Source organism: Bacillus sp. 11C (genome assembly GCF_055486375.1).
In genome coordinates, this window is the sequence record NZ_JBUPVZ010000002.1 from 284,453 (window position 1) to 399,795 (window position 115,343).

The 115,343-nt window shown below is 44.5% G+C and carries 111 protein-coding genes and 6 pseudogenes (2 of these 117 running past the window's edge); 32 read left to right on the plus strand and 85 right to left on the minus strand.

Annotated elements, in window-relative coordinates; translation table 11 throughout:
* A pseudogene (locus tag ACY3LV_RS04060) lies at nucleotides 1–207 on the minus strand (DUF6773 family protein); it reaches 367 nt to the left of the window's first position.
* A gap of 496 nt (nucleotides 208–703) precedes the next feature.
* Between ACY3LV_RS04060 and ACY3LV_RS04065 the strand changes: the two are divergent.
* Together ACY3LV_RS04065 and ACY3LV_RS04070 are read left to right on the plus strand one after the other, a co-directional pair.
* Complete coding sequence (locus ACY3LV_RS04065) at nucleotides 704–2,011, plus strand: chloride channel protein (RefSeq protein WP_333561267.1); 1,308 nt, start codon at nucleotides 704–706, stop codon at nucleotides 2,009–2,011.
* Nucleotides 2,012–2,150: 139 nt separating this feature from the next.
* Nucleotides 2,151–2,750 carry a DUF421 domain-containing protein gene (locus ACY3LV_RS04070; protein WP_187441515.1) on the plus strand — a complete coding sequence of 200 codons (600 nt, stop codon included), beginning with the start codon at nucleotides 2,151–2,153 and terminating at the stop codon, nucleotides 2,748–2,750.
* Nucleotides 2,751–2,889: 139 nt separating this feature from the next.
* Here the strand turns inward: ACY3LV_RS04070 and ACY3LV_RS04075 are convergent, their stop codons facing one another.
* Genes ACY3LV_RS04075 through opuAA form a run of 3 tightly spaced genes read right to left on the minus strand, consistent with a single transcriptional unit; the run spans nucleotide 2,890 to nucleotide 5,877 of the window.
* Entirely contained in the window at nucleotides 2,890–3,771 is an 882-nt protein-coding gene (locus ACY3LV_RS04075; RefSeq protein WP_464863423.1) for a glycine betaine ABC transporter substrate-binding protein, read from the minus strand.
* On the minus strand, nucleotides 3,771–4,619 hold the full coding sequence (gene opuAB / locus ACY3LV_RS04080; protein WP_333519147.1) for a glycine/proline betaine ABC transporter permease subunit OpuAB: 849 nt from the start codon (nucleotides 4,617–4,619) through the stop codon (nucleotides 3,771–3,773). Before opuAB ends, ACY3LV_RS04075 begins: the two co-directional genes overlap by 1 nt.
* A gap of 1 nt (nucleotide 4,620) precedes the next feature.
* Nucleotides 4,621–5,877 (minus strand): glycine/proline betaine ABC transporter ATP-binding protein OpuAA, encoded by a 1,257-nt coding sequence (gene opuAA / locus ACY3LV_RS04085; protein ID WP_333561268.1) that lies wholly within the window; start codon nucleotides 5,875–5,877, stop codon nucleotides 4,621–4,623.
* 332 nt (nucleotides 5,878–6,209) lie between these two features.
* Between opuAA and ACY3LV_RS04090 the strand changes: the two are divergent.
* A pseudogene (locus tag ACY3LV_RS04090) lies at nucleotides 6,210–6,377 on the plus strand (hypothetical protein).
* 275 nt (nucleotides 6,378–6,652) lie between these two features.
* On the opposite strand, the gene niaP reads toward ACY3LV_RS04090, so the two are convergent.
* The 11 genes from niaP to ACY3LV_RS04145 form a co-directional block, all read right to left on the minus strand.
* Complete coding sequence (niaP, locus tag ACY3LV_RS04095; RefSeq protein ID WP_333561269.1) at nucleotides 6,653–7,855, minus strand: niacin permease NiaP; 1,203 nt, start codon at nucleotides 7,853–7,855, stop codon at nucleotides 6,653–6,655.
* A 123-nt stretch (nucleotides 7,856–7,978) separates the two neighbouring features.
* On the minus strand, nucleotides 7,979–9,070 hold the full coding sequence (locus ACY3LV_RS04100; RefSeq protein ID WP_333519145.1) for a toxic anion resistance protein: 1,092 nt from the start codon (nucleotides 9,068–9,070) through the stop codon (nucleotides 7,979–7,981).
* Between the two features lie 15 nt (nucleotides 9,071–9,085).
* The gene (locus tag ACY3LV_RS04105) at nucleotides 9,086–10,699 is read right to left on the minus strand and encodes a YceG family protein (protein ID WP_148962910.1); all 1,614 of its coding nucleotides are present in this window, start codon (nucleotides 10,697–10,699) and stop codon (nucleotides 9,086–9,088) included.
* A gap of 31 nt (nucleotides 10,700–10,730) precedes the next feature.
* Nucleotides 10,731–11,531 carry an HAD hydrolase family protein gene (locus ACY3LV_RS04110; RefSeq protein WP_333561270.1) on the minus strand — a complete coding sequence of 267 codons (801 nt, stop codon included), beginning with the start codon at nucleotides 11,529–11,531 and terminating at the stop codon, nucleotides 10,731–10,733.
* Nucleotides 11,528–12,637 carry a cysteine protease StiP family protein gene (locus ACY3LV_RS04115; RefSeq protein ID WP_464863424.1) on the minus strand — a complete coding sequence of 370 codons (1,110 nt, stop codon included), beginning with the start codon at nucleotides 12,635–12,637 and terminating at the stop codon, nucleotides 11,528–11,530. The genes ACY3LV_RS04110 and ACY3LV_RS04115 overlap by 4 nt, the downstream gene beginning before the upstream one ends.
* A 6-nt stretch (nucleotides 12,638–12,643) precedes the next feature.
* A complete protein-coding gene (locus tag ACY3LV_RS04120; RefSeq protein ID WP_087993181.1) occupies nucleotides 12,644–13,954 on the minus strand; it encodes a phosphoribosyltransferase family protein in 1,311 nt (436 codons plus the stop codon).
* The gene (locus ACY3LV_RS04125) at nucleotides 13,944–15,104 is read right to left on the minus strand and encodes an HpcH/HpaI aldolase/citrate lyase family protein (RefSeq protein ID WP_464863470.1); all 1,161 of its coding nucleotides are present in this window, start codon (nucleotides 15,102–15,104) and stop codon (nucleotides 13,944–13,946) included. The genes ACY3LV_RS04120 and ACY3LV_RS04125 overlap by 11 nt, the downstream gene beginning before the upstream one ends.
* A 61-nt stretch (nucleotides 15,105–15,165) precedes the next feature.
* Complete coding sequence (locus tag ACY3LV_RS04130; protein WP_087993119.1) at nucleotides 15,166–15,939, minus strand: TerC family protein; 774 nt, start codon at nucleotides 15,937–15,939, stop codon at nucleotides 15,166–15,168.
* Between the two features lie 51 nt (nucleotides 15,940–15,990).
* A complete protein-coding gene (locus ACY3LV_RS04135; RefSeq protein ID WP_087993118.1) occupies nucleotides 15,991–16,569 on the minus strand; it encodes a TerD family protein in 579 nt (192 codons plus the stop codon).
* 35 nt (nucleotides 16,570–16,604) lie between these two features.
* Nucleotides 16,605–17,186, minus strand: a complete 582-nt coding sequence (locus tag ACY3LV_RS04140; protein ID WP_087993117.1) for a TerD family protein — start codon at nucleotides 17,184–17,186, stop codon at nucleotides 16,605–16,607.
* Between the two features lie 23 nt (nucleotides 17,187–17,209).
* Nucleotides 17,210–17,812 carry a TerD family protein gene (locus tag ACY3LV_RS04145; protein WP_253268799.1) on the minus strand — a complete coding sequence of 201 codons (603 nt, stop codon included), beginning with the start codon at nucleotides 17,810–17,812 and terminating at the stop codon, nucleotides 17,210–17,212.
* A 286-nt stretch (nucleotides 17,813–18,098) separates the two neighbouring features.
* Between ACY3LV_RS04145 and ACY3LV_RS04150 the strand changes: the two genes are divergently transcribed.
* Complete coding sequence (locus ACY3LV_RS04150; RefSeq protein WP_087993115.1) at nucleotides 18,099–19,094, plus strand: LLM class flavin-dependent oxidoreductase; 996 nt, start codon at nucleotides 18,099–18,101, stop codon at nucleotides 19,092–19,094.
* A gap of 38 nt (nucleotides 19,095–19,132) precedes the next feature.
* Here ACY3LV_RS04150 and znuB read toward each other — a convergent pair whose 3' ends face one another.
* The 6 genes from znuB to ACY3LV_RS04180 form a co-directional block, all read right to left on the minus strand.
* The gene (znuB, locus tag ACY3LV_RS04155; RefSeq protein WP_087993114.1) at nucleotides 19,133–19,975 is read right to left on the minus strand and encodes a zinc ABC transporter permease ZnuB; all 843 of its coding nucleotides are present in this window, start codon (nucleotides 19,973–19,975) and stop codon (nucleotides 19,133–19,135) included.
* Nucleotides 19,933–20,628: a zinc ABC transporter ATP-binding protein ZnuC gene (znuC, locus tag ACY3LV_RS04160; protein WP_148962904.1), complete on the minus strand. Its 696-nt coding sequence runs from the start codon at nucleotides 20,626–20,628 to the stop codon at nucleotides 19,933–19,935. The genes znuB and znuC overlap by 43 nt, the downstream gene beginning before the upstream one ends.
* Nucleotides 20,629–20,682: 54 nt before the next feature.
* The gene (locus ACY3LV_RS04165; protein ID WP_333561272.1) at nucleotides 20,683–21,669 is read right to left on the minus strand and encodes a metal ABC transporter substrate-binding protein; all 987 of its coding nucleotides are present in this window, start codon (nucleotides 21,667–21,669) and stop codon (nucleotides 20,683–20,685) included.
* 186 nt (nucleotides 21,670–21,855) lie between these two features.
* Nucleotides 21,856–23,547 (minus strand): glycoside hydrolase family 13 protein, encoded by a 1,692-nt coding sequence (locus ACY3LV_RS04170; protein WP_464863425.1) that lies wholly within the window; start codon nucleotides 23,545–23,547, stop codon nucleotides 21,856–21,858.
* A 24-nt stretch (nucleotides 23,548–23,571) separates the two neighbouring features.
* Nucleotides 23,572–24,348 (minus strand): SDR family oxidoreductase, encoded by a 777-nt coding sequence (locus ACY3LV_RS04175; protein WP_464863426.1) that lies wholly within the window; start codon nucleotides 24,346–24,348, stop codon nucleotides 23,572–23,574.
* 107 nt (nucleotides 24,349–24,455) lie between these two features.
* The gene (locus ACY3LV_RS04180) at nucleotides 24,456–25,577 is read right to left on the minus strand and encodes a response regulator aspartate phosphatase (RefSeq protein ID WP_464863427.1); all 1,122 of its coding nucleotides are present in this window, start codon (nucleotides 25,575–25,577) and stop codon (nucleotides 24,456–24,458) included.
* 122 nt (nucleotides 25,578–25,699) lie between these two features.
* Between ACY3LV_RS04180 and ACY3LV_RS04185 the strand changes: the two genes are divergently transcribed.
* Nucleotides 25,700–26,203, plus strand: a complete 504-nt coding sequence (locus ACY3LV_RS04185; RefSeq protein WP_148962899.1) for a M15 family metallopeptidase — start codon at nucleotides 25,700–25,702, stop codon at nucleotides 26,201–26,203.
* Nucleotides 26,204–26,209: 6 nt separating this feature from the next.
* Here the strand turns inward: ACY3LV_RS04185 and ACY3LV_RS04190 are convergent, their stop codons facing one another.
* Together ACY3LV_RS04190 and ACY3LV_RS04195 are read right to left on the minus strand one after the other, a co-directional pair.
* The gene (locus ACY3LV_RS04190; protein WP_464863428.1) at nucleotides 26,210–27,571 is read right to left on the minus strand and encodes a YcdB/YcdC domain-containing protein; all 1,362 of its coding nucleotides are present in this window, start codon (nucleotides 27,569–27,571) and stop codon (nucleotides 26,210–26,212) included.
* Between the two features lie 186 nt (nucleotides 27,572–27,757).
* Nucleotides 27,758–29,137, minus strand: a complete 1,380-nt coding sequence (locus tag ACY3LV_RS04195; protein WP_464863471.1) for a YcdB/YcdC domain-containing protein — start codon at nucleotides 29,135–29,137, stop codon at nucleotides 27,758–27,760.
* Nucleotides 29,138–29,321: 184 nt separating this feature from the next.
* Here ACY3LV_RS04195 and ACY3LV_RS04200 point away from each other — a divergent pair, with 184 nt between their 5' ends.
* Together ACY3LV_RS04200 and ACY3LV_RS04205 are read left to right on the plus strand one after the other, a co-directional pair.
* Nucleotides 29,322–29,462 (plus strand): hypothetical protein, encoded by a 141-nt coding sequence (locus ACY3LV_RS04200; protein WP_148963115.1) that lies wholly within the window; start codon nucleotides 29,322–29,324, stop codon nucleotides 29,460–29,462.
* Between the two features lie 12 nt (nucleotides 29,463–29,474).
* Complete coding sequence (locus tag ACY3LV_RS04205; RefSeq protein WP_087993107.1) at nucleotides 29,475–30,539, plus strand: DUF4352 domain-containing protein; 1,065 nt, start codon at nucleotides 29,475–29,477, stop codon at nucleotides 30,537–30,539.
* Between the two features lie 37 nt (nucleotides 30,540–30,576).
* Here the strand turns inward: ACY3LV_RS04205 and ACY3LV_RS04210 are convergent, their stop codons facing one another.
* From ACY3LV_RS04210 to natA, 3 genes are all read right to left on the minus strand, one after another.
* Nucleotides 30,577–31,509, minus strand: a complete 933-nt coding sequence (locus ACY3LV_RS04210; protein ID WP_464863429.1) for an aldo/keto reductase — start codon at nucleotides 31,507–31,509, stop codon at nucleotides 30,577–30,579.
* Between the two features lie 135 nt (nucleotides 31,510–31,644).
* Nucleotides 31,645–32,805 (minus strand): ABC transporter permease, encoded by a 1,161-nt coding sequence (locus tag ACY3LV_RS04215; RefSeq protein ID WP_148962896.1) that lies wholly within the window; start codon nucleotides 32,803–32,805, stop codon nucleotides 31,645–31,647.
* Nucleotides 32,806–33,546, minus strand: coding sequence for a sodium ABC transporter ATP-binding protein NatA (natA, locus tag ACY3LV_RS04220; RefSeq protein WP_148962895.1), 741 nt, complete (start codon nucleotides 33,544–33,546; stop codon nucleotides 32,806–32,808). It abuts the gene before it with no gap.
* Nucleotides 33,547–33,688: 142 nt separating this feature from the next.
* Between natA and natR the strand changes: the two genes are divergently transcribed.
* Nucleotides 33,689–34,390, plus strand: coding sequence for a two-component system response regulator NatR (natR, locus tag ACY3LV_RS04225; protein ID WP_333519131.1), 702 nt, complete (start codon nucleotides 33,689–33,691; stop codon nucleotides 34,388–34,390).
* A 12-nt stretch (nucleotides 34,391–34,402) separates the two neighbouring features.
* Nucleotides 34,403–35,362, plus strand: a complete 960-nt coding sequence (locus ACY3LV_RS04230) for a sensor histidine kinase (protein WP_464863430.1) — start codon at nucleotides 34,403–34,405, stop codon at nucleotides 35,360–35,362.
* A 39-nt stretch (nucleotides 35,363–35,401) separates the two neighbouring features.
* On the opposite strand, the gene ACY3LV_RS04235 is transcribed toward ACY3LV_RS04230, so the two are convergent.
* The gene (locus tag ACY3LV_RS04235) at nucleotides 35,402–36,478 is read right to left on the minus strand and encodes a helix-turn-helix domain-containing protein (protein WP_464863431.1); all 1,077 of its coding nucleotides are present in this window, start codon (nucleotides 36,476–36,478) and stop codon (nucleotides 35,402–35,404) included.
* Between the two features lie 233 nt (nucleotides 36,479–36,711).
* On the opposite strand from ACY3LV_RS04235, the gene ACY3LV_RS04240 reads away from it, so the two are divergent.
* The gene (locus ACY3LV_RS04240) at nucleotides 36,712–37,095 is read left to right on the plus strand and encodes an RDD family protein (RefSeq protein ID WP_458867438.1); all 384 of its coding nucleotides are present in this window, start codon (nucleotides 36,712–36,714) and stop codon (nucleotides 37,093–37,095) included.
* A gap of 38 nt (nucleotides 37,096–37,133) precedes the next feature.
* Here the strand turns inward: ACY3LV_RS04240 and ACY3LV_RS04245 are convergent, their stop codons facing one another.
* Together ACY3LV_RS04245 and ACY3LV_RS04250 are read right to left on the minus strand one after the other, a co-directional pair.
* On the minus strand, nucleotides 37,134–37,772 hold the full coding sequence (locus ACY3LV_RS04245; RefSeq protein WP_148962890.1) for an esterase/lipase family protein: 639 nt from the start codon (nucleotides 37,770–37,772) through the stop codon (nucleotides 37,134–37,136).
* Nucleotides 37,773–38,309: 537 nt separating this feature from the next.
* The gene (locus ACY3LV_RS04250) at nucleotides 38,310–38,486 is read right to left on the minus strand and encodes a hypothetical protein (protein ID WP_464863432.1); all 177 of its coding nucleotides are present in this window, start codon (nucleotides 38,484–38,486) and stop codon (nucleotides 38,310–38,312) included.
* Between the two features lie 197 nt (nucleotides 38,487–38,683).
* On the opposite strand from ACY3LV_RS04250, the gene lmrA reads away from it, so the two are divergent.
* Together lmrA and lmr(B) are read left to right on the plus strand one after the other, a co-directional pair.
* Nucleotides 38,684–39,250: a transcriptional regulator LmrA gene (gene lmrA / locus ACY3LV_RS04255; RefSeq protein ID WP_148962889.1), complete on the plus strand. Its 567-nt coding sequence runs from the start codon at nucleotides 38,684–38,686 to the stop codon at nucleotides 39,248–39,250.
* Between the two features lie 54 nt (nucleotides 39,251–39,304).
* Nucleotides 39,305–40,744, plus strand: a complete 1,440-nt coding sequence (gene lmr(B), locus ACY3LV_RS04260; protein ID WP_148962888.1) for a lincomycin efflux MFS transporter Lmr(B) — start codon at nucleotides 39,305–39,307, stop codon at nucleotides 40,742–40,744.
* Between the two features lie 57 nt (nucleotides 40,745–40,801).
* Here lmr(B) and ACY3LV_RS04265 read toward each other — a convergent pair whose 3' ends face one another.
* Nucleotides 40,802–41,905 carry an aminotransferase class V-fold PLP-dependent enzyme gene (locus tag ACY3LV_RS04265; protein ID WP_464863433.1) on the minus strand — a complete coding sequence of 368 codons (1,104 nt, stop codon included), beginning with the start codon at nucleotides 41,903–41,905 and terminating at the stop codon, nucleotides 40,802–40,804.
* 80 nt (nucleotides 41,906–41,985) lie between these two features.
* Between ACY3LV_RS04265 and pcp the strand changes: the two genes are divergently transcribed.
* Nucleotides 41,986–42,633 (plus strand): pyroglutamyl-peptidase I, encoded by a 648-nt coding sequence (gene pcp / locus ACY3LV_RS04270; RefSeq protein WP_464863434.1) that lies wholly within the window; start codon nucleotides 41,986–41,988, stop codon nucleotides 42,631–42,633.
* Here the strand turns inward: pcp and tatC are convergent.
* The 7 genes and pseudogenes from tatC to ACY3LV_RS04305 form a co-directional block, all read right to left on the minus strand.
* A complete protein-coding gene (tatC, locus tag ACY3LV_RS04275; RefSeq protein ID WP_087993094.1) occupies nucleotides 42,630–43,355 on the minus strand; it encodes a twin-arginine translocase subunit TatC in 726 nt (241 codons plus the stop codon). The two genes, pcp and tatC, sit on opposite strands and share 4 nt — an antisense overlap.
* A gap of 60 nt (nucleotides 43,356–43,415) precedes the next feature.
* A complete protein-coding gene (gene tatAD, locus ACY3LV_RS04280) occupies nucleotides 43,416–43,628 on the minus strand; it encodes a sec-independent protein translocase protein TatAD (RefSeq protein WP_003223835.1) in 213 nt (70 codons plus the stop codon).
* Between the two features lie 12 nt (nucleotides 43,629–43,640).
* The gene (phoD, locus tag ACY3LV_RS04285) at nucleotides 43,641–45,392 is read right to left on the minus strand and encodes an alkaline phosphatase PhoD (protein WP_464863435.1); all 1,752 of its coding nucleotides are present in this window, start codon (nucleotides 45,390–45,392) and stop codon (nucleotides 43,641–43,643) included.
* 18 nt (nucleotides 45,393–45,410) lie between these two features.
* Nucleotides 45,411–45,587 (minus strand): annotated as a pseudogene (locus ACY3LV_RS04290) (hypothetical protein).
* 79 nt (nucleotides 45,588–45,666) lie between these two features.
* Complete coding sequence (locus tag ACY3LV_RS04295) at nucleotides 45,667–46,398, minus strand: vWA domain-containing protein (protein WP_148962883.1); 732 nt, start codon at nucleotides 46,396–46,398, stop codon at nucleotides 45,667–45,669.
* Between the two features lie 101 nt (nucleotides 46,399–46,499).
* A complete protein-coding gene (locus ACY3LV_RS04300) occupies nucleotides 46,500–46,928 on the minus strand; it encodes a cell wall hydrolase (RefSeq protein WP_148962882.1) in 429 nt (142 codons plus the stop codon).
* Nucleotides 46,929–47,008: 80 nt separating this feature from the next.
* Nucleotides 47,009–48,244 (minus strand): serpin family protein, encoded by a 1,236-nt coding sequence (locus tag ACY3LV_RS04305; RefSeq protein ID WP_464863436.1) that lies wholly within the window; start codon nucleotides 48,242–48,244, stop codon nucleotides 47,009–47,011.
* A 110-nt stretch (nucleotides 48,245–48,354) separates the two neighbouring features.
* Between ACY3LV_RS04305 and ACY3LV_RS04310 the strand changes: the two genes are divergently transcribed.
* Nucleotides 48,355–48,741: a YndM family protein gene (locus tag ACY3LV_RS04310; RefSeq protein ID WP_003223823.1), complete on the plus strand. Its 387-nt coding sequence runs from the start codon at nucleotides 48,355–48,357 to the stop codon at nucleotides 48,739–48,741.
* Nucleotides 48,701–48,831, plus strand: a pseudogene (locus ACY3LV_RS04315) (hypothetical protein). The gene ACY3LV_RS04310 and the pseudogene ACY3LV_RS04315 overlap by 41 nt, the downstream one beginning before the upstream one ends.
* Here the strand turns inward: ACY3LV_RS04315 and ACY3LV_RS04320 are convergent.
* From ACY3LV_RS04320 to ACY3LV_RS04375, 12 genes are all read right to left on the minus strand, one after another.
* The gene (locus tag ACY3LV_RS04320; protein WP_148962881.1) at nucleotides 48,792–49,478 is read right to left on the minus strand and encodes an ABC transporter permease; all 687 of its coding nucleotides are present in this window, start codon (nucleotides 49,476–49,478) and stop codon (nucleotides 48,792–48,794) included. The pseudogene ACY3LV_RS04315 and the gene ACY3LV_RS04320 sit on opposite strands and share 40 nt — an antisense overlap.
* Before the next feature lie 18 nt (nucleotides 49,479–49,496).
* Nucleotides 49,497–50,420 carry an ABC transporter ATP-binding protein gene (locus ACY3LV_RS04325; RefSeq protein WP_464863437.1) on the minus strand — a complete coding sequence of 308 codons (924 nt, stop codon included), beginning with the start codon at nucleotides 50,418–50,420 and terminating at the stop codon, nucleotides 49,497–49,499.
* 94 nt (nucleotides 50,421–50,514) lie between these two features.
* On the minus strand, nucleotides 50,515–51,450 hold the full coding sequence (locus ACY3LV_RS04330) for an ATP-binding protein (RefSeq protein ID WP_464863438.1): 936 nt from the start codon (nucleotides 51,448–51,450) through the stop codon (nucleotides 50,515–50,517).
* Nucleotide 51,451: 1 nt separating this feature from the next.
* Entirely contained in the window at nucleotides 51,452–52,132 is a 681-nt protein-coding gene (locus tag ACY3LV_RS04335; protein WP_333519241.1) for a response regulator transcription factor, read from the minus strand.
* A 343-nt stretch (nucleotides 52,133–52,475) separates the two neighbouring features.
* A complete protein-coding gene (gene garD, locus ACY3LV_RS04340; protein ID WP_464863439.1) occupies nucleotides 52,476–54,008 on the minus strand; it encodes a galactarate dehydratase in 1,533 nt (510 codons plus the stop codon).
* A gap of 92 nt (nucleotides 54,009–54,100) precedes the next feature.
* Complete coding sequence (locus ACY3LV_RS04345; RefSeq protein ID WP_148962877.1) at nucleotides 54,101–54,802, minus strand: FadR/GntR family transcriptional regulator; 702 nt, start codon at nucleotides 54,800–54,802, stop codon at nucleotides 54,101–54,103.
* 69 nt (nucleotides 54,803–54,871) lie between these two features.
* Nucleotides 54,872–56,239, minus strand: coding sequence for a glucarate dehydratase (gudD, locus tag ACY3LV_RS04350; protein ID WP_464863440.1), 1,368 nt, complete (start codon nucleotides 56,237–56,239; stop codon nucleotides 54,872–54,874).
* Between the two features lie 36 nt (nucleotides 56,240–56,275).
* A complete protein-coding gene (gene gudP / locus ACY3LV_RS04355; RefSeq protein ID WP_333561291.1) occupies nucleotides 56,276–57,643 on the minus strand; it encodes a glucarate transporter GudP in 1,368 nt (455 codons plus the stop codon).
* A gap of 85 nt (nucleotides 57,644–57,728) precedes the next feature.
* The gene (gene gucD / locus ACY3LV_RS04360; RefSeq protein ID WP_464863441.1) at nucleotides 57,729–59,195 is read right to left on the minus strand and encodes an alpha-ketoglutaric semialdehyde dehydrogenase GucD; all 1,467 of its coding nucleotides are present in this window, start codon (nucleotides 59,193–59,195) and stop codon (nucleotides 57,729–57,731) included.
* A gap of 33 nt (nucleotides 59,196–59,228) precedes the next feature.
* Nucleotides 59,229–60,155, minus strand: coding sequence for a 5-dehydro-4-deoxyglucarate dehydratase (gene kdgD / locus ACY3LV_RS04365; protein ID WP_148962873.1), 927 nt, complete (start codon nucleotides 60,153–60,155; stop codon nucleotides 59,229–59,231).
* A 225-nt stretch (nucleotides 60,156–60,380) separates the two neighbouring features.
* Entirely contained in the window at nucleotides 60,381–61,316 is a 936-nt protein-coding gene (locus tag ACY3LV_RS04370) for a DNA-binding domain-containing protein (protein ID WP_464863442.1), read from the minus strand.
* Nucleotides 61,317–61,325: 9 nt separating this feature from the next.
* Entirely contained in the window at nucleotides 61,326–62,558 is a 1,233-nt protein-coding gene (locus ACY3LV_RS04375; protein WP_464863472.1) for an ATP-binding protein, read from the minus strand.
* Nucleotides 62,559–62,853: 295 nt separating this feature from the next.
* Here ACY3LV_RS04375 and ACY3LV_RS04380 point away from each other — a divergent pair, with 295 nt between their 5' ends.
* The 4 genes from ACY3LV_RS04380 to mmuP all read left to right on the plus strand — a co-directional run bounded on the left by ACY3LV_RS04380 (nucleotide 62,854) and on the right by mmuP (nucleotide 67,900).
* Complete coding sequence (locus ACY3LV_RS04380; RefSeq protein ID WP_148962871.1) at nucleotides 62,854–63,837, plus strand: glutaminase; 984 nt, start codon at nucleotides 62,854–62,856, stop codon at nucleotides 63,835–63,837.
* Between the two features lie 22 nt (nucleotides 63,838–63,859).
* A complete protein-coding gene (locus ACY3LV_RS04385) occupies nucleotides 63,860–65,296 on the plus strand; it encodes an alanine/glycine:cation symporter family protein (protein ID WP_333561295.1) in 1,437 nt (478 codons plus the stop codon).
* 125 nt (nucleotides 65,297–65,421) lie between these two features.
* Nucleotides 65,422–66,369 carry a homocysteine S-methyltransferase gene (gene mmuM, locus ACY3LV_RS04390; RefSeq protein WP_464863443.1) on the plus strand — a complete coding sequence of 316 codons (948 nt, stop codon included), beginning with the start codon at nucleotides 65,422–65,424 and terminating at the stop codon, nucleotides 66,367–66,369.
* 118 nt (nucleotides 66,370–66,487) lie between these two features.
* The gene (mmuP, locus tag ACY3LV_RS04395) at nucleotides 66,488–67,900 is read left to right on the plus strand and encodes an S-methylmethionine permease (RefSeq protein ID WP_148962868.1); all 1,413 of its coding nucleotides are present in this window, start codon (nucleotides 66,488–66,490) and stop codon (nucleotides 67,898–67,900) included.
* A 36-nt stretch (nucleotides 67,901–67,936) separates the two neighbouring features.
* On the opposite strand, the gene ACY3LV_RS04400 is transcribed toward mmuP, so the two are convergent.
* The 3 genes from ACY3LV_RS04400 to gamR all read right to left on the minus strand — a co-directional run bounded on the left by ACY3LV_RS04400 (nucleotide 67,937) and on the right by gamR (nucleotide 70,253).
* Nucleotides 67,937–69,004 (minus strand): branched-chain amino acid aminotransferase, encoded by a 1,068-nt coding sequence (locus ACY3LV_RS04400; RefSeq protein WP_333561296.1) that lies wholly within the window; start codon nucleotides 69,002–69,004, stop codon nucleotides 67,937–67,939.
* 209 nt (nucleotides 69,005–69,213) lie between these two features.
* Entirely contained in the window at nucleotides 69,214–69,489 is a 276-nt protein-coding gene (locus tag ACY3LV_RS04405) for a DUF1648 domain-containing protein (RefSeq protein WP_148962865.1), read from the minus strand.
* A gap of 56 nt (nucleotides 69,490–69,545) precedes the next feature.
* Entirely contained in the window at nucleotides 69,546–70,253 is a 708-nt protein-coding gene (gene gamR, locus ACY3LV_RS04410; protein ID WP_087991803.1) for a transcriptional regulator GamR, read from the minus strand.
* Nucleotides 70,254–70,470: 217 nt separating this feature from the next.
* Between gamR and nagB the strand changes: the two genes are divergently transcribed.
* Both nagB and ptsG read left to right on the plus strand, forming a co-directional pair.
* Nucleotides 70,471–71,220, plus strand: a complete 750-nt coding sequence (nagB, locus tag ACY3LV_RS04415; RefSeq protein WP_464863444.1) for a glucosamine-6-phosphate deaminase — start codon at nucleotides 70,471–70,473, stop codon at nucleotides 71,218–71,220.
* A gap of 20 nt (nucleotides 71,221–71,240) precedes the next feature.
* Nucleotides 71,241–73,136, plus strand: coding sequence for a glucose-specific PTS transporter subunit IIBC (ptsG, locus tag ACY3LV_RS04420; protein ID WP_148962863.1), 1,896 nt, complete (start codon nucleotides 71,241–71,243; stop codon nucleotides 73,134–73,136).
* Nucleotides 73,137–73,276: 140 nt separating this feature from the next.
* Here the strand turns inward: ptsG and trhO are convergent, their stop codons facing one another.
* From trhO to purT, 11 genes are all read right to left on the minus strand, one after another.
* Entirely contained in the window at nucleotides 73,277–74,245 is a 969-nt protein-coding gene (trhO, locus tag ACY3LV_RS04425; protein WP_148962862.1) for an oxygen-dependent tRNA uridine(34) hydroxylase TrhO, read from the minus strand.
* A 199-nt stretch (nucleotides 74,246–74,444) separates the two neighbouring features.
* On the minus strand, nucleotides 74,445–75,332 hold the full coding sequence (locus tag ACY3LV_RS04430) for an AraC family transcriptional regulator (protein WP_333561298.1): 888 nt from the start codon (nucleotides 75,330–75,332) through the stop codon (nucleotides 74,445–74,447).
* Between the two features lie 106 nt (nucleotides 75,333–75,438).
* Nucleotides 75,439–76,779, minus strand: a complete 1,341-nt coding sequence (locus ACY3LV_RS04435) for an erythromycin esterase family protein (protein ID WP_464863445.1) — start codon at nucleotides 76,777–76,779, stop codon at nucleotides 75,439–75,441.
* Between the two features lie 92 nt (nucleotides 76,780–76,871).
* A complete protein-coding gene (locus tag ACY3LV_RS04440) occupies nucleotides 76,872–77,162 on the minus strand; it encodes a hypothetical protein (RefSeq protein ID WP_333561301.1) in 291 nt (96 codons plus the stop codon).
* A 54-nt stretch (nucleotides 77,163–77,216) separates the two neighbouring features.
* Entirely contained in the window at nucleotides 77,217–78,008 is a 792-nt protein-coding gene (locus ACY3LV_RS04445; RefSeq protein ID WP_333561302.1) for a phosphatidylserine decarboxylase, read from the minus strand.
* A complete protein-coding gene (locus tag ACY3LV_RS04450; protein ID WP_148962857.1) occupies nucleotides 78,001–78,489 on the minus strand; it encodes a DedA family protein in 489 nt (162 codons plus the stop codon). The genes ACY3LV_RS04445 and ACY3LV_RS04450 overlap by 8 nt, the downstream gene beginning before the upstream one ends.
* On the minus strand, nucleotides 78,480–79,013 hold the full coding sequence (gene pssA, locus ACY3LV_RS04455) for a CDP-diacylglycerol--serine O-phosphatidyltransferase (protein WP_333561303.1): 534 nt from the start codon (nucleotides 79,011–79,013) through the stop codon (nucleotides 78,480–78,482). The genes ACY3LV_RS04450 and pssA overlap by 10 nt, the downstream gene beginning before the upstream one ends.
* 199 nt (nucleotides 79,014–79,212) lie before the next feature.
* Nucleotides 79,213–80,097 (minus strand): alpha/beta hydrolase, encoded by an 885-nt coding sequence (locus tag ACY3LV_RS04460; RefSeq protein WP_333561304.1) that lies wholly within the window; start codon nucleotides 80,095–80,097, stop codon nucleotides 79,213–79,215.
* A 174-nt stretch (nucleotides 80,098–80,271) separates the two neighbouring features.
* Entirely contained in the window at nucleotides 80,272–80,670 is a 399-nt protein-coding gene (locus ACY3LV_RS04465) for a YbfJ family protein (RefSeq protein ID WP_148962854.1), read from the minus strand.
* Nucleotides 80,633–81,571 carry an extracellular metalloprotease Mpr gene (mpr, locus tag ACY3LV_RS04470; RefSeq protein WP_148962853.1) on the minus strand — a complete coding sequence of 313 codons (939 nt, stop codon included), beginning with the start codon at nucleotides 81,569–81,571 and terminating at the stop codon, nucleotides 80,633–80,635. Before mpr ends, ACY3LV_RS04465 begins: the two co-directional genes overlap by 38 nt.
* Nucleotides 81,572–81,714: 143 nt before the next feature.
* On the minus strand, nucleotides 81,715–82,869 hold the full coding sequence (gene purT, locus ACY3LV_RS04475; RefSeq protein WP_464863446.1) for a phosphoribosylglycinamide formyltransferase 2: 1,155 nt from the start codon (nucleotides 82,867–82,869) through the stop codon (nucleotides 81,715–81,717).
* 287 nt (nucleotides 82,870–83,156) lie between these two features.
* Here purT and ACY3LV_RS04480 point away from each other — a divergent pair, with 287 nt between their 5' ends.
* The 5 genes from ACY3LV_RS04480 to ACY3LV_RS04500 all read left to right on the plus strand — a co-directional run bounded on the left by ACY3LV_RS04480 (nucleotide 83,157) and on the right by ACY3LV_RS04500 (nucleotide 88,658).
* Nucleotides 83,157–83,984 carry an AraC family ligand binding domain-containing protein gene (locus ACY3LV_RS04480; RefSeq protein WP_464863447.1) on the plus strand — a complete coding sequence of 276 codons (828 nt, stop codon included), beginning with the start codon at nucleotides 83,157–83,159 and terminating at the stop codon, nucleotides 83,982–83,984.
* Nucleotides 83,981–84,901: a DMT family transporter gene (locus ACY3LV_RS04485; protein WP_333561307.1), complete on the plus strand. Its 921-nt coding sequence runs from the start codon at nucleotides 83,981–83,983 to the stop codon at nucleotides 84,899–84,901. The genes ACY3LV_RS04480 and ACY3LV_RS04485 overlap by 4 nt, the downstream gene beginning before the upstream one ends.
* A gap of 73 nt (nucleotides 84,902–84,974) precedes the next feature.
* Nucleotides 84,975–87,170: a glycoside hydrolase domain-containing protein gene (locus tag ACY3LV_RS04490; RefSeq protein WP_464863448.1), complete on the plus strand. Its 2,196-nt coding sequence runs from the start codon at nucleotides 84,975–84,977 to the stop codon at nucleotides 87,168–87,170.
* 87 nt (nucleotides 87,171–87,257) lie between these two features.
* Nucleotides 87,258–88,169, plus strand: a complete 912-nt coding sequence (locus tag ACY3LV_RS04495; protein WP_148962849.1) for a hypothetical protein — start codon at nucleotides 87,258–87,260, stop codon at nucleotides 88,167–88,169.
* A gap of 63 nt (nucleotides 88,170–88,232) precedes the next feature.
* Nucleotides 88,233–88,658, plus strand: coding sequence for a hypothetical protein (locus ACY3LV_RS04500; RefSeq protein WP_464863449.1), 426 nt, complete (start codon nucleotides 88,233–88,235; stop codon nucleotides 88,656–88,658).
* 19 nt (nucleotides 88,659–88,677) lie between these two features.
* Here ACY3LV_RS04500 and ACY3LV_RS04505 read toward each other — a convergent pair whose 3' ends face one another.
* The 3 genes from ACY3LV_RS04505 to ACY3LV_RS04515 form a co-directional block, all read right to left on the minus strand.
* Entirely contained in the window at nucleotides 88,678–89,931 is a 1,254-nt protein-coding gene (locus ACY3LV_RS04505; RefSeq protein ID WP_464863473.1) for an MFS transporter, read from the minus strand.
* Complete coding sequence (locus ACY3LV_RS04510) at nucleotides 89,928–90,845, minus strand: bifunctional helix-turn-helix transcriptional regulator/GNAT family N-acetyltransferase (RefSeq protein WP_464863450.1); 918 nt, start codon at nucleotides 90,843–90,845, stop codon at nucleotides 89,928–89,930. Before ACY3LV_RS04510 ends, ACY3LV_RS04505 begins: the two co-directional genes overlap by 4 nt.
* A 91-nt stretch (nucleotides 90,846–90,936) precedes the next feature.
* Nucleotides 90,937–91,185, minus strand: coding sequence for a YbeF family protein (locus tag ACY3LV_RS04515; RefSeq protein ID WP_333561310.1), 249 nt, complete (start codon nucleotides 91,183–91,185; stop codon nucleotides 90,937–90,939).
* 293 nt (nucleotides 91,186–91,478) lie between these two features.
* On the opposite strand from ACY3LV_RS04515, the gene glpT reads away from it, so the two are divergent.
* Nucleotides 91,479–92,813: a glycerol-3-phosphate transporter gene (glpT, locus tag ACY3LV_RS04520; protein WP_464863451.1), complete on the plus strand. Its 1,335-nt coding sequence runs from the start codon at nucleotides 91,479–91,481 to the stop codon at nucleotides 92,811–92,813.
* Between the two features lie 99 nt (nucleotides 92,814–92,912).
* The gene (locus tag ACY3LV_RS04525) at nucleotides 92,913–93,812 is read left to right on the plus strand and encodes a glycerophosphodiester phosphodiesterase (RefSeq protein WP_464863452.1); all 900 of its coding nucleotides are present in this window, start codon (nucleotides 92,913–92,915) and stop codon (nucleotides 93,810–93,812) included.
* Between the two features lie 16 nt (nucleotides 93,813–93,828).
* Here the strand turns inward: ACY3LV_RS04525 and ACY3LV_RS04530 are convergent, their stop codons facing one another.
* The gene (locus ACY3LV_RS04530; protein WP_187441514.1) at nucleotides 93,829–95,457 is read right to left on the minus strand and encodes a Na/Pi cotransporter family protein; all 1,629 of its coding nucleotides are present in this window, start codon (nucleotides 95,455–95,457) and stop codon (nucleotides 93,829–93,831) included.
* 359 nt (nucleotides 95,458–95,816) lie between these two features.
* Between ACY3LV_RS04530 and ACY3LV_RS04535 the strand changes: the two genes are divergently transcribed.
* Nucleotides 95,817–96,077, plus strand: coding sequence for a hypothetical protein (locus ACY3LV_RS04535; protein WP_039075993.1), 261 nt, complete (start codon nucleotides 95,817–95,819; stop codon nucleotides 96,075–96,077).
* 40 nt (nucleotides 96,078–96,117) lie between these two features.
* Here ACY3LV_RS04535 and ACY3LV_RS04540 read toward each other — a convergent pair whose 3' ends face one another.
* Nucleotides 96,118–97,371, minus strand: a complete 1,254-nt coding sequence (locus ACY3LV_RS04540; RefSeq protein WP_333561312.1) for a cytochrome P450 — start codon at nucleotides 97,369–97,371, stop codon at nucleotides 96,118–96,120.
* A gap of 61 nt (nucleotides 97,372–97,432) precedes the next feature.
* Here ACY3LV_RS04540 and ACY3LV_RS04545 point away from each other — a divergent pair.
* Nucleotides 97,433–98,231, plus strand: a pseudogene (locus tag ACY3LV_RS04545) (penicillin-binding transpeptidase domain-containing protein).
* Between the two features lie 29 nt (nucleotides 98,232–98,260).
* Here the strand turns inward: ACY3LV_RS04545 and ACY3LV_RS04550 are convergent.
* The 4 genes from ACY3LV_RS04550 to ACY3LV_RS04565 form a co-directional block, all read right to left on the minus strand.
* On the minus strand, nucleotides 98,261–98,452 hold the full coding sequence (locus tag ACY3LV_RS04550; RefSeq protein ID WP_148962842.1) for a DUF5370 family protein: 192 nt from the start codon (nucleotides 98,450–98,452) through the stop codon (nucleotides 98,261–98,263).
* A 15-nt stretch (nucleotides 98,453–98,467) separates the two neighbouring features.
* Nucleotides 98,468–98,716, minus strand: coding sequence for a sigma-G-dependent sporulation-specific acid-soluble spore protein CsgA (gene csgA / locus ACY3LV_RS04555; protein WP_003234887.1), 249 nt, complete (start codon nucleotides 98,714–98,716; stop codon nucleotides 98,468–98,470).
* Nucleotides 98,717–98,826: 110 nt separating this feature from the next.
* Nucleotides 98,827–100,215, minus strand: coding sequence for an amino acid permease (locus ACY3LV_RS04560; RefSeq protein ID WP_148962841.1), 1,389 nt, complete (start codon nucleotides 100,213–100,215; stop codon nucleotides 98,827–98,829).
* A gap of 284 nt (nucleotides 100,216–100,499) precedes the next feature.
* Nucleotides 100,500–101,684 carry a DUF4885 domain-containing protein gene (locus tag ACY3LV_RS04565; RefSeq protein ID WP_333561314.1) on the minus strand — a complete coding sequence of 395 codons (1,185 nt, stop codon included), beginning with the start codon at nucleotides 101,682–101,684 and terminating at the stop codon, nucleotides 100,500–100,502.
* Between the two features lie 132 nt (nucleotides 101,685–101,816).
* On the opposite strand from ACY3LV_RS04565, the gene ACY3LV_RS04570 reads away from it, so the two are divergent.
* Together ACY3LV_RS04570 and ACY3LV_RS04575 are read left to right on the plus strand one after the other, a co-directional pair.
* Entirely contained in the window at nucleotides 101,817–102,674 is an 858-nt protein-coding gene (locus ACY3LV_RS04570) for a hypothetical protein (RefSeq protein ID WP_333561315.1), read from the plus strand.
* 123 nt (nucleotides 102,675–102,797) lie between these two features.
* Nucleotides 102,798–103,613 carry a protein kinase domain-containing protein gene (locus tag ACY3LV_RS04575; RefSeq protein WP_333561317.1) on the plus strand — a complete coding sequence of 272 codons (816 nt, stop codon included), beginning with the start codon at nucleotides 102,798–102,800 and terminating at the stop codon, nucleotides 103,611–103,613.
* Here ACY3LV_RS04575 and ACY3LV_RS04580 read toward each other — a convergent pair.
* The 13 genes and pseudogenes from ACY3LV_RS04580 to ACY3LV_RS04640 all read right to left on the minus strand — a co-directional run.
* Complete coding sequence (locus ACY3LV_RS04580; RefSeq protein WP_176365283.1) at nucleotides 103,610–103,795, minus strand: hypothetical protein; 186 nt, start codon at nucleotides 103,793–103,795, stop codon at nucleotides 103,610–103,612. The genes ACY3LV_RS04575 and ACY3LV_RS04580 overlap by 4 nt on opposite strands.
* A 68-nt stretch (nucleotides 103,796–103,863) precedes the next feature.
* Nucleotides 103,864–104,850, minus strand: a complete 987-nt coding sequence (locus ACY3LV_RS04585; RefSeq protein WP_333561318.1) for a HAMP domain-containing sensor histidine kinase — start codon at nucleotides 104,848–104,850, stop codon at nucleotides 103,864–103,866.
* Nucleotides 104,847–105,518 carry a two-component system response regulator YbdJ gene (gene ybdJ, locus ACY3LV_RS04590; protein WP_333561319.1) on the minus strand — a complete coding sequence of 224 codons (672 nt, stop codon included), beginning with the start codon at nucleotides 105,516–105,518 and terminating at the stop codon, nucleotides 104,847–104,849. Before ybdJ ends, ACY3LV_RS04585 begins: the two co-directional genes overlap by 4 nt.
* 1 nt (nucleotide 105,519) lies before the next feature.
* Nucleotides 105,520–106,497 (minus strand): alpha/beta hydrolase, encoded by a 978-nt coding sequence (locus ACY3LV_RS04595; protein WP_333561321.1) that lies wholly within the window; start codon nucleotides 106,495–106,497, stop codon nucleotides 105,520–105,522.
* 247 nt (nucleotides 106,498–106,744) lie between these two features.
* Nucleotides 106,745–107,171, minus strand: a pseudogene (locus ACY3LV_RS04600) (TlpA family protein disulfide reductase).
* Nucleotides 107,172–107,175: 4 nt separating this feature from the next.
* Nucleotides 107,176–107,691, minus strand: coding sequence for a HEAT repeat domain-containing protein (locus tag ACY3LV_RS04605; RefSeq protein WP_333561322.1), 516 nt, complete (start codon nucleotides 107,689–107,691; stop codon nucleotides 107,176–107,178).
* A 435-nt stretch (nucleotides 107,692–108,126) separates the two neighbouring features.
* Nucleotides 108,127–109,299 (minus strand): MFS transporter, encoded by a 1,173-nt coding sequence (locus tag ACY3LV_RS04610; RefSeq protein WP_333561323.1) that lies wholly within the window; start codon nucleotides 109,297–109,299, stop codon nucleotides 108,127–108,129.
* Between the two features lie 131 nt (nucleotides 109,300–109,430).
* Complete coding sequence (locus ACY3LV_RS04615; protein WP_003234907.1) at nucleotides 109,431–109,733, minus strand: ArsR/SmtB family transcription factor; 303 nt, start codon at nucleotides 109,731–109,733, stop codon at nucleotides 109,431–109,433.
* Nucleotides 109,734–110,220: 487 nt separating this feature from the next.
* Entirely contained in the window at nucleotides 110,221–110,583 is a 363-nt protein-coding gene (locus ACY3LV_RS04620; protein WP_202329087.1) for a Na-translocating system protein MpsC family protein, read from the minus strand.
* 52 nt (nucleotides 110,584–110,635) lie between these two features.
* Nucleotides 110,636–110,926, minus strand: a complete 291-nt coding sequence (locus ACY3LV_RS04625) for a DUF6407 family protein (RefSeq protein WP_333561324.1) — start codon at nucleotides 110,924–110,926, stop codon at nucleotides 110,636–110,638.
* A gap of 63 nt (nucleotides 110,927–110,989) precedes the next feature.
* Complete coding sequence (locus tag ACY3LV_RS04630) at nucleotides 110,990–111,511, minus strand: carbonic anhydrase (RefSeq protein WP_333561325.1); 522 nt, start codon at nucleotides 111,509–111,511, stop codon at nucleotides 110,990–110,992.
* 61 nt (nucleotides 111,512–111,572) lie between these two features.
* Entirely contained in the window at nucleotides 111,573–114,191 is a 2,619-nt protein-coding gene (locus ACY3LV_RS04635) for a DUF2309 domain-containing protein (RefSeq protein WP_464863474.1), read from the minus strand.
* Nucleotides 114,192–114,205: 14 nt separating this feature from the next.
* Nucleotides 114,206–115,343 carry the 3' portion of an NADH dehydrogenase subunit 5 gene (locus tag ACY3LV_RS04640; protein WP_464863453.1) on the minus strand. 371 nt of this gene lie beyond the right edge of the window, so only the last 1,138 of its 1,509 coding nucleotides appear in the window; the start codon falls outside the window, past its right edge; the stop codon is at nucleotides 114,206–114,208.

A 115,343-nucleotide genomic window follows, 5' to 3' on the forward strand; every position in this document is an offset into this window, starting at 1 on the left:
GTAATATAAGATCATGATAAACAAAAACACAAGGCTTGCAGCCCATTCTTTAAACGGAGATTCAAACATAATGCCGCGGATGATCACATCAAGGAGCGCAAACGCTCCCGCTATCATTCCAATCTCCGACCAGATTTTTTGCTTTTTCTCTTTTACTCTCTTATTTTCCCCATTCACGCCTGAAAGTCTATTACGCAGATTATTCATGACCTTCCTCCCGCACTTTTACGAATGGCTTTGGCTTACATCTTACAATAACAGTCTGTGCTTCTGCAATGAATAACTTAAAAGCCCGTCGTACAAGCCGGCAGGCAGCATTATTGAAAAACGGCCCCCTAGTTACAACTCAACACAAAGACCGAATCAGAGCAGGCAGGAGCATATAACCGAAGCCGCTTCACTTACGAAATCCCGCTTGCGGCATGCACAGCCATACAAGATATCTGCACCCTTTCTTGGCTCGGCCTTCAGCCAGGTTTTCACCATTCGCCACTGCCTATGTAAGAGCTCATCATGTAGAAGCATTTCCTTTTGCATTAAAATTTAGATCATCAAATTTTGAACAATGGGCAACAATAGGTTCGAACGGTTAGCTTAGATGGTTGTAAATCCGTTTCTCCACCAATTGCCAAAAGCAAATCAAACAAGTGTATCAGAATCTTACATAAGTAATGCGGCTAGACATGTGAAATGAGGGTAATGGATGAATGAAATCATACTAAGATATAAAAACTTTTTTTCTGTTCTTGTTCGATGGATTATTTTTGGAAGCATTATTGGCATCATTGTTGGCTCGACAACAACTTTTCTTTTAGAGACAAACGATTATCTAGGAGAAATACGAGAAAAAAGGGATTGGTTAATTTTCCTTCTCCCTTTAGGCGGGTTGGTCTTAGGATACGTCTATATGAGCTACGGAAAGGTATTTTTGAATAATACCTTAAATGATACTGCTGAATTAAATAATCTAGTGATAGACGCGGTTCATGGAAAAAAAAGCGTTCCGCGGAGAATGGGACCTATCGTCTACTTGGGAACCTTCATAACAGTCTTTTTTGGCGGATCTACAGGAAGAGAAGGTGCGGCTGTTCAAATGGGAGGAAGTATCGCTGCAGCAGTAAACAGGTTCTTTCGTTTAAACATATTCGACAGTAAATTGTTCATCATGAGCGGCATAAGCGCCGGGTTTGGCGCCGCCTTTGGAGCCCCCATAACAGGTGCTGTTTTTGGGATGGAAATGGCTGCTTTAGGAAAGCTGAAATTCGAAGCACTTGTTCCTTGTCTGGCCGCCAGCTTTGTCGGTCACTTTATGACAACAGCAGCTTTGGGACATAAACACGAAGAATTCATTATACAACTTGTGCCGCAACTATCTGTTATGACGTTTATAAAAGTGATTCTCGCAGCTGTTATGTTCAGTCTATTAAGTGTTTTATACTGCCAAATGAGACACGGTATACAAACATTTTCGGAGAAGCTTTTCAAAAAAAATCATATGAAGAGGGCCTTTGTTGGCGGAATAGTCATTGTGGCATTAACGCTAATAGCAGGTTCACAAGATTACAATGGCCGGGGATTAGAGATGCTACAGCAATCCTTTAAAGAAGATGTTCCTCCTTTTGCCTTCCTCGCCAAACTGGTTTTTACAGCAGTTACGCTTGGAACCGGCTTTGTTGGCGGAGAGGCCATACCTTTATTTTTTATGGGGGCAACATTAGGGAACACCTTACACACATTCATGGATTTACCCATGTCATTTCTCGCTGCATTAGGATTGATCGCTGTTTTTTGCGGCGGTGCCAATACTCCTATAGCAGCCTTCCTATTGGCAATGGAGATGTTTGACGGAAAGGGGATAGAGTACTTTTTTGTCGCTTGTATCGTTAGTTATTTATTTTCAGGACATCATGGACTATGGCCTTCTCAAAAAATATATGAACCTAAAAGCAGGTTATATCAAATCCCTCACGGAGAAACCATTGAAAATGTCGAAAAGAAAAAAAAGCCTTAGACATAATGAAATAAAAAAAGCAGTCTGCTGCATTTAGATTCCGTTTGGTGATTATCGCTTAAGAATAGAATTCGAAATTTAATCCACAATAAAAACAGCGCAGGAAGATATTGATTGGTTGAAAAGAGGGGATGTTTTTTTGGATTTCAACTTCATATGGAAATCTATAGTGGTGGTCGCAGGAGGAGTTCTTATTTTGCGGTTAGCTGGGAGAAAATCCGTTTCTCAGCTTACGGTAGCTCAGACTGTCATGATGATAGCTGTTGGATCATTAATTATTCAACCTGTTGGCAACAGGAACATTTGGATTACAATGGTGATTACATTTTTAATGGTACTCACGCTTCTTTTTATTGAATATATCGTTTTGAAATCGGATGCCCTTGAGACGTTTATTTATGGAAAATCACTTATAGTAGTCGAAAACGGCGAAGTGAATGAAAGAAATTTAAAAAAACTGCGCTTAACAGTTGATATGCTTGAAGTAAGGTTGAGACAACAAAATATTCAGCACTTGGCTGATTTACAATGGGCTACAATAGAATCGAACGGCCAGTTAGGTTATATGTTAAAATCCGAAAAACAATCCGCGACGAAAGAGGATATTCAAATGCTTAAATCGCTGATTGAATCACATCACTCTAAGCCCTCCAATGAATCCGAAAAACCTGCAAATAATATATTTACGGAAGTGAAAGATAGAAATCATAAAGAAAAACCTAAAGACCATTTGGATTAGGAAAAAGTGATAAGTGACTAAGTCATCATAACCTTTTTACATTCTCACTTAAGGTTTTCTTTGTTGGCTCCGCTTATATCTTTTTTCTTGAAGGAAAAAATGAAGGCTGTCGAGATTTACTCGGCAGCCTTCATTATCTTTACTTCTTCAAATCTTCAATTGAGTTAACGTTTTTCATATATTGAGGCACAACAAGTCCCATCTTCACGCCAGTCATACTGGTGCCAACATCATCATATTTGCCCTTATATTTGGCAGCGTATGCTTTATGGGTATTCGGCAGCCATGCGGAAAGGGATGCATCCGAGCTTCCCGTCGCAATCGCGGTCCACATCGGGCCAGCCTCTACCTGAGTAAACGTTACGTCATAGCCCAAGTCTTCAAAGACTTTGCCAACCACGTTTGTACTTGCAATCTCACTGTCCCACGCCACATAGGCAAGGTTGATTTTGTCTCCCTTCACCTTCTGAACGCCTTTTGTCCACTCCGCAACTTGATCTTTGTGGTTCTTCACATACTCAGCAGCGGTTTTGGCAGGTTTCTCGCCTTCTTCCACCTTGATCATGACTTCACCCATGTCGTCTTGCGTCCATTTAAACTGGCTCAGAAGCTTAGCGGCATTCGGCTGTTCTTTGCTGAAGCCTTTGCGTGTGATCGTATGGATTTCCTCTGCGCTGCCATAAGATTGTTTCGGATCATCGAGATATTTCAGCTTATATCTGGAGAACATCCAGTGCGGTGTCCATCCTGTAATGATAATCGGTTTCTTACGGTCGTATGACTTTTTAAGTGTTGCGGTCATCGCGGCGCTTGACGCCGAAATCAATGTCCAGTCGTTCAGCTCATAATCCTTCATCGCTTTGTCGGTCAGGGCCATAATCCCTGAACCGGGGTCAATCCCGATGATGGTCTTATTCACCTGTTGAGCCGCGGTTGCATTTTCATCGCTTTCTGAACCGCAAGCCGCAAGTGAGAGCGCCAGCATGGCGGAAACGCTGATACCGATGATTTTTTTAAGCATCAGGCATTCCCCCTGCTTTTCTTCTTCACTTTAATGTTTTGAGTAATGCGGTCCAGCGTAATGGCAACGATAACGATGGCGATACCGGCCTCTACGCCGACCCCGGTTTTCAGCTGTGTAACGGCACTGTATACTTCAGAACCAAGTCCCGGTGCACCGACCATTGCGGCGATAACAACCATTGATAACGCAAGCATGATGCTTTGGTTGATTCCGGCCAGAATGGTTTTTGTCGCAAGCGGAAGCTGAACTTTAAACAAACGCTGAGCTGTCGTAGAACCGAACGCCTCAGTTGCTTCAATCAGATCTGCCGGCACTTGCTTAATACCGAGAACAGTCATGCGGATTGTCGGCGGCATCGCGAAGATAACAGATGCTACAACCCCGGGCACAACACCGATGTTGAAGAAGAAAATCGCCGGCAATAGGTATACGAAAGCAGGCATTGTCTGCATTAAATCAAGAATAGGTGTTACAATACGGCGAACCGTTTCTTTCTGGGACGCCCAAACTCCGATCGGAACCCCGACCACAATCGAAATAATGACCGATGTCAGAACAAGCGCCAATGTTTGAAGCATTGGGTCCCAATATCCTAAATAATCGATCAAGAGGAAACCAACCAACGTAAATAACGCAATTCCCCTTGTGCTGATCCACCACGCAAGTGCGGCGAAAATAATCGTTAACAAAATAGATGGTATAAATCCAAGTCCGCTGACAATTCCATTTACAAAAGCGGCAAGTCCGTTTGAGATTCCGTCGAAGAATCCGCCCAACGTCATCGTAATCCAGTCAACAAAACGGTCAATGATATCTGCTAAAGGTATTCTAGGCAGTCTATCCATCTTACTTCACCTCCTGTACAGAAGGATCTTGTGTTTGTTCGTCAGTGCTTTCAGCATTGATATACTCGTTATTGCCGGCAAGCGCGCCAATCAGTGCGCCTTTTACGACAATCCCTTTCATTCTTTGCTTCTCATCTACCACCGCAATTGGAATATTTGCGTCAGAAACAGCATCAAAAATCTCTGTCAGATACGTATCTTCTGGTACAGTCGTAAATTCTGTATTCAAGATATCTTGAAGTGACAAATCAGACTCAGCCGCTTTTTTCGCATCAGACGCATAGATAACACCTAACAATTTCTTTTGTTTATCCACTGCGTAAATCGAAGAAATTCCAAGGTTTTTCATCAGTGTCAAAGCTACGCGAGGCCCTTTATCAATCCGCACCGTTTCAGCGCGTTTCATAATATGGCCTGCTGTGAGGACTTTAGATAAATCAACATCCTCGACGAATTTCTCAACATATTCGTTAGATGGATTCATCAGGATTTCTTCAGGCGTGCCGATTTGAACAATGTTACCGTCCTTCATTAGAACAATTCTGTCACCGATCCGCAACGCTTCGTCCAAGTCGTGCGTAATAAAGATAATTGTTTTCCCGACATTTTCGTGAAGATCAAGAAGCTCATCCTGCATATCTTTACGAATCAATGGATCGAGCGCACTAAACGCTTCGTCCATCAGAAGGATGTCCGGATCATTCGTCAACGCGCGGGCAAGGCCGACACGCTGCTGCATTCCGCCGGAAAGCTGGTCAGGATATTGCTGTTCAAATCCTTCAAGTCCGACAAGCTTAAGGGACTCAAGCGCTTTTTGCTGACGTTCTTGTCTGTCTATACCTTGAAGCTCCAGCCCGTATTCCGTGTTTTCAAGTATCGTTCTGTGCGGGAACAGAGCGAACTTTTGGAAGACCATACTGATTTTTTTCCGGCGGACTTCCCGGAGCTGGTCTTTAGACATATTTGTTATCATGTCACCATCAATGTAAATGTTTCCGGCAGTCGGTTCAATCAAACGGTTTAGCAGCCGTACTAATGTTGATTTACCGCTCCCTGATAGACCCATGATGACAAATATCTCACCATCATACACATCAAAATCTGCTTGATTTACCCCAACGGTTGATCCGGTCGCTTTCAGGATCTCTTTTTTTGTCTTTCCGTTGGCAAGCATTTGAGTTGCTTTCTTTGTTTGTTTCCCAAAAATTTTAGATACTTTCTCGACTTTTATCTTAATTGATTTCTCATCTACACTCATATTTTCCCTCCATATTAAGCAATCTTTATTACCGTAACACTTATGTAACATTCCATACAAACAGCATATACTCTTTTATTCTGTATCATTTCTCTATATTCTTTATTATAGCTCCTTAACCTTGTGAATACTCCTAAATGCTCTTTAATCCTTCTTAATTAGTGCATATTGCAGATAAAATTCAGGCTTTTTCTACTATTAAGCGCTTTCAAAAAAATCTTTTGTTTTTTATATTTCAGGACTTATTACTCGATCTGGAAAAATAAGTTGACTTATTTGCAGTTTCACGACTAGAAACAACCAAATAATTAAACAACTGCCAAATTTTTAAAATGCTGTCTGATAAATCGGGACTTGCTATTATTCGTACGCTTGATTACAGCGGAAAAGAACTCACCTACCGACATGCAGGTCAAAATGCAACATTGTCAAAATCACCGCATCTTACTCATGTGAGAAGCGGGGTAGACGCACCCCGAAAAGATTCGTGGACGAAATAGAGGTTTCTCAATACATATCTGTTTCATAGTTTCAACATTATGAAATTTATAGGCGTGATAAAAATGATGGTGTCTTTCAATCCATTTTGCGGCGAAGCACCACTGTCGGCACATGTCTTGCAGGTTTTTTATATCAACACACACCGTTTCGGTACGTTACACGATTCTGTTTATACTGCCATGGCGCTCTGCCAGACAAACAGTAAAGCCGGGAAACGATGATCCGCAGCCCGGGTTCAAATGTAAAAAAGCACCTCAATCGCGAGGTGCTTTTCCTATTCAAGCTCAGTTTGTTTTGTTTCTTTTCCCATAATCAAAATACAAGCAACCGCGAGCAAGATCGCAATGCAAAAGATTGAAAAAATCACTGAAAACGAAATATGGCGAGCGGCGAGCGTTCCGACGAGCAGCGGCCCGAAGATACCGCCGATTCTTCCAAACGCCGCTGTCGTCCCTGAACCTGTGGCGCGAATCGCTGTCGGGTATTGCTCCGGTGTATAGGCATACAGCACGCCCCACGCACCAAGATTGAAAAACGATAACAGCATTCCAGCTGTAAGCAGAAGGCCTAATGAATCCGCCGTTCCGAAGAAATAGGCACTTCCTGCTGTACCAATCAGGTAAAAGACGAGTATCCACTTCCGTCCCGCTTTTTCGATCAGCCACGCAGCAGAAAAATAGCCCGGAAGCTGAGCAAGCGTCATCAGCAGGACGTATTCAAAGCTTTCAATCATGCTGAAGCCTTTGAGCAGCATGACACTAGGCAGCCATAGGAACATGCCGTAATAAGAAAACACCACGCAGAACCAAACGATCGACAGCATCACGGTCGACCGTATGTACCGTCTTGCCCAAACGCTTTTGACATTCTCCCATACCGATGTCTTTTTAGCAGAAAGCGACTCATATTTCGGCGAATCTGGCAGACTCGTCCGCAAGTACAGAGCATAAAAAGCAGTCAGCGACGTCAACAGCAGTGCGGCCTGCCAGCCGAAGCTTGGTATCACAAAGTAAGAAATCAGTGCTGCTACAAGCCAGCCTACTGCCCAAAAGCTTTCCAGAAGCACAATCACTCTGCCCCGCTTTTCAGGCGCAACCGCTTCAGATACAAGTGTTGAAGCGACTGGCAGCTCGCCGCCAAGGCCCATCCCAATAACAAAACGCAGAATAAGGAATGCAGATAAGCTTGTCACAAAAGCTGAAATGCCGCTTCCGATGGAAAAGCACAAAAGGGTAATGATAAACACTTTTTTTCGGCCGATTCGATCAGCCAGCAAACCAAATAAAAACGCACCCACAGCCATGCCGATGGAATTCACGCTTCCAATCCATTTCATTTCTTCAGGCGCAAGATTCCACTCCACGTGGAGCGCGGCGATAATAAATGATAATATTCCGACATCCATTGCATCAAACAGCCACCCCAAACCGGCGACACCCAGCAGCTTACGCTGGGATATAGGCTGTTGTTTTCCCATAGTCAACACCTCTGATATGCAAAATGATTACCGTTTAAGTTTACAACTGTCTTTACACAATGTCATTAACTAAATGGTGTAAATAAAAAACCCCCGCTTATATTTCACAAGCGGGGGGGCTTTTTATTGCTGCAATGCTGCTTTTTTAATATTATCCTGAAGCTCGGCAATTCGTCTTGCACCATCTTCGCGGAGGCGTTTGTTTTCTTCTTCAATTTGTTTTGTTTCCTGCATACCGCTGACGATCGTGTTCCAAGACGATTCAATCGTTTCAATATCTATGCTTGGTCTGCCGGCCATTCTGGCAATTTCAACACTCTGGCTCGAGATGTTTTCCGCATTTCGTTTCAGCATCTCGTTTGTCCGGCGGTCAAGCTCGCTCATAGAGTCAGCCACAAGCTTTTGCCGTTTTACTGTGACAGCCTGAATAATGCCGTTTTTGAAAATCGGAATGGTGATGATGAAAGCGGAGTTGATTTTTCCGATCAGCTTCGCATTACCGCGCTGAAGAAGGCGGATTTGCGGTGCAGTTTGAAGCGCCACCATTCGCGCCATATCAAGGTCGTATACCCGCTCCTCAAGCGCCTGAATGCCGTTGCGCAGCGTATCAAGCTGCATTTGCGCAAGCTGATTTCCGCTTGCTGCTTTTTCTTCATATGAAGGGAGAATGGACTGCATCTCTTCCAACTTCATTTGTCCGGCAACAACGTATTTTTCAAGCTCCATATAGTAATTAATATTGTTTTCATACATTTCATCGAGCGTATAGTTTGTTTTGGTCATCTCATCTTTATATTTAGAAATCTCAACGTTGATTTTTTCAATTTCTCCGCCGAGCGTCTGGTACTTTTTAAAGATTTTCTCAATCATGCTGCCGCCGCGTTTGAAAATTTTAGCCATCAGTCCCTTTGGCTCGTCAAAATCGTTTTTGTCAAAACGGTCCATGATTTTTCCAAGCTGGGTCAGCATCGTGCCTGAGTCTGTCACGCTTGTCGTTTTCATCATCCCCAAGATGCGGTCAGAGAACTTAGAGATTTCAACGGCCGGCTCCTTTCCGTACTCAAGCAGCTCCATTTGGTTTTTAACGTCAATTTGTTGTACTAGCCGTTTCACCTCTGGTTCCTGGCGGAGCTGCAGACGGATATCGTCAGCTTTTTGCTGGGAAATTTCTTCGTTTTTATCAAGAATAAGCGGGTTTTGATTTTCTGTTGTCATGCTTTTCTTCTCTCCTTACTTTTGGGTAATCGTTCTGAACAGCCTTTTTACAAGTGAAGGCTCCTTATAGTCCTGCTGAAACACCATGTCGTCCAGCCAGTGGATATCATACTGATCCTCTTCAATAAACTGCTCAATGTCTTGATGGCCGGGAGGGTTATACATGATGATATCGATTCCGATTTCATTCAGGAACAGCAGGGCGGCAGCATCTGAACGCGTGAGTCCGCCGCTCATTTCCGTATGATATAAAACGAGTTTCGGAACAGTTTGCGCATAGTCGAACATTTGAATCAATTTCAGCAGCTTAGCAGACAGGTTCGTTGTTTGTTTAAACAAGTAAATTTGAACATCCTTGACTTGTTCCTGATGCAAAGCTTTAAGACGCGGGTGCCTGCACATTCTCGAAATCGTTTTGGCAATGGCAGCCTGAACGCCCGCCGGAAGCTGCTTGTACTGCCACACATTGCTTGCCATCAGCTTGTCCGGATCAATGTTCCCTTCATGGTCTAGCGCGTGGCTGTAATGAAATTGATAGTTCGATTTGATTTCTTCTGTAAACGGAAAGCTTCTTACCATTTCTGTTTCCTGATAATCCTCTAATGTATGAAGCCTATTCCAATATTCTTTATGGTCTTTCGACACGCCCATGATTTTGGCGAATACATTCGGAATCTCAATGGAATGTTTATCGGCTTTGAAATTCGGCCGAATGAAGGCCCGCTCTTTTGCGATTAAAAACAGTTCATCATAGGTCGTTTTCAGCGTAACAGACATCGGTGTATGATCCCTGAATTGCCATGGCTTGTACAGCATGGATTCCTCATGATTCAGCACATGTTCAATTTCCTTTGTTGAGCGGTAGGCTACTGTTGATTTCCGATCCGGTTTTTCTTTTGGAAACGGCTGAAGCTCCGAAACATCAGGGAGCTTTTCCGTAAAACTGAGCTCCTGCTTCGGATCGACAAGCGCCAGCTGATCGGTTCCCGCCGGATGGAACAATAGGACATCGCAGCCGGCTAACATCAGATAATATAAGAAATAGAGCTGACTCTTCGTTGCGTCTCCGTACCAAACAACTTTTGGCATCTCCCGTTCTATATCGGTTTTTTCCAGCCAAGGATTCAGGTGATTCAAAGAAAACTTAGAGACATCAAGCAATACTCTGCGAAAATCAGGATGATTCAGCCCCTGCTCATGATGGTCTGCAAAGGTATGTAAAAGCGTCATCAATGCTTTTCTCAAATGGCGGTGCATGAGGGGGTTTGTATGCTTCGCAATCAGCTGCTCCCCGTCCAGAAAGGCGACAAAACGGCTGACCGACAGCCCTTTTTCTTTCTGGTTGATGGAATGAATATGCTGAAGCGCCTGAAACGTTTCCGGCGCGATCGTTTTATCAAGCGTCTCGCTTAAGATATAAATATGATCCTTAACCGACAGCTCATACAAATCGTTATAATAGTCCGTTTCATCTATGGGCGTACCCAGTATTTGTCCGGCGAGCCTCGAAAAAGACAGCCCGTGTTCCTTCTCATAGCGGTCCCGCTCGGGCAGCGTCTGAAACAACATGTTTTTCCAATCACCGTCGGCGGGAACTGTTTTATGAATGATTAACTCTTCTTGTCTCATCATATCCTCCTTTCTGGTCTGTTTGTATGCATTATACTTGTTTTAATCGGGTTATTCGGGATAAAACAGACGCTGTGATTTCTTCACCTGCCATCATGCCGCTTGCTTTCGTTTTGCGTAATTCCGGACAGTGGCGCAGCACCTCGCCATGAGCGGGCGCGATGCCGAAATCAGCTTCCTGAATCAGTTCAAGATCCAGCAGCGAATCTCCCGCTGTATAGATTTCATCAAGCGAAAGCCTCGATTTCAGATATTCGACCGCCCTCCATTTATTAAGCGGCTTCGGAATAAAGTAAAGCTTTCGCCCCTGCAGGGATACCTGCCATCCTTTTTCAGCCCCCCACTCCTTCACAGCAGCGGGATCGATGCCGGCTATTTTCTCTTCGTTCAAGATAAGATAGACAAAATAATGATGTGCCGTTCGGGTTCTTTCAACCGCTTGTGCTACAGACAGACTTGCGATTTCTCTCAGCATAGCCTCAATCGGCAGACACGATGCGAGCTGCTCTTTTATGAACTCGTCCCACTCTTTCAGAGGCTGGCCGTCCTTTAAAATACAGCCGCCATTCGTAGTCACAGCATATTCGGGCACAATGTCCTGCTGAAAACAAACAATTCTCTGATACTGCTCATTTGTGCGTGTGGTGACAGGAATAAAATAGTGATCCTTCTGAATTTGCCTTACGTTCTCTTTTGTCACTCCCGAGATATAAGAGATGTCACGGCCGTTCAGTGTTTCTATCAGCTCAACCCCCGCTTCCTTATCAGGATTGCTGATCATGCGCCTCGAGTAAATTAATGTTCTGTCTAAATCACTGGCGAATGCGTTCATAGGCTTTTCTCCGCCGGACGAATCAGCCCGCAGCAGCGATATGACATATTCTTGTATTCTTCCACAGGCACGCCCCGATCCTTCGCAAGCAATAAAATATGCTGCAATGCTTCTTCAGCACCCGGCTGAATGAGTATTTTCCAAGGCACTCTTCGCAAAAGCACGCGGGTCGTTTCCCCAACACCCGGCTTAATCAGATTTGTGTTGCTGATGCCGAATTGCTTTTGGATAGTCTCAATGGAAGCTAGACCGTTCCAATCTGGTTTCACACGATCGTTTTGCAGCCTAAGTGCCAGGCGTTCTGCTTCTTTATGAATAGACGGAAATTGCTCCGCTATCGTTTCAATATAGAGATTGGATACATCCTCTTCGCTGAGCTCTTTATAATATTTCGCCCCGTGAAAATCAGCCGGCCCGATCCATGTTTCATTTAAAACCGTGCGGCTGACCAGTCCTGATACAGTAGAGTTGAGGCAGGCGCTAGGAATCAGAAAGTCTTCCTTCGTTCCATAAATATCCGCGCAATGCCCCGGATCGGCAAGCACCGCGATTTCAGAAGACAGCCTTGTTCCAAAGCGTTGATTAAAGCGTTCTACAGAGCGGATCAGTTCTTTCGTGATGGCGCCTTTGCCTGTCCATCCGTCGATAAACGCAACCTTGCCATCCGGATGATGCTTCAACATATAATGCAAGGCATTTTCATCAATTCCCCTGTCCCGAATGATAGAGATGCTGTAGTGCGGCAGCGAGACATGATACTTCATTTTGATATAACGTTTGATCAGGACACCGATCGGCGTGCCCGCTCTTGCCAAACTGCACAAAACCGCATCTTTCCCGCTTTTTTTATAAATCTGCTCCGCAACAACTCCCGCCGCTAATGCGACCTTCTGTTTGCTGTCTTCCAGCGAGGCATAAAACAGTTTCATGTATTCATCTGTCGGCTTGTATTCGATCGGCAGCATTTCTGAATAATGGATGCCGCTTTGAATTGACTTCTCCCGTTCTTCCGTACTTTTTTCAATGGATACAGCGGACAAGTCTTTTAATAGAAAGGTCACATCTTCTTCTGGATAGCTCCCAATACGGTCAATAACGTCTTTCAAATCAGATCACGCCTTTCCTGAGAGAGTTACAATGTGGATATGAGGCACTTCTTTTTCTTTGAAAATATCAAAAATCGGCTGTAACGCCTCATCCGAAACGTTCTTTTCCAGACAGAAAAAGACTTCGTCATACGCTCCGGCAGGAAGGTTATAGACAAAATGGCGAACCGCCTCATCTTCCGGATTCATAAATGAATAACCGTTTTGCACGGCATAACCTTGTTTTGCAACCGGGTGAATCGGACTGCGCGTGGTAGAGTGATAGGAAACCGAACCGCCAAGCTTTGAGGCGATTTTCATTGGCAGATACATCAGCTCTCCCGTTCCAAGCACGAGTGTTCTTTTGCCCTTCCGATATTGTTCGATGTAAAGCGCTGCTTGGCGGCAAGCTTCGTGAACAGCCTTTCGCTCAGACGGCTTTACGCCGAATCGCCCTGTTTCTTTCACGTAAGAATGAACGTTTGCGGATGTTTCCGGCTGATAAGGAACGGATGTGAAGAAATCCGATATATCAATGTCCGTTCTGTTTATCGCTGTTCCTTGCGGCTTCGGGCTGTAGTTGCAGGAGGACTCGGACAACGGCACACCCTTAAAGGAAATCCGCCCTGATAATAAAGCAACGGTTGAAATTGTGACGCCTAATTCCCGTTCAGCCTCTGCGTATGCCTTCTTATGCTCCTCCGTCCGCCAATCCAATAAAGACAGGACAGCGTATTCTTTGCGCGGAAATTTGGATTGGATATCCCGAATCATATGTAATGCGGTTTTCCCTGTGGTGATTTCATCATCTACAAGAAGAATCGGACAGCTGTTGTTCATCATATCTGGTTCTGCGTAACACAGCTGATCAGTGGCATGGGAATGCTCTTCCACAAATGTGATCGAAGGCTCTGTGTTTCGGATCTGTTCACGTGTTGTATGGACAAACGACGCTTGTTCAATGCAATCATAAACCGCGTGTCCAAGCGCCGTCGCCGTTTCCGCAAACCCGATTACAAGCGGCGCTTCGTCCAGTGTAACAGGGTGCTGTTGAAGCGTTTGATAAGCAGCTTGAAGCTCGCTTTCCGTTTCTGAAAGAAGTCCGTTCAAGATCTCGTTTTTTTCCTTTAGCTCCTGTCCGGTTTTCCGCTCAGCGTATTCCAAGGCAAGCAGCCCGGACGCTAAAAGCGGCTTCAGCGGGTGAACCGGGATATGTTTGCCCAGCACTTTGCTGACAAATAAAAAGCCCCTTTTTTTATTCACTCTTGCCGCCATCTCGAATAATGCTTGTTCAGGTATGAAAAGCGGGTTGTCTGTGACCGACAGATCAACCGCCATATTGTCCAATATTTGAAGGGTTTTGCTGTTCGTTGAGCAAATCGGTGAAAGATCGGTTTTCATGATACACCCCATAAATTTCTGATTTTAATAAGATTTTTTCAGCCCATTTCATATGAGGCTTGATTTCATTCATTTTGTTAGAAAAATGGCTTTTCATCACGCCGATTGAACCGTTTCCGTGATGAATAATGCTTAACGCATCCATATAGTCTTCCTTTGTTACAACATACAGGCTGTTTACAATTTTGAGATGGGTCGGATGAATGACCGTTTTTCCGTGAATGCCGTTGGCGATGTCAAGTTCGGTTTCCTTCACCAAACCTTTTACATACTCATTCAGCTCAACTGGCGGGTGCGCCGATAGCAGATGGGGCTTTTGCGATGCCTGAAAATACTCCCATACAGGGCCTGAAATAACGAACTCCCGGCCGAAGTAATTGATGATATCTGACATAAAGTCCGCAATCATACGGATATCATATATCGTTTGCTCCGACTTTCTTCTGATGCCGTATAATCCGCATAAATCAGTCGCACCGATCCGCACATTTAAGATCAAGTCCTGATGCTGATGCAAAATCATACTAATTTCAGACAAAGCAGCAGCCCTTGTCTCTTTCATTAACAAATCGGGTGTTTCCAATATCGGCATGCCGTAAAGCGGCACCGTCATGTCACCGGATATGCCTTCAAGTGCTTCAACATAGTCACGGGCGTTTTCCGCTGAGAATTTTGGGAAGACAAATCCTGTTAACAAATGGAGTGCAGGTTTCAGGGTATCGGCTAATTGCAGCAGCTGTTTCGGAGACCGTACACGCACAAACATAAACGGGAGATGGTCCGGCTTTATCTTGCGGTGCTGGATCGCCTGCTCAATCAACTCTAATTGGCGGCTCACATTATGTTCAGCCCGCTTGACCTCATGATCTCCAATCGCATCCTCCAGACAGAAAACAATAGATGATAAATCCTCATATTTGTGTTCCGTTATCATCGCCGCTATGTCCGGGCGGGTTGCCGGCATATATAATACGGCCCCCAGTGCGTGCTCAAGCAGCTTCTTAGGCGCCTCTTTCGTGACCTGTTTCGGCGCTTGATAAAATACATTTTCTTCTTGATGTGTTGATAAATAGTGGAAATACCGCACACACGTCACCTCTTTTCTGTAACAAAAAAGGAAGGACATAAACCTCCCTCCTTGTTTTGTTTTATTCTTCTTTTGACGCGGCTGTCTGTTCGCGCACTTGCTTTTGTTTGTTGATATAGTGAATGATAAATGTAATCGCAAAAGCAGCGATAATGATAATGAAGAATACAGAGTGCGGCATTTCGTAATGGAAGGCACTCCCGGCCATTTTCAGCGCGATAATTCCGATTAACACGAATGCTGTGTTTTCCAGCTCAGGAATTTTATCAATCAGTACAAGGAATACTTTTGCCACTGTACGCATCATTAATATACCGAGCATACCGCCGACCAGAAGCACCCATACTTTTTCAGATACCGCAAATGCGGCCAGAATGCTGTCCACAGAGAAGGCAAGGTCCATCAATTCAACTGAAATAACAGTCGCCCAGAAAATACCGAACGTGCGGACCATCCAAGAGTTTTTCTTCATGCCGTCCGTTTCCTCATCTTTTTCGCCGATCCAGAAGTGCTTAATGACGAGCCAAGCCAGATAAAGCGCGCCAAGCACCTTGATCCACCAAAACTTGATGAGGAGCATACCGAGCCCGATAAAAATAAACCTGAAAATATAAGCTCCAAATAAACCATACGTTAACGCTTTTTTCCGCTGTTTTTCCGGCAGGTGTTTGACCATCACCGCAAGAACAAGCGCGTTATCGGCCGATAAAAGGCCTTCCAAAACAACAAGAGAACCAATCAGACCCCAGGAAACAGGATCAGACAACACTTCCCCCCACATTTTCCAATCGAAAAATGAAGCATACGTAGACATGATATGATGTAAAAAGTCCAAATTTTTTCCTCCTATTAATTGAAAACGGTGACTTCTCTATTTGTCACTCGCTTACACTTGCAAACCGTAGTTCCGGCACAATGCAGCCAGCCCGCCGGAAAAACCGCTGCCGATCGCATTGAATTTCCACTCCTCGCCGTGTCTGTAAAGCTCACAAACGACAACGGCTGTCTCAATAGAGAAATCTTCTCCCAAGTCGAAGCGAAGAAGTTCATTCTGCGTCTCTTCGTCCACAACGCGTACAAACGCATTGGAAACTTGTCCGAAGTTTTGGCTGCGTGCTTCAGCGTCGTGAATGGTCACTGTGATACCTATTTTCTCAATGTGAGCAGGGATTTTTGAAAAATCAACGATGAGCTGCTCATCATCTCCGTCACCTTCACCCGTGCGGTTGTCACCCGTATGGATGACACCGCCGCTCGGATGCTCAAGGTTATTATAGAAGACGAAATCGAGATCATTCACGCAGTTGTCATGCGCATCAACTAAAAAAGCTGAAGCATCCAGGTCAAAATCGTGTCCGCCTGAGTACTTATTTGTATCCCAGCCTAAACCGATCACCGCTTTTGTGAGTCCCGGATTTGTTTTCGTTAAATCAACACGCTGTCCTTTTGCTAATTGAATAGCCATACTGCCTCTCTCCTTTCTGCTCTTCGTAATCTGTCCTAACCAACTTGCAAGCCGAAGTCTGTTGCGATGCGGGCAAGGCCGCCTTGGTAGCCTGAGCCGATAGCGGAGAATTTCCACTCGCCGTTATGTCGGTAAAGCTCTCCAGCGATAATTGCTGTTTCAATAGAGAAATCTTCCGCCAGATCGTAACGGATGAGCTCTTCATTTGTTTCTTCATTGACGATGCGAACGAACGCGTTTGACACTTGTCCAAAGTTTTGGCTGCGCGCTTCCGCTTCGTGAATCGTGATGACAAATGAGATTTTGTCGATATTGGCAGGTACGGCGCTGAGATTCACTTTTACATTCTCATCATCGCCTTCGCCAAGACCTGTCAGGTTATCGCCTGAATGAACGACTGAACCATTGCCGCCTTCAAGCTGGTTGTAGAAAATAAAATCATTTTGAGATGCGCATTTTCCAGACGCATCTAAAAGAAATACACTTGAGTCAAGGTCAAAGTCATGTCCGCCGTCATACTTATTCGTATCCCAGCCTAAACCGACAACAACCTTTGAAAGACCTGGATTCGTTTTTGTTAAATCTACTTTTTGTCCTTTTGCCAATGAAATTGCCATGTTTCATCCACTCCTTTTTTCTTTTATACGTATTTGCTGATAATATCTTCTAATCTCGTATCGTTTGTGCCTTCACCGATCGCCGCGAATTTCCACTCGCCGTCCTGGCGGTAGATTTCAGCCGTAATTAAGCTTGTTCTGCCGGCATAATTGTCTTTTAAATTGTATTTGAGCATTTCTTCATTTTTAGATTGATCGACCACACGGATAAACGCATTTTGAATCATGCCGAAATCTTGTTTTCTTCTGACACAATCATAAATATTAACAACAAATACAAGCCTGTCGATATTTGCAGGCACTTTTTCCAAATCTATCATAATTTGTTCGTCATCACCCGCACCGTCGCCTGTCAGGTTATCGCCTGTATGTTTGACACCGCCGCAGCGGCTTTTCAGGTTGCCGAAATAGATGATATTTTTCTTATCGGTGAATTTGCCGTTTTCGAGCATCAATACTGAAGCGTCACAGTCGACATTGGGTCCGCCCCCGCCGAGCAGCTTTCCGAAAAAACCGCCTCCGCCTGATGAAACCGGGTCCCAGCCGAGACCGACCATCAATTTTGATAAGCCCGCTTTTCCTTTTGTTAAATCAATACGCTGTCCTTTTTCTAAAGAAATCGCCACACGATTCACTCCTAATCATCAAGATGTGAATATAGTCACATTTATTTTTACGTACAAAGGGAAGATGAGTATGCCGTAAATTATTAATAGATACGTTTGTTATTATAGCAAAGTTTCATAAAAGTTAAGAATAATTGACGAAAATCCTCGAAAAAAATTTCCATATTTGATGTGATTTTTGCAAATCATATGAATTGTGATTCTAAAACAAACCATTTGACGTGAGCGAGTCATTTTGCCTATTCTTGTGTCACATTCTAAAAACAGACAGAAAGGAAGCGGCCTTTTGATTCATTTCAGCATACTAGACCAGGCACCTGTTTCTAAAGGAGAAAGCCCTGTGACAACTCTTCAGCATTCGGTTGAGCTTGCCCAATTAAGCGAACAGTGGGGCTATAAGCGTTATTGGTTTGCCGAACATCACAGCACGAAAGGACTGGCAAGCACGGCGCCGGAAATTATGATCGCCCGCATCGCGGCACAGACAAACACGATCCGTGTCGGGTCAGGCGGCGTGCTGCTGCCCCAGTACAGCCCGTTTAAAGTGGCCGAAACCTTTCGCCAGCTTGAGGCCCTGTATCCCAACCGGATTGACCTCGGTGTCGGGCGTTCCCCCGGCGGCACGACAAAAACCCGCCTTGCGCTAACGGACGGGGTGAAAAAAAGCTTAACCGATTTCAACAGACAACTGCAGGATGTCTCTTATTTTCTCACGAATTCGCTTCCTGCCGGGCATCCGTATGCCGGAATCAAAGCGGCGCCGCTTATTGACACTGCACCGGAGCTATGGGTGCTCGGTCTCGGTGAAAACAGCGCAAGACGCGCGGCGCATCAGGGGATTGGATATGTATTTGGGCATTTCATTAACCCCGAGCGAGGAGAAAATGCATTTCGTGTTTACCGGGAAAACTTTCGGCCGTCAGCTCATTTCTCGTCTCCGGCCGCATTGTTTACGATTTTTGTCATTTGCGCAAAAACAGATGAGGAGGCAGAAGAGCTCGCGTTAAGCCAGGATTTATGGCTTCTTCGCGTCGGAAAAGGCTTGGACAGCCGCGTGCCGAGCAGCGGGGAAGCAAAAGCGTATCCCTACACAGAGTCCGATAAAAAGCTCATAGAAGAAAACAGAAAGCGAATGGTGATCGGTTCTCCAAACACTGTCAAACAGCAGCTTTTAGAGCTCACAGACCGTTATGAAACAAATGAAATCATGGTTCTTTGCAATGTGTTTGATTTTGAGGCGAAAAAGGAATCATATGAGCGTCTTGCCGGGTTGTTTCTATAAAAAAAGCAGTTTTTCCGATGGAAAAACTGCTTTTCGTGTTACCGGCGCCCTTTTTTACGCAGGGCTTCTTTTTTTATAAACGTCCAAACTCCCTGAACCGCGAATCCAATCAAAAGCAGAACGATCAAAAGCAGGGTAATAGACGGACCTGGCGGCGTTCCGAGCTGATAAGATGATGTCAGTCCCATAAAAACGCTGAATAACGAAATGAGTATAGCTGCGATAAATACCATGTTAAAGCCTTTTGCAATTCTAATGGCGAATGCTGCCGGCAATACGAGCAGGGCTGATACAAGAAGAACCCCGATGATCGGAATAATGACTGAGATCGCCAGCCCTGTGACGATACTGAATGACATCGACAGGACGTTTGTATTGATTCCGGACGTTTTTGCTGTTGCTTCATCAAACGTCAGCAGGTAGAGCGGTCTTCTCAGTACGATAAAGTAAAGCAGGATCAGCAGTGTAATGATGCCGATAATATAGACCTGCTGCTGGTTTACGGTCACGAGCGATCCAAATAGGTATTGGTCAATGCTCATATTGGCTGTGCCTTTTGAAAGGCTGATTAAAAACATCGCGAAGGACAAACCAGCCGCCATTAAGATGGCAATGGACACTTCTGAATATGTCCGGTATGCCCGCCGCATGTATTCAATCCCGATTGCGCCGACGGTCACGACGACGATGCTCGCCGCGGTAATATTGGTGCTGAGAAAAAAGCCGATGGCCACACCTGACAATGAAATATGTGATAGTGTGTCAGCCATTAAGGCCTGTCTTCTGAGAACGAGATAAACCCCTAAAATCGGGGCCATGATGGCGATCATGCCGCCTGCTAGAAAAGCTCGTCGCATGAATTCCAAGTCAAACATTTCCATCCGCCTTTTTCTCCTCTCTCTAATCGAATCACTTTATCTAAAAATTGCTGCACTTCATTTTGTTCATGAGTGACCATCACAACTGTGCGGTTGTGATTTTTCACGAGATGATGCATAAATTCGTAAAATCCTTTTCTGCTGTCATAGTCAACGGCTGTTGTCGGTTCGTCCAGCATTAAGAGATCCGGATTGCTGGCAAGCATTCTGGCGATACAGATTTTCTGCTTCTGTCCGCCTGATAAGTCGCCGATTTTCCGATCGCGGAGCTCCCACATTTCCACCATTTTCAACGCTTTTTCCACTTCGATATGATCTTCTTCATTTAAACGTTTAAACCATTTCCCTTTTGTGTATCGGCCTGACTGCACAAGCTCCAGCACCGTACTTGGAAAACCGGCATTAAACGAGGAAATTTGCTGCGGGACGTAGCCTATCGTCAGGCGTTTTCCTTCTGTATTCCTTTTACTGATCGTCACCGTGCCTTCCCACGGTTTCAGCATGCCGAGCATGACTTTCATAAGCGTCGATTTAGCGGCGCCGTTTGGGCCCGTGATGCCGACAAACTCACCGCTTTCAATATCAAGTGATACTTTATCCAAAACAGGCGTATGGGAATAGCCGAAAACGATATCTTTCAATGAGACGAGATTCATGTCAATCTTCCTTTCTCACAAAGAAATAGTGTGCACCCTCCGGCGCACACTATCTTATGATTTATCCAATAGTGAATCTTTAAGGGCATCGAGGTTTTGTTTCATAATGTCGATATACCCTAAACCTTTATCTTGTTCTTCTTTGCTTAAGCCTTCCAGTGTATTGAGCACTTCAGTCTTTGCGCCGATTTCACCGGCCAGCGTTTCCGCTACCTTTGAGGATGCAATTTCTTCAAAGTAAATGACTTTTACGTTATGTTCTTTGGCATACGTTTTCAGTTTTGCTAAGTCGGCTGCGCTCGGTTCTTGGTCAGGCGAAAGCCCTGCAATCGGAACCTGTGTCAGACCGTATTCTTTTGCCAAATAGCTAAAAGCTGTATGCTGTGTGATGAATTCTTTCTTCACCGCTTTTTTTACGGTTGTACGATATAGTTTATCAAGATCCTGCAGTTTTGCAATATATTCTTTACTATTTTTCTCATAGTATTCTTTGTTATCCGGGTCCTGCTTTACGATTTGCGCCGTAATATTTTCAACTTCCTTCTGCGCCAGAACAGGGCTGAGCCATACGTGAGGGTCCATTGCATGGCTATGGCTGTGGCTGTGCTCATGCTCCTCGTGTTCTCCGTGTTCTTCATGCTCTTCGTGTTCTTCTTCTTCCGAACCTTCCATTAAATCAATGCCTTTGCTCGCGTTGACGAAAACGGCATGGCCTTGGCCCATGCTTTTTTCAGCTGACGGAACCCAAGTCTCCATGTATTCACTATTATAAACGAACAAATCAGCATCTTGAATGTTGGCAATGTCTTTTGGCGTCGGTTCCCAATCATGCGGTTCAACGGAAGATGGAATTAACAAATCCACATCTCCTTTATCTTTTACAATTTGTTTCGTAAATTCATACATCGGGTAGAACGTTGTGACAATGTGCAGTTTATCACTCTTAGAATCCGCCGACCCTTTTGTTGATGAATTGCCGCATGCTGCGACTAATAAAAAGCACGCTGCAATCACAAACAAGCCGCTCCATTTTTTAAACATATCGTATATCCCCTCTTTTTCACATGAACTTTAAATCAAAATGATAACGATTTTGTAATCCTATATCATAATAAACCGAAGTCATTACGTTTTGCAAGAGTAATTTTCGTTTTAATGTTATTCTTCCCGTCTATGGGGCGAATATATGTACTTAAAAAACCCGGCTAAAAAGCCGGGCGGGCTGAGTCATTTGATTGTTTTGTCCAGAAGATATACTCTGCTCTCGTAAGGCTGAAACACCATTTCGTCAGCCAGATCACCGTTGTTTTTATAATTGCTGAGAAGCAAGGATGCCTGATCCTTTCCGCAATGCTTAGGCCAACGGAAAACAGCCTGCTCTTTTGAAAAGTTATTGACCGACAAAAGCTGCTGTTTTCCATTTTCTCTCATGTATACAAACAGCTGCGGATCATCCGGAAGCAAAAGATCATAGCTTCCTTTCATGAGGTCAGCGTACTGCTTTCTCAGGCTGATCAGCTTTTTGTAATAGGCTAAAATTGAATCAGGGTCTGTCTGGGCTTCCTCCGCATTGATGGACGAGAAGTTTGGGTTGACCTTCAGCCAAGGCGTGCCGTCAGTAAATCCGGCATTCTTGCCGCTGCTCCACTGCATCGGCGTCCGGGCGTGATCCCGGCTCTTAGCTAAGATCGATCTCATCACATCTTCTGGATCATAACCTTTTTCAAACACCCGTTTATGATACATATTGACCGTTTGGATATCTTTGTAGTCCTCAATTCGGGTAAACGGCGCGTTTGTCATCCCGATTTCTTCTCCTTGATAAATATACGGCGTGCCCTTCATGAAATAAAGAACGGCGGCCAGCATTTTCGCGGATTCTTTCCGGTATTCCCCATCGTCTCCGAACCTGGACACAATCCGGGGCTGATCATGGTTGCACCAAAACAATGTATTCCACCCTTCATATTCAAGCTTCTTTTGCCATGTTGTCAAAACAGACTTTAAATCAGAAAGCTCAAGGGGTTTTACATCCCAATGTTCTTTTCCCGGCTGCTGGTCAAGCTCCATATGCTGAAAGTGAAAAATCATGTTCAGTTCATGCTTATCTGTTCCCGTATACTTCAGGCCTTCCTCCGGTGTGGCGCTTCCTGCCTCTCCGACGGACATGACATCATATTGAGAAAATACTTTATCTGTCATTTCTTTTAAATAGTCATGAATCCGTTCGCCATTTGGCTGGAAAGACTTCGGCTCTGCCCGCTGGTTGATATAGTCCTCATACGAAGGAAGATATTCTTTCTTAGAGATGAGATGGAGCTGATCAATCCGTAACCCGTCCACCCCTTTATCAAGCCAAAATCTCATCATCTCAAATACCGCTTGGCGCACCTCAGGATGTTCCCAATTTAAATCAGCTTGTTTGACGGCATTCATATGGAGATAATATTCTCCCGTGTGCTCCTCGTATTGCCAGACCGGGCATCCGTAGTCAGACAACCAGTCCGTCGGCGGGCCGTTCTTTGTGCCGGGGCGCCAAATGTAATAGCTGCGGTATTTGCTGTTTTTGTCCAGCTCCGCTTCTTTAAACCACGGGTGCTCGACCGAGGTGTGATTTAACACAAAATCCATCACCAGCTTTAATCCGCGCTGATGAACCTGGTCAAGCAGCTCGTGAAAATCGTCCATCGTTCCGTATGAATCCATAATCGTCTTATGATCTGTCACATCATAGCCGTAATCAACATTCGGAGAAGGATAAATCGGGCAAATCCAAATCACGTCTGCTCCGAGTTCCTTTATGTAATCAAGGCGGGAAATAATTCCCCGCAAATCTCCAATTCCATCTCCATTGCTGTCCTGAAAGCTTCTCGGATAAACTTGATAGACCACCGCATCCTTCCACCAGTCTGTCTTCATCCCGCAATCCCCCTGTTTTATGTTTCATTCAAACTGAGACGGATAGAGTGTCATTCCGCCGTCGACGAAGAGTGTGGTGCCGGTCACATAGCTCGCTTCCTCAGATACGAGCCAAGCCGCTGCTGCTGCCACTTCTTCCGGCTTTCCGAAGGCATTCATTGGGATTTTTTTCAATTGTTTTTGTCTGCTCTCTTCCTTTTTCGTATCCACATTTGATTCTGTGGCAATGGTGCCGGGCGCTATTGCGTTGATGCGAATTCCTTTATCCGCATAATTGAGCGCAAGCGTTTCTGTCATCATCTTGATGCCGCCTTTCGACGTGGAATACTGAACATTGACGGGGCGCGGGATCTGTTGGTGAACGCTCGAAATATTCAGCACGTTTCCTTTGATGTTGTTTTTCATCATGTGGCTAAGGGCTGCTTTTGCTCCCAGAAAGGTTCCGGTGATGTTGACATCAATGACTCTCTGCCAATCTTCAAGACTCATCTCATGCGGCATAGCTTCCGTGCCGTTAAAACCCGAGTTGTTCACCAGAACATCGAGCGTGCCGAAATGCCCTAAAGCGGTGTCCAAGAGCGACTGAATCCCTTCTTCTTTTGACACGTCCGCCTCAACTGCGACGGCTTTCCCTCCGTTATGCTTAATGATGTCCACCGTTTCATCGGCTCCAGACGGGTCGCTGTGATAATTCACAACAACATTCATTTTCTCCTGCCCGAACCGTTCCGCAATGGCTTTCCCGATTCCTTTTGAAGAACCTGTCACGATCGCTGTTTTTCCGGTTAAATCTTTATACATAAACGATATCCTCCTCTGATTTTCCATTATGCAGTGGAAAATACCCCATTTTTCCGGGTTGAAAACAGCATAAAAAAGCAGAGAACCTGTATGTTCTCTGCCATTTTCTATCGAAAACGCTGCTCAGCAAGCTTCTTTTTAATATTCATCAGCCTGCGGTAAAAGAAAGCGGCGGACTCGTAACGTTCTTGCTGATTGAAATGTTCCGCTGTATCATGCAGCAGTTCTTCAGCATCGGCAAGAAGCTGGCGGGATTCCAGCAGGTCGAAGCATTCTTCAAGCACCTTCCAGTCGCCGCTGCCAAGATAAAGCTCTTGAATGAGGCGGAATTTCGTCAAGTACATGTCATCTGCCCATTCAGCAGCGCTCTTGATCCCGCGGTCATATGCTTCTGCCGCTTTGTCGTATTTTGCCTGTTTACAGTAGATATGGGTCAGTGAAAAAACGGCTTGAACGGCCTGCTGAAAGCTGTGCCTCTCAAAAATGGCGGCGGCTGTTTTGATATAGCCCTCCGCTTCATTGAAATCTCCCAGACTGTACTTACAGTGTCCGACATTGTAATGGGCAGCGGCGATCATATACGATTCTTCAAGCTGCCTCGCATGATCTAAGGCACTGCACAAGTGTATCAGCGCTTTTTCATAATGATAAACATCGGTCAAATTTCCGGCAATGATAAATTCACACTGCACGCGGCGGCGCCCGTACAGCTCATACTTCGTATAGATATCAAGCGCCTGGCTCGCATAATTCATGGAAAAATACGTTTGTTTGATGTGATAATACACTTCTGCAACCTTAAAAAGAAACTCAGCTTTTTCGATCTCATCCTCGACATACTCAAGCTTTTCCTCGGCATGTTTATAATGGTCAATCGCTAATATGAAATTTTTCTGTTTAAATTCGTACATCCCTCTGAAATAATAAAAGTAGTATTCCAATAAGCCTGTGAGTTTTTGCTGATTGCTTTCAATTTCGTTCAGCATATCAGAGAACGGAGGCTTGGTGTCGCTGTCTTTCACCGGCATCAGCTTATCCAGCATGATTCGATGCCGGAATTCCATCAAAGAAAAATATAAAAGCAAGTCCTGATTTTCTTCCATGTCTTCTAAATCGTATTCGATCTCCTGCTTTAACGCTTCTGCTTGATCTGCTTCAAATGCGCGAATGAGCTTGTACCATTCGTTTAGCTTTACTGCTACTTCCTCAGATGGAATCTTTGCTCTCATCTATCTGCCTCCTTCCTCCTGCTACTATTTATGTTATATTTTATCATAGCTGTTCTCTTTTAGAGAGAGTCAATCACTTAAAAGCGAAAACATTCAGCACATCATGAGAAAGTGAGACCGATATGAAATTATCCGCAAAAATATCCGTTATCTTATGTATTCTGTTTCTTCTTGATCTGTGTTTTAGTTATATACGAAACGAATGGCATTCTCAAAACGCCCTGCAGAATATGCCTGTCCCTTCGGATCTTCATCCGATTGTGAAACAGAACGCCGATGCTCTCAAGGCCGCAGCGGCGAAAAAAGGCATTAACGTTGTCATTACAGAAGGATTCAGGTCCTTTAAGGAACAAGACGAATTATATAAACAGGGGCGTACAAAAGAAGGGAATATTGTCACCTATGCAAGAGGAGGAGAATCGTATCATAACTATGGTTTAGCCATAGATTTCGCCCTGCAAAAAAAGGATGGCAGCATCATTTGGGACATAGAATATGACGGCAATCAAAACGGTCAATCAGATTGGGTGGAGGTTGTCGAGATTGCTAAGAAGCTCGGTTTTGAGTGGGGCGGGGACTGGAGACGATTCAAGGACTACCCCCACTTGCAGATGATTCCTGACTAGACACCCTCACAGCCTTTTCTTTTTCCTTATGTGCGCATCAATGTAGGAAGGACAAACAGGCTTATACACCAGCTTGTAATGCTGAACGCTGCCCGCTGTAAAATCAGGCTGCCATTCCAGCTTCACATCAAAAGCGGCTAAAAACGTTTCTCTCGCTTCTTGAGCTGAAACATCCGGCCTGTGATTGATTGTTTCTAATTGTTCAGGATCAATATCCGGCGCCATAAAAGCATCTATCATTCCGGTTTCCGGATTGACAATGATTCGGGCAGCACCGAACCGCAGCGGCACTTCTTTATACCAGACAGAAAAATGATTGCGGACCCTCCCTCTTTCATCAATTAGGATGGGATTCACTTTGAAAAACTCAGCCGCTCTAGGATAGAGCAAATATAAAAATTGAAGCGCTGTCCTTTGGCATTCTTCTGTTGAGCATTGGCGGTTGTTCCGCTGTTCCATAAAAGAGAGCGCTGCTTTTAACTTCCCTGTTCTTTTGTCCGTTTTGATTTTGATTGTGTTTTTATTTCTCGTTTCAAAATAACTCCCTATGCTTAAATCCTTCCGCTCCGGCGCAGTTCCTTCGCGCCACGTGCTTCCCATTTCTTCTCCAAAGTCCTTTTCACTGACTTTCTGCATATCATGGGTGAAGCCCAGCATCGTATATATATCGATTTTTTCCGTGTTCTGAAGCGTCGGCAGGGGCGTCCCGTTTTCTATTCTTTCATCAGCGATATGCTGGTCGGGAACGATTTCGTCTACATCGGCGGGATAGCTGTATCCCGGCAGAATCGGTTCATACAGAAGCCTTGGTGCCTGTTCGCCATCTATGACATCGTACATCAGCCGCAAAGACATTGTATTTACGTAATGGGACACAACCTTCTCTTTTGCTACAAATTCCTTTGGAACTTCGGCTTTATGCCCTTCTCCGTAATATAAAAAATGGACAATCTGTCCGCTGCGTGTCATATCAATCAAAAAGCCTGAATTGGGAAGCGGAAGCCCCAGTTCCATTTTGGCATATATAAAACGGATGCGTTGCCCCCGTTCTTCCTTGCCCTGAAAATGAAATTTCATAAATGTGCCGGGATGGTTGGCAGCAGCAAATTGAAGAGCCTTCAGCTTCAGCTCGGCATCCGGGAGCTTTTTGTCTGCCTCGGAGCGCACGGTTGTTGAAAAGGTGAGCAAAGCGCCGTCATTTCCAAGTTCAACTGTAATGTGCTTTTCAGGATCTTTAGGGTCCTTCCAGATGAAGTACGCCTGCCCCTTTTTCTTTTGCTTTTGGTCGTAATCTTCTATCTCAAGCTCATAATGCGGCGGTACATTCCCGATTCCTTGCGCCTTCTTTTTCAGCTGTTTATTAACCAATGAAGTCATCCTTTCAAAAGAGTCTACGACAAAGAGAATCCTGTTTATTATATAAAAGGACCCTTCTTCATTTAAAGTGAAGAAAGGTCCTTTTATATTATTGTCTTTATTCTTTAATATTCTTTCTGTTACTTTCATCACACGTCATCTTATATATTTGCGGCATTTGTGTGGCTTTTCACTGTTTTACCAGACACTCAACACTGGCTCTCCTGTATGGGCTTCAATAAAACGCGGATACACCGGCTTGTAGACGAGCCGGTAGCTGTTTTCTTCATCATCACGGTATTCCCTCTCCCAACTAAGCTCAACTTTAAAATGCTTCCAGAAGATAGACTTCGCTTGTTCTGCTGAAATAGCCGGAACCGGATGAATAGTTTCCAGCTCCTTCGGGTCAATATCCGGTCCCATATAAACGGTAATGCGGCCGGTCTGGCGGCTGACGCAGATTCTGGTCTGTCCAAACCGGAGCGGAACTCCATGACAGTGCGCTTCAAATGTAAAACCAGCGACTGCGTTTTCTTCTTCATCCGGTTCGTCGTACCTGATCTTAAAATATTGATCGGCATTCGGAAATAAAGCAAACAGGAAGCGAATCGCAATTTTTTCGCACTCTGCCTCAGTTACTGTCAACGGCCCTTTTTTCTCTATAAATGACATGACACCTTCGAGTTTTCCGGTATCTTTGTTATGGATGGTTTTCAGCACTTGATGAATCCGTCCTCTAAACCAGCTGTCCATGCTTTTATCCGCCGGCTGATATTCAGGATCATCCGGATTCCGCCAAATGGTCCCGATTTTCCCGTCTCCCAAATCCGCTTCCCGCTCTTTGACAAACTCTTTTTCGATGCCGATCATGCTGCTTAGATCAGCCTTTTCATAAATGTCTTCGAATAAAGGGAGAGGAAAGCTTTCACGCTCCCTGTCATCGTCATCAAATACTCGTTCTTCTTGAATCAAATCCGCGGGCACGGTGATGGCTCTGCATTCAGGCTCATACACCAAATGCGGCTGATCGTCCCCGTTTTTGTAAACAGAACGATTGAGAACTTCAAACAATAGGTTGAACTCCACATCCTTCTTGATAAAGGCAAGTGCCTCCTCATCATCAGCGATCCGCTTTGGTTTGATGATGCTGCCCGCTTTCCCGTAATAGCAGAAGTAAATGATCTCGCCTGATAAGGTGATATCCGCCATAAATCCGCTCATGGGAAGAGGAAGACCGTCCTCTATTTGAACATATGAAAATCTCACCTTATCGTCGGAGGTACAGTCATTTTCATCACGGACAAAGGCAGAGAGCGCTCCGGGATAATGAGTCTCGACAAATTGGCGCATGATATTCTCTAATTGCTCTTCAGACAGCCTTTTTTTGCTCTCAGGCTCAATATCACGGGAAAGGGATGTAAGCTGCCCGTCCGGATCAAGTTCCACGATAATGCCGATGTGTTCATCGTGAGGATCTACCCAACAAAAATAGGTTCTTTTCTCATCATCGCCATAATCTTCAATTTCCAGTTTTAAGTGTTCCGGAACCCGGCCGATTTCCAGTGCTTTTTGTTTCATTTCCTCTTTGTTCAACAAGACGCCCCCTCTAACTAATCAAAAAGTAATAGTCTAAAATACACAAATTTCTGAGTTTACCAGTTTTACCAGAACATTTTTCACCAAAAATAGGATGATGAACCTATTCAATATAAAAGCCAATAATCTTAAAATTAAATCCGTTGTAACTTTTATAGGTCCATTTATAACAAAGAAGGGCGGAGTTTCCATAAAACCCGGTGAAAACCGTGAGAAAAGAACTGATTTTTTTGGTTATTTGATGCTAATCCATTCAAAAAGATCCATTTCTCAAAGACAAAAGACTCCCTTACCCAAAACCACTTGAGGAGGAAAAAGAATGTTCCAGAAAAAAACGCAAGCTGTTTTCCTAATTCTTCTGCTGATGATGTTTACAGCCGCTTGTTCCGGAAGCAAAACAAGCGCGGAGAAGAAAGAGTCAGAAACAGAAAAAAGCTCAGATATAGCTCAAGTCAAACTCAAAGATGTCTCTTATACACTGCCGTCTAAATATGATAAGTCCACTACAGATGGCCAGCTTGTGTTAAAAGTCAATGTCGCTGTGAAAAACACAGGGAAAGAGCCGCTGAATGTAGACAGTATGGATTTCACTTTGTACCAAGATGATACCAAAATGTCTGACACAGACCCTGAAGACTATAACGAAAAGCTGCGCAGCAGCACGATTAACGCTGATAAATCCGTTGAAGGAAGCCTTTTCTTTGTTGTAGATAAAGGCGAGAAATACGAGCTTAACTATACGCCGGAATCTTATGGTGATAAAAAGCCAAAATCAGTTACTTTCAAAATTAATGGCAAAGACAAAAAAATCCTTGCAACAGCCGATCAGCTACAAGACTCTGCAAAAGCATTATCGGCTTATGTTGACGTCCTTCTTTTCGGTAAAGACAACGCTGATTTCGAAAAAATCACCGGTGCAAACAAAAATGAAATTGTACATGATTTCAACGAATCAGCCAAAGACGGCTATCTCTCTGCTTCCGGCCTTTCAAGCACATACGCGGACAGCAAAGCGCTTGATAATATCGTGAACGGCATTAAAGCGGGATTAAGCAAAAACTCTTCCATCCAGGCGAAAACAACATCGCTCTCTAAAGACGAAGCAATTGTTGAAGCCACAATTAAACCTGTAGACGCGTCTTCGCTCTCAGACCGCATCGAAGACAGAGTAAAAGACTACTACAGCAAGAATGCTGGCGCGAGCTATGAGGATGCTGTGAAATACGCGCTTCAAGTATATCCTGAGGAATTCAAAAAGCTCGGACCGGCTTCATCTGAAAAAACGGTTGAAGTGAAAATGAAGAAGAACGACATCGACCAATGGCAGCTTGATATGGACGATTACAGAGCGGCAGAATTAGTCGAAGCATTCATCAAAGAATAAAACACCAAAAGGAAATAGCCCGCGGCTATTTCCTTTTTTATGTAAAAATCCCGCTGATAAATTCCACTTCATCTTCGGTCAGTTCAATGTTCAAGGTTTTCAAGTTATCTTTCAATTGCTCTGGACGCTTAGCGCCTGGAATGATGGCGTCTATTGCCGGTCTCGTTAACAGCCACGCCAATGCGACATGTGCCGTCTCCGCTTGTTTTTCCTCCGCCACCGCTTTCAGCTTATCTACTTTTTTGAGGTTGTGAATAAACGTTTCTCCCTGAAATTGCGGCTTATCCTTTCTAAAGTCATCGAAGACCGTATCTTTCGTGAATTTTCCTGTCAGCAGTCCGGACGCGAGCGGAAAATAAGGAATAAAGGATATGCCGTGTTTTTCACAGCATGGAAGAATCTCCCTCTCGGCATCACGCTGAATGAGAGAGTATTCTGCCTGGAAGACCTCCAAATAGCCGTCTGCATTAAATTCCTGCAATTGCTGATCATTGAGGTTTGAAGCGCCGATCGCTTTGATTTTCCCCTCATCCTTCAGCTCCTTCAACGTGCCCGCCACTTCAGCGAGAGGCGTTTTGCCATCCGGGAAATGAACATAATATAAATCAATGTAATCTGTTTTCAGCCGCTTCAGACTCTTTTCCACCTCGCCGCGAAGAAAATCCCGGCTGTTGTCTAATTCAATGCTGCCATTCACTTCTTTATGGGCCCCTTTGGTGGCAATCATGAGCTCATTCCGTGCGCCGCGTTCCTGCACAACTTCGCCGATTAATTCTTCAGAACGCCCCAGTCCGTATATAAAGGCGGTATCAATAAAATTCACGCCGCCATCCAATGCCGTTCTCACCAAATCCTTCCCTGTTTCATCATTCAGGTTCGGAAATAGATTATGTCCGCCGACCGCATTCGCGCCGAATCCGATCCGCTTCACCTGCAGCTTCGTTTTGCCAAGAGTACGTGTTTGATCCATTGTTTCTTCTCCTTCGAAACCAATTTTGATGAAAAATAGTGCAGGGTCACTTTCTGTATTAGATATCCTTTTTCTATTTTCCTCCTTTTATCAGGATATACAAAAAGGAGAAAGTGTATTTCTCCTTTTGCAAGTTTATTTTGGCAGAACCCATTTATCCTTCAAGAAGCAGGCTCTGGCCAGTAAAAAGAATATGGCGATGAGCACGGCGATGGTTCCTGATGTATACAAAATGGCAGCCGGGTCAATCATCCCGAATAAAAGCTGTTTGAATAAAGCGTGCAGGTTCAGAAATGGGATGAAAAAGTATGATAAATCAAATTGGTTCGGTGCCTTGCTGAGGATGAAAAACATCGGGAACACAGGCAGAAAGACGACAAGAGACATATAGCTTTGCGCTTCTTTTACCGAGCTGGAAATGATGCTGATGAAAAGCTCCATCGCAGAGATCAGCAATGCAGAAAGCACGATGATTAAGGCGGAAGCGCCGAGCACGACCCACATATGATCTCCCAGCTGGAAGGCGGTCCTTAAATTTTCGGTAAATAACACGGTGGACAAAATCAAAAACACCAAAGCCAATACGCCTGAAGCAATTCCAAAAGTGGAAACCGCCAGCCACTTGCCGACCAGCACTTTGTTTCGGCTGACCGGCGTCAACAGCAGCGCTTCGATTGATTTCCTGTCCTTTTCCCCAGCCATGATATCAAGAGCAATCGGCATTGCGCCCGACACAATGGATGTCAGGATCAGCATGGGCAAAATGGCAGAAATCATAATAGCCGAAGCCCCTTTCTCCTCGTCCCCTTCCTTTTGCTGAATCGTAAACGGCTGGATTACCGATTGATCAATATGCTTATTTGTTAAACGGTCTTGGACAATTTCATTTTTGTACTGATCTAAGGCAGACTGCACAAGCTGCATGGCATTTGACGAGCCTTGATCGATTGAATTACCGTAAACATCAATCTTAAAAGGCGTCATGCTGTTGACATATGAATCGAACTCTTTCGGGACGTTCAGATACACATCTGCTTTTCCGTCATCAACCGCCTCTTCAGGATTTGTAAATGTTTTTACGCTGATCTCGTTAATCGCATTGAGCTTGCTTTCCAGTGCGGACGGCAGAGAATGGCCGACAGCCAGTGTGTATTGCTCCCCTTTATCGGACAGCATGCTCTCATAAAAGAAAACAAGCCCAAGCATTGTAATCATCGGAACTAAGATCGTGAGTAATATCGTTTTTCTATCGCGCAGCGCGTCGATCATTTCTTTTTTATAAATATGGCTCAGCATTTAAGAAATCCCCCTGACAAGCTTAGACATAAAGATGTAATTCAAATCGTCGCTTCGCTCGCTCTCGTATAATGATTCAAGCGCTCCCCGATAAATCACCTCTCCGCTGTGAATCATGATGACACTGTCACAGAGCGCCTGCACTTCCTCCATAATGTGACTTGAAAAAAGAATGGTTTTTTGTTCTCTTTTCAGCTGTTGAATGAATTCGCGGAAAATGTTGCTGGATGTAATATCAAGCCCTGTTGTCGGTTCATCAAATAAAATGATGTCCGGATCGTGAATCAGCGCTCTGGCAATGGCGACTTTCTGCCTCATGCCTTTCGAAAACCCGCCCACTCTCCTGTTCATATAATCGCGCATGCCGAACCGTTTCGATAAATCTTCTATTCTTGCTTTGATTTCGTGACGGTTTAACCCGTACAGCCGGCCGATGTATTGCAAATTTTCTTTAGCGGTCATCCGGTCGTAAAGTCCGGTTTCTCCTCCGAATAAGACACCGATTCTTTTTTTGACCTCGGCCGGCTGCTTGACCGTGTCAAAGCCGGCTACTGTAATTGCACCCTGTGACGGCTCAAGCAAGGCAGCAATCATTCTCAGCATTGTTGTTTTGCCGGCACCGTTTTCTCCGAGAATGCCGACGACTTCTCCTTTTTGAATGGTTAAGCTTACATCTCGCACCGCTTTAACTACTTTTTTCTTATCATGAAACCTGCGGCTGCAATCGGTCAGTGTAATCATGTCACAATCTCCTTTTCGTTATTTCTAGTAATGACTATATACGAAATGCTGGATTTGTTGGATAAAGTTGTCGCGAAGAGTTCTTTTTATGTCGCGAAATAGGATAGAATAAAGATGATTCTATGTAACTAGGGGAATGATAATGGTAAAAGTCGGACTTGTCGATGATTATCGAGTAGATTTAGAGAAACTGGAAGCGATCGTGTCCAGAATACAGGATGTCGAAATGGTCTTTTCGACCGATTCAGCGGAGGAAGCCTACAGGCGGGTGAAGAACGGAGACATTGATCTGCTGCTTGCCGATATCGAGATGCCTCATATGTCTGGGTACGAGCTTGCTGATTTGATCAGATCCCATTCGCTTGATGTGGATGTGATTTTCGTCACCGGCAACGGCGGCTATGCCGTTCACGCCTTTGACCTGAACGTCCATGATTATATTATGAAGCCGTACCATGCTGACCGGCTGAAGGCTTCTTTCGACCGTTATGTGAAAAAGAAAACGGAAACGAGCTTGAATGGACGGATATTAATTAAGCAAAAATCTGAAATGCACGTCCTGCAAAAGAAAGATATCATCTTCGCAGAACGGACGGGACGTTCGACGACGATTGTGACAACCGCCGAAGAGGTGCAGACGTATCAAACATTAAATGATATTAAAGGCGACCTGCCTGAGAAGGATTTTCTCCGTTCGCACCGTTCTTTTATTATCAACATTCATTACATAAAGCATTTTTCCGCTTATACAAAGCATTCATTTACGGTCGCCTTTGAGGGAACACCTAAAAAAGCGATGATCACTAAGCAGCAGCTTGATTATTTTCAAAACTACTATTTTTGAGGAGTTCGGAACGTGATAACCTCTTTTCAATGTCTTTGCTTGTTTTTATTTAGTTTCATATTTTATCAGGGGGCTGCTGCTCTCTCGCACAGTACAGCTGTCGCTTTGCTCGCGGCTGCTTTGGGCGCGGCGGCGGCAGGCTTGTACCTTTGGAAAACGAAGCGGGTGTGGGACAGCTGTTCCCTCCAGCTTTGTGCTTGGATTGCCGTAATTCAAGTGATGTCATTTTCAGCAGTGGTCCTAAATGGCGCTTCCATATTGCCGGAATTGTGTGTGATCGTGATATTTGCAGCGTGTGAAGGGGTCCGTATCGGACAGTCTGCCTCGTTGGCTAGGCTTTTTGATCAAATTGATAAGCTGACGCAAGCTGAACAGCACGCCAATCGAATGCTGATGGATGTCAGAAGCCGAAATCACGACACAATGAAACATATGACAGCGATCCGTTCAGCGCAGTCCAAGACAGATACACAATCATATATCCAAAACTGGACGGATCAGTACAGTCAATATGACCGTTTTTTGAAGGGAGAGAATGCGTATGTTGCAGGGGTGCTTTACGATTTTCTTGAAAAAGCACGTGCTTCAAGTGTGAAGGTTTCGCTGCATATGTATACACCGCTTTCTTCACTTCCGTTTTCACCCGCTGATCAGGTCAGCTTGGTCGGCAACCTATTGGAAAATGCGCTCGACAGCGCAGCGGAGGCCCGAGAAAAAGCGGAGATTAAACTAGAAACCTCGCTGCGCAGCGGGCTTTATGTGCTGATTTGCGAAAACAGCACGCCCGGCATGGACCCAAATGTGCTCGACACACTGTATCAATCATTTGGCCGTTCAACGAAAAGCGGCGATCATGAAGGCATGGGCACGTATATCATTCAAAAACTGGTGAAAAGCGCTTCTGGCAGATTGGATTTTACCTATCGCCACCCTGTCTTCCGGTTAGAAATCAAAATTCCTGTCCAGAAATAAAAAAACCTTGAAAAGCCCGGCTTTTCAAGGTTTTTTTCATTATGAGGATAACGCTTGTGCAAAACGGTCCGCTTCGTCTTGCAGCGTGCTTTCAATTTCTTTGTAGCGGCTGGAAATGGTAGATGCGCTGACGCCGTATTTTTTCGCCAGTTTGGCTTGAGAAACGGACGCGCCGTTAAGAGAAATCGCATTTACATAATATTCAACTGCCGCCGCAAAAGCTTCCGGTTTTCTGATGACAGGTGATTTTTTCTCGCAGAATGTTTTCCAGATATCAATGACAGCAGGAATCAATTCATTCGGATACTCATCTCCGCTCATGCCTTCTTCGATAGCCGCAGCTGTTTCTTTCTCCATGTCGTTTGCCCACTCAACGCTGCTCTCTTCCGCTGCCTCTGCTTGCGGCTCTTCCTCTTTCTCCGCTAACAGCGCGAACAGAACGTTGTTGAATTCTTGCTTCATGAAGTCCTCCGGCGTTTTGCCGTTCTTCACAGCGGCATCCGCATATTTCTTCACCTTGCTGATCAGCGCTTCGGTTCTCTTCACCGGGAAGATCGTGAACTGCATGAAGAATTCTGCTTTTTCCGCTTCATGGATCGGATAACCGAGAATCAGGCTTCCCGCTGGCGGGAGGTCTTGGTTATTGGCATCCATTTCCACTTCGAATTGTTTTGTCGTCATCACATCCTCAAAGTGAATGACACCTTCTTTCAGGTCTTGTAGCAGCAATAACGCAGGCGTCATGCTCTTCCATGATTCAACGATCTCACGCGTTTTCGGACGAGTGATCGAATCGCCTTTTTTCTGAAGGTAATCTTCGAAAATGGTCTTTTCACCAGCAAGAGGGTGGAAGAAGATTCCCCAGATCCCTAAGTTAAATACGCTGATGTCTTTCGTCTGTCTGTCCATAGCAGAAAGAAAATCATGCTGATTGATAAATCCTGACATGCTTTCTCTATGTACTGTGAAGGCAAACTCCACTAAGTCTTCCTGAATTTGTTTTGCTTCTTTTGCCGCTAGTTCTGTCGGGAAGTCGACAACTTTACTTCCGCAGCATTTTTTATATTTCTTGCCGCTGCCGCACGGGCAAGGGGCATTTCGTTTCACTTTTCCCACAATAAACCCTCCGAATTCTGTTGTAACTTTTCTATTTTAACAAAAATAACTTCTGAGGGCTTGGTTTCGGGCTAAAAAAGAATTTGGTAATATGAAAAGCCGGCTGGCGATGTTAATTTACCTATGACATTTTAACTGGATTTTGTGATTCGAGACTTATGAACTATTCCCCCTTAAGGCTCGTCTTTTTTACAATCATTAGGTGTTTATCAAAATGTAAGGAAGTGTTTATGTTGGAACCAGCTGGTTTTATGCTGCGCGCCTGCGCTCTCATACTTGATGTGATCATCGCAGCCGCAGTAATTTTGGCATCTGGATTTACGTTTGGGGACGGGTCCGCCGGCGTCATTGTTGCCGCCATTTTGATGCTGCTTGTGTATCCTTTGCTGATGCCGCTGACAAATTGGAAGGGTACACTCGGAAAAAAAATCATCGGGCTGCAAATTGTGAGGGACGAAACATGCGAGAAAATCACCCTCCCACAGGCCATTGCCCGTTACATGATCGCGTGGGTGCATGTATTCTCCCGCCTGATCTATTTGACAGCCGCCTTTACGAAGAAAAAACAAGCCGTTCATGATATGGCGGCGAAAACGATTGTGCTGAAAGCAGAATAACCTTGAAGAATAGACATTCTTCAAGGTTATGTTTCTCATTAGTTCGTATTTTGGCCTCCGCCGTTCAGTCCTTCTTTAACCAGGCTGTTGACTTGGCTGCTGTATAGAAGGCCGATGTGGCCAACCCCATGAATTTGAACATTTTTAGCACCGTCTAATTTGGATAAATAGTTCATGACAATCATATCGGCACTGCTGTAAATGGATGTGTATAAAATCTTTTGATTTGGATCTGTTCCCGGCAGCGCCTTGCCTGTCGTCAAACGATTCGCGCCTCCAAGCGTTACGACGTTTTCAATTTTATTTCCGCCGTCCAGATTTTTTATGTAATAAAGTGAGTTCGCGCCCCCCATGCTGTGAGCGACAATATCCACTTTTTTCGCACCTGTTTCGTCCAACACCTTTTTCACAAACCGTGATAATACCGGGCCATTGTTATAATTCGTACCTGTCTTGTCCCAAAAATCAACTGCATACAGCTTGCTCCGAGACCAGCCCTGAGATACGAGATAGCTCTTAATACCTGCAAAATTGTATGATGCTCCTCCAATACCGTGTACCATAACAACCGGATTGTGTTCAGCGGCCTTTGCTGACGGCTGCACCGCAAATAGCGATGTAACTGACAGTACCAAAATTGTTACAAGTGCAATGAACTTACTTTTTACAAATTTCATAATATCCTCCTTTTTTTGTAACAAATTCTCCAATTATATTACGTTACCAAATTAATTAATCAAAGGGTAATTTTACCTTATTTTTAAAGAGATTTTAAGGTTCGGAGGGGTATCTTTTTCCTATTTTTGTTTTTAAAATGAATATATTGACAATATTATCGCCGTTGAGTTCAATATGACCATCATTTTCGGTACTGTCTCGATTTGTTTCTGTTCATTGTTAGCGTTAAGCAGTGAGTCTCACGTCGTCTTTACTAAAGGTCATTCAATTTTTGCACTTACTTCCAATCAATAGTTCTGGCATTATTTTGCCTATGAAAATGAAGAAAGGTTTGAACTTCGCAGTGAATTTACTAAAGAGTTTTGTGTTTGGAGCATTAGGGGCATTATTCATGTCAAGTGTTAGAGAACATTTTTCTTTCACTGTGACATTAATCGTTTTAATTGTTGTTATCGCAGTTGCATTCATTCTTGATGGTGTATGGAAAAGGCATAAAAAAAAGAGAGAAGAGGAGTCATCCTTTTCTCTCTTTTAGGTTATTTGGTTTGATTTTCGTCTTTGGGTTTAGTGAATTTCGTGGAATATCCAGCGATTAATAAAAAGATAATGGCAAGAAGATAAGCTAAGATGCCTTGGTGAAATACGTATATTGAAATGACGTGAGATACTGCGGCAAGAAGGATGAGGATCATTGTGTATCTATTGAATCGCAAATGAGGGACCCCCCCTTATGGGTTTCTTGAATCATTTTACCATTTGCAAATTCAAAGATAAAGAAAGCCAAAAGCACCCAGAGTCCCTTCAATTTTTGTTTTTCATACAGTCAATTTCTCTTGACAACTGATGGTTGAATCATGATAATAGACCAGTCACTATATTTTTGATTGCAATTCAGTGAGGTGGGAATGTTATGAGTTATGGAGATTCCCGTGAGAAAATCCTTTCGGCAGCTACCCGGCTTTTTCAGCTGCAGGGTTATTACGGCACGGGGCTGAGCCAGATTATAAAGGAAAGCGGCGCGCCTAAAGGCTCTCTTTATTACCACTTTCCGGGCGGTAAAGAACAGCTGGCGATCGAAGCGGTGAATGAGATGAAGGATTATATCCGACAGAAAATCGCGGACTGCATGGAAGCGTACACCGATCCGGCGGAAGGCATTCAAGCTTTTTTGAAGGAGCTTTCGTGCCAATTTTCATGTACGGAAGACATTGAAGGCTTGCCTGTCGGTTTGCTTGCGGCTGAGACGTCATTGAAAAGCGAACCATTGAGGGAAGCCTGCCATGAAGCCTACAAAGAGTGGGCCCTTGTGTATGAGGAAAAACTGCGGCAGGCAGGCTGCAGCGAGAGCCATGCTAAGGAAGCCAGCACCGTGATTAACGCGATGATTGAAGGCGGTATTCTTCTATCTTTGACGGCAAAAAACAGCACACCGCTCCTTCATATCTCCAACCGCATTCCTGCCCTGCTGAAGAGATAAAAAAAGACATACTATACAAGCTGAATGAATACATTCAGCTGACAGAGAGGGGAAATGATTTTGGAAACAGCAGCTAAAGCATCTCCGCAATACAAAGTGATGCCGATTATGATTTCCTTGCTGTTGGCCGGTTTTATCGGCATGTTCAGTGAAACGGCACTGAATATCGCGTTAACCGATCTTATGAAGGAATTGAACATTACAGCATCAACCGTTCAATGGTTGACGACAGGCTACCTGCTTGTACTTGGTATCCTCGTTCCTGTATCAGGCCTGCTATTGCAGTGGTTCACAACTAGACAGCTTTTTACCGTGTCACTTATCTTTTCAATTGCAGGCACCTTGATCGCGGCGCTTGCGCCGAGCTTTCCGTTTTTATTAGCGGCTAGAATCGTTCAGGCTATTGGAACGGGGCTTTTACTGCCGCTGATGTTTAACACGATTTTGGTGATTTTTCCGCCGCATAAAAGAGGCGCGGCGATGGGGACGATCGGGCTTGTCATTATGTTTGCGCCAGCCATCGGCCCGACTTTCTCCGGATTGGTTCTGGAGCACCTCAACTGGCACTGGATTTTCTGGATCTCTCTTCCGTTCCTTGTGCTTGCACTTGTTTACGGTATGGCATACATGCAAAATGTATCTGAGATTACAAAGCCGAAAATTGATGTTTTGTCTATCATCCTGTCGACGATTGGTTTCGGCGGCATTGTGTTTGGATTCAGCAACGCGGGTGAAGGCTCCGGCGGATGGTCCAGCCCGACTGTTATCGTCTCACTGATTGTCGGCGTTGTCGGTCTTATCCTATTTTCATTCCGTCAGCTGACGATGAAGCAGCCGATGATGAACCTCCGTGCATTCAAATACCCGATGTTTATTTTGGGCGTACTCATGGTGTTCATTTGCATGATGGTCATCCTGTCGTCTATGCTGCTTCTGCCGATGTATCTGCAAGGCGGCTTAGTCCTGACGGCATTTGCTGCTGGTCTCATTCTCTTGCCGGGCGGCATTTTAAACGGTTTAATGTCCCCTGTTACAGGCCGTCTGTTCGACAAATACGGACCGAAATGGCTTGTCATTCCGGGATTTGTGATTGTCACTGTTGTCCTTTGGCTCTTCTCGAACGTCACTACAACTTCAACGGCTGTGATGATTATCATCTTGCACACCTGCTTGATGATCGGGATCTCTATGATTATGATGCCTGCGCAGACAAATGGTTTAAACCAGCTTCCGCGCGAGTTTTATCCAGACGGCACCGCCATCATGAACACGCTCCAGCAAATGGCGGGCGCTATCGGAACAGCGGTTGCGGTCAGCATTATGGCTGCAGGCCAGCATGATTATATGAACACAGCCAAAAATCCTGCCGATCCGGCAGTCATCCCGCAGGCTTTGACAGCGGGCGTACAGCATGCGTTTGTGTTCGCGATGATTGTGGCGATTATCGGTTTAATTGGCGCTTTCTTTTTGAAGCGGGTTAAGGTTGATCATTAATATGAAAAGCCCCTGATCTCAAGGTCAGGGGCTTTTATATGTTTACATGTGCCGCAATCAGCGCGCGGAGAAAACCGCCGCGATTTCATCAATCGCATGACGCAATTCATCCTTCGTGTTGTAAAAGTGGGGAGCCAGACGGATGACAGTGTCCCGCGGCGCGCAAATCACTTTTTTCTTCTTCAGCAGCGCCGCCGTTTCCGATGCCCGCTCATCCCGGACCGCAACCATTCCGGGATGATGCCCCGCTTGTGCCGCCAGCTGCAGGCCTTTATCAGCAGCATATCGACAGGCATCGGCACAGATCGTTTTGACATGATCCCGGATATGAGAAACCCCGATATGATTCAGCAGTGATAAAGCCGATGCCGCTGCGTATACACTGATAAAAGCAGGGGTGCCTGTTTGAAAACGCCGCGCGCCTGTCGCATAAGCCTTATCGTTCTCTCTGCCGAACCAAGCTGATGCTTTCGGCTTAAGCGCATCCGCCAGCTCCTTTCTCACATAAAGAAACGCCATTCCCGGTATGCCAAGCAAATACTTCCGCGTACCTGCCGCCAGCATATCTACTCCCCATTCCTTCACATCAATGGGAATGTGCCCCGCTGATTGATAAGCATCCACAAATAACAAAGAACCCTTTCTCTTAGAAATCGCAGCGATCGCTTTTACATCCTGAACAAAGCCGTCACGATAATGAACGTGCGGAACACACGTCAGCACTGTTTCATCGGTAATATGTGTTTCATATTGTTCGAGAGGCAGTCCCCCGTCTATTGATGGAATGACAGATACGGCATAATCGGATTGTGACTGCCAAACATGGGACACCGCCGGAAAATCCATCTCCGTATACACAACATGCTTCTTTCCAAAAACAGATAAAGATGATGCTACGGAAACGAACGCATCAGAAACTGACGGCACAATTGCAATTTCATCCGGTTCAGCCCCTATCAGCTTTGCAAACTCATTCCTCGCACTCTCTGTTTTTTCGATCGCTTCATTCCAGTTCGTCCCCATATGCAGCAGGCTGTCATGATAGTCGTTGATCGCCCTTGATACAGGCTCTGCCAACGCGCTCTGAGAACAGCTGGCAAGCATCGTATGTGTCTGCACGGTTGGGAACAGCTGGCGATACTGCTGCGGTAAATGTTCCATTGGCGATTCACTCCTTTTCATTATTTTGAGGAAAAACCCAAAAATAAACAATAGAATAAAAGGAAAAAGGAGATGGGAAGATGAGAAAAAAAGTGCTGATCACAGGCTTTGACCCTTTTGACAAAGAAACCGTCAATCCATCATGGGAAGCGGCGAAACGGCTGAATGGCTTTGAAACAGATGAAGCAATCATCACAGCAGAACAAATTCCGACTGTTTTTAAAACCGCTCTGGACACTCTGCGGCAAGCCATTCAGAAGCATCAGCCGGATGTCGTGATCTGTGTCGGCCAAGCCGGCGGGCGGATGCAGATCACACCGGAACGGGTGGCGATCAATCTTGCAGACGCGCGCATCCCCGATAATGAAGGACATCAGCCGATTGATGAAGAGATTTCTCCAGGCGGGCCCGCCGCTTACTGGACCGGGCTTCCCGTGAAACGCATGACTGCGAAAATGAAGGAAAACGGCATTCCGGCCGCTGTCTCTTATACAGCGGGCACATTTGTATGCAATTATTTGTTCTACGGATTAATGGATCACATTAGCCGGACATCCCCGCACGTTCGCGGCGGGTTTATTCATATCCCTTTCATTCCAGAGCAAACAATCGACAAAACAGCGCCGAGCCTCAGCTTAGACACGATTGTCCGGGCATTGAGGATCGCCGCTGTTACGGCCGCACAATACGAGCAAGATTTGAAGTCACCCGGCGGGACGCTGCACTAAGCGGCCGCCGTTTCGCTCGTCAGCCTCTTTTTGTAGACAAACGCCGATAGGGTGACACTCACTTCAAACAAGACAAACAGAGGGATCATAACGAGAAAATCAGAAATGAAATCAGGCGGTGTAATCAATACGGACACGACAATCAGCAAAAAATAGGACAACTTTCTCGCTTTGGCCAGCCTGTAGGGATTTAAGATGCCCAGCCTTGTTAAAAACATCACCACTAAAGGCATTTCAAACAGAAAGCCAAACGGCAGGCTCAAATTCACCATAAACCTGAAATAGCGGTCCGCCGTAAACATTGTTTCAAAATGCCCAGAAGACAAATGAGTCAAAAAACTGAGTACGATTGGAAACAAGACAAAGTATCCGAAAGAGATCCCCGCCAAAAATAACGCAAATAACCCGGGTATGTACATGACCGTCACCTTGCGCTCCGTTTTCGTCAGCGCCGGGGCTACGAAACGCCATAGCTGGTAAGCGGCAACAGGGATGGAAGCCGCAATGGCACAAATACCGGCAAGCATCATATACACCCAGAGAATTTCACTCGGTCCAAGCACAGCCAGCTTCCCATCCAAATCTCTAATCAGCCAGTCATAAATATCCTGCACAAACAAAAAAGCCGTGATGAGAAATAGAAGAAATACCGCGAGGGTCACGATAATTCGGCGGCGAAGCTCTTCTAAATGCCCGATCAGATGGGTTTCTTTTTTATCCATTCAAAAAAGCCCTCCCTTTCATAAAAAAAGAGGCAGACCCGGTGTCTGCCTCATCAGCACTCAGCCCGCGTTTTTGTCCTGCTTTACCGCTGTCAGCTCAGCCGATTTTTCTTCTTTTTCATCACCAGACACAAGTGATTTTGTGGCGCTTTTAAATTCCAGCAGTGTCCGTCCGGCCGCACGTCCGATTTCCGGCAGCTTTGAAGGGCCAAAAATAATGAGGGCGATGACAAAGATCAGAATCAAGCCCGGTATTCCAATGTTTGAAAACATACTTTTCACTCCTTAATTCGTGATTTTTGCCCGTTTCTTAATCATTTGTTTTTCGTGGGCTTTGTTGTGTGCAAAGAAACGATCCTCTTCAACTTCATCGGATTGCTTCACCCCGCCTTGGACTGTCGTGGAGGATACCTTTTTCAATCCAGTTTGGTCCTTTTGATAAACGAATGAAGCCCTAGTTGAAATGGCTGCGCCAGGCTCTGTCACAAACGGTATTACCCGATAATCGGCTTTCCACTGGTGAGGCGTCACGGTACAGCGGACATATCCGCGATAGTCGTTAAAAAACTTAATGTGCGGATTTTCTTTTAAAATTTTGTCTGTGTCCGCCCGTTTATCCGCACCGTTCCCTCCAGAGGTGATCGAAGTTCCGACAAACTCAGCCCCGAAAATCTTTGAACTTGTCTTCTCAAAGTCGACGTGCAGATTTGATGCCCAGCTTGCATGTACATCACCTGTCAGCACAACAACATTATTCAGATTTTTACTTTTAATGAAATTGATGACCCGCTCGCGCTGAGCCGGATAGCCGTCCCACGAATCCATGCTGTAGATCGGACTAGCGCTTGTTCCGAAGTTCCACTTCGCAAAGAAAATCTGCTGCGGCAGCACATTCCAGTAAGCGTTTGAGTTGCTCAAATTGTTGAAGAGCCACTGCTCCTGTTCTTTTCCTAACAAAGTCCGATTCGGATTGCGCGATTCATCGGAAGGCGGCTTATTGCCGTCATTATTGGCCTGGTCATCTCTGTACTGGCGGGTATCAAGAACATTGAAGGACGCCAGGTTTCCGTACGTAAAATGACGGTACAGCTGCATATCCGGACCGTTCGGCAGAGAGGAGATGCGGAGCGGCATATGTTCATAGTACGCCTGATACGCAGCTGCGCGGCGGAGTACGAACGCTTCAACCGACTGTCCTTTTTCCGGGACTTTATTGGCATAGTTGTTTTCGACTTCATGGTCATCCCATGTCACAACCCAAGGGAACGCCGCATGTGCAGCTTTTAAATTCGCATCAGAACGATATTGGGCATGGCGGTTCCGATAGTCTTGCAGCGTTATGATTTCTGCGCTGTTGTGCGTGCGGACATTGCCTGTTTTTGAAACATATTCATTTGGACCGTATTCATAGATGTAATCACCGAGATGGAAGACAAGATCAAGCTTTTCCTTCGCCATATGCTTGTAGGCCGTATAATATCCATGCTCATATTGCTGGCAGGAAGCGAACGCAAAGGTCATTTTCGGCACATTGGCACCAGGGGCGGGCAATGTTTTTGTTTTTCCGACAGGGCTTAGTTCATGTCCGGTTTTGAAACGATAATAGTAGACTTTATTTGGCTCAAGCCCGTCCGCTTCTATGTGAACAGAGTGGGCGAGACTCGGTTTGGCCATTTCAGTGCCCTTTCTCACGATCTTGCGGAAATGCTCATCCTTTGCGACCTCCCATTTGACCGGCACCGCCTGCTTCGGCATCCCCCCGCCATTCAGCGGATCTGGCGCTAGACGCGTCCAGAGCACGACACTGTCAGAAAGCGGATCTCCAGACGCGACCCCTAGCGTAAACGGATAGCTAGAGAACTTAGGCGCAGCATTGACTTCAAATGCACCAACTGACTGAGCAATCGTTAATCCAAGAGAAAGCCCTGCAATCTTCCCCGCTCCTTGAATAAATTTGCGGCGGTCAAACGTATTGTTTTGAAAGCTTTCCTCTTTCAACTTCTGTACCCATTCATCAAAACGACTGTCGTATGCCATTCAAGATCTCCTCTCTTCTCATTGATCGCCTCCATTATAGGAAATCATTGTTAAATGGATGTGAAGAAGTGTGAACCGATTGTAAGCGCTGAACTACAGAAACAGGTCTTCACTCACAAGCCTGCCGCTGAAACTTGCCGAAAGCTGGCTAAATGGCGCGTTTTCCGCATATCCTGTCGTTTGCAAGCCGCCCATTCGGACTATTTTTCTTCACATGATCTTAAAAAAACAAAAACACCGAGCCATTTCGCATAATGACTCAGTGCCGTACCAGTTATTTTGAAAATAATCTGCTGAAGAAGCCCTTCTTTTTCGGCTTTTCAGCAGGTGGCTCTTGTTCTCTTACAATCCCTTTTTTCTTCGCTTCTTTCAGCCAAAATGGAAATTCAGTAAGCAAAGCGTCATAAAGCTCGTCATCAGAAATACGGTCGATCTCTTCGATACGCAGGAAGCTCGAATTATCAACGACACGTCCTTCTAACGTATCCAGTTTATTGAGAAAATCGAAGTTTCCGTTTCCGATGCCGACAAACTGCCAAAACACCGGCTTGTCAGAAGAGGCTTCAATAATTGATTTGATCGACTTTTTACAGCCTCCATCATTAATAAAAACGACGAAAGCGGGATAAGAACTGGGTTCCTCTGCAACATATTTGCGCAGCACGTCCTTCATGACCGGCGGCTCATCATTTCTGCCGAATTTATGCAAGCGGTCATTATTCAAAATTTCTCGATCGACATAGCCCGAAAAATCCTTTTCAGAAACTGGCTTTAATCGGGAGAATTCGTTATCATACACCCATACATCCAGTAATCCGTTATCATCAAATTGATCGGCCACCGCCAAAATCCGTTCCACCACGTTTTGAACCGTTCCGTTTTTATAGAGCGTTCTCATTGAACCCGTAATATCAAGCACAAGTCCGACACGAGCCGTCACCTTCGTTAATTGCTTTTTCTCCAGTACGATCTTTACGCTTTTCTTTTGTAGGTCTATTGTTGCCATTCTGTCATCTCCGTTTTTTTCTTTGATTATCTCACAGGAATATTTTCCATTGTATATCTTTTCAAAAAAAAGCACCGTTCAATTTGAACGGCGCCCTGTCTCTAAAATGTGTTATATACATTTTCACACGTTTCCCCAGTCGGCTGATAAAAGCAGTGTGACTTGTATCTGGCTACAAACGGCTGGTTATACCACTGAGGCGGACAGTTCCCCTCCGGCCTGAAGTACCACAAACTAAATTTTGCAGGCCAGATCCTTTCACCATTAATCGACCGTCGTGCAAGGGCACGCTCGCTGTCTCGAGCCCTTTGATAAAAATATCCATGAGTCACAGCCTCAAACGCGTGCGGCTGAAAAATCATCTGCCTGATGGTGCGGAGGCCTTTAAAATCTGAGCAATTCGCCCTTAGCCGGTTAACTCCCACGTTGCCAACAAGCAGCATCCCCTGTTTGCCTTCGCCTTCCGCTTCAGCTCTGAGCAGCCTTGCCAGCAAATCGACATCTTCACTCGTTGCTCTCACGACCGCCATCACGTCACCTCCCCTTGATCTCCTTTCATCATATTGCAATACTTCAAAAGTGATGACGGAGGACAGGAGAAGTTTTTAATTTATTCATGCGGATTTGCGACAAAGCCTAAAAACAAAAGACTTGTTGTTTGTTCATCAGTGATGGCAAAGAAAAATGGGCGGTTGGCCGTCAAGGTAACATCTGGCGCCAGTCCGGCCTCAACAATTTCCGCTGACGAGGCAGCCGCAGCCTCGGTGCCAGATTCATTCACCTTGATAAATGTATGGTGATTCACATCGTCGATTGAAACACCCCGGCCTTCAGTAAACATTCTCGAAAAGTCAGCATCGGAAAAGACGGAAATCAGCCCCATATCACGAAGAGCGTGTTTTACGTTATACCTCCCTTTCAATGTAAAACGGGGCATACTCAGCTTTACTGTTTTTGGCTGAAATTCGCGGTCCCAAGCTTTTATGTTTTGATTGGTGAAGAGGGACATGAAAGAAGCCGGCGTTTTCTTCGGCAGAAATAAAGTAAACGAAAGTTGTTGATCTTCGTATGGCAGCTTGACTGCTTGGAACAGATCATTTTCTAAGTAAGCGAGGCGTGCAGTCTGCTTCATCATCAGCAGTTTTTTGGCCGAGCCGTCAGGCAGAAAAAAGTGCTCCTCAGCGGTCACATGCTGTTCAAACGGCAGCGCCCACTTTTCTTGAAAATAGACGGCGTTTACCAAAAGAGAAACAGCTTCCGGCGAAAGATGATCCGCGATGTCATCAATATGCCCTTTCGTTTGGAGAGCCGTCCACTGATTGATCACGTTTTTTGCGGTCTGAATATTGTCATTCATTTTAAAGACACTGCCTGAGAAGAATTGTTTAATCGTTTGTTTAAAGTCCGGATCGGTCTCAAGCCTTGTCCATACAGCATTAGCCGTTAGCAGATCTCCTTCAGGCAAAGATTCAAACCTTTTCATGAGTGCGAACGATGACTCATTTATAGCTCTATCATGAATGTCCGACAAATTTAAAGCGGGTTTCATTTCTTTTAATGTATCTCCCGCAGCTCCATTTGCAATCATCACCAGCACCTGCTGTAAGCTGTACGGGGAAATCAGCAGATTGTCCGTTAACCCATCTTGAGCTGACATGTATTGAAACAACTCGGTTCCGAATGTACGCTCCGCTTTAATAAAACCCTCATGAATATCATAAGCTTTGTTTTTTGCAGAATCAGATAGTGAAGACGATTGAGCAGTTGACGCGGGTTCTTCAGCAGGTTTGCACCCGCCTCCGAACATCATACACACCAGCACCACTGTGAACATCTTTCCTTTCATACAAACCATCCACTCCTTTTACACAGCATGTAAAAACACAATATAAGGTTTAACTTTCTGCATTTGAGGAATCATACATAACAAATAAAAATAGAAGGAGGTACTTTGGAATGACACATGTGAAAGCACTCGCGATTAAAGGTATTATGACAATCATTGTGTTGTATCTAGTGCTTGGTCTGGGCTTCGGTTTCACGTTTGGTGATACGCTCTTAATGACACTTGTGTTAGGGGTTATTTCTTATTTGCTGGGCGATCTTTATGTATTGCCAAGATGGAATAATATGATTGCGACGTTAGCTGATTTCGGTCTGGCCTTCCTCGTCATTTGGCTGATGGGCATGCCGCTTTCTATGGGGATGACTGGCGGTGAAGTTGCACTGGCGGCTCTATTCGGCGCGATCGCCATGGCCATCGGTGAATATTGCTTCCATTTCTATATGATGAGCAAAGAGATTGGCAAGAAGCATTATCTTGAAACAAGAACAGATTCATAATAGAATGGCCGGTGCTGATAGCATCGGCCTTTCATGTTGGGCGCCTTTTTTCAAGCATCCTGTTTGTCTGCGTTACTGATCGCCATGTAGGAAAAAAACAAACCGAGAGCAGCAAGAGATAATGGGATATAAACAACAGACGAAATGGAGAAGCCCGGGTTCGTTGAACTGATGAGCATTACAATCACTACAGATGATATGATGGTTGCCGAAACCGAGTGTTTACGCATCCCAAAAAAGATGGGAACTAAACTGGTTCCAGCGGCGCCAAAAGCGAAAACCGCCATTTTTACCGCCTGTTGAGAAATGATCTCGGAAGTAAGCTCTCCCGGTATGAAATGGTAGATCGAGTTGAGCCAAAAGAAACCGGCCGCTATGAGTATATTCGAAAGTAAGATCGTGGTAAACGTCAGTCCGCCCGCGATCAAAAGCTTCGCAGTTAGCAATTTTTTACGGCTGATCGGGTACGTAAACATTACAAGAATGGTTTTGTTTTTATATTCGGAAATCACCAATTTTGCAATCAGCACAGCGCCAAAAACGATAAATACCGCTCTGACGAAGGTGCCGATGATGAGAAACGCTTCCTCCATACTTTGGAACGAAACCCCGGTATCGGCTTTTTCTGAATAACAGATCAGCCACAGAAAGCCCATGATGATCAAGTTGGCAATGAGGGCACCTCTGACATACCAGCCCATCTTCATTTTTCTTAATTCGATTCTGATCAAATTCATCAACGTGTCTCTCCCCCTTTACGCACCGATGCTATTGCCGTTGATCAAGCTGATAAAATAATCCTCCAGCGACGTATACTTTTTGTTCATTGATTCAATGTCTACATCATTTAAAATCAGCGCTTTGGATATGGCAGCTTGAGAGGCTTCTGCCTCGTAAATCCGAATCGTTTTCTCATTTAAGATTTTAAAGTTTGTTAATCGCAGCTCTTTCTCCAGCACAAAGCAGGCCCTTGTCTGATTCGGCGTGACAAGCTCGATGTATTCAGTGTTCTTGCCTCTGACATCTTCCATTGATACCTCTTCAAGCAGCCTGCCGTCCCGAATGACACCGATCGTGTCCGCAATTTGTTCGATTTCACTCAGCAAGTGGCTTGAGATCAGCAGCGTCATCCCGTACTCTTTGCTCAGCACTTGAAACAACTGCCTGATCTTTTTGATGCCGAGAGGATCAAGACCATTTACCGGTTCATCCAAAATAAGCAGATCCGGCTTCGTGAGGATGGCACGCGCAATCCCAAGACGCTGCTTCATCCCGAGCGAAAATGTTTTGACGGGCTTCTTGTCGATTTGTTTTAAATTCACCATATCCAGCACTTCTTGAATGGCTTTTTTATTGTGGTACCCCATGTATTCACAATGCAGATCTAAGTTTTCTGCAGCTGTCAGACTTTCATAAAAAATCGGATATTCAATCATGCTGCCGATGTTCCCCAGCACCTCGTATGATGTGTGGGTGAGCTTGTTCCCTAAGATGCTGATTTCACCGCTTGTCGGTTTAACAAGGCTCGTCAGCATTTTCATAATGGTTGTTTTCCCCGCGCCGTTTGGGCCCAGAAAGCCATAGATTTCGCCTTTTTTAATATGCATGCTGACATTGGAAACGACTTCTTTGCCCTGATACGTTTTGGTCAGTCCGTTTGTTTGTACGATATAAGTCAATTTTGTTTCTCCTTCCTCCTCTTTTCCTGTTTTCTATTGTAGCCGCGAGCCCTGTCATTTTTATTTCTCAAATCTTAAAAAATCCTTACGTTTGTTAATATGTCATTCGTTTTAATGTAATTGTAAATGCGGTTCGTTCGTACGGCTTGCTATGAACGGATATAGTGCCTCCCATTTTTTCTGTCAGCCGTTTCGTGATGGTTAAACCGAGGCCGCTTCCTTGGAATGCTTTATTTCTGGATTCTTCAAGAGTGTACAGCCTCTCAAACACACGCTGCTGATCGGTTTCACTGATCCCCTTTCCATGATCCCATACAGTGATGGCAACGCTCGTCTCATCATACGACAGCGTCATGCCGATAAACTTGCCGGCCGCGCCATATTGAATCGCATTGGATAAGAGGTTTTGCAGTATCCTGTCCAATGCCTCTTCATTCGCCTGTGCATACACCGGCGTATCCGGGATATCGATGGCAGCTTGAAAGCCTTTTGTCTGAACGGCGTCATAATAGTGCAAGATATTTCGTTTGCATATTTCGTTCATATGTATTTTGGTGAGCGGGATGTCTTGGTCTTCAGATTCTAATTTCGCCAAATCAAAAAATGAATTGATCATCTGAATAAGCTCATTTGTTTTCTGGCCGAGCTTCCCCAGCAATCTTTCCCGCTCTTCGTCTGGCATGTCCGGATCACTTTGAATTGTTTCAATATAACCGAGAATGACGGTTAACGGCGTTTTCAGGTCGTGTGACATATTGGTCAGCATCCGCTTCATAGAATGCTCTGTTTTGGCAAACTGAGCGCTGAGCTGCTGACGATCCTCAACGAATAGGTTGATGTTGACAAGCAAGTCTCTGAGCGCCTGATTGTCTGTATGAAGCAAAATTTGTCTTGCCGAATCCCGATTGAGCATGGCGCCAAGCTGTTTTGCCGTGTATGCCAGGCTCCTGTCCCGCTTCTTTTTTATCATGAATTGAATGACATTCAGACATATCAGAACGATGACAGCGGCCATCCATAACACTGTCATTCTAAAACTCTCCTAATTTATAACCGATGCCCCATAACGTTTTAATATATTGAGGTGAAGAGGGATCGTCTTCAATCTTTTCTCTGAGCCGCCGCATATGTACGTTAATGATGTTTTGATCGCCAAAGTACTCTTCATTCCAGACGGAACGGTAGATTTGTTCTTTCGTAAACACTTTTTTAGGATGTTCCGCAAACAGGCACAGCAGCTGCCATTCTGTAGACGTCAGCTGAAGCGGTTCTTCGTTTTTTAAAACTGAGACATTGTCTATATCTATCGTAAGCTGGCGAATCCGGATCACCTTACTCTCAGCCGGTTCCTCCGCCGAATATTGCGTCGCCCGCCGTATCGCGGCTTTTACTCTGGCTGTCAGCTCAATCATTGAAAACGGTTTGGCGATATAATCATCCGCCCCAAACCCCAGTCCCAATGCCTTGTCCACATCTCCGTCTTTTGCTGAAATCATCAAAACCGGAATGTTGCTTTTTTCCCGGACAATTTTCAGAAAATCCATGCCGTTCAGCTTCGGAAGCATGATATCGAGGAGAATCAAATCGTATGAATCCTGCATAAACAGCCGGATGCCTTCTTCTCCATCAAAAGCATGCACCATCTCAAAGCCCTCTTTTGTTAAATAATGATCCACCATTTCACTGATTGAATGGTCGTCCTCCACAAGCAGTATACGCTGCATCTTCTCACCTAACCTTTGTAAAATCAAAAAACACACACGTGATTACACTTATTGTAATTGAAAAACGTGTGTGTTTTAAAAAATTTATTAACTTTTCCTTTTTTTCTATATCCCATACCTGTTATGAAAATGAAGACGGCTCGCAACCAATACCTTGAATAAGTGAAGCAGCTCACCGAGACAAAGAAAAATGTCAAGGCAGGCTCTCCCAATGATATGCCGGCGGCTTGCTGTGCTCCGATTGCGTTTTTGGCCCTCGGCATGGGACCCCTTCGCTATTTTTATACCAGTCACCATTTTATATAATATTCCACTCTCATAAAAAAATGAATCAAGTCACCGGAGCAGGATTAAACAAGCATAAATCATTATGAAGGCCCCAGCGGTCCGCCCACGTTTGTTTGCGGCCGCTTGCCACATCCAGAATCGTCCTGAAGATCTCCCAACCTACGTCTTCGATACTGGCCTCTCCTGTCGCGATTCGTCCGGCATTGATATCGATTAAATCCGCCCAATGCTCTGATAATGAATGCCGTGTCGATACTTTCAGCACCGGGGCAGCGGCCAGGCCGTACGGCGTTCCTCTTCCTGTCGTAAAAACCTGCAGATTCATGCCAGCCGCTAGCTGGAGGGTACCACACACGAAATCGCTTGCCGGTGTCGCCGCGAACAGCAGCCCTTTTCGCTCTGCCTTTTCCCCCGGGCCGAGCACGCCGGTGATGGGGCTTGTGCCTGATTTCGCTACCGAGCCTAACGCTTTTTCCACTACATTGGATAATCCGCCTTTTTTATTGCCTGGTGACGGGTTCGCGCTTCGGTCCGCTTCCCCCCGCCGGAGATAGCTGTCATACCACTTCATCTCTCTGATCAGCGATTGTCCAACCTCTTCACTGACCGCCCGCGGCGTTAATAAATGAATCGCATCCCGCACCTCTGTCACTTCAGAAAACAAAACCGTTGCACCTGCGCGAACCAATAAATCAGCCGCATACCCCACCGCAGGATTCGCCGTCACGCCGGAAAACGCATCACTGCCGCCGCATTGCAGGCCGATAACCAGATCCGAAACAGGGCAGGTCACACGGGTTCTGCTGTTCAGCCTGATTAACCGTTCCTCCGCCATTTCCAAAATGGATTGAATCATCGCCGCAAAACCTTGGTGATCTTGGAGTGAGAGGATATCATCATGCTTCTCAGGCGCAATCCTTGCCGGGAGGAGCTTTTCACAACCCAATCCGATCACCATCACTTCCCCGCCGAAGTTCGGATGCTTCGCCAGATTTTGAATTGTGCGAATTGGAATGACAGCGTCAGGCGCATTGATCGCTACCCCGCAGCCGTATTGATGATGCAACGGCACAACGTCATCGACGTTTGGATAGTTCGGCAGCAGCTCTTCTTTGATCCGTTTGACTGCATAATCCAAAACGCCAACGACACATTGAACACTTGTGGTGATGCCGAGAATATTTTTCGTGCCGGCACTGCCGTCCGCATTTCGATATCCTTCAAACGTGTAACCTTCAAGAGGCGGCAGCGGTTTGGGCACTCTGTTTGCGAGAGGAAGATCGTCTAAAGCCGGAGGAGCGGGCATTCTTACGAGGGCTTCCCTTATCCAGCTCCCGCGTTTGATCGTCTCATCGGCAAATCCGATCACCTCACCGTAACGAACAATCTCATCTCCTTGATTCAGATCGGTTAAGGCCACCTTATGGCCTTGAGGGACATCCTCTTCAAGTACGAGCCCACATGAAAAAGCAGTGCCCTTTGGAAGTCCCCCGTCATTGACAATAATCGCCGTGTTATCTGTTTCATTCACTTTGATGTAAAGGGGCGCTTGGTTCTGCCTGAGGTTCATCGCCATATGAAAATCACTCCTTGTATCATAGTAAACGCTTTCTTAATCGGTTCAAAAAAGCCGCAGCTCTTCCGTTTCAACTGCGGCTGTCTCTACAATTATTTCTCATCCATGCCCTTCAAAATTTTATCACGGACAAATTTTAGATGCTCATACATGTGGTAATGCGCTTTGTAAGGGTCTCTTTTAGCAAGAGCGTCGTAGATTTTTTTGTGATATTCGACCGTTATATCTCTCTCCCTGTACGGTATCTGGCTGTCAATTTTCGCATGGGTGATCAGCAGGGATTGAATCATCCCTTCAACAACAGGGTTATTGGCACTTAATGCAATAATTCGATGAAATTCTTTATCTGCTTCACCATAAAGATTGTCAGTGCTGCTGGCGATGTCGTCGATTGTCTTCTGCAAACGCTGAAGCTCATCCTCATTGATTTTTTCCGCAGCAATCGTCACAAGTCCGAGTTCTAACGCCATCCGCGCTTCAATGATAGCCGGAAGATTATCAGTGGCCAAGGCAAGCATGACGGAAAATGGCTGCATGCCGATTTTATCGTTGAAATACGTGCCGCCGCGGGTTTTTCTCGTAATCACACCAAGTGTCTCCAGTGAGCTGAGGGCCTCGCGAAGCACCGGCCTGCTGACATGCAAAATGTCCATCAGTTCCATTTCTGTCGGCAATTTGTCTCCAGCCTTTAACTGTCCGCTCGATAATAAATGGACAATCCGTTCAATGACCTGCTTGGCTAATGTTTTCCGATTGACTGTATCGACTTTCAGATCTTCTAAACCTTCGTACACGAACAACTCTCCCTTCAGTTGTTCAATTGTAAGACAAAATATCCGCTATGACAATATTTGCAATAAAACTTATCGCACAAGACATGGGCGTTTCCGGTCGAACTCCCAGTTGCTAATCAGAAACTGCATAGGGACCGCATCATTCCGCGCGCCTAAATTCATTTTTCGATAGAGTTCATGGGCTTTTTCCACTCGTTCCATATCAATATCAACACCAAGACCGGGCTTATTCGGCACCTTGACACAGCCATCGGCAATCTCAAAAGGCTGTTTCGTTAAACGCTGCCCGTCCTGCCAAATCCAATGGGTATCAATCGCCGTAATACGTCCCGGAGCCGCCGCTGCCACATGAGTAAACATCGCTAGGGAGATATCAAAGTGATTGTTGGAGTGGGAGCCCCATGTCAAACCCCAATCATGGCACATTTGCGCAACCCGCACCGAACCCTGCATCGTCCAGAAGTGCGGATCAGCCAGCGGAATATCCACCGCGTGAAGTTGGATCGCGTGACCCATTTCCCGCCAGTCGGTCGCAATCATATTTGTCGCGGTCGGAAGCCCTGTCGCGCGGCGGAATTCAGTCATTACTTCACGGGCGGAGTAGCCGTTCTCATCCCCGCACGGATCTTCCGCATACGCGAGCACATTATGCTTTCCTTTGCATAATGTAATGGCTTCCTCTAATGACCACGCCCCGTTCGGATCAAGGGTGATCCTTGCCTCTGGAAAACGTTTTGATAATGCGGTGACAGCTTCGATTTCATCCTCTCCCCGCAGCACCCCGCCTTTCAGCTTGAAATCCTGAAAGCCGTAGCGTTCCTGCGCGAATTCGGCAAGGCGTACAATAGCCTCAGGCGTCAGTGCTTCCTCATGGCGAAGACGGAACCACTCACAATCTGGCTGCTCATCGCCTTGATACGGCAGGGTCGTCCGCTTTCGGTCACCGATGTAAAAAAGGTAGCCGAGCATTTTCACTTCATCGCGCTGCTTCCCTTCGCCCAGCAAGGCCGCGACCGGTTCCTGAAGAAACTTTCCAAGCAAATCTAACAAAGCCGCTTCCAGCGCTGTGACGGCATGGACCGTGGTGCGCAAATCAAACGTCTGGATGCCGCGCCCTCCCCTGTCCTGATCGGCAAACTGCTTTCTGACCGCCTGCAATATCGCCTGATACGCGCCAATAGATTTTCCGACCACAAGCGGCTTTGCCAGCTCGAGTGTACGGCGTATCTGTTCTCCGCCAGGCACCTCGCCAACTCCCTGATTTCCGCTGCTGTCGGTTAAGATCACGATATTCCGGGTAAAAAATGGGCTGTGAGCGCCGCTCAGATTCAGCAGCATGCTGTCATGTCCCGCAACAGGGAATACCTTCATCTCATAAATTGAAGGAATATTCGATCTTTTTTCTTTTTGGACCTGCTCTTGTATTGGTGAACTCATGTTTTATCCTCCTTTTATAAAGCGCTTTCATAAGTATTAGACAGGCAATGATTGATCGGGGTCCTGCTCTTGTTTCTTTAACACGACCCGTTTGATCGGCCCGACCAGCAACAAATAGCTGAGGATCGCCGCAATCGCGTTAGCGCCGACAAACACAAGCGCTCCATTAAAAGATCCTGTAGCGTTAACGATATAACCAATAATAATCGGAGTCGTAATCGAGGCGATGTTTCCGAATGTGTTGAACAACCCGCCGCTTAATCCTGCACACTCTTTCGGAGACGTGTCCGACACGACAGCCCATCCCAATGCGCCGAAGCCTTTTCCGAAAAACGCGAGTGACATAATGACAACGACGAGCCACGCTGAATCCGTGTAGTTACAGACAATCATACTGCAAGACAGCAGCATGCCGACAATGATCGGCGCCTTTCTTGCAAAGGTCAGAGAACGGCCTTTTTTGAGCAAGATGTCTGACACGATGCCCCCAAGCACGCCGCCGGCAAATCCGCATAGCGCCGGCAGGGAAGCGACAAATCCCGCTTCAAGGATAGACATGCCGCGGGCCTGAACCAAATATACCGGAAACCATGTGAGAAAGAAATAGGTGAGAGTTGTAATGCAATATTGCGCGATGTACACACCGATCAGCATGCGGTTCGTCAACAGCTGTTTGATATAAGGCCATTTCGATTCTGTTTCTTGCTTGCTTTTGCTGTCATCCATGGAAATCAGCCCGCCGCCCTGTTCGATATATGAAAGCTCGGCTTCATTGACCTTCGGATGTTTTTTAGGTTCATACACCGCTTTTAGCCAGATGACAGCCAAAAGAATGCCCGCGGCGCCCATGACAACGAAGACGGAATGCCAGCCGAATGAGTGGGTGAGCCAGCCCATTAAAGGAGAAAAAATGACGATTGCGAAGTATTGAGCTGAATTAAAAAAGGCTGAAGCTGTCCCGCGCTCGGAGCTTGGGAACCATGAGGCAACAACTCTTCCGTTTCCGGGAAATGAAGGCGCTTCGGACAAGCCGACCAGAAAACGCAGTGCAAACAGCAGGATAATCGCTGTGCCGGCGGAGAAAAAACCAATCGCCCCTTGCAGCAGCGTAAAAAACGACCAGAAAAAAATGCTTAACGCAATGACAGTCTTTGAACCAAACCGGTCAAGCAGCCAGCCGCCCGGAAGCTGCCCGATGACATAGGCCCAGCCAAAAGCAGAAAAGACATAGCCCATGGCGACCGAGTCCAATCCCAGGTCATGCTGGACGGAATCTCCTGTGATGGAAAGCGTCGCCCGATCCGCGTAGTTAATAGAGGTCACAAGAAACAGCATAAAAACGATGAACCAGCGTACAGACGTTTTATTGCCCGCCGGTGAAACATTCGCATAGTCTTTTTTCATAATATCTTCTCCTTTTCAAAATAGAGAATCATATGCTGGCTGGTGATAAAGCGAGGAAAGAGACGTCCGCCTCTTTCCAGCACCCTTACGGCTTCACAAAAACGGTTTTGATCGCCGTGAAAAAGTCCTTCGCCGCCTCACCCTGTTCACGGGAGTGGGAGCTTGACTGCTTCATGCCGCCAAAAGGCGCCTGAAGCTCAACACCCGCGCTTTCTGCGTTAATTCGGACAAGCCCGGCGTCAATTTCATCAACGAATGAAAGCATTCGGCCGATGTTTTGCGTGAAAATGGATGCGCTTAAACCAAACTTCACATCATTGGCGATGTCCAGCGCCTCCTCCATCGAGTCCACCTTGATCAGGGCAATCACTGGACCAAAAATTTCTTCTTGGGCAATCGTCATCTCAGATGTCACATTTTCAAAGATGGCAGGCTGAACATAATAGCCCTTTTGATACTTTCCATCCTCCAGCTTTTCACCTCCGATCAAAAGGGAAGCGCCTTCCTGTTTGCCTTTCTCAATGTACGACAGACAGTTATCAAGCTGATTTTTGCTGGCAATCGGCCCCATCCAGACATCCTCTTTTAAGCTGTCTCCGATCGTAATATCTTTTGTGCGCTGGAGAAGTTTTTCTTTAAAACGATCGTAAATTCCGCTTTGCACAATGACGCGGCTTGTCGCGGTACACTTCTGTCCGGTTGAACGGAAAGCACCCGTAATGACAGCTTCTGCCGCAGCTTCAAGATCAGCGTCATCAGCTACGATGACCGGGTTTTTGCCGCCCATTTCAAGCTGATATTTGGCTCCTCTCGCTAAAGCGGCCTGCCCGATGATTTTGCCGACTTGATTTGAACCGGTAAACGTAACGGCGTTTACCCCGTCATGCTCAGCAAGTCCCTGCCCGACAACAGAACCCGGGCCTGTCACGAAATTGATGACTCCTGCCGGCAGCCCCGCTTCTTCAAAGCAGGCAATCATTTTCGCGCATGTCACGGCTGTTTCTGTCGCCGGTTTGATGACAACGGTATTGCCGTACACCAATGCCGGGGCCATCTTCCAAATCGGAATCGCCACCGGAAAGTTCCACGGAGAAATCACGCCGACCACCCCGAGCGGAACACGAGTTGTGAACATGAGCGCGTCTTTGTCAGTAGACGGAATGACGTCACCCGTTTTGCGCATGCCCTCTCCGGCGTAATAGCGAAGAATGGCAATCCCGCGGGCTGTTTCCCCTTTCGCTTCGGGCAGTGTTTTTCCCATTTCACGCGTTGCGCAGGCGGCGATTTCCTCCAAGCGCTGTTCCATGATATCCGCTGTTTTGTATAAGTATTGGCCCCGCTCGGCCCCCGTCAGCTTTCTCCAAGCCGTTTTGGCTTCATTAGCGGCGGCGACGGCCCGTTCCACATCTTCAGCCGTTGAATTCTGTACATAGCCGACAATATCATTCACATCTGCAGGGTTTTCGACCTTGACCATATCGCCTGATTGTGACTTCACCCACTCTCCGTTAATAAAGTTGAGATACGTGTTTTGTTCCGTGATCACAGACATGTCCCATTGCCCCTTTCATGTTTTTTCTGTTCATCAAACCGTCGCGGCTTTTTTCGGAAAACGGTCAGCCGCCTGCTTCAAAATCGCTTCTAATTGCTGATAGTGCTCTTTTTCAACCGGGCCGACAGGCGGTCTGGCTGTGTTTCTCACATTTAATCCCATGATCTCCATGCCCGCTTTAATCAAAGATACGGCATATCCTTTTCGTTGTTTGCGAATGTCGTTGATCGGAAGAATCACATGCTGGTAGAGCTCCTTCACCAGCTCTTCATTTTCGTTTTTCAATGCGTCATAGAACATCCGGGAAATATGCGGGATATAATTTGAAATCGCTGAAGAATAAGAGTGAAATCCGATCGGCAGGTAAGCTGGCATCGTCACTTCAGCCATCGGCATTCCGTTGAGCCATCCTAAGCGGTCGCCGAGCGTATAGAAAAGGTTAATATTCAAATCCATGTTCCCCACCCCGTCCTTCACTCCGACAAGCTGTTCCAATTGGGTCAGCCGCTTGATCTGCTCAAGAGAGAGAACGGCGTTATCGCGCTGATAAAGAATCGCATTCAGGTCAGTGCTTTCAATAATCGTTTTCGCATACTGATAGAGCCCCTCCTGTTCGCCATGTACCAAATACGGAGGCAGGATCAAGTAGCCATCGGCGCCTTTTTTCTCCGACAGCTGCGCCCATTCAAGCGCTGTGCTGAGGTTACCCCCCACCCCCGTGTAAACCGGAACCTTTCCTCCGGCTGCCGAGACTGCGACTTCGACCATTTGCGCGTATTCCTTCTGGCTGAGAGATTGAAATTCACCAGACCCACAAGCGATAAAAATCGCTTCTAAGCCTTCTTCCAGCAAAAACTCAATGTTTTGAAAAAGAGCTTCCTCCTCCAGTTTTCCTTGTGTGTTAAAAGGAGCAACCGGAAAACCTAAAATTCCAGCGGGTGCTTTTCTCATACGGCTCATCAACATAACCTCCTGTTATTTGTGTAAACAGCCCTGAATGAAAGCGTTTTTATTAGTTTTTTTCGCATCCGCTCCTTCCCATATATCCTTTTGTTTAATTGTAAGACAAATAAACAATAAGTCAATATCTTTATTTTCTGATATTTTATAAAAAGAAAGTAAACCGCTGTACCTCCGGGGTTCTGGCGCAGCAAAAAAACAGCCGGGACAGCCGGCTGTTTGGTTTTACACCCTTCTTTGTTTCATCGCCTCATGCAAAAGCTTCGCCTCCAAAAAGAACACATGGATGAATTTTTTCATATTCACTCTCGCAGTGGCGAGAGGTTTTGCATCCTTGGATTGGAGTTCTTTCATTTTCTGGCTGACAACCGGAAAATCAAAGAATTTCGATGCATAGGTTTCAAATTTCGGATTTGAAAAATCAGTTGTGCCCAGTGAAGCAAAATGATGCAGCGAATGGATAATCGCTCTGCGAATGCGCTGCTCCGAAGCTTTCAATTCGCGATTGACTTCCGTTTGGGATGCCCCTGCTCCCAGCTTCCGTTCCGCTACTTGAGTGAAGATCTGTTTTAGCGAAGGGATATGTTTTTCGTACGGCTCATGTTCTGCTAAATACTGCAGCACTGCCACGAGATCATGCGCGCCGCCTTCCCCCATCATGCCCAACTCGGACAATAGGAATGTTCCTGCTTCTTTTAAGCCGCTGTCACGATTCTGCTGAGGATGCGTTTTCCGTTCATTCCGATTGACAAGCCGGCTGAGAGAGAGCTGAATAGCCCCAATTGAGTGCTCAAGCTCGATCCGTTCCTTCACTTTTTGGAGAACCGTGACAATTTCAATGCGGTTAATCGGCTTATGGATAAAATATTCGATGCCGAGTGAGTACGCTTCTCCGACCATTTCCTTCGCTTCCACTTGAGAGATCATGACGATCTTGCCGGAGTACGTATTTTGGAGCTGGCGAATCGTCTCAATGCCGTCTCTTCCAGGCATTAACAGATCGATTAATAATATATCAATCTGCTTGAATTGCAGCATATGCCCTTCCACTTGGCTCCCGTCTTCCGCTTCACCAGCAGCTTCCCCGAGATCCTCATCCTCAATGATCTGCCTTAAAATCGACCGTACCGCGCGGTCATCATCAGCGATAAAAAAACGCATAGCTTCGGTTCACCCTTTCTGAATCAAATGCCGGACAGGCAGCCTAACAGCAAACACCACTCCCCGCTGCTGATTATCAAATGTGATATCCCCTTCCAGCTCTGTCACGATTTCCTTCACGTAGGAAAGTCCGATTCCCGTAGAAGGCGTGCCATATTCGTCATATTTTGAGGTAAAGCCCGGGTCAAACACAATCTCTCCGATTTTCTCAGAAATGCCGGGACCATTGTCTTCCACCTGGAATTTTACCATATTCTCATTTGGCCTACGGAGCCTCAGGCTGATCATTCCCTCTTCCCCCATGGCCTCTACCGCATTCGCCGTTAGATTATTAATAATTGAAAGCACGATAAATACGTGATATTCTTCATGCTCCCCCTCTATCAAGCAGTGAAAATCAATCTGCTTTCCCAGTGCTTCAGCGTACTTCTCATTCATGCGAATCACAAGCTGCAGCAAATCAGACGCCCTCATATAATCTCTCAAGCTCTCATTAGAAATCAGTTTTGAAAGCCCGGCGAATATCCGCTGGTTGTCCTTTTTCACTTCATGAATTTCTCCGGCCAGCCTCAGGATTCTGCCGCTGAGCTGATCATCTTTGCCCTTTACTTCCCGATAGAGCTGATACGAATCGTTCGTCACTTGTTCTGTCGTTTTCAGCGTCTTTTTTAGATGCACCGTTTCTTCATATAAATTGGAAACGATCATCAGCATATGCTCGTGCTGCCGCCTTGTCTGTTTTTCTCTCGATTGTGTTTCATACAGCTTCAGCACGCTATAAAAGCTCATCACGATAAATGTGTGAGAAATCGCAATCACCGCGAGGTCGGTGATTTCCTCAGGCGTGACGACGGTATGGAACATGAGAAACTGCACAGCCAGCTCGACACAATCTGCCACAATTTCAATCATAAATCCGACAAAACCGAGCATAAACGGCCGTTCGCGGAAACGATTAGCCTTCAATACGGAAAACAGGCAGGCGTAAGTCATATAAAAGAAAAAGCCAGACGCTTGGTCATACAGAATCGGAGTCAGTCCATCGTGTCCCCCGCGCCACAATTCCAGAAAGACACGAAAGACGAGTACTGCCGCTCCAGTCAGAAAACCCGGCAGCACAGCGGGCACATGCCGCAGCAGCGACAAGAAGAAGAAAAAAACCGGTGCGCCAAAGCTGATCCGGAACTCTTCATTAAGGGGATAAAATTTCAGTTCACCGGCCAGCGGCACCGTCATCAGCATGAGAGCCAATATATATCCGTCTTTTTCAAAAAAACGCTCCAGTTTTATGATGATCACATCCTCGCTTTTATTTTGGGGAAACGGCAGAAAACCTGCAAATTTCTTTTGACCCAGAACATGAGGTTTTTATAAATCTTACGGCTTATTTTCAAAATATTTTTGTCGTATTTTGTATGATTCTGTAGTCGTCATTATACAGTAAATATACCCTCCGCTTTAGTGAAAGCGTTTAATGCCCCTTCATCCTTCGTTTTGGTAAACCATAGTCCTTTAAAAAACAGTGAGGAGGAATTTGATGAAAGAATTGATAAAAGAGCCCCGGAAAGAAATAGACCCGGCGTCCCAGCTGCATGATTGGGTGGAGCACTATCGCCCATTTGCCGCTAATGGACAAAGTGCAAATTATATCCCCGCTTTAGGAAAAGTCAATGATTCACAGCTCGGCATTTGTATATTGGAGCCTGACGGAACGATGATACACTCCGGCGACTGGAACGTCCCTTTTACCCTGCAAAGCATTTCAAAAGTGATCAGCTTTATCGCCGCATGCATGAGCCGCGGCATTCCCTATGTACTGGACCGCGTAGATGTCGAGCCGACAGGTGACGCCTTTAATTCCATCATTCGGCTCGAAATCAACAAGCCGGGAAAGCCATTCAATCCTATGATCAACGCGGGTGCTCTCACCATCGCCTCGCTTCTTCCCGGAGAGTCGGCACACGATAAGCTCGATTTTCTTAACTCGGTGATGGAAACCTTAATAGGAAAACAGCCGAGAATTCATGAGGAAGTGTTCCGGTCTGAGTGGGAAACCGCCCACCGCAACAGAGCGCTGGCCTACTATTTAAAAGAAACAAACTTTTTAGAAGCAGACGTAGAAGAAACGCTTGAGGTTTACTTGAAGCATTGCGCCATGGAGAGCACCACTGAAGATATTGCATTGATCGGCCTGATCCTTGCCCATGACGGCTATCATCCGATTCACCGCAAGCAAGTGATTCCAAAGGACGTGGCAAAATTGGCCAAGGCGTTAATGCTGACGTGCGGCATGTACAACGCTTCAGGCAAATATGCGGCGTTTGTCGGCGTGCCGGCCAAAAGCGGCGTCTCCGGCGGCATCATGGCACTGGTTCCTCCAAGCGCCAGAAGAGAACAGCCTTTTCCATCCGGTTGCGGGATCGGCATTTACGGACCGGCCATTGATGAATACGGCAACAGCCTCACTGGCGGAATGCTGCTGAAGCATATGGCACAGGAGTGGGAACTCAGCATTTTTTAAACATAAAAAAAGAGGTGATTGTATGCAGCAAATCCTGGAACATGTCGTCGGTATCGCAAATGATCTTTTGTGGTCAAAGCTATTAATTGTATTGCTCCTTTCTCTGGGAATCTATTTTACGTTCAGACTGAAGTTTTTGCAGGTTCGAATGCTGAAAGAAATGGTCAGGGTATTAAAAGAAGGTGCTGCCTCCCGATCGAAAAACAGCATTTCTCCGTTTCAAGCGTTCTGTATCAGCATGGCAGCCCGTGTCGGAACGGGAAATATTACGGGCATTGCCATCGCCATTGCGCTCGGCGGACCCGGTGCAATCTTCTGGATGTGGATTATCGCCATTATCGGATCAGCATCAAGCTTTGTTGAAAGCACACTGGCCCAGATTTATAAAGTAAAAGATGAAAACGGCTTCCGCGGCGGACCGGCTTATTACATGGAAAAAGGGCTGAACAAAAGGTGGATGGGCGCGCTGTTCGCTGTATTAATCACCTTATCGTTCGGTATCGTCTTTAACTCGGTCCAATCAAATACAGTCAGCCTCGCCTTTGAAAACGCGTTCGGCACAAACCGCCTGACATTGGGACTCATTTTAATTACTGTGTTCGGCACGATTATTTTCGGCGGCGTAAAACGGATTGCGAAGCTGGCTGAATCCATTGTCGTCGTGTTGGCTGCCCTGTATATCAGCGTTGCGTTTTTTGTGATTTTAACCAACATTACGCAGCTGCCTGACGTGATTGGGCTTATCGTGAAAAATGCGTTTGGTTTTGACCAGGCCGCTGGCGGCGCTTTGGGGGCGGCGTTAATGCAGGGCGTCAGACGGGGAATCTTTTCAAACGAGGCGGGAATGGGGAGCGCACCGAATGCCGCCGCCACCGCAACGACAAGCCATCCTGTCAAACAAGGGCTGATTCAAGCGCTGGGTGTGCTGTCAGATACGCTAGTCATTTGTACAAGCACTGCTTTTATCATCCTGTTTTCGGATGCCTATCAAACTCCGGGACTGAGCGGAATCGCGTTGACACAAGCCTCTCTCAGCTCCCATGTCGGATCGTGGGCATCAGGCTTTCTCGCCATTCTGATTTTGTTATTCGGTTTCTGTGCTTTAATCGGAAACTATTATTACGGGGAAACCAATATCGGCTTTTTAAACAAAAGCAAAAAACTGATTTTTGTCTACCGTATCGGCGTGCTGGCGATGATTGTGTTTGGCTGTGTTGCCAAAGTCCAGCTCGTCTGGGATCTGGCTGATTTGTTCATGGGCTTGATGGTCGTCGTGAATTTAATTGCGATTTTATTATTATCAAAGGTCGTTTTTGCGGCGCTGCAAGACTATACACGCCAGAAAAAAGCGGGCAAAGATCCAGTCTTTTATAAAAATGTGCTCAAAAACCACAATGGCATTGAATGCTGGCCGCTTTCTGACAAACAAGCTGACACACACAACAAACAAATATCATAAAAAAAAGGTGTTCAGATAGACGGGCTGAACACCTTTCCCTTTTGCGTTTATTGACAAACACGTAAACCTCCATTACGATTTTCATATCTTTTCAAAAAATCTGAAAGAAGGCATCGGTACATTCTATGAATCCTATCCAACACATACTAGATACATACCCGCTTATTGTGCTAGACGGCGCCATGGCGACCGAGCTTGAACGCAAGGGCTGTGATTTGAACGACAGTCTCTGGTCGGCAAAAATCCTGATGGAAGAGCCAGATCTGATTAAACAAGTGCATACTGATTATTTTGCGGCAGGTGCTGACTGTGCGATCACCGCCAGCTATCAGTCTACGTTTGAAGGCTTTGCCGCACGCGGGCTGAGCGAAGCGGAAGCACGCCGGCTCATCGAGATGTCTGTCAGCATTGCAGTTGAAGCACGTGATGAATTTTGGGCATTTGAAGAAAACCGTGTCAATCGGCCAAAGCCGATCATTGCGGCTTCTGTAGGCCCTTATGGCGCTTATCTTGCAGACGGCTCTGAGTATCGCGGCGACTACGGAATCTCAGAGGATGAACTTGTTGAATTTCATCGCCCCCGCATGAAAGCGCTGATCGAAGCCGGAGCTGATGTGTTGGCATGCGAAACGATTCCGTGTCTGAGCGAAGCAAAAGCGATTGCGCGGCTGCTGAAGGAGTTTCCTGAAACGTATGCGTGGATCAGCTTCAGTGCAAAAGACAGCCTTCATATTAGTGACGGAACACCTGCCGCTGACTGTGCGTCATGGCTTGATGAGCACCGCCAAATTGCAGCGCTCGGCATCAACTGCACGCCGCTTCAGCATATCCCTTCTTTAATAGAGGAGTTAAAAAAGCATACATCAAAACCGATCATCGTCTACCCGAATTCAGGTGAGCAGTATGATCCGGAGACAAAAACGTGGGACGGGGCGGCATGCGGAGAACCTTACGGAGTAAGCGCACGCGCGTGGCATGAAAAAGGAGCGAAGCTGATTGGCGGCTGCTGCCGGACAAAACCCGAAGATATTAAAGAAATCGCGGCTTGGGCGCGCTCTTTAAAAACAACTTGACTTATCGGAATTGTTTGTATATTCTATCTTAAAGCCGGTTTGCCGGAGTCTCGTGTCACTCGCTGACATGGGATTTTTTATTAAAGGAAAGAAATCGCCGATAGAAAGTTGGAAAAAGATGAAAACTGCTCACAACAAGAATGAGACAAACTTTCAGAGAAGCATGAAAAGCCGGCACCTCTTTATGCTTTCCTTAGGGGGTGTCATCGGAACCGGACTGTTTTTAAGCTCCGGCTATACCATTCAGCAGGCAGGCCCGGCGGGAACGATACTCGCCTACTTAGTCGGCGCCGGAATCGTCTATTTGGTCATGCTATGCCTCGGTGAGCTGTCTGTAGCCATGCCTGTGACAGGCGCCTTTCACACCTATGCAACCAAATACATAGGACCGGGAACTGGATTTACGGTCGCTTGGCTGTACTGGCTGACATGGACCGTGGCATTGGGATCGGAATTCACAGCAGCCGGCCTGTTAATGCAGCGCTGGTTCCCCCATACGTCCGTTTGGATGTGGAGTGCCGTCTTTGCGCTGTTGATTTTCTTGCTTAACGCATTTTCGGTCAAGTTTTTCGCTGAATCGGAATTTTGGTTTTCCAGCATCAAAGTTTTAGCCATTGTATTGTTTATTCTTTTAGGCGGCTCTGCCATGTTCGGCATCATTCCGATTCAAGGCGGAGAGGCCGCTCCGATGCTGTCCAATTTCACAGCGGAAGGCGGGCTCTTTCCACATGGATTTGTCCCGATTTTGATGACGATGCTGTCTGTCAATTTTGCCTTTTCGGGGACTGAACTGATCGGAATCGCCGCCGGAGAAAGCGTCGATCCCGACAAGACGATACCAAAAGCGATTAAAACAACGGTCTGGCGTCTTTCACTCTTCTTTATCGGTACCATTTTTGTCCTGTCAGGGCTGATTCCGATTCAAGAAGCAGGCGTCATCAAAAGCCCGTTTGTCGCTGTCTTCGACAGAGTCGGTGTGCCATACGCAGCCGATATCATGAACTTTGTCATCCTGACAGCGATCCTGTCAGCGGCTAATTCTGGACTCTACGCTTCTTCCCGGATGCTGTGGTCTTTATCAAAAGAAAAGACGCTTCACCCGGCATTTGCAAAGCTGACATCAAAAGGAACCCCGTTTAACGCGCTGGTGTTCAGCATGATCGGCGGCATTCTCTCATTGCTGTCCAGCGTATTTGCGCCAGACACTGTATACGTTGTGCTCGTGTCGATTTCAGGTTTTGCGGTCGTTGTCGTGTGGATGGGAATCGCAGCTTCTCAATTCATGTTCAGAAAACGGTATATCGAAGCGGGAAACAAAGTCGCAGATTTAAAGTACCGGACCCCTTGGTATCCGTTCGTGCCGATTGCCGCGTTCCTATTATGCCTGGCATCCGTGCTCGGCATTGCCTTTGATCCAAATCAAAGAATCGCACTGTATTGCGGCATTTCTTTTATGGCCATCTGCTACGCAGTGTATTATGCGAAAAACCGCATAAACAAGCCGACAGCTGATATGACTCATTCAAAATAAAAAGAACCTGCCTCAGAGCAGGTTCTTTTTCGATCTTTAGACTTCCACTGTCCAGTTGCACGGCCCTTTCACTTTGCCAAGCTGAATATCTGTTATCGTTTCATACAATTTTTTCGAGATGTCCCCGATTTGTCCGTCACCTACAATCACCGTTTTTCCACGAATATTGAGTTCACCGACAGGCGTTACGACGGCTGCCGTGCCCGTGCCGAAGACCTCTGTCAATTCCCCGCGCGCAGAGGCCGCATAAATCTCATCAATCGAAATTCTCTCTTCACGAACCGGAATGCCCCAGCTGCGAATCAGTTCAATCGCAGACGCGCGTGTAATCCCGCTTAAAATACTCCCGTTTAAAGCCGGTGTGACAGCTTCCCCGTTCATGACAAAAAAGATGTTCATGCTCCCTACTTCTTCCACGTATTTCTTTTCAATGGCGTCCAGCCACAGCACCTGGTCATAGCCCCGCTCATTCGCTTTTCGCTGCGCTTCAAGGCTGGCGGCGTAGTTTCCCGACGTTTTTGCACATCCGACTCCGCCATTTACCGCCCGCACGTACTCATCTTCGACGTAGATTTTCACCGGCTTCAGCTGATCGCCATAGTATGAGCCGACAGGTGAAAGCACGATCATAAATGTATAGGTTTTGGATGCCTTCACCCCGAGACTCGGTTCTGTGGCGATGATAAAGGGACGAATATACAGTGACGTCCCCTTTTCCTTTGGAACCCAATCTTTCTCCAGCTCAATTAATTGCGTCAATGCCTCAAGCACAAGCTCTTCGTCTAAAAGAGGCATACTCATGCGCTCACATGATCTGTTCAGCCGTTTGATATTTTGGTCCGGCCTGAACAGCAGCACTCTGCCATCTTCTGTTCTGTACGCTTTTAATCCTTCAAAAACAGCCTGGCCGTAATGAAAGACAGATGAAGAAGGATCAAGCGTAAGCGGCGCGTACGGCGTTATTCTAGGATGGCGCCAGCCCATTCCCTCTTCATAATCCATCACAAACATATAATCAGTAAAATATTTCCCAAATTCCAAGAATGACGGGTCAGGCTTTGCCTTATGAAATACAATTTTTTCTCGTTCGATAAGCTTATTCAATCTGTTAGCACACCTTTCACATCGTAGTTGTTTAAATATTCAGTCTTTTTAAAGCTGCAAAAACTTTAGCCGCTTCTTTGATTATACGCCGCTTTAATCTATAAATTTCAGAATATTCTTTATGATCATCAGCTATTATACACCACATCCATTGTCAAATGAAGAAAAAATAAAAGAAAAACAGCCAGATTCATTCCGGCTGTCTGATTTTAGACTGCTAAATACAGGACGGCAATATGGCAAATCAGCAAAATATACACCGCGATCACAAATTGCCAATTGATCTTCTGCGCCCATGCGAACACCAACATCATGACAGGCAGTATCACTGTCCCCGCCAGCTTGTTCACTGTCAAATCCGGGCTGTTTGTACCATCATAATGAATCGGCATCTCCGCCGGAAGAAACGGATAAAACACCATTGAAATGACGAAAGCAGCAATCACAGACCCCCACAGCGCTTTTCCATTCGTCAATAGAAACATAGAACCACCATTCCTTTCTTCATAACCATCAGGCGTTTTCTTTCATACGCATTGCTTTATGAATGATATGACTGTTCTACGGTGAATTTCGTTCGATCTCCCCGCGTAATAATTTGCGCATATTCCACTACTTCTTCATTTTTATCATAGGTGAGGGATTCTGCTAAAAACGCCGGTGCTCCCACATTGGTTAATAAGTGGCCGCTGATCGTTTCATCGGTTAAAATCGGTTCGATCGATTCCGTGCCCCTGCTGATTTCAATATTGTATTTTGTCCTTAACAGTTCAAAAAGCGAGCCGGTGCACTCTTCCGGAGCCAGACCAGGTGCCGCTTTCCATGGAATATATGAGGTGTGATACTGCAAAGGTTCCCCCTCGGCATATCTGACTCTGACAAGCTTATTGACAGGTTCATTCTCTTTCATTTTCAAAAGCTCGGCAATGGAGTGATCAGCAGGGATCACCACGAGTTCAAGCACTTTTGATTCAGAACGCAGGCCTCTCATTTGTTCTGCAAAGCTCGTAATCTGATGCGGAATCGGCGTTTGTATTTTTGCCGCCGATACAAATGTTCCTTTTCCTTGAATCCGTTTAATATATCCCTCAAGCTCAAGCTGCTGCAGAGCCAATCTCACAGTTGTTCTGCTGACATCATATTGTTCGCAAAACTCGCTCTCCGTCGGCAGCTGATCATTCGCCTGATATTTGCCCGACTTAATTAATTCAATGATTTTAAACTTGATAACAGAATATAAAGCTGTCATTTCATTCTCCCCATCCTGTATGCAAACCGTTCTTTTTGATTGAGACCATCATACCACTTAATCTCATAATGATGAAAGATTTGTATCTTTCTTTTATAACAAATTTTCAGAAATTTATATTGACACTTTAATGATTATGGTGCTAAATTCGTAATGACAACTATTATAAATTGATTGTAACAAATATGGTGCTTGTCTATCTCTTTGGGGGTGTCGCATGAAAATTATTGTCGCCGAGCATTACGAAGAACTCTGTAAGTTAAGTGCTAACATAATCAAAGAACATGTACAGGCAAAGAAAGATGCCGTTCTCGGCCTGGCAACAGGAAGCACGCCGGTCGGCTTGTACAAGCAGCTGATTTCAGACTATCAATCAGGCGAAATTGATTTTTCAAAGGTTACTACATTTAATTTGGATGAATATGCAGGCCTCTCTCCATCTCATCCGCAAAGTTATAACTATTTTATGCACGATCAGCTTTTTCAGCATATCAATATGCAGCCTGACCATATCCATATCCCGCAAGGAGACACTCCGCAGCTTGAGGCTGAATGTATGATCTACGAGGATCTCATCCGTCAGTCGGGAGGCATTGATGTTCAAATTCTCGGCATCGGCGCCAACGGCCACATCGGTTTTAATGAACCGGGTTCTGATGTTGAGGGTCGAACACGAGTTGTTAAGCTGTCAGAAAGCACGATACAGGCAAATGCCAGATTCTTCGGCGGTGATCCTGTGCTGGTGCCGAGACTCGCGATTTCAATGGGCATTAAAACCATCATCAAATTCAGCAAACATATTGTTCTTTTAGCGAGCGGCGAGGAAAAAGCAGATGCTATTCAAAAGATGGCTGAAGGCCCTGTCACGACAGATGTACCGGCCTCCATTCTTCAAAAACACAATCATGTAACCGTTATCACAGATCAAAAAGCAGCCAGCAAATTAAAGAATACATCCTACTCATAAAACAATAAAAGGAGATTGTCATGTTTAAAAAGGCATTTCAAATTCTGCAGCAGCTTGGCCGTGCATTGATGACCCCGGTTGCCGTCCTGCCGGCAGCCGGTCTTTTGCTCCGTTTCGGTGACAAGGATTTACTGAATATCCCTATTATAAAGGATGCGGGCGGTGTTGTATTCGATAACCTGCCGTTGATTTTCGCCGTGGGGGTCGCGATCGGTTTAGCCGCCGGCGAAGGTGTAGCCGGACTTGCCGCTGTCATCGGATATTTCATTTTAACCGTTACCCTCGACAACATGGGGAAATTACTTGGCCTTCAGCCTCCGTATGAAGGAGCGGAGCACCTGATTGATATGGGCGTATTCGGAGGAATCATCATCGGGCTTCTTGCCGCCTATTTATATAAGCGTTTTTCAACAATTGAACTGCATCCTGTCCTTGGATTTTTTTCAGGAAAACGGTTTGTCCCAATTATCACTTCCATCAGTTCATTGGTGATCGGCGTCATTTTCTCATTGGTATGGCCGCTGATCCAAAACGGGATTAACGCTGCCAGCAGTTTAATTGCCGATTCAACGGTCGGCCTGTTCTTTTATGCAACGATCTATCGCTTGCTGATTCCTTTTGGCCTGCATCATATTTTTTATACACCTTTCTATTTTATGATGGGAGAATACACAGACCCGTCAACAGGAAATACCATAACCGGCGATCTGACAAGGTTTTTCGCGGGAGATCCGACAGCCGGGCGCTTTATGATGGGAGATTTCCCTTACATGATTTTCTGTCTGCCGGCAATTGCACTTGCCATTATCCATACCGCGCATCCGGAAAAGAAGAAAATGATCTCCGGCGTGATGATTTCTGCGGCGCTCACATCTATGCTGACAGGCATTACAGAGCCGGTTGAATTTTCTTTCTTGTTCGTTGCGCCCGTGCTCTATTTGATTAACTCTATTCTCGCCGGCGTCATCTTTGTCGTTTGTGATTTATTCCATGTCCGCCATGGCTATACGTTCTCAGGCGGCGGAATTGACTACGTCTTAAACTACGGACTGTCGACAAACGGCTGGGTTGTCATTCCTGTCGGGATCGTATTTGCTTTCATATATTATTATTTGTTCCGATTTGCGATTTTGAAATGGAATTTAAAAACGCCGGGCCGTGAAACAGATGAAGCCGATCAGAATGAGGCAAAAGCGCCTGTTGCAAAAGACCAGCTTGCCTTTCATGTGCTGCAGGCCTTAGGCGGACAGCAAAATATCGCCAACTTGGATGCGTGTATTACAAGGCTCCGTGTGACCGTTCATCAGCCAAACCAAGTCAGCAAGGATGAATTAAAACGGCTTGGCGCAGTAGGTGTGCTGGAAGTCAACAACAACTTCCAAGCGATATTCGGAACAAAATCCGACGCCTTAAAAGACGACATCAAAACGATCATGGCCGGTGGCGTGCCTGATACAGCCGCCGCGCTGGATGCGGAAACTGTCGTACAGCAGATTCCCGCTTCTGACGAATCCTTTATTTATCCGCTCAAAGGAGAAATAGTCTCTTTAACGGACGTGCCTGATCCAGTTTTTTCAGAAAAAATGATGGGCGAGGGGTTTGCGATTGATCCATCGGAAGGAAAAGTCATTGCCCCAGCAGACGGCGAAATCGTCTCCATTTTTCCGACGAAGCACGCCATCGGCTTTATGAGCGCCGGCGGCATTGAAATCCTGATTCATGTCGGCATTGATACGGTCAAATTAAACGGGGAAAGCTTCGAAGCACATGTCACGAGCGGACAAGCTGTCACACAAGGCGAACTGCTTCTCACATTTGATCTTGATACCATCAAACAGCATGCCGCTTCAGCTGTAACCCCGGTCATTTTCACAAATGCATCTGAAGAAGATATGAAGCACATTCAAATAAAGTAAAAAATCCCTCCTGCTGGTGATGTTTTCGTTGGCACATGAAAACATCACCGCCAAAATAAAAAAGGACAAAATCCCGAAACGAAATGTTTTAGGATTTTGTCAACATCTGAGAATACCTTGAATACAAGGTGTTCTTTCTATTATTCAGCAGCAGCGTGATCTTCTTTTTCAATCGCTGCCAGTCTTGCGATGACTTCTTCTTCTGTCATATTGTGCTCTTTGACATACAGGTTTCTTGAGTTCGTGCGGCATTCGTGGCTGCAGCTGCGCATATACTTATACTCATTTTCCGGTGTGCATATCATTTTTTTGTTGCATGATGGATTTGCGCAGTTCACATAACGCTCACACGGTTCACCTGTAAAGCAGTCTTTTCCGACAACCACATGCTCGACACGGTTGACAGGCACGCTGATTCTTTCATCAAAAACGTAGCACTGGCCGTCCCAAAGCTTACCTTGCACCTCAGGATCTTTTCCGTATGTCACGATTCCGCCGTCAAGCTGTGATACATCTTCAAAACCTTGCTGCATCAGCCATCCTGAGAATTTTTCACAGCGCACGCCGCCCGTGCAGTACGTTAAAATCTGTTTGCCTTCAAGCAGCTCTTTGTTTTCTTCAATCCACTCAGGCAATTCACGGAAGGCTTCGATGTCAGGACGGACAGCACCTCTGAAATGGCCAAGATCATACTCGTAGTCGTTACGCGCGTCGAGCACAATTGTGTTGGGATCCTGCATTTTCTCAAAAAATTCTGCAGGCTTCAAATGCTGTCCTGTTGTTTGATTCGGATCCACATCATCTTCAAGACGAAGCGTCACAAGCTCTTTTTTATGACGGACGAAGATTTTTTTGAACGCATGGTCCTCTTCTTCATCAATTTTAAATACCATATCCGCAAAACGAGGATCAGCTTTCATTGTTTGCATATATTTTTCAGTCTGTTCAACCGTACCTGATACCGTACCGTTAATTCCTTCAGAAGAAACAAGAATACGGCCTAACAAACCAAGCTCCTTACAAAAAGCCAAATGCTGCTCTCTAAACGCCTCTGGATCTTCAATCGGAACATATTTATAGTAAAGTAATACTCTGTATTGTTTTTCCATGATTTAAACACCCTGTTCAATTATAGTTAGTTGCTATGCACACTCTTACTATATCATACAGGAAAATGCCGCAAAGATGAACATATCCGCACAGACTGATAAAAATATCCAAGCTCTTACAAACCCATGCGGCACAAGGGTTCATTAATAGTGAATAGTATTTTCCATTAACTTACTAATAACAATAGTTATCTGAAAACTATTTTTGTAGTTCCTCTTCAAAAGATAAATTTACCGGTTCATCTAAAAGTTCTCCCGGCATTTCAAGGTTTGTTGAAGGAACGCTCTCATCTACCTCTTCAAAAACAACATGATCCATCCACACCTGACCCGGCCCAGATAATTGGACACCAAAGGATATCACAGCGCTATTTTCAGGGACATCTAAAACAATAGCATAATGATTCCAATTGGTCGTTCCGGTAATAGGTCTGTTGCTCATATTGTCAAATTGGAGAACATCATCAGCAGCACTGTCAACCCGCATCCAAAGCGAGGCGAAATGCTGCACTTCTTTTGTTTTGATAAAACTTGATAGACGAAGCCTTTTTCCTAGATAGCGATCTGCTTTAAATTGCTGCATCATCGTCGCAAATTCACCGATATCCTGCACCATCATTGATTTTAAATACCCTGAAGCTTTTCCCTGATGTACATTTTCCCGGTCAACTCCCATTTCGAATTGGAACGGATGGCTCCCGCTCAAAACCCAGCCCTTCATTTTTTTCTCCATGTAAGATTCCTCCTTTTTTGAAGTAAAACGCTTCATAAATGTTCGATATGCGCCAGGCGGCATGTGATACAGCTTTTTGAACGTCCTCGTAAATGCTTCTTGAGATTCAAACTGATAATGCAAAGCAATATCAATAATACGAAGATCTGTATAAAGCAAAGCTGCCGCTGCATTCGCAAGACGCCTTAACCGAATATAAGAAGCAACCGACATGCCGACTTCTTTTTGAAAAATCCGATGAAAATGGAATTTTGAAAAGCCTGAAACGTTTACAATATCCTCATTTGATATTTGCTCATGTAAATGTGATTCAATCCAATCAATCGTTTTCTGGACAGCTTTTTCATAGTACATTGCACGCTTCAATCTCCTTTCTTTTTTAGAATAATGGATCACGGCTTATATGTTTTGATGATTTTTGCGATATGTAAAAATCCCCTGTTTACCCAGGGGACGCCGCTCACTTGATAATGACAGATGGCGTGATATGCTCCAGCCAAATGACACCGTCATATTGTTCCTTTAGGATCATCCGCTCTTCCATGAACCCCCAATAGAGTGCTGTCCGCGGGGTATACATCCACGAAGTGCCTTTCTTGTTTTTTGTATGGAGAAAATCAACAAACACAGCTGGATGGTCCGCAGCCTTCAGCAAAGCTTCGAGACTTCCAGTCGGCGGCGGGCTTGTGACCGGCGTAACGGTCTTATTGTCTGAGCTATCAAGACTGGCGCCTGAATATGCATAAATGCCAATCGTATATGTTTGTTTTTTCAGCCGCTCCGGCAAATAATCACCCATATTAGGAGTGTTCGCCTGTGTCATATCCTTAATCATTTTCGTATTCTGTTTGCGGAGATGGTAATTGTGGCCCCAGACAATGATTTTCTTTTTCGGATAAAGGGTTTCCGCTACCCACTGAAATTGTTCAGCCATCATGCGGTCTCTTAAAACGAAAGGAAACTCCTCTAAATTCTCCGGATAATCCTCTAGCTTTTGTTTCATTTCTTGAGGCATATACGTTTCCATTACGTCAATTCGCAGCTGGAGAGAATGCATAAACATCTCATAAGCTTTCGGCTCTTTCGGTAGTTGTGCTTTTAACTTCGATGCATGTGTTTCTGCGAATTGAATAAGCTCACCGTAGTTTTTCACCAGCACTTCCTTCTTTTGCGTAAATTCCTCAAAGGTGCTACTGCCAGTCACCAATTCTAAAAAATCGTTTTCTGATTGGGAAAGCAGCTCAGCTTTTTCCGGGTTCACCGCCTTCACCCATTGATTCGCATTATCATTAAATGAATCTTTAAGGCTTTGAATATCAAAACCGGTCAAGATAAGCGGATCGCCTTTCTCTTTTTGCTCTTTCATGTAATCAAACAGGGCAAGAACATCTTCTGTGTGCCAAACGGCGTAAATGGAGTTTTTCATCGTGCTCTTAGAGGTGGATTGGCCCATATTAAGGTAGGATGTATTTGTATCCGAAAATCCGGACTCGAATGCCAAAACATCATATCCTAATTCTTCATGGAGGTATTTGATCATGCGGACCTTTGTTGCATTGATTTCACCAGCGCCGTGTGTGGTTTCCCCTAACTGAACGATTCGTTTTCCCTTCAGCACCTTCTTCAGAAAGCGAAGGTCTTTGTTTGAAGCATCGGAAGAATCCAGTGAACGCGCATGTCGTTCAATCCAGCGCTCCCAATGTTTTTCTTCAGAAGCAGCACGGGCTGAGGCTGAAAAAGAAGAAAACACCAGACAGACAATCAGCAACGGCAGAGCCGTTTTCACTATCATTCGTTTCAATTCTATCTCTCCTTTTCTGCAAGGTTCTCTAGTAGTTACGAGATAGATATAGAAAAAGTTTCCTTTTCCTGCCGACAAAAAAAGCTTCTCTATTAAAAGAAGCTTTCACTGGATTCTCTCATCACCTGCTGAAAGTAAAACCGATACGTATTACGTAAAAATGTTTCTACTGGAAGCTGCACATCCGCTTGGTATTTGCTGATGATAAACGGAAACCGCTCGATTCCTTTCTTGTGCAGGTCGCTCGCTAGTGCCTCATCCGTTGCCATTTCTTGCAGAATCAATTCAACGATCGGCCAACACGCCTCCCGCACTTTCCTCAGGACGGCTTCATCTCCGGTTTTCTGATAATCTGTGATCCAGCTGGCGATTTGTTTCTCCATGAGTCTCACTTCCTTCCAAAAAAAGAGGCGCTTCGTTTAGACAAGCCCCTCTTTTTACTCTTCGTAACCTATCAGTTCTCCGACTTGGACTTCCTGGCCTTCTGTTAAATTGGCGGCCGGCTTGAACGCGTCTTTTTCAAAAATCAAAATGACGGTTGAGCCGAATGAAAAGTATCCCAGCTCCTCGCCAATCTTCAGCTCATCCCGGGTACTCGTCTGCACGATAGAGTTAATATTCAACGCGCCGACAGGAATCATCAGGACACTTCGACTGCCGCCATTCAGCTCGTATACAAAGCGATAATTTTTCGACAGCACATCTTTTCCGTATTTTAACCCTAATTGATTTACCGGGTATGAACGATTTCCGAGCTCGGCCAGCTTTTGATACCTGCAGCTGATTGGGGAATGGAAACGGTGATAATGCCGCGGGCTTAGATACAGCACGACGAAGTAACCGCCGTTGTATTGATGGTCCGCGCGTTTACAGCCGGTCAGCTCAGCGAATGAATAATCTTTCCCCTTTACCGTAAAGGTTTGATTCGGGTTGATTTTTCCCACCGTCTGAACCACACCGTCAACAGGGCTGACCACCGCCTGCAACTCTTTTGAAACAGGGCGCCGCTCCAGATTAATATGTCGAATGAACAATTCGGAAAGCGAACCATAATCAGCGGCCGTACCGTCAACATCATCCCAATTTAGCTTGAAATGCTTTGAGAAAAGCGGAATGACCGGTTTGCTGATTTTAGACTCGCAAAATCCTTTAATCAGATAGGATGACAAACGATGATTCGTCAGCTCTATCAATGAACGATACAGAATCTTTACAGCTGTGTTAAACATGAATAATCCCTATAACCCTTCCGATTGTAATAAAAATAAAGCACCATAAAAAGGCGCCGATTGCCGCAAACGCAATATACGTTTTCAGCTCCATTTTGCCGATTCCCGAAAAGTAGCACGTCATATGTCTGACGCCGGGTATGAAATAACCTAAAATAAGCGAATATGGACCGTATTTCTTCATCCATTTTTCCACTTTCATCATTCTCTTTTCTTTTAATCCGACCCACTTGCCGTACTTGTCGATAAATGGGCGACCGGCTTTTCTGCCGATCATGTAGCTGATCAGCATGCCTGACAAAGCCCCGACAAAACTGATGAATATCGAAAACTCATAATTCAGCACGTCCGTATGCGTAAAGTAGCCCACGACAGTCATCATCACTTCATCCGGTATCGGCAATCCAACAATCCCTAATACGAGCATCAAAAAAATAGCGAGATAACCGTAATCCGCTATGAGCTGCTGAACTAATTCCATCTCCCGGACTCCAAGTTTTCTGCCGCGTGTTTTTTAAAATGAGGAAATTTAATTTTGCTCACCATTAAATATGAAAGTCCGCAAGTGCCGATCGCCAGCAGGATCGGGTTATAGGTAAAGCTGAGAATCACAAGACACATGCCCGCAAATGGAATCGGCATTCCGATAAATGTCGGAAGCTTACTTTGTTCAATGTTAAATTTAGAGAGGCGAAGCATTCCGCAAATGCTGTACGTCAATGCGCATAAAATCCCGATAAATGGAAGAGAGTATAATGCGACACTGTAAGCAAGCATTGAAGGAGCCACGCCAAACGTCACTAGGTCGGCAAACGAATCCAGCTCTCTTCCCATATCCGAAACGGCATTCAGCTTACGTGCAGCCATCCCGTCAAAAAGATCGAGAAGCATGCCGGTGAAAATGAAGAGCACTGCTGAATGAATATTGTGATATAACAAGGAATGAATCGCCAGCAGTCCGCAAATAAAATTTCCTATCGTAATCATACAGGGGATATAATTCACAGTGTAACCAAACCTCCAATTGTAAAACCATCTATCATTATTCGACGTTATGGATCGAATAGCGTTACAGGAAAAATTTTCTCTATTAAGCATGATAACATAAAATGCCCTGCAAAAAGCAGCATTCAAATTCTATTATTATACAACATTTGTTACCTTTTGAACAATGAATGCCATTCTTTTCATGTTTCTGACAATTTTATTCTCCGCTCAAAAAGGACAAGACTCGTTGATTGACGTACTCTGGCTGCTCTAGAGATAACAGATGCCCGGCGTTCTTCACGATTTCAGCCTGAATTCCCGGCACCAATATTGAAGCCCGCTCTAAAGCCATTTGCTGATGGCACATGACCTCGTGCTCACCGAACATCAGCAGCATCGGGACCGCAATCGATTTCAATTCCCGGTCTGTGAACACGTACGGAAAGCCTTTTTCTGTCGGTTTCAGGCTTCTTTGTTCATCCTGCCATTCCACACCCGCCACAATTTGTCTTTGCAGCGCAGGATGCAGATCATAACGGCTAGCCGTGATCCACTCGATATAGGCCTCAGCCCCTCTTGCCCCCGTAAGACCCGCAGCAAATTTATAGACATCTGGATGAAATGAAATAAATGCTTCAGCAGGACTCATCACAACCGCCCGCTCTACTCTTTCAGGCGCTTGGAGCAAAAAATTCACGATATGGGAACCCCCCAGCGAGAGGCCTGCCAAGTGTGCGGTCTCAAGTTCAAGCGAATCTAAGACGTCTTTCAGCCATTCTGCGCAATCTGCTCTCGTATCCAGAGCAGCTGATGGTATACTTTTGTTTTTGTCTCCTATTATATCGACCGCATATGTACGATATTGACTGCTCCACGCCGCGATATTCGGATACCACATAAGAGAGCTGAAGAGCCCCCTGTGAAGCAAAACGAGCGAAGGTGCGTCCTTTGGCCCACTTGCAATGATATGCGTTTTTCCATAACGAGTAGAAACATAGAATGCTTCCGACTCAATCGGCCACAAAGAAAGGCTTTGATCATATGCCTGGTAAAAGCTAAGACTGCTTTCAGCCGCGGCAGGCTGCATCGAATATTGTGTCATTTTCTTCTTTTTCCTCCGGGTTGATTGATATAAAAATCAAGGATAATGCCCCTTTTGTCTCGTAAGAAAAAATACCTATTTATGATTATCTCATATTATAAATTTCCAGTATATATATATAGTTTGGCTTTCTGTGATAAAAAAAGGCCGTTTCCTTGAAATCAAGGAAACCGCCTATTCTTTGAAAACTAATGGAATGACCTTATCTTTTTTATCCTCAGTTAATGAGATGTGATGGGTTACTGATTTTTCACCCTTCGTCAATGCGACTGAGTAGTCACCTTTTTTGCCTGTATCCCATTTGATGTCCCCATTTTTGTCTGTTTTACCAAGTATCTCGCCAATCTCTATACTCGGCTCTTGGTCTGAGGTTGGCGCTTCGACAATCGTCACTTGAACCCCTTCAACTGGCAGCCCCTTGGCATCCTCCACATGAAGAGTGACAGGTATAGCGGTTTCTTTCTGAGCAGAATGCGTCTGTGAACTGCATCCGCATAAAAACAAAATAGACATGAAAATAGCTAATTTGCTGTATTTATTGATTTGCCCAATATTGAATATTATTGAATACATCGTTCGTCACCCTTGTTCCCAAGTTATATGACGATCCCCCGTTCGTGTGAATCGCAATAGCTGTCTGTCCTGTATCACTGTAGTTTCGATACACAGGCGAGCCGCTTTGGCAGCCGTACGTATCAGTTGTATAGGTCAGCTTATACGTTTCAGCGGATCGAATCGGCTTTGTACCAGACCACATCGTGCCAAATGTTTTGTCACACGGGAATCCTGTCACTGACGAGGAAAGACCCACGGGACTGCTGCTGTTTGTTGTCCGGTAGCCGTACCAGCCAACCGTGTTTCCAGGAGAACCGTTTAATTTAACAGCTCCGTAATCATAATTGGTATTTTTGCTATCCGTCCATCCTTTGACGGAGTAAAACATCGTGCCAGAATAAGTTCCATACGGATATGACGAACCATTGCGGCCCGGCGCGGCTGTTATCGTTGAAGCCCATCCGTGATCCTGGCTGTACACACAATGTCCAGCCGTTACGACAGTATTCGCATTGACTAAAAATCCGGTACATCCATAAGTGCTTGAAGTGTTGGGATACTTGATTGAAAGTTGAACAGTTGCTCTGTAAGGAAAAGAAGTAGTACTGGAGATTCTGGTGCGTTCATCGGTTCCGATGATACTTGAAGGCTGTAAGGCTTGAATGTCTTTTGCCAGTTCCGTGCTGCCGTATAACGATTTACTTGTTTTCCCGGTTCCTTCATAAGGGGCGGAAACCTGTTCTTCTTTTGATGGTTGATTTTTCGTGGCATCAGCTTCTTTACCGGTATTGGAAACAGAAGTTTGCGGATTCTCTGCCGCTTTGGCCGGTGCGCCGAAAGATACCGCTGCTGCCAATGCCAAACATAAAACCGTTAAACCAGCGAACCATCTTTTTCTGAATGTTGAAACTAATTTCATTCTAGCCATCTCCCTCCCTTTGTGTCAACCACTCTTATACATGGAAGACTTTTACATTATAATCACATTTCTGATTCTTATGATAAAACTTTTATGGAGGATGAAAAAACAGGCCTTGTACATGACAAAGGCCCGCTTAAACTCTACTTTATAGATAGCTGATCCAACGCTTTCTTTGCGTTCTCTCTCGCTGTTTCGACTGTATCTGCCCCAGAAAGCGCAACCGCCATACGGCGTCCGGCTTTCGTTATCGGCTTGCCAAAGACGCGAACTTGTGTCTTCGGTATTGCCAGCGCGTTTTCCAGGCCTTCAACAGTGTAGTCCGCTGATTCTTCCGGTGCTTTGAGGGGCCGGCTGGCGCCAGGAGAAAGCTGGGTGATTTCTGTAATCGGAAAACCGAGAATCGCCCGGACATGCAGCGCGAATTCTGACAAATTTTGCGTCACCAGTGTGACAAGACCCGTATCATGCGGACGAGGAGATACCTCACTGAAATACACTTTATCTTTCGCAAGGAACAGCTCAACGCCAAACAGACCGTATCCGCCAAGCTCATCCGTAATGGCTTTCGCAATATGCTTCGCTTCTACCTTTTGCTGCTCTGTCATATGATGCGGCTGCCATGATTCGATATAGTCTCCGTCCTTTTGCACATGGCCGATCGGCTCGCAAAATGTCGTCCCGTTGACCGCACGTACGGTTAAGAGCGTAATTTCTGATTCGAATGGAATAAACTCCTCAACAATCACGCGCCCGTTTTTCACCCGTCCGCCTTCCATCGCCGTCTCCCAGCAGCTCTCTAGATCCGCTTCAGAGCGGCACACGCTTTGACCTTTTCCAGAAGAGCTCATCAATGGTTTAACGACACAAGGGAAGCCGATCTGAGCTGCCGCTTGTACAAATTCTTCATATGTATTCGCAAATTCATAGCCAGCCGTCGCAAGCCCGAGCGTTTCCGCCGCAAGCCGCCTGATGCCTTCCCGATCCATCGTCAGCTTCGCCGCACGCGCATTCGGGATGACGTGAAATCCTTCCTCTTCAAGCTTCAGTAATTCATCCGTCGCGATCGCCTCAACCTCAGGTACAATCAAATCCGGCTTTTCTTTCTCAATGATGGTTCTGACCTGCTCCCTATCCAGCATATCAACGACATAGCTGTTATGCGCGACCTGCATCGCCGGAGCATGCTCATAACTGTCTACCGCCACCGTATGCACCCCAAGACGCTGTGCTTCAATCACTACCTCTTTTCCTAACTCACCTGAACCTAACAACAAAACCTTCTTCGATTGGTACATCTCTGCCCCTCCTATCTGTTTCCCAATCATTATAACTGAAATATTCGAAAAATAAATTTTTATTAAAAAAGACAAAATAAGAAGATCTTAATTTGCCTCATTAGAAAATATCCACAAGTATTGTGCAAATAAAGCTATTATCGAGGAATAAAAATCTTTAGATTCTTATACGAAAGCAGACCAATCACGGTCTGCTTTCTCTATTTCAAACAGCAACATCATACAAGAAATCCCCAAAAATCATGCTACACTTAATCCAAGACCACCACATCGACAGGAGGCATCCCATGCAAAACGAAACACGCACACTGCAGCTTGACCCGCACCTTCATATAGAAGCCTACCGCTTTAAGGGGATTATGCAAAAATTCCCGAACCACTTTCACGATTATTATGTGATTGGCTTTATTGAAAAAGGGCAGCGGTATCTGGCCTGTCAGGGTCAAGAATACGTCATCAATCCAGGTGATCTTCTCCTCTTTAACCCCCGTGACACGCATAGCTGTGAGCAGATTGACGGGCGGACGCTTGATTATCGGTGTATCAATGTGATGCCAGATGTCATGGAGAAGGCGGTGGAAGAGATTACTGGCACAGGACATCTCCCGTATTTCTCCCAGCATGTGTTATTCCGCCACGAGCTGACAGCCAGCCTGCAGGAATTGCATATGTTGATATCCAGAGAAAAGCAGGCTTTGCGCAAGGAAGAGCTGTTTCTTCACCTGCTGGAAGAGCTGATCCGCCGTTATTCTGACGTCACGTTCCTCAGCAGCATTCCCGAACCGTCCGACGAGGTCAAAATGGTTTGCGAATTTTTAGAAGAGCATTATGCCGAGAACGTCATGCTCAATGATTTGAGTGAATTAACAGGCTGGAGCAAATATCATTTATTGCGTTCATTTACAAACCAAAAAGGAATTACGCCTAATAGTTACCTGGAGACAATCCGGATTAACCAAGCGAAAAAACTCCTTGAACAAGGGGTCAGACCGATTGATGCGGCTTTTCAGACAGGATTCAGCGATCAAAGCCATATGACGAAGTTTTTCAAACGGCAGGTGGGCCTGACGCCGAAGAAATACATGAAGATTTTTGAAAAGGAGCTTCAAAGATGAGCACACAAAGAGAAACGGCCGGACATACCGCAGCCATTGCGACCATTCTGGTTTGGGGAACGACCTTTATTTCGACAAAGGTTCTGCTGACTGACTTTACGCCAATGGAAATATTATTTTACCGGTTTTTGATGGGCTTTATTGCTCTTATTCTCGTACGTCCCAAAATGATACCGTTCAAAAACTGGCGGCAGGAGCTGTTATTTGCCGGGGCAGGTTTATTTGGTGTAACACTTTACTTTTTATTAGAAAATATAGCCCTTACGTATACATACGCTTCAAATGTCGGCATGATCGTATCCATTATCCCGATGATCACGGCTGTACTGGCTCACTTTCTGCTTGAAGGCGAAAAACTGCGGCTGACTTTTTTCATTGGTTTTGGGGCGGCACTGATCGGGCTTTTATTGATTACGTTCAATGGCAATGTCGTACTGCGGCTGAATCCGTTCGGTGACATCATGGCAATCGGGGCCGCTATCGTGTTTGGAGGCTATTCGATATTCATGAAAAAATTAAGCGCTTACGACTTTCATATCATCGAGCTGACACAGAGAGTTTTTTTGTACGGTTTGTTGTTTATGGTTCCCGCTTTATTTTTGTTCGATTTTCATTTTGACCTGAGCCGATTTTCATCTGCTTCAAATGTACTCAACATGCTCTTCCTCGGCATCGGCGCTTCCGCCCTGTGCTTTGCCACATGGAATTACTCAGTCGGCGTGCTCGGCGCCGTCAAATCCAGCGCGTATATTTACATGGTCCCAGTCATCACAATCGCCGCTTCCATCCTGATCCTGCACGAAAACATGACCTGGATCGCTCTCGCAGGAGGTGCGCTTACACTTTTAGGCCTCTACATTTCAGAGCTGAAACCGAAAGCGAAGCTGGTGGAGAACGGATGTCATATGGATGCTTAACGGCATCTATTTTTTATTTTGTCCTACGTTTGCCACCTATAAATGAACGCGATCTCATGAAGGAGGAATCGAAATGGATGAAATGGTCTTTATCACTCAGCAATGGCTAAACAGTACGTACAGCGGAAAACATGGGTATACCCCAGTAGAAGAGAGCGGGAAAACTGGATGGGACACGATCTACGGCCTGACTCGGGCGCTTCAAATTGAACTGGGCATCTCGGAACCGGCCGATAACTTTGGTCCGACAACACAGCGCTTATTTAAACCTCTTAAAAAACAAGATCCAAATTCAAAACCAAGCAACATGAATTTTATTTTACAAGGCGCTTTATGGTGCAAAGGTTTTAATCCCGGCGGTTTTACAGGCGTCTTTTACGAACAAACAGAAACTGCGGTGAAGGAATTTCAGAAAGCGGCCGGACTGACAACACAGGATGGAATTGTCACCACGTTGATTATGAAAGCTTTATTGGACATGAGCGCTTTTAAACTGGTATCTGGGGGCGATTCAAGAATACGCCAGATTCAGCAAAATTTAAACCGAGACTACAATGACTACATCGGGTTGATGCCTTGTGACGGACTGTATGCCCGCGATACAAACAAAGCCCTTATTTATGCCCTGCAAAAAGAAGAAGGCATGAGCACAAGTGTCGCCAATGGATTTTTCGGAAACGGCACAACAAGTTTATGCCCTACTTTAACTCCCGGCGATTCAAGAACAGGCTTTGTCTTGATTGTTCAGTACGCTCTTTATTGCAACGGAAAATCGTTCGATCCCGGTGAATTTGACGGCAAATATGGCGTTGGTGTCGTTTCAGCCGTTAAAGCATTTCAAGAGTTCATGTGCCTGCCTCAAACAGGTTATGCCGACATGCCGACCATTAAAGCTTTATTATCAAGCTCAGGAGACACAACACGGACAGCTTCTGCTTGTGACACCGCCACAATTATAACGGCAGAAAAAGCTCAAACACTGCGGAATAACGGTTATAAAACGGTTGGAAGATATTTAACCGGGAATGTGCGGACAAGCACCGGCCTCACATCGAAAGCTCTAACGTCAGAAGAACTTTCAGTTATTTCTGATGCGGGATTAAAGGTTTTTCCCATTTATCAAGACGGCGGCTATGAATCTTCTTATTTTGTCAAAGACCAAGGCACAAGAGATGCATACAGCGCTGTTTCTGCGGCTCGAAGATTAGGTTTCCCGTCAGGTACGACCATTTATTTTGCCGTCGATTTTGATGCATACGATTATGAAGTAACCGATAAAATCATCCCATATTTCCAAGAAATCAAGTCAGCTTTTGCTAAAATGCAGACATTTTCAACCGCACCTAAATATGAAATTGGGGTTTACGGACCGAGAAACATTTGTAACCGTACATCAGAAGCAGGGCTGACAAAATATAGTTTTGTGGCAAATATGTCAACTGGATTCAGCGGCAACCTTGGCTATCCGATGCCAAATAACTGGGCCTTTGATCAATTCTATGAGGGAACAATCGGAAGCGGTTCTGGAAGCATCGGAATTGATAAAGACGGCTTTTCAGGAAGAGACTCAGGCGTAAGCCATGTAAATCCGCCGTCTGATCCGAAATATGATGCAAGACTGCGTACACTGACAGACATTTTAACTACCATTCCGGCTTTAGAAAATCTAACAAACCTCGCAAATGCGATGTTTGAATTTGATACGACAGAAACCATTTTTACATCACCTGAGTTGGATATTATTCTATCCACTTCACTTCTGGCAACCATTCCAAGTGAAGGATCACCAAATACGATTACCATTACAAACGGTAAACCAGGTGCCTATATCACAGGTTTACTGGGCGACACTCAAACGTCTCTCACTGCGTCACAAATCGACTCTTACCAAAACCTTTTAAACAGTCTCAGCTTATCAGTCCGTAATGGTTATTTGGAGATTTATGTAAATCCAACCGTTCAATCATTAAATATTCAAGTTAAAATCTATACCCCTGATATTCCAGTAGGTGACAGTGCTACAACTGGACTTACGACTACGATTACGTTTAAAATAAAGACATACAAGGGCGTACCAGTAACGTCTCCCGAGAGTGAATTAGCCTTAGATTGGCCGTCTTATGATCAATATTTATTCCCTGTTGTAGGTATTGCTGCACTTTTTCTAATTGGGAATATGGGCAGTGATTTAATGAACAATAAAGGAGTCAAAGCAGCCACCGCACTATCTGCTATGTTATTGGCCATTTTTGCCTACTATACTAGCTAACATCAATACAAAACTGCATGAACATAAGTTAAAATATGCTCATGCAGTTTTTTAGTTTATTTATGATCTTTTGGAGGTTTACCAAAAATGAAAAATGATCAAATAGTTTTTGAAAAAACAAGAACCATCGCTCATGATATCGATGAGATGCAAAATCAACAGGAGATGATAGATTATCTTTTTCGTCAAGATTCTCTTACACTCAACCAGTTGAAGCAATATTATTCTGAACCTCCCCTTCCGCTTCAGTTTCTAGTGAAAGTAGCAGTTTTATGCATGTTTATATCTATGACTTTAGCTTCTTTCCTTTTCATTCAAGCAAAAGAAGTCTTCACTAATTCTATTCTATCTGATATTTTACCTGCTGTATTTTCTATCTTCACAGTCATTTGTATCTTTATGGCTTATACCAAAGTCATAAAAAGAGGATATAAAAACAAAGGAGATGCATCCCTTATTCAACAATCTGAATTCCATGAGAAAAACAAGCTAATTAATACAATACTTTATAAAAAGTATAAAATGGATCAACAAAACATACAGGCTAATAAACCAACTGCCTCTGATAAAGAAGATTCAATGAATTTTAATGCTGTATTGAATCATGTACTTACAATTAGTAAAAATGATAAAGAGCTTTTGGGCTACTTAGATACAAAAGATAATGCTGTGCTGAGCCAATTAAAAGCATATTTTTCTGCTCGTCCATTTTCCCTTTCACAATATATGAGTTTGATGTTTTGCGGAAGTATAATTGTCATTTATGCAACTACTCTATTTTCAGGACAAATCAGTTACATTGACATACCAGACATTTTTATCTATCTTTTATTCATTATTTTCTTGAAAATCCTTATTGATTTGATAAAGCTTTTAAATATATCTAGAAAAGGACAATTACATACTGTTCTGCATTTTGCACAGAGAGCCGAATATTTGCGAATGAAAGGAGTTATAGATTTTATTCTAACTGAAAGATATCACAAAAAAATCCTTTAGTTTTGTTTCACCTTGAAATAAGAAAATAAAATACGCAATTTCTATACTTAGGAGATATATGTATTGAATAAAGACCTACACACATATAAAGAAACCGAAACAGCAGCGACGTTTATTTTAGAACATGCAAAAGATGATAGAGAACTTTTGATTTTCCTAAACAAACATGACTCCATCATGCTGAATCAATTAAAAGTATTCTTTAGCGAACCGCAACTCACATTCAAACACACTGTCAAAATCGTTTGTTTCGTGACATTCGTAACGTTATATATTTATTTTTTCAGCACTCGTTTTAATGAATTAATAGAATTAACTGTACAAATGTTTTTTGCCTTGATCGGCCTTTTTTGGATTTTTGTTGTTTTCCCATTCTCAAGAAAAGTTCAAATCTCTGAGCGCTTCAAACAAAAATCCGAAAACGCCCGTATTGTCGGAATGATTGATTTCGTATTAGAACAGAAATACAAAAAAAGCATCTCTGAATAAAAGAAGAGATGCTTTTCTCTTACAGCTTCTCCACCACAGCCGCACTGTCACGCGTGACCGCCGCGGGCTCCCTAAGCAACACATTCATCACACTGGCCAGCACGAGCATCCCGATCGACAAATAAAAAGCCAGTGTATATTCACCCGTTACCGTATAGATGACGCCAGGTATATACGCGCCGAGTGCCGAGCCGATTTGATGGGCGAGCGACAGCCAGCCGATCATGAGGCCGATCGAGTAGTTTTGAAAGTACTGGGTGGCGAGCATTTGAGTCGGCGCTACCGTGGCGAAGTCCACTAATCCAAACAGAATCGCAAAGCCTAAAAGCAAGTAAGGCTCGTGGCTGTAAATCAGAATCACAATCGACAGCGCGCGCACCGCATATAGAAAGCACAGGATTTTCCGGCTGCTCCACCGGTCCGCTACAATCCCGGACAGTAAGATGCCAGCGATATTAAAGCCTGCCAGCAGACTGACAGCGGCACTTGTGACAGTCGTTGAAAAGCCGTGATCGTGAGAAAAGGGAATCAAATGAGTATCCATCAGCCCCACGGTCGTAAATCCGCAGATCAAAAACGGCAACATCAAAAACCAGAATTGCCTCATCCGAAACATCCCGGTAACTGAAAGAGCAGTTGTTTCGGGCGCTGTTTCTTTTTCCGCAGCCGCAAGCCCGCCTATCGGCTCTGCATTCTTTTCTGAAGGATTGTTTCGCAGCATCAGCATTGCAGCCGGAAAGACAATCACGATTAACAGCAGCCCTAACACCACAACCGTCAACTTCCAGCTAAACCAATGGATCAGCATGAGTGAGCCGGGAACGAGAAGCATTTGCCCAGCGCCAAAGCCTGCTTCCATGATCCCAAAAGCTAGTCCCCGCTTTTTGCTGAACCAATTGACGACCAACACACTTGCTGCCACATTCGATGCTCCCCCAACTCCAAGCGATACACCTAATCCATAAAGCAGAAACAGCTGCCAAGGCGAAGTGACAAAGTATGTTAAGAAAATACTGACTCCTGTCAGCAGCGCACTCCATGACAAAACAGCCCGAGCACCCCATTTATCCACAAGCCGCCCGATCACAGGCTGAGATATGCCATAGACAATAAAGCTTATCGTAGAAATCAGCGAGATGGTGCCTCTATCCATTGAAAATTGCCGTTCCCACGGCTCCACAAACGCACCAAACGACAAGCGCACCCCCTGAACGGCCAATAAGATCAAAAAGGTGACGGAAACGATGATCCAAGCATAATGCAGCCTTTTCATGATAGCTCCAAATCCCACCGTTCTTCTGTCAGACGCTGCCCCCATAATGGCGCTTCTTCTTTTACTTCACTTATCCTGAATCCAAATTTTTCGTAGAGCGGACGGGCCTCAGCCATGGTGCTCACCGTCCAAAGGAAAATGCGTTCAAACCTCATTTCCCTGCAGTATGCAACCAGATGCTCAAGCAATTGAGTGCCGAGCCGTCTGCCCCGAAAATCGTCATCAACCAGGAACCATCTGAGCTGCACAGTCTTTTCATCATGTTTGACCAAGCCCACACAGCCGGCAAATTTCCCGCCGCTTTCCGCGATCCATATGTTTTCGATTTCCGCATCAAATGTCTCATGAAGATAAGCTAAAAACGTGTCGTCCCAGCCATGCGCCTCCGCATAAAATTGTCTATGTTTTTCAATGAGGATTTGAAGATCATCCGAAAGAAAATAATCTCTAATCGATATGTCTGACGTTCTGGAAGTTAGCGACTGTGAAAGGATCGCTTCAATTTCCGCCATCGCCTCCGCAAGCTTGTGCTGGTCCTTTTGGTCAATTTCCTTCAGCATCAGTTCTACTTGTTCGTTCGCTTTCTCCTCCAGCTTTTTATAAATCGTTTTTCCTGATTCCGTGACATAAATATAATGGTGGCGCGCATCAGCTTTGCTCTTCTGTTTATAGATCAAATCTTCTTTTTCAAACAGTTTCAACATCCTGCTGACATATCCCCGGTCAAGCCCAAGCTTATCCTGAAGGGCTTTTGCCGTACAATTAGGCGTATTATAAATTTCAAATAAAATCCGTGTTTCTGTTAAGGAAAACGGGCTGTCGTAAATGTGCTCATTAAGGAGGCCAAGAACATTTGTATAAAATCGATTGAACTTTCTGAATTTTAAACCGACAGATGATCCACTGGTTTTCAAATCTATCCCCACTTTCTTATATCGTTGATTAAGGCAATTATAATCATATTTAGTTGCCATAGTCAACGATATATTGGAAAGTGGAGCATTTTCATTTTCCTGATGCTTTCCTTTTCCTGATCACAATCATTGTGATATAGGATATAGCCAGTGAAACCAAGGTATAGACAACAACCCATCCCAAAAATGATAGATTAAAAACGGTAAAGGTGAGCACTAGCGAAATCATCAAACTAAACATCGGTATCAGATACGCGTTTTGACAAACACAAGTCCCGACAACCGATAACACGATAATCCCTAACGGCAGAATACCGAATGCGATATCTAATTCATCCACCTGCAACAGCCTCCCTCCAGATTTTTATGCTGCTTGTAAAAAAACATACCCGCAATTAGTAAAAGGATAATTTTCACTCCCTAGGTCCACATTTGAAAATTACCCGTTTACATTCACTCCGGACTATGATAATTTAAGAAAGCGCTATCATGATAAGTTAATAGCTTGGATGGAGATGAGGAGAGCCAGGAATCCAACCCCTTTTAAACAAGGGGGTGTTTTCTGGCTCTTTTTGTTTTTCGGAAAGGAGGCACGCCACACATCCAGCACAAACAGCAAAGGGGATGATTTTGATGTTTCACATGTTTAAACCGGCTCCTCACATTGAGAGACTGGATGATTCAAAGACGGATGCGGCTTATAAAAAGCTTAGGCTCCAAGTATTCATTGGTATTTTTATCGGATACGCAGGCTACTACCTGCTGCGGAAAAACTTTGCCTTTGCCATTCCTTATCTGCAGGAACAGGGATTTTCAAAAACGGAACTGGGCTTGGTGCTGGCCGCTGTGTCCATTGCGTACGGCTTCAGTAAATTCATCATGGGCATGGTGTCTGACCGCTGCAATCCGAGATATTTTCTCGCGACAGGCCTATTTTTATCAGCAATCGTTAATATTCTTTTCGTTTCAATGCCTTGGGTGACTTCGAGCGTCACCATCATGTTCATTTTTATGTTTATCAACGGATGGTTTCAGGGAATGGGCTGGCCGCCATGCGGCAGGACAATAGCCCACTGGTTTTCCATTAGTGAACGCGGGACAAAAATGTCGATCTGGAATGTCGCCCATAACATAGGCGGCGGTATTCTTGCTCCGCTTGTCACTCTTGGCATTGCGATGTTCGCGACTTGGAAAAGCGTGTTTTTCTTCCCAGCCATCATCGCCATTATCATTTCATTTTTGATTGTTTTATTGGTTCGCGATACGCCTCAATCTTGCGGACTCCCGCCAATTGAAGAGTATCGTAATGACTATCCCAAACACGCTTTTAAAAATCAGGAAAACGAATTAACAACAAAAGAAATCCTTTTTCAATACGTGCTGAACAACAAATTTCTTTGGTACATCGCGTTTGCGAATGTATTTGTCTATTTTGTACGGTACGGCGTTGTTGACTGGGCACCTACTTACCTAACAGAAGCCAAAGGCTTTTCTCCTGAGGACTCGCGCTGGTCGTATTTTCTTTACGAATACGCCGGCATACCGGGAACGATCCTGTGCGGCTGGATCAGCGACCGATTTTTCAGAAGCCGACGGGCACCGGCAGGCGTTTTGTTTATGGCGGGCGTTTTCATTGCCGTATTGGTGTACTGGCTGAATCCCGCCGGTCATCCGCTCGTAGACAACATCGCCCTGATCAGCATTGGCTTCTTAATCTACGGACCTGTTATGCTGATCGGCCTGCAAGCGATTGATCTTGCGCCGAAAAAAGCAGCCGGAACTGCGGCTGGTTTGACCGGATTTTTCGGATACATCGGCGGATCCGCATTCGCCAACGCCATTATGGGCTTTGTCGTTGATCGATATGATTGGAACGGCGGCTTTATCATGCTGGTCTCTTCCTGCATTCTTGCCATCGTCTTCTTAGCTTTGACGTGGAATACAGGAAAACGGGCGGAGCACGTTTAAGAAAGAAAAACAAAAGATTAATCGTTTTCCAACACGCCGTTTACATCAGTTTTCTAATATGAAAGACAAAGATACTGCTTAACTTAAGGAGGAGAAATAATGCGGAAAAATAGAATACTAGCCTTGGTTCTTCTGTCGCTGGGCTTACTCTCATTAATGGTAACACCAGTGTCGGCAGCGTCAAAAGGGAACCTGCTGTCACCTGACCGTATCCTGACGGTCGCGCACAGAGGGGCTTCCGGATATGTGCCTGAACACACGATCCTGTCTTACGAAACCGCTCAGAAAATGAAAGCAGATTATATTGAACTGGATCTGCAAATGACAAAAGACGGCAAATTGATTGTCATGCACGATGAAAAACTGGACCGCACCACAAACGGAACAGGCTGGGTGAAAGACCATACACTCGCAGACATTAAGAAACTTGACGCCGGTTCTTGGTTTAATGAAGCCTATCCGAAAAAAGCAAAGCCGCAGTATGCCGGCCTTAAAGTTCCTACATTAGACGAAGTATTAGACCGTTTCGGAAAACACGCGAACTACTACATCGAAACAAAATCGCCTGACACCTACCCAGGTATGGAAGAAAAACTGATCGCTTCTTTGCAGAAGCATAAATTACTGGGCAAACGTTCTAAGCCCGGCCAAGTGATCATTCAATCGTTCAGCAAAGAAAGCCTGGTAAAAGTTAAGCAATTACAGCCAAACCTGCCAACTGTTCAATTGCTGGAAGCCAAACAAATGGCGTCAATGACAGATGCTGACCTAGAAGAAATCAAAACATACGCTGTCGGTGCAGGTCCGGATTATAAAGCCTTGAATCAAGAAAACGTCCGCATGATCCGAAGCCACGGCCTCCTGCTTCATCCTTACACAGTCAATACGGAAGCAGATATGCGCCGCCTGCTTGACTGGGGAGTGACAGGAGTGTTCACAAATTACCCTGATGTCTTTCAGCATGTGAAAAAAGACTACAAAAAAAGCTTAGAATCCTAGGATTCTAAGCTTTTTCTCATTGATTTTCACCAATAACAGCTTCTGCAACATTGACCGCATGATCGCCGATACGCTCCAGGTTGCTGATCATATCGACAAAGACAATGCCCGCTTGTCCAGTGCACAGCCCTTCATTCAGACGGATAATATGCTTTTTGCGAAGCTTCCGTTCCATTTTGTCAATTTCATCTTCTTTTTCAATGACTTGATCAGCGATCTTCACATCATTCTGGTGCAGAGCATCCATGGACGCCTTCACAGTAGAAATCGTCAAATCCATCATTTTCGTTAAATCCGCCATGGCAGATTCAGTAAGAACCACACGATGTGCCTGCTGATATTCAATCAGTTCAATCACATTTTCGAAGTGATCTCCGATTCTTTCAATGTCTCTGACTGTATCCATCAGCATATGATGCTCCTCAGACTCGTGCTCTGAGAGAGAGCTTGAAGAAAGCTCAATCAAATAATCAGTAATTTTCCGATCAAGATTGTTAACCGCATCCTCTAACTGGTAAGCATTTGCCGCGTATTTCGGCTGTTTTGTGACCAAGAACTGTTTTGTAACCTCCAGCCCCTGCACCGCAAAGTTCCCCATTTGCAGAACTTCTTCTTTTGCTTGCCCGAGAGCAATAGATGGAGATTGCTCAATAAAAATCGGATCAAGATGCGACTTGTATTCCACCATTGAATCCTTGCCTGGAATCAGTTTTGTTACGATCAAAGCCAATATCCCGACAAAAGGAAGCTGTATGAGTGTATTGGACGTATTAAAGATTCCGTGCGCAAAGGCAATCGTCATTTTGGGATCAAGCCCCATTGCAGCCTGCAACCATAGAATCAAAGAGGTAAACGGCTTGAGCAAAATCAGGAAAATCGCTGTCCCGATAAGGTTAAACAGCACATGAGTAGCCGCAGCACGTCTCGCGGCAACAGATGCACCTAGAGACGCGAGAATCGCTGTGATCGTCGTTCCTATATTATCCCCGAATAACACCGGAAGTGCGCCGTTAATATCAATCAGACCATCTGAAAATAAACCTTGCAAGATACCGATCGTGGCGCTGGAGCTTTGCACGAGTACCGTAAACAATGTCCCAATGACAACACCTAAAACCGGATTGGTGCTCATACTAACCGTTAAATCATGAAACGCTTCAAGTGAACGGAGCGGTTTCATGCCGCCGCTCATTAACTCCAATCCATAAAACAGAGCCCCGAATCCAAACACAATCTGGCCAGCATTTTGTATATTTTTATGTTTAAAGAAAAACAGTAAAAATCCGCCGAGAGCAATAATCGGCAAGGCATAGGCCCCTATGTCGATTCCGATAATAAACGCGGTAACCGTCGTTCCAATATTGGCCCCCATAATGACCCCAATGGCCTGGCGAAGCGTCATAAAGCCCGCACTGACGAGCCCTACGGTAATAACCGTGGTTCCGGAACTGCTCTGAATCAAAACCGTCACAATGATCCCCGCCAATACGCCCATCAACGGATTGCTTGTAAAACGGTCTAAAATATTTCTTAATCTATCTCCAGCCGATTTCTGAAGTCCCTCTCCCATGAACTTAATCCCAATCAGGAAAATACCGAGACCTCCGAGAAATTCGAACAGTAATGTTTGTAAATCAATCGCCAACATGTTCACCTCTGTTTAGACATTATTCAGCAAACTCTCTTCGATTATGTTTCAAGTTCAATTGGTTGTAAATAAAACAACCGCTGAATTTACAATAACTTAACAATCAGCCTTATGGTCCTATTTAACGTTTACATTCGTGTAATATTTCGCGATGAACATGACCAATCGACTACAAAATTCTTACATCATCACAAGGTTTTATCATGGCAATTATTCTTTCCCTTTCCAGCTTTCTGTATACAGAAACAACATCCGCTTTACAGTTCTCCTGAGTAAGACAAGCGGCAAGGTTTAGCAATAATGAGAACGGGAATGATACAGGAAACACTACTCTTCAAATAGAAAGGAGTATCACCATGAAACAAAAGCTGTTACTTTCAGGTCTCGCTGTTTCAACTGTCGGCATCACTTCTTATCTATTAAAAGACCCGTCGAATCGCCAAAAAGCAAGAGAATTCATTCACAGCATGAAAATGAAAATGACAAAACAGCCTGAAATGGAGAAGTTCCCAGTCGATAAAGCCGGCCACCCGCACCCGCAAGATATCGAGGATAACAAAATGGTATCCGAAGGCTCCATGTATCCCGTCCAATATTACGATGAAAAAAAGAAGTAATCTAAAAGCTCTCTTCGATAAAGGAAGAGAGCTTTTAAATTTACCCTTTTCGTCTGACCCCGCTCATCACAAATCCACTTTCAGGCAATGACGGCATCCTGGCAAGACTGTAATGCAGCGATTGTTCCGGAACGTCGTATTCTACCTTATTCACGAGAAAATCCAAGCTTGCTTTCATGACTTCAATTGTTATCCCTTCCCCCGGACAGCGATGCCCTTTCTCCGCGTCACCTCCGCCTTGAGGAATCAAATCAAACGGATTTTCCTCCCGATCCTCAAATCGTTCAGGCCGAAATTCATCAGGATGATCCCATAAGCGGGGATCGTGATTCGTTCCATATACATCAAGCAATACAGATGTCCCCTTCTTAAACTCACAGTTATTCCATACAAAATCCTTTTTAACAAGCGCTCCTAAAAACGGTGCGAACGGATAATATCTGCGGACCTCCTGCACAAACATTTCTCTTTCCCGGCTGCTTCCAGAACCCAGCCATTTCTTATACGCAGAATGCTCGTGAAGCGCCAAAGCTGAAAACACAAGAAAATAGGAAATAGCGATGATAGGCCGCAGTACATTCATCAGCTCAATGGCTGCCATCCGGGAATCCAGCTGGCTTCCATCTTCTTGTGTGTGAAACGCCATTTCATACAGCGCTGTTCCGGCAGATGTTTTCAGCAAGCCGGCACGAACATCTTCAATCATTCTTTCAATCCACTCTTCAGCACGCGGCCTTGCTCTTCGTCCCTTCCAATGACGCGGCCCCACCGCACCGAACGCGTCGACCATATCAATGAAATCATCAGCTCTCTCTTTGACTTCTGTTTCTTTCAGCGGAACACCTGCCCAATAGCACGCTACCCGGCATAAGATTTCTTTTGCTTCTTCAAATAACACAACCTGATCTGCCTTCTCCCATCTCGTAACTGCCGCTTCCCATTCCTCTGTCATCAGCTCAGCCAAACGCTTTTGATGCGGCGGTGTCATTAATGACAGAAAAAGCAGCTTCCGATGAAGATGAGCTTCACCATCCATTGTCTGGATTGCATTAACGCCAAACAGGGATTTCTGCACACGTTTCGGGAGAGCACCCTGCCGCTGAAATCGCTTCGTATCGTAAAATACCTTCGCGGCCTCCGAGCCGCTCATACAAATAAATGTTTTTCCAAGCAAACGCGCCTGAAACAAATCCGATTGGTAATGCTCTTTTCTATTCTTTACAAACAAATATCCTTCCCGCACCAAAGCCAGACTGTTATCGAGGCTTTTGTCATGTGGAATCTGCTCATTCATCCCGCAACCCTACCTTCCTTTTTACCCTCTTTTTTCACGTTATCTCATGATGATAAACCCAATGACAGTATTTGCTTCTAAGCATTTTTTCATTATTTATAACGAAGAAAAGCAAAAAGTTGTACTTGCTCTGCGCATTGCAGGGATCGGCAGCTTTTCCATCCACACAGCTTTCTCTGAATGTCGATGACGAATTTAATAATACGGATGGAACCTTCATCCTGCACGATATGCAAAAGGATCAGACATTTGTCTGCAACAGAGAACGGTCAAACAAAAGACAAAAACTCCGCAGTCCACCTTTAAAGTCGTGAACCCTTAATCAATTTGCAGGTAAAAACTGTTCGGGATGAATACGATGGGACGGGGTCAATCGTGAATTTGAATCATGGAACCGAGACCATACGCTTGGCTCGGCCATGCGCGAATCCGCAGTCTGGTATTATCAGAATTAGCGAGAGACATCGGCGAGGAAAGAATGAAAACATGGCTTCATACATTGTCTTACGGCAACGAGGATATCAGCGGGGTATCGACTAATTTTGGCTGCAAAGCTCTCTGACAATTTCTCCGCTGGAACAAGAAGCCTTTTTGAAGAAGCTTTTAAAAAGTGGCGTTTCCATTTAATCAATCAGTGATGAAAACAGTTATGCGCATGATGATTCAAGAAAAAGGCGTCATTACACGTTCTACGGGAAAACCGGAACCCACCTGACAGATATGGGGTTAGGCTGGTTTATTGGATTCATCAACACAGAGCATGGCTCATATATTTTTGCACCAATGACTTTGATTCCGGCACAAAAGCTAAAAACATCACAGTGAATATCCTGAAAAAGCATGGCCTGATCACATCATAAATGAAGGAGCCCTGCAAATAGGCAAGGCTCTAAATCTCATGCTCAAAACAATAATGATTCACAAGCTCTTCAATCAAATCATGATCGGGAAATTCCCCGTTAAATTCAAATTCAATTTCTTCCACAAATTCGCCGTGAAGATACACATGGATGGCTCCGTTTTGACGGACGACGCTAAACTCCGGCTGAAATGTATATCCGCTTCGTTCAATTGCTCCCACTTCTTACCCCGCCTTTCAAAGCAGTAATTCATACACCTCGTTTAATTCCTTGGCCCGTTTTTGATCCTGTTCATTCTGGGCATACTTAATTTCTTTTTCTAACACATGATTCAAAAAAGACATTTCATTGTCATCTAAGTCTTTTACAAATTCCTCTTCATTCGCATACCGCTTCGCCAGCATCTTCTTGCAAATCCGCTGGCAGACTTCATTTTCAAGATGGTTCGAAAGTGATTCACGCAAATAACCGAGTGTAACATCCATTTTATGAACACCTTTCCTTCCGCTATCTTTATCCTATAGCTTGCTAAAATAGGAAAAATCCATACGCCAAAAATAAAAAAAGAGACATCCGTGAATGTCTCTTTTCCATGTTATTCAACCGCTTGATCGCTTTTTGTCACATTCGCCTGCGTACGTTTGCCAATCCCAAACCCATAATAACTAATGACCACAAGCGCTAAGAAAATCACGCCTACAATCAGAGAGATACGAGTATCATCGTTGAACCACATGCCGACCAGAACCATCAGCAAGAAAGCAATCGTCACATAGTTTGTGAAAGGTGCAAACGGCATTTTGAATGGATGTTTATCTAATGCAGCGCCCTTCGCTTTTCTGAATCCGATGTGGCTGATCAAGATGACAAACCAAGGAATCATACCAGGCAGCACGCTTGCGCTGTACACATACACAAAAACCTTCGGCGGCGCGATATAGTTCAGCACAACACCGACAGCCAAACCGATCATTACAGCAATTGTGCCGTAGAGAGGCACCCCATTACGTGAAATCTTCGTAAAGAATTTCGGTGCTTGTCCATTTACCCCAAGTGTATAGAGCATGCGTCCTGCACTGAAAATACCGCTGTTACAGCCGGACATTGCCGCTGTAATCACGACAAAGTTAATAATACCGGCCGCTGCCGTAACTCCGATTTTCGCGAACGTAGACACGAACGGACTTCCAAGTGAATTGAGCTCATCCCAAGGATACACTGTCACGATTACAAAGATAGCGCCAATATAGAAAATCAAAATACGCCAGATAATACTTTGAATCGCACTTCTTAGCGTGTTTTTCGGGTCTTTCGCTTCACCGGCTGTAATCCCGATCAGCTCAACCCCTTGATAGGCCGCAATAACGAGAGACAGCGCAAAGAAGAAGCCAGAGAAGCCGTTAGTAAAGAATCCTCCGTGAGACCACAGGTTCGACAATCCGATCGCATCTCCGCCGTTTCCAAATCCGAAGAAAATAATCCCGATTCCGGCAATAATCATCAAGATAATCGTCACGATTTTAATCATCGCAAACCAAAACTCAAACTCACCAAACGACTTAACAGAAATTAAGTTCGCCGCCCCGAGAATCACCATTGCCACGATACCAGGTATCCAAGCAGGCAAATCTGGGAACCAATATTTCATATACGAACCGACAGCGATAATTTCTGACATGCCGACGATAACCCACTGGAACCAGTTGCTCCAGGCTGTCATATAACCTGCCAGCGGATGAATATAGTTATGACCGAATGTCGCGAAAGAACCCGTGCTCGGCTCGACATACAGCATTTCACCCATCGCACGCATGATAAAAAAGATAAAAATTCCGCATATTGCATAAGCCAAAAGGACAGACGGACCAGTCCATGAAATCGTGCTGGCAGAACCCATAAACAAGCCAACACCAATCGTACCTCCCAAGGCGATCATCTGAATATGACGCGCGCCCAAGCCCCTCTTTAATTCTTGATTTGCCACTCCTCTTCCTCCTCTTAACAGAATACTCGACATCTTTCTCAACAATCAATTATAACAATCTGAAAATTCAAACTTAATATTGTTATATAATCTCCAAAATTACTTATTTCATCATAATAAATTTCTCTGGAAAATACAATTGTTTTTTTCAGGTAAACACCTTTAGTCAGAGTTTTTCATCTACACTTCATTTAAAATCTTTTATATAAATATAATTAAATTGTATGAATTTTATTATTCCTAAAATTCTCATAAAAAATAAGCTGTTCACAATGAACAGCTTTCTAATAAGTCGCGCCAGTTTGACGCTTTAATGTTTCAATCCACTCGGTATCTCCGGTGCCGTAGCTCTTGCTTTGCCCCACATCTCTAAGAGATCCATTGCTGTAATCAATTGATAGGATGAAATCCGGAATGGCATCATACCCGGCTTCCGCCATTTTACTGAGCTCCGAACGATAGTGAGATATAGCATAGGAAGCCGTTTGTTTTTGAACAGGATCTTTTTCAAGCTCTTCTTTATATACGTCTAATAAGTCACGTCCATCAGGTGTTACGTACCGCCCGTCGATCACTTCTAAATCCTTCAACTGATAGCCTGTGACGTCGTACATCTCACGAGCAGCTTGATACTTTTGATATGCCTCTTCGGAATATTGTGTCGAGTCAATACTTTGGCTTTTCATGATATGTAAAAATAGCTCTTTGCTGTTGTCTCCAGATTGCAGCGCTTGCTCAATTTGCTTTATGAGTGCCTCATCTTTCGTCCCGCTCACCTGTACCTTATAGTCAATCGGCGTAATCGTAAACGTCAGCTCTGTCCCCTCCGGAATGTGAATATCATTTCGATTCACCAGCACTTGCAGCTGCTGGTTGACCTGGCTCCGCTGATACACCTTTTCATTCTCAGCTTCCACTTCCCCATGAAACGTGACATTGCGAAACACAGCATCCTGCAGGTTATAGTTTTGCGCCTTCCCTTTGAATAGCCACTCTGTTTCATTATCGTAAGCAGCCTGTCTTTCCGCAGCTGACAGATCACTTCTGAAATAAGGCGACTTTGAATTTTGATATTTATTCTTAATATAGCCTAATGGATCAGACTTTGTTTTGTTAATCGCATTTATCCTGCTGTATTTTTCATCCAGTATTTTGATTCTGATATCACTCTCAGATTCATAGGGGTTATTGGATTGAATCACTGTTTCTTCCCCTGTGTCCATCACTGTTCGATCATTTGCTGATTGATACACTTTGCTGAACGTTCCGCTGTTTCCCGCCACACTGGTTTTAGAATAATTGAACTGATTGATTCCCTTATTGGCAGATCGTGACTCAAGCCTGCTGTATGCCTTTTCCAGCACCGCCGCTGTATTTTCAGACGTATTCTCGCGCTTGGCAGCCGGATTCTGTTTCAATATGTTCTGTGCCATCAGCTGTGAGCGGATAAATTGCCGATTCAGACGCATTGGATTCCCCCCTGAACAATTCTCTCTTACTCTTTTTTATCGGCAATGCCAATGTATATATTAACCTCAAAAAACATTTATTTACACCCGAAGTGTTATTATGTATGATGGAAATAAAAGGAGGTTGTTTACATGACGAAAAAATGGCTCATTCCATTCGCTATTATGCTGTCTGTCTTCTTCACCTTTACACATTCGGCATCAGCTGCCGGAGTCACTGCTATTACAGGAAACAATTCATTTGATACCGCAGCGCCAATCGGTTATTGGAAATATAAGAATATCGATACAACGATACTGGAAGCCGGACAAGATGAAGCCTATTTCACCTTTACAGCTTATAAGGGAGAAAAAGTATACGTCAGAAGTACATACCAGAGCGCGTACACAGGGATGAAAATCGAAATTTACGATAAGAACAGAGTTCCTGTTTCGCAAGGCACAGAAGTCATTAACCCCAATACTTTCTCTTCTTTTATTTATGCCAATGCTGACGCCCAAAACATCACGGATACCTTCTATGTCAAAGTGTCACGCGGCACTTATACCGGGAACATGTATTTTACACTTTCAATTGAAAATCGGATCAAATCCGGCAGCGGAACGTTCCCATTCAGCGGTGTTGCCGATAATAAAGGAAATACAGCCCTTAGCCCCTCAGGTTCTGACTCCAGCGTGATCAAGGTTGATTTAACAAACCAATCCGGAATACCGCGGGATGCCATTGTAACTAGAGTACAAACAACCGCCACTCAAACACCAAGCCAGGGAAATACACGTCATATGATCATGACGAGCGAAAACAACGAATGGCGCCGTGCCCTTGTGAATAGCTCAACATCAGGGTCTTATGATATCTCTTTGTCAGATCAACTAAGTGTCGCAAAAGTATGGAGTTTTAAATACAATACATTAGCGACTGCTAGATCGACGATGAGTAATGTCAAAGCAAAAATAGATTATGAATACGATGTCACAAAACAGTTTTAATTCATACAGAGCTGGTTCAAGTTCCATGGGCCGGCTCTTTTTTATGCTAAGCTCCCCATTACTTAGCCCAAAATGCCATTGTTTTGATAAACTAAAATCAGTACAACCAAGGGAAGTGCAGACATGGCATTAAAACAGATAAAAAAGCTACTTTTTGACCGCCCTTTAAAGGACGGCATTATCCTAAATCATCATTACAGAATCGAAGAATGCCTCGGAATGGGCGGCTATGGCTTGGTTTATTTGTGCACCGATGTCCATACTCAAACACCCTATGTCTTAAAGCAGCTCCGGCCGACAAAAGCAAAAAAGGAAAAAGAAAGAGTCCGGTTCCAGCAGGAAATGAAACTGCTCAAAAGCATTCACCACCCGCAAATTCCGGCCTTCATAGAAGATTTCACCATAGGCGGACAGGCTTATTATGTCATGCAGTTCATTGATGGAGATAATATAGAAGAATTATTATTTTTTCGAAAACAGCCATTTACAGAGCTCATGGCGTTACAGCTGATTTCGCAGTTGCTTGAGATTGTAGAATACCTGCATGATTACCTGATTTTTCACAGCGACATCAGAACGCCTAATATCATCATCAATAATGGCAGGCTCTGCCTCATCGATTTCGGCCTTGCGAAGCAATTGACTACTGAAGAAACGGAGGAAGTAAAAGTGAGGAAACAGGATGACTTTTTTGATCTCGGAGAAACACTGTTATTCCTGCTGTACTCTCAATATAAAGGGAAAAAGAGGAAAAACGCCACTTGGCTGGAGGAATTAACGCTGACAAAAGAAGTAACCCTGCTGCTGAAAAAATTATTGGGCATTGATGAAGAGTATCAGCACACCGCTTCCATCCGTGAAGACCTAAACCGTGCCATTCAATCGGCCACAAAAAAAAACCCTTGTCCCAAAAGCGGAACAAGAACTTTTTTGGATTAACTGCTGCTGTAGCTCCGGCGTTTGTAACGATGACTGCCGCCATAGCGGTCGTAGTGTCTTCTTTTACCTGAGCTGCTGCTGTAGTGCCTGCGCCGGCTGCTGCTGTAATGCCGATGTCTGCGATATCGGCCGCTAGAACTGCTTGAGAGGTGCTTGATTGTTTTAATGATTTTTTTAAACATATGCTGATTACCTCATTTCTTTCTGCCTATTATATAGAGTTTATAGGAGAAAGAAAACATCAGCGGGGTCACTCTTTCGAAAACAAGAACCCCGTTCCATTCTCATTTGTCTGCAGCTCATAAGTAATCGACAGCAGCCTGCATATATCATCAATAATCTTTAACCCAAGCCCTTCACTGTTCTGATTACGATCAAATCCAATGCCGTCATCACAAATAGAAACAGTTCCATGTTCAATCGTAACATCTATCTTTTCAGCTTTTGAATGCTTTAACGTATTTTGAAAAATATTATCAAAAAGCCTTTGCAACCATAACCCGTTGCTCATCCATATCACTTCTTGATCTGCTGGCTTATAGTGCAATTCAATCCCATTCATACTGTATAAATAATCCCACTTTTTCACCGCTATTTCTAATAGCTCGTTTAGGCGCACTTCTTCATTTACGATATAAGAACTTTCTAACGTCTCAGCGGAATATAAATTGAATTCATTTGATAAATCCGCGATATATTCGATTTGCTGATACAATGATTCGAATACAGCCTGATCATGACATTGGTCTTCCAAATAAAATAACTGCAGCCTGAGAGCGGTTAAAGGTGTATTCATGTCATGCCTCAGTTTTTGCAAAAGTTCCTTTTTGATTTCCTCCTGCTGCCTCAGTTCCAGTTCACGGTATGTCGTCCGTTCAATTAACAAATTGACCGACTTAATCAGTTCCCCGATTTCATCAGCGCGTTTCACTTCTATTTTATCAGGCACCTTTTGATCACTCGCCAGGTGTCGAATGGTTTGATTCAATAGATTGATTTTATGCAGCAGAGAATGAATCGACTTTGAAAATAAAAAAGCTAACAATAAGAGTGATAACAAAAATACAATGAGCATTGCTGGATACGCAAAAGACGTGTGAAAAGGCATACCATGATTCATCGGTTTAAACATGCTGTCATAAATGACCGACATCAAAATGCTAACCGCCAGCAATAGCACCGGAACACTAATGACGGCGGTACATAGTAACAACTGATATTTTGTCTTGAGCTTCATTTCTTCACAACGGTATTCAGCCGATACCCTTCTCCATATATATTTTCAATCATCTCACCCGCTTGATCATTGATTTTAGCTCTGATTTTTTTAATGTGCACATTGACGATATTCGGGTTTCTGTCTTCGAGCTGCCACAGATATTCAAAGAAATGTTCCTTTGTCAGGGTGCTGTCCCTATTTTCATATAAATAAAAGAAAATTTTCCGCTCAATTGCAGTAAACAGCACCTCATCATGCAGGCTTTCATTGAACACTTTTTTGGTTTCCGCATCAATATACAAATGTTTGATTTGCGTAAAGGTGCCATAATGATGCTCAAGCATATTCTGCATTCTTAACAGCAGCTCCCTCGGATCAAAAGGCTTCACCATATAATCCTCGCCGACCTGCAAACCTTGAAGCTTGCTGTCCATATCATTGCGGGCCGAGAGAAAAATGACCGGAATGCGCAGCCCCAGCTTTTTGATTTTGGCAGACATTTGATATCCGTCCTCACCCGGCAGCATCACATCCATAATGACCAAATCCACCTTCTGAATGACCGAAAGTACATCCGCTCCATCGGTTTTCCACATCACATGATACCCCTCACGCTGCAAAATCTTTTGCAGCAAATCACCAATCGTCACATCGTCTTCCACGATTAAAATATGATAACCCTTCATCCTAGCGAACCTTTCTCATAAACTCCATGGAGAGTTTATATATTTGATCAGGCTGATATAAATAAATACTGTGTGTTCCCCTCAGTTCCTTTATATCGGCTGTATTGAATTGAGCCGCAAACGCTTCATAATCTTTTCGGTTTTGTATGGCATACTTTGAATGTCTATTTTGGCCAGAAACCGCATCTAAAATCAAGACTGGAGTTTCTTTTGGCGCCGGCAGATTCACAGATTTGCTGCCGTTTTGGTAAGTCTCTAAAAGCTCATGCTCCATATCGGCATTAAAAAATTGCTTATAATTAATAGCTTTATAGATTTCTTTTTCTTCATCGGTTAAAAACGACTGTCGAATCACTTCAGGATTATATACAGCGGAAGGCATAAACCGGTGAAAACCAATCGACGTTAACAGATGGAACCCTCTCACTTTCAGTCTGTCAACCCCGCTCAATTTATACGTGACATACTGCTGGGGCAATCCAATATCCATCGCAATAATCGCCTTGATCTCCTCGGGGTATTTCTGTGCCCAATACATCGCTTCAATCCCGGATATGGAATGAGGCATTAGAATATATGGAGGCTTATTTCCGCTTTTTATAAGCGCTTCCCTTGTCTGTTCCAGTATCGTATCAATGTCTCTATCATCGTGAGACACATCACTGTATCCATAACCAGCCCGATCTACAACAGCAATTTTATTTTCCTTTGAAAATTTGCTGTACAGCCCCTTCATCTCATAAACCGGCGCAGCAATCCCCGAACCGGACATAAACACAAACGTATCCTTCCCGCTCCCCTCTTCATACACATTCATCTTTTTACCATCAACCTCGACTACTGTGCCTTTGCCTTTTAACAATGTTGCTTCCCTATTTAATTGATAATGGTGGTAAATAAATACCGAGACGGATACAAGTAAAACCAAAGCAGCCAAGCCACCAAAAACGATTTTTAGTACTTTCCATAACGTTTTCATATGATGCTCCTTTCACGTGATACGGAAAGGATACGATATGAAAATAAATTTCTGATTAATATTGAAAAGATTTTATTTTGACATTTGACTTTGCCCTTACGGAAAGGTGTACATTGGGAGCAAGGCAGAACATGAATTTACCCACTAATAGCAAATAGTTCATCATAAAAAACCTTCCTGCTTATAGGAAGGGTCGTTTGATCGTAATATTCAACTGTTTGACGTCATACTTACAAGACGGAAAACTTCACAAGCCATTAATCTTTTTTACCATCTTACCCCAACCAACATCCCCCATTGTTTTAGCTACGATCTGCCCGTATTGACTTAATAGACAAAAGCTAGGAATACCTTGTACGTGACAACTTGTGACAATCTCATAGTTTTGGTCTAATACAATCGGAATATCTATTCCCCTATCAAGAGCATACGTCGAGACAACCTCCATAGATTTCTCTTCTTCTATGTAAGGGACATGTACTCCGATTACTTTCACATTTCATATCCTTTATATCTTGAAGGACTTTATCTGTTAATTGGTGACAGTTTGGACAGCTCATTGACCAAAAATAAAGAAGATGATATGTGCCACTTGGACATGTCAAATCAATCTGTGATTGATTCAACCAGGGTAAATGAATTGGCCATACTTTCATTATTTGTTCAGCTTTCATCCTTTCAATCCCCCTTGTCTTTCAGCTGAAAAGCAATCAGCTTTCCTAATGCTTCTTCAGCTGCAAACGGAGCAACCATTCCTGAAGGGTGTTCATGCTCGCGTTTTAGGTATTCATACATCTTCGGTTCAATGTAAGAAGGATCGATCCATGCGATACACCAAGAAGCCCAAAAGCACGATTGTCCTTCACTTTCTTGAGCAATTTTGATGACAAAGGGCAGACTGGGCTTCCCGATTCTCATGAGTGAAATGGCAGCGGCCATTCTTGTATCTTCGGCATGACTTTTTAATAAACATGATAGCTCCTCCGCTGCTTCACTCGCGTCTTCCCCAAACTCACCTAAAACAGCCGCAGCAATATTACGTAAAGATCCTTCCTCTTTTAAGGCCTCAACCAAAATAGGTATCGCATCTTTTCCTGATTTCTTTAACTCCCCTATCGCTTGAACAATTGTGATCTCATTTGTTTTCGCTAAATTCTGAACAGACAGCGACAATTCATGACCATTTGATTTCATAATAGAGCCCCTCTCCCGTTTGATAACAGACACTCAGCATATCCCATAAAGATATGTCAGAAATTGAATTATCTTCCAATCAACATTTAAATACTACAAACACTGTAAATAATCCTGTGAGGAGCCAACAAGTTGGCCGTTTTAACATCGTATACTAGTCTTAACTTGTTTATCAGTTGGTATCAGTCCCACTATAAGAAACTCTGTCGCCCTTTTAAAGGTTATCTCACACCTGCTAAGCGCTGACACAAAAGACCTCTTTGGTCAGTTAACCAAAGAGGTCTTATTCATCAAATTCATCTTATAGAATCTTAAAAAGTTTCTAATGATCTAAAAATAACCGCTTCACATAGATTATATATATTAAAGTCAATTAAACTCTCACAAAACATTATTCCGCAGAGTTCGTTCCATGAAATAACACAAAGCAATGTTTTATTGATTGATATCTTTTAGCGCCTGTTTCGGTTGTGAATTAAAAATCAGCAATGATGCCATAATTGCAATCATAACCCCTGATGCACCAATCCAGGTAATCGAAGCCAATGATACGTTTTCTACAAAAACTCCCCCTATCCCTGCGCCGACTGCCATGGCGAGTTGCATCATGGACTGATTCATGCTGAGCAAAACACCTGACATTTCCGGTTCTATTGTAGCTAGATGAAATTGCTGTGTCGGACCGGTAGACCATGCGGCAAACGACCATAATATCAGAATCACCAACACACCGATATAGGAATGAGTGACAAATGACAGCAGAATCAGTGCGACGATATGCAATGTCATTCCGCCAACAAGTGTAAAAGACACTCCCCATTTGTCGGTGCTAAATCCCCCAAACTTCGATCCAACTAAACTGGCAATTCCAAACATAAGCAAAACACCGCTAAGCAGCTTGCCGTTTATACCTGAAATGTTCAAGAGATACGGTGACAGATAGGTATAAGCAACAGAATATCCCCCGAGCCAGAAGAAAGTGATTGATAATCCCATAGCCACTTTCCGTTTTTTGAAAAGAGCAAGCTGTTGAAGCAAAGGTACAGGCTTATCCCCTTCAGTATGCGGAAGAGTAAAGAATATAACGGCCATTGCGATCAATCCCAACAAAGCAATTGCACCAAATACAGACTTCCAGCCTAATGCTACTGCTATCATTCTTCCAAGCGGAACACCAATGATTAAAGAAGCGGTAAATCCCATAACAACAGTAGCGATGGCACTACCTTGCTTCCCTTCCGGTGCAATCTTAGCGGCAATCGTTAATGCGGTGACAACAACCACACCTGCTCCCATCGCCATAATGATCCGAGCAGCAATAAACCATCCATAACCAGGCAGTACAAAAGCCAGGACATTGCCAAACACAAACAAACCGAGGGCATACATCATCAATCTGCGTCTATCCATACTTGCTGTCAATGCCATAAGTACGGGTGTGGAAAGAGCATATACAAGTGAAAAGATCGTAATAAGCTGGCCCGCGGCAGCCAAGGTTATCCCTAGTGTATGAGCAATGTGATCCAAAATACCGGAAATAATATACTCTGAGGTTCCAACTAAAAAGCTGACAATGGCTAAAATGTAAATTTTCCAAGTGTTAGACATAAAACATTCACTCCTTAATCATTAATAAAACAACATATCACGAAATGTCGATGTAATAATTAAAAAATAAACACATCGTAATATGTCGATATGTATAGTGTAAAAAATAAACATCTTTTAATGTTTATTTTTTATATCTCTGTTTTAAGAAAGTCAGCAAGTTTCCCAATGGCTTCTTCATCTCTTTTGTAATACGTGTACTTTCCGATTCGTTCCGCCTTAATCAAGCCGGCCCTTAAAAGGATGGTAAGATATTGAGAAGCCGTCGATTGCGTCATTTTCAATTTGTCTGTTATTTGACTGACACATACCCCGATTGTGTTCATATCAATCCCTTCATGGGGTGCAAAATGACGATCAGGCTCCTTCAGCCATTGTAAAATTTGCAGCCTTGATTCATTTGATAAGGCTTTGAATACTTCAATTGGTTCCATACCGATTATTATATCGTTATATTCCGATATGTCAATTCGTTTTTTGGTGACTGACTTCTTTTTAGACATTAAAAATTTGAAAACTTATTTCAGTTCCGAAGGATGTTTTCATGACTTCCAGTTAAAATGAGTTTAATATCGATCAAGTGATCAATCCACTAGCATCAAATTCATTATTTAAATTGATGTAAAAAAACATCCGCTCGTAACAAAAGCGGATGTTAGATCTTTCGAAATGAAACCATTGAGTCTTCAGGAATAACTAGACAGTGTGCTATAAATTGATATCTCTTTGCGTCCGCTTAGATTATGAATTAAAAATCATTAATGATGGCGTAACTGTAAGTCAAAAGAAGCGGCAGCTGATTATGTTCAATTTATCATAACTTCCATCGTGTTTAAAAAGGTAAAATATTACAACCTTGAATGCTTCAGCCCTCCACTTGGGCTTGAATAGATTGTTTATAAAACATTTTAATTCTTTACATCAAAGATTCTTCTCTAAATCATTAAATAATTTAAACACCATCACTCGTTCACCTGTCCGAGAGCTTAAATCAGTATGAAAACTTGTCACTTCTTCTCCGGTTATCGTCAGGATAATATCCTTAAGTTCTTCTATACCTGATTCAACTAACTCCGAACGAGTTTGTTTGATAGATAACATACCCTCTTTTGATCCACAAACTGCATATTCAGCTGGTGTTAAAATTCCTTTTAAATTAACAATGATCATGTCCCGCAAGATATCGGTCTTAACAGATACAGACCCACGCCCAAGATAATCCTTTTCCCATTGCGTAATTGACTTACTGATCTCTGATTCAAAAGAACCTTTCGATTTTTTCATTTATAAAACATCTCCTGAGCAAAAAAATTGGCATATTCGTTATTTCGTCTGATTAATATTCTCTTACAACATGTCCTGCATATACATCTTCAACATCCAAATCAGTTTTACTGTTTCTTGTGACGACTATCATTTTGGATAACATATTTTCTTCAATAATAGAGTGTACATGCAAAAATCGAACGCTTCCTAAGTGGGTTTCCTCAACTTCTTCATAAGATTTCAAATGATAAAAATCGATTGCTTTTCTCATTACTTTTTTCATACATTCTATATTTTCACGATCAAACGGATTCATTTCCTCTATTGTTTTCGTTACAAAATCAGTTAAATTCGCGGCCATACTTTCTCCTTAAAACTGCTTTTTCCATATATGAGCGCTTAGAGGTTAACTCCTTCCGTTTCATCATGACAAGCAATGATCAGGTGAGGCTTGACCTGTTTTAGCAGCAGGAACATCCACAATTGAAGATGTTCCATCCTTTGGATTAACGATTAAACCTTTAACTTTAACATAGGACGGCACTAGTGGATGTTGACGAATGATTTCAACACTTTTTTCAATACAGCTCCTACTATCTTCACTTAGCCATTCATCGACCGAACCACCAAAAAATTCAGGCTTGCAATTTTGAAAAAGATAATCCAATGTTTGTACTTTATCTTTCATTGTTTCAAGTTGAGTTCGTACATTGCCTGTGGAAGTCCTCTTATCTTTTGTGCCTACAACAAAAACCTCCTCAACATCTTCCTGATAAATTGCAATGATAACAGACCTCATGATTTCTCCATAGGGATGTGAGATAGCTGCACCATAGCTTTGTATCGTCAGCATATTTTCCGCTGGAGTGTTCGTCACTTCTTGTAAAATAGGCTCCAAGCCGTTTTCAATGTCCGTCAAAAATAATACTTTTTTATCTACATTCATACAGCACACCTCTTCTTTATGTTTATCATTTTTGTATTGAGTAACGAATCCATATGAATAGTTACCAGTTTTCCCAGCGTCCATCTGGATCAACACTAGCCAGTCGAATCCATCCATTTTGAACTTTTTCTCGAAATACTGAATCATTATTTAATAACCGGTCTACATATTCTCTAGGAGCTTGGATGACAACCAGCAAACGAAGAGGAGAATGATAAACCTCTTGATCTGATTGCATGACGGATTGCCAAGGCAGTCCGGCTAACAAGTCACTTGCATTCCCCTGCATAACTCCGAGACCTGCAGTAACGGTTTGAGTTGCTTTATTTCCGCTGCCATAATAATGAGGTGCGACCGTTGATGCGTAATATTGTAAATTAATCCATTGGGCCACAGTTCCAGGCCCTGCAATAATATTTGCTAGGAGTTCACCGCTTTCATCCTGATTCCAATCATAATTATGAAGGAAGGCTCTTCCTTCCAAATCACAATCCTTAGTTAGTTCACGTTGGCCGATAATAAAAGCGGCATTACGAGCTAGTCCCCATTCCGGACGTATCTCACTCCAATCTCCCGCAAATCGGTGTGCCTCAGCCTTCGGATTTTTAAGTTCCTTTTGGAAATTCGGTAACTGGGCTAGACGTTCTGCATTTGCATTATGGCTCACTTTCGGCATAACAGCTTCGATACGATCAAATGCTTCTTGTGCAGCTTCGGAAAGTTCAGGAACATAAATCCAATGTAATTCATCCACTGTTGTTTTATGCTCAGCGGCTACGAAAACGGTATCCTCAGGGATTTTAATTCCTTCAGTTAAAAGAACTTCTCTTACCTCTGAAAGATTACATAAAGCAGCTAAAACTCTTGCATTGAATCCGCCGGCAGCTCCACCGCAGGCACCACAGTCAAGAGCTGCTGCATAAGGATTATTGGTGCTTTGACTGCCATGCCCGCAAATCACGACTAAAGGTGCGAAATTCTCAGTTAACCCCATCATTTTTAGAGCTTGGCGAGCAAAGTTCACTCTTTCTTCTTCAGAAAAACCAACAGGTATCTCTGCCTCTGTGTCATAAACATGATGAAGCGAGAGTTTTGTATCAGGTTTGCGTAACCAAGTCTCACGGAGATGACGAATGAAACGATCTGCTTTTCTTGGTACAAAACTACGCGCTACCATTTGCAGACTTAGCCAAGGTCCACTTAGCTCAGGCAGAAGTAAGCTCGTAAGCACATTCTGTTTCATCGTTTTAAATGTATGGCTTACGGAATAAACTGCCTGCTTGCGTTGGTTGTATTTTTCGAGTACATCATCTTCTACGAACTCTTTTATTTTATGTTGCGGTTTTAGTATGACCGGCAAGGAGGCATGACTGTGTTTACTGCCAAGTTCACAAGTTGCAATCGGCACCCCGAAGAAACCAGCAATACCAATCGTTTCAAACGGACCTTCTTTTTCTAGGTGACGGCGAAAAGGTTCTGATCGTACATCAATACAGAATGCGAATTGAGCTAACGCAGATGTTTTACCGTTGGTTTCATGTTGTTTCGAGATGATCTTCTGACTTAAACGATCTGTGTGTGTTTGTTCCCAAGCTTCTAACCAAAGTTTCCTGCGAAGGTTCTCATCAAAGCTGTAGGCAAATGATAAATATTCGTTTTGTTCATCGGCCGACATCTGTGACCATTCCTCTATTGCAAGGCCCCCCCAATGGATCCAAGCTGCTAAAAGGGAAGTAATCGACATTTTTTTCTCAGGTCGTTGATTAGCCAAAGGTAAATAAGGCTTTACAAGGGCACGCTCCATCAATATTCGAACTGCTAAATATTCTGTTAGAAGTGCATGTTCATGGCTCGATTGTTGGGAGCGCCAAAGCATCATCCCTGCCCATCCAGGTAAGGAAAGTAAATGACCTTCAAGATAACGCTGGATTTCTGATTCGGGGATTTCTAGTGCGAATAATGCTTCTTGTAAAGCCAAATGTGCCTCTTGCGGCCAGCCTTTTAACCTTTCACGCTGCTTTTTACTAAGTGCTGGATCATATTGAATCAGATGCTGCCAAGCACGATAAAAACCTTCATCACGATTGGGCATTGTCCAACCTGCTTGAGAGTCATCAAGATATAATTTACACCACTTAATGACATGATGATCTAGTATATTGATTAACCTTTCACCATCTTGATTCTCTATATATGAACTTATTGGCTGCATAAAAATAGTCTCGATACGATCCAATCCACTACATTCATTCACCAATTTCTCCAGCTTATGCGATGATAAAAGGTCGGAAGGCAGTGGATCTAATTTTAATCCAGCACGACAAAATCGTTCTGCCGCGTCCCGCGGGATAGTAAAGGAATGTGAATCCAACCAACTCTGCAGCCCCATTTCCACAAAATCTTCATCAATCTCACCTTTATTCTTTGCTGAATGGATCAAAGACGCACTAGGGTATATATCAACATCACGGGTATTTTTCAACCAGCTTGCAACCTGATCAAAAGGTTGGTTTTCAAGTCCCATCCACGGATTGCGTGCAGCAAAGGTAGAAATAGGCCAAAGCGGCGCAATCACTCGGCTGGCAGATTCAATTAAAACGTGAATATCACTATCTTGAACATCAAGATCTATATCTTTGTTTTTTACATTTTCTTTCGTTAATACGGATGTAATGCCCATCATTGATGACCTCCTTATGATAAATATTGTTTAAGGTAGTCTGGATGTCTCTCTACTGTCTTTGGTTTTGCTTCACCTAATCGCACTAACCAAAGATAGAGTACTGCGAAGAAAACTGAAGAACGATGACGAGCAACCCACGTACCTAAAGCACTGCCAAATAGTAAGAGACATACGACAATGATCACAGCTGACATTGGAGGCTGAACACTTTGAAAAGCGATTGTATGCAACCACTCATAGAAGAGGCTATGAATGATAAAATATACGAGAGCTGCTCCTCCTAAAAATGTTAAGCCAACAATTCGGCCAAGTCTCCCCTCTCCAAAAGCTACGAGCTGAGTCCAAGAAACGGACAATGACCACCCTAAGATTAGCGCACTAATGAATTGATACCCCTCACCAGGAGCCGTGAGCCAAAAAGAAACCCCTATAACTAAGGATAAAATCCGACCAGCCATGATCCATAAATAGGATGTTCCTTTATTAGCGCCAGCCGATACTTCATGAGACCGTACTGCTGAACCAGCTTGTAAAAACAACGTAGCTTTGAATAAACCATGTAAAATAAGATGAATAATGGCTGCTACATACGCACCTAATGCACACTGAATGAGCATAAACCCCATTTGTCCAATCGTGGAGCCTACTAACTGGCGTTTATAGTCAACCTGGACTAAACTAATGCCAGTTCCAATCAATACAGAGATCCCAGCAAGCATAAGTAAAATAATCGAAGCTATACCACCATTAAATAGAGGTGAAAACCGGGCTAGTATAATCCCGCCTGCATTGACTAAACCTGCGTGCATAATCGCAGAAACGGGAGTTGGAGCAACAATAGACTCAATTAACCATCTTTGGAATGGCCATTGAGCTGCGGGAATGATCACTGCTAATACAATCAATAGATTAATCCCTGTTCTCTCCCATCCCCCCAGTTGAGCTAAACTTTCATTTGTTAAAACCAATGATAACTGCCATTGGCCTGTGACTTGAAAAAGCCAAATCATCGCGAAAAACAAAGAAAACCAACTTAACAAAAATAAGCGGCCAGAAACCTTGGCTGCTTCACTAGCCACTTGCCAAGCACTGTTTAACCTGATAAGTAAGGTTAAACCGACAAGAGTTGCTCCCCAAAAAACAACCATC

Bases quoted from the DNA above. Each gene is read 5' to 3' on its own strand.
- ACY3LV_RS04120 (WP_087993181.1), bottom strand. From the start codon at position 13,954: ATGGCGGTTGATCTGTCGGTCACAGACAACCCGCTTTTCATACCTGAA.
- znuB (WP_087993114.1), bottom strand. From the start codon at position 19,975: ATGGAAATGTTTGACTTGGAATTCATGCGACGAGCTTTTCTAGCAGGC.
- pcp (WP_464863434.1), top strand. From the start codon at position 41,986: ATGAGAAAAAAAGTGCTGATCACAGGCTTTGACCCTTTTGACAAAGAA.
- ACY3LV_RS04635 (WP_464863474.1), bottom strand. From the start codon at position 114,191: ATGGGCATTACATCCGTATTAACGAAAGAAAATGTAAAAAACAAAGAT.
- ACY3LV_RS04180 (WP_464863427.1), bottom strand. From the start codon at position 25,577: ATGAGAGCAAAGATTCCATCTGAGGAAGTAGCAGTAAAGCTAAACGAA.
- ACY3LV_RS04210 (WP_464863429.1), bottom strand. From the start codon at position 31,509: ATGGATCAAACACGTACTCTTGGCAAAACGAAGCTGCAGGTGAAGCGG.
- ACY3LV_RS04295 (WP_148962883.1), bottom strand. From the start codon at position 46,398: ATGGCAACAATAGACCTACAAAAGAAAAGCGTAAAGATCGTACTGGAG.
- purT (WP_464863446.1), bottom strand. From the start codon at position 82,869: ATGTACCAATCGAAGAAGGTTTTGTTGTTAGGTTCAGGTGAGTTAGGA.
- phoD (WP_464863435.1), bottom strand. From the start codon at position 45,392: ATGGCATACGACAGTCGTTTTGATGAATGGGTACAGAAGTTGAAAGAG.
- ACY3LV_RS04505 (WP_464863473.1), bottom strand. From the start codon at position 89,931: ATGAAAAGGCTGCATTATGCTTGGATCATCGTTTCCGTCACCTTTTTG.
- ACY3LV_RS04320 (WP_148962881.1), bottom strand. From the start codon at position 49,478: ATGAATTTGATCAGAATCGAATTAAGAAAAATGAAGATGGGCTGGTAT.
- niaP (WP_333561269.1), bottom strand. From the start codon at position 7,855: ATGGGAAAACAACAGCCTATATCCCAGCGTAAGCTGCTGGGTGTCGCC.
- ACY3LV_RS04430 (WP_333561298.1), bottom strand. From the start codon at position 75,332: ATGTACTATGAAAAAGCTGTCCAGAAAACGATTGATTGGATTGAATCA.
- tatAD (WP_003223835.1), bottom strand. From the start codon at position 43,628: ATGTTTTCAAACATTGGAATACCGGGCTTGATTCTGATCTTTGTCATC.
- ACY3LV_RS04495 (WP_148962849.1), top strand. From the start codon at position 87,258: ATGAAAAATGATCAAATAGTTTTTGAAAAAACAAGAACCATCGCTCAT.
- ACY3LV_RS04440 (WP_333561301.1), bottom strand. From the start codon at position 77,162: ATGGAGAAACAAATCGCCAGCTGGATCACAGATTATCAGAAAACCGGA.
- ACY3LV_RS04195 (WP_464863471.1), bottom strand. From the start codon at position 29,137: ATGAAACAAAAAGCACTGGAAATCGGCCGGGTTCCGGAACACTTAAAA.
- ACY3LV_RS04595 (WP_333561321.1), bottom strand. From the start codon at position 106,497: ATGAAAACGTTATGGAAAGTACTAAAAATCGTTTTTGGTGGCTTGGCT.
- ACY3LV_RS04375 (WP_464863472.1), bottom strand. From the start codon at position 62,558: ATGCTGATGACGGTGCCGCTGGCCGGTGAACTGAAATTTTATCCCCTT.
- csgA (WP_003234887.1), bottom strand. From the start codon at position 98,716: ATGGATGTTACACTCGGTTATTTGCGTGAATCACTTTCGAACCATCTT.
- ACY3LV_RS04170 (WP_464863425.1), bottom strand. From the start codon at position 23,547: ATGAAGACAGACTGGTGGAAGGATGCGGTGGTCTATCAAGTTTATCCG.
- ACY3LV_RS04605 (WP_333561322.1), bottom strand. From the start codon at position 107,691: ATGAAATCAAATGGTCATGAATTGTCGCTGTCTGTTCAGAATTTAGCG.
- glpT (WP_464863451.1), top strand. From the start codon at position 91,479: ATGTTTCACATGTTTAAACCGGCTCCTCACATTGAGAGACTGGATGAT.
- ACY3LV_RS04445 (WP_333561302.1), bottom strand. From the start codon at position 78,008: ATGTTTAACACAGCTGTAAAGATTCTGTATCGTTCATTGATAGAGCTG.
- gudP (WP_333561291.1), bottom strand. From the start codon at position 57,643: ATGAAAAAAGACTATGCGAATGTTTCACCGGCGGGCAATAAAACGTCT.
- ACY3LV_RS04105 (WP_148962910.1), bottom strand. From the start codon at position 10,699: ATGAGACAAGAAGAGTTAATCATTCATAAAACAGTTCCCGCCGACGGT.
- ptsG (WP_148962863.1), top strand. From the start codon at position 71,241: ATGTTTAAAAAGGCATTTCAAATTCTGCAGCAGCTTGGCCGTGCATTG.
- ACY3LV_RS04450 (WP_148962857.1), bottom strand. From the start codon at position 78,489: ATGGAATTAGTTCAGCAGCTCATAGCGGATTACGGTTATCTCGCTATT.
- ACY3LV_RS04485 (WP_333561307.1), top strand. From the start codon at position 83,981: ATGAGCACACAAAGAGAAACGGCCGGACATACCGCAGCCATTGCGACC.
- ACY3LV_RS04565 (WP_333561314.1), bottom strand. From the start codon at position 101,684: ATGCGTCTGAATCGGCAATTTATCCGCTCACAGCTGATGGCACAGAAC.
- gamR (WP_087991803.1), bottom strand. From the start codon at position 70,253: ATGACAGCTTTATATTCTGTTATCAAGTTTAAAATCATTGAATTAATT.
- ACY3LV_RS04165 (WP_333561272.1), bottom strand. From the start codon at position 21,669: ATGTTTAAAAAATGGAGCGGCTTGTTTGTGATTGCAGCGTGCTTTTTA.
- opuAA (WP_333561268.1), bottom strand. From the start codon at position 5,877: ATGAGTGTAGATGAGAAATCAATTAAGATAAAAGTCGAGAAAGTATCT.
- ACY3LV_RS04585 (WP_333561318.1), bottom strand. From the start codon at position 104,850: ATGAAGCTCAAGACAAAATATCAGTTGTTACTATGTACCGCCGTCATT.
- ACY3LV_RS04405 (WP_148962865.1), bottom strand. From the start codon at position 69,489: ATGTTTCTATTGACGAATGGAAAAGCGCTGTGGGGGTCTGTGATTGCT.
- ACY3LV_RS04305 (WP_464863436.1), bottom strand. From the start codon at position 48,244: ATGAAAGGAAAGATGTTCACAGTGGTGCTGGTGTGTATGATGTTCGGA.
- ACY3LV_RS04615 (WP_003234907.1), bottom strand. From the start codon at position 109,733: ATGGAACCAATTGAAGTATTCAAAGCCTTATCAAATGAATCAAGGCTG.
- ACY3LV_RS04175 (WP_464863426.1), bottom strand. From the start codon at position 24,348: ATGTATAAAGATTTAACCGGAAAAACAGCGATCGTGACAGGTTCTTCA.
- ACY3LV_RS04110 (WP_333561270.1), bottom strand. From the start codon at position 11,531: ATGAACGCATTCGCCAGTGATTTAGACAGAACATTAATTTACTCGAGG.
- kdgD (WP_148962873.1), bottom strand. From the start codon at position 60,155: ATGAGCCGTATGAGAAAAGCACCCGCTGGAATTTTAGGTTTTCCGGTT.
- ACY3LV_RS04370 (WP_464863442.1), bottom strand. From the start codon at position 61,316: ATGCGTTTTTTTATCGCTGATGATGACCGCGCGGTACGGTCGATTTTA.
- ACY3LV_RS04540 (WP_333561312.1), bottom strand. From the start codon at position 97,371: ATGAATGAGCAGATTCCACATGACAAAAGCCTCGATAACAGTCTGGCT.
- mmuP (WP_148962868.1), top strand. From the start codon at position 66,488: ATGAAAACTGCTCACAACAAGAATGAGACAAACTTTCAGAGAAGCATG.
- ACY3LV_RS04100 (WP_333519145.1), bottom strand. From the start codon at position 9,070: ATGACAACAGAAAATCAAAACCCGCTTATTCTTGATAAAAACGAAGAA.
- trhO (WP_148962862.1), bottom strand. From the start codon at position 74,245: ATGGAAAAACAATACAGAGTATTACTTTACTATAAATATGTTCCGATT.
- ACY3LV_RS04465 (WP_148962854.1), bottom strand. From the start codon at position 80,670: ATGTATTCAATAATATTCAATATTGGGCAAATCAATAAATACAGCAAA.
- ACY3LV_RS04575 (WP_333561317.1), top strand. From the start codon at position 102,798: ATGGCATTAAAACAGATAAAAAAGCTACTTTTTGACCGCCCTTTAAAG.
- ACY3LV_RS04380 (WP_148962871.1), top strand. From the start codon at position 62,854: ATGAAAGAATTGATAAAAGAGCCCCGGAAAGAAATAGACCCGGCGTCC.
- lmrA (WP_148962889.1), top strand. From the start codon at position 38,684: ATGAGTTATGGAGATTCCCGTGAGAAAATCCTTTCGGCAGCTACCCGG.
- ACY3LV_RS04215 (WP_148962896.1), bottom strand. From the start codon at position 32,805: ATGCTGAGCCATATTTATAAAAAAGAAATGATCGACGCGCTGCGCGAT.
- ACY3LV_RS04185 (WP_148962899.1), top strand. From the start codon at position 25,700: ATGAAATTATCCGCAAAAATATCCGTTATCTTATGTATTCTGTTTCTT.
- tatC (WP_087993094.1), bottom strand. From the start codon at position 43,355: ATGGATAAAAAAGAAACCCATCTGATCGGGCATTTAGAAGAGCTTCGC.
- ACY3LV_RS04300 (WP_148962882.1), bottom strand. From the start codon at position 46,928: ATGGCGGTCGTGAGAGCAACGAGTGAAGATGTCGATTTGCTGGCAAGG.
- ACY3LV_RS04525 (WP_464863452.1), top strand. From the start codon at position 92,913: ATGCGGAAAAATAGAATACTAGCCTTGGTTCTTCTGTCGCTGGGCTTA.
- ACY3LV_RS04065 (WP_333561267.1), top strand. From the start codon at position 704: ATGAATGAAATCATACTAAGATATAAAAACTTTTTTTCTGTTCTTGTT.
- ACY3LV_RS04620 (WP_202329087.1), bottom strand. From the start codon at position 110,583: ATGAAAAAATCGAAAGGTTCTTTTGAATCAGAGATCAGTAAGTCAATT.
- nagB (WP_464863444.1), top strand. From the start codon at position 70,471: ATGAAAATTATTGTCGCCGAGCATTACGAAGAACTCTGTAAGTTAAGT.
- ybdJ (WP_333561319.1), bottom strand. From the start codon at position 105,518: ATGAAGGGTTATCATATTTTAATCGTGGAAGACGATGTGACGATTGGT.
- ACY3LV_RS04245 (WP_148962890.1), bottom strand. From the start codon at position 37,772: ATGAAATTTGTAAAAAGTAAGTTCATTGCACTTGTAACAATTTTGGTA.
- opuAB (WP_333519147.1), bottom strand. From the start codon at position 4,619: ATGGATAGACTGCCTAGAATACCTTTAGCAGATATCATTGACCGTTTT.
- ACY3LV_RS04265 (WP_464863433.1), bottom strand. From the start codon at position 41,905: ATGGAACATTTACCGCAGCAGTATCGCCAGCTGTTCCCAACCGTGCAG.
- natR (WP_333519131.1), top strand. From the start codon at position 33,689: ATGGTAAAAGTCGGACTTGTCGATGATTATCGAGTAGATTTAGAGAAA.
- ACY3LV_RS04580 (WP_176365283.1), bottom strand. From the start codon at position 103,795: ATGTTTAAAAAAATCATTAAAACAATCAAGCACCTCTCAAGCAGTTCT.
- ACY3LV_RS04385 (WP_333561295.1), top strand. From the start codon at position 63,860: ATGCAGCAAATCCTGGAACATGTCGTCGGTATCGCAAATGATCTTTTG.
- ACY3LV_RS04610 (WP_333561323.1), bottom strand. From the start codon at position 109,299: ATGTCTAACACTTGGAAAATTTACATTTTAGCCATTGTCAGCTTTTTA.
- mpr (WP_148962853.1), bottom strand. From the start codon at position 81,571: ATGAAATTAGTTTCAACATTCAGAAAAAGATGGTTCGCTGGTTTAACG.
- ACY3LV_RS04480 (WP_464863447.1), top strand. From the start codon at position 83,157: ATGCAAAACGAAACACGCACACTGCAGCTTGACCCGCACCTTCATATA.
- ACY3LV_RS04075 (WP_464863423.1), bottom strand. From the start codon at position 3,771: ATGCTTAAAAAAATCATCGGTATCAGCGTTTCCGCCATGCTGGCGCTC.
- ACY3LV_RS04205 (WP_087993107.1), top strand. From the start codon at position 29,475: ATGTTCCAGAAAAAAACGCAAGCTGTTTTCCTAATTCTTCTGCTGATG.
- ACY3LV_RS04570 (WP_333561315.1), top strand. From the start codon at position 101,817: ATGACGAAAAAATGGCTCATTCCATTCGCTATTATGCTGTCTGTCTTC.
- garD (WP_464863439.1), bottom strand. From the start codon at position 54,008: ATGGCGATGAACCTCAGGCAGAACCAAGCGCCCCTTTACATCAAAGTG.
- natA (WP_148962895.1), bottom strand. From the start codon at position 33,546: ATGATTACACTGACCGATTGCAGCCGCAGGTTTCATGATAAGAAAAAA.
- ACY3LV_RS04140 (WP_087993117.1), bottom strand. From the start codon at position 17,186: ATGGCAATTTCATTGGCAAAAGGACAAAAAGTAGATTTAACAAAAACG.
- ACY3LV_RS04630 (WP_333561325.1), bottom strand. From the start codon at position 111,511: ATGAATGTAGATAAAAAAGTATTATTTTTGACGGACATTGAAAACGGC.
- ACY3LV_RS04310 (WP_003223823.1), top strand. From the start codon at position 48,355: ATGACACATGTGAAAGCACTCGCGATTAAAGGTATTATGACAATCATT.
- ACY3LV_RS04625 (WP_333561324.1), bottom strand. From the start codon at position 110,926: ATGGCCGCGAATTTAACTGATTTTGTAACGAAAACAATAGAGGAAATG.
- ACY3LV_RS04135 (WP_087993118.1), bottom strand. From the start codon at position 16,569: ATGGCTATTCAATTAGCAAAAGGACAGCGTGTTGATTTAACGAAAACA.
- mmuM (WP_464863443.1), top strand. From the start codon at position 65,422: ATGAATCCTATCCAACACATACTAGATACATACCCGCTTATTGTGCTA.
- gucD (WP_464863441.1), bottom strand. From the start codon at position 59,195: ATGTCTGTGATCACGGAACAAAACACGTATCTCAACTTTATTAACGGA.
- ACY3LV_RS04535 (WP_039075993.1), top strand. From the start codon at position 95,817: ATGAAACAAAAGCTGTTACTTTCAGGTCTCGCTGTTTCAACTGTCGGC.
- znuC (WP_148962904.1), bottom strand. From the start codon at position 20,628: ATGAATCTCGTCTCATTGAAAGATATCGTTTTCGGCTATTCCCATACG.
- gudD (WP_464863440.1), bottom strand. From the start codon at position 56,239: ATGAGTTCACCAATACAAGAGCAGGTCCAAAAAGAAAAAAGATCGAAT.
- ACY3LV_RS04490 (WP_464863448.1), top strand. From the start codon at position 84,975: ATGGATGAAATGGTCTTTATCACTCAGCAATGGCTAAACAGTACGTAC.
- ACY3LV_RS04460 (WP_333561304.1), bottom strand. From the start codon at position 80,097: ATGACACAATATTCGATGCAGCCTGCCGCGGCTGAAAGCAGTCTTAGC.
- ACY3LV_RS04330 (WP_464863438.1), bottom strand. From the start codon at position 51,450: ATGACAGTGTTATGGATGGCCGCTGTCATCGTTCTGATATGTCTGAAT.